99 protein-coding genes are annotated in these 114623 nt (G+C 65.6%); 59 read left to right on the top strand and 40 right to left on the bottom strand.

Annotated features, from left to right (window positions below):
• Positions 1-19: 19 nt before the first annotated feature.
• Positions 20-862, bottom strand: a complete 843-nt coding sequence (locus tag K410_RS0125925; RefSeq protein WP_028137578.1) for a uroporphyrinogen-III synthase — start codon at positions 860-862, stop codon at positions 20-22.
• 187 nt (positions 863-1049) lie between these two features.
• On the opposite strand from K410_RS0125925, the gene purU reads away from it, so the two are divergent.
• Positions 1050-1913 carry a formyltetrahydrofolate deformylase gene (gene purU, locus K410_RS0125920; RefSeq protein WP_028137577.1) on the top strand — a complete coding sequence of 288 codons (864 nt, stop codon included), beginning with the start codon at positions 1050-1052 and terminating at the stop codon, positions 1911-1913.
• 71 nt (positions 1914-1984) lie between these two features.
• Here the strand turns inward: purU and K410_RS0125915 are convergent, their stop codons facing one another.
• A complete protein-coding gene (locus K410_RS0125915; RefSeq protein WP_028137576.1) occupies positions 1985-2269 on the bottom strand; it encodes a hypothetical protein in 285 nt (94 codons plus the stop codon).
• Positions 2270-2781: 512 nt separating this feature from the next.
• Between K410_RS0125915 and K410_RS0125905 the strand changes: the two genes are divergently transcribed.
• From K410_RS0125905 to K410_RS0125880, 6 genes are all read left to right on the top strand, one after another.
• Positions 2782-3960, top strand: a complete 1179-nt coding sequence (locus K410_RS0125905; RefSeq protein ID WP_028137575.1) for an ABC transporter substrate-binding protein — start codon at positions 2782-2784, stop codon at positions 3958-3960.
• A gap of 134 nt (positions 3961-4094) precedes the next feature.
• The gene (locus K410_RS0125900) at positions 4095-4964 is read left to right on the top strand and encodes a branched-chain amino acid ABC transporter permease (RefSeq protein ID WP_028137574.1); all 870 of its coding nucleotides are present in this window, start codon (positions 4095-4097) and stop codon (positions 4962-4964) included.
• A gap of 8 nt (positions 4965-4972) precedes the next feature.
• Entirely contained in the window at positions 4973-6001 is a 1029-nt protein-coding gene (locus tag K410_RS0125895; RefSeq protein ID WP_028137573.1) for a branched-chain amino acid ABC transporter permease, read from the top strand.
• Positions 5998-6753: an ABC transporter ATP-binding protein gene (locus K410_RS0125890; protein ID WP_028137572.1), complete on the top strand. Its 756-nt coding sequence runs from the start codon at positions 5998-6000 to the stop codon at positions 6751-6753. The genes K410_RS0125895 and K410_RS0125890 overlap by 4 nt, the downstream gene beginning before the upstream one ends.
• Complete coding sequence (locus K410_RS0125885) at positions 6746-7462, top strand: ABC transporter ATP-binding protein (protein WP_028137571.1); 717 nt, start codon at positions 6746-6748, stop codon at positions 7460-7462. The genes K410_RS0125890 and K410_RS0125885 overlap by 8 nt, the downstream gene beginning before the upstream one ends.
• 76 nt (positions 7463-7538) lie before the next feature.
• Positions 7539-8657, top strand: coding sequence for a cobalamin-independent methionine synthase II family protein (locus tag K410_RS0125880; RefSeq protein WP_028137570.1), 1119 nt, complete (start codon positions 7539-7541; stop codon positions 8655-8657).
• A gap of 106 nt (positions 8658-8763) precedes the next feature.
• On the opposite strand, the gene K410_RS0125875 is transcribed toward K410_RS0125880, so the two are convergent.
• Positions 8764-10482, bottom strand: a complete 1719-nt coding sequence (locus K410_RS0125875) for a caspase family protein (RefSeq protein WP_028137569.1) — start codon at positions 10480-10482, stop codon at positions 8764-8766.
• Positions 10483-10655: 173 nt separating this feature from the next.
• On the opposite strand from K410_RS0125875, the gene K410_RS0125870 reads away from it, so the two are divergent.
• From K410_RS0125870 to K410_RS0125855, 4 genes are all read left to right on the top strand, one after another.
• Complete coding sequence (locus K410_RS0125870) at positions 10656-12011, top strand: hypothetical protein (protein ID WP_028137568.1); 1356 nt, start codon at positions 10656-10658, stop codon at positions 12009-12011.
• 61 nt (positions 12012-12072) lie between these two features.
• Positions 12073-13269: a methionine adenosyltransferase gene (gene metK, locus K410_RS0125865; RefSeq protein WP_028137567.1), complete on the top strand. Its 1197-nt coding sequence runs from the start codon at positions 12073-12075 to the stop codon at positions 13267-13269.
• Positions 13270-13392: 123 nt separating this feature from the next.
• Positions 13393-14814, top strand: coding sequence for an adenosylhomocysteinase (gene ahcY / locus K410_RS0125860; RefSeq protein WP_028137566.1), 1422 nt, complete (start codon positions 13393-13395; stop codon positions 14812-14814).
• A gap of 158 nt (positions 14815-14972) precedes the next feature.
• Positions 14973-16433, top strand: a complete 1461-nt coding sequence (locus tag K410_RS0125855) for a flavin-containing monooxygenase (RefSeq protein WP_028137565.1) — start codon at positions 14973-14975, stop codon at positions 16431-16433.
• Between the two features lie 18 nt (positions 16434-16451).
• Here K410_RS0125855 and K410_RS0125850 read toward each other — a convergent pair whose 3' ends face one another.
• The 3 genes from K410_RS0125850 to K410_RS0125840 are packed head-to-tail and all read right to left on the bottom strand — an operon-like array spanning position 16452 to position 18673.
• Positions 16452-17681: a YbfB/YjiJ family MFS transporter gene (locus K410_RS0125850; RefSeq protein WP_028137564.1), complete on the bottom strand. Its 1230-nt coding sequence runs from the start codon at positions 17679-17681 to the stop codon at positions 16452-16454.
• Between the two features lie 27 nt (positions 17682-17708).
• Positions 17709-17945, bottom strand: coding sequence for a tautomerase family protein (locus K410_RS0125845; protein WP_028137563.1), 237 nt, complete (start codon positions 17943-17945; stop codon positions 17709-17711).
• Between the two features lie 17 nt (positions 17946-17962).
• Positions 17963-18673, bottom strand: coding sequence for an SDR family NAD(P)-dependent oxidoreductase (locus tag K410_RS0125840; protein ID WP_028137562.1), 711 nt, complete (start codon positions 18671-18673; stop codon positions 17963-17965).
• A gap of 213 nt (positions 18674-18886) precedes the next feature.
• Here K410_RS0125840 and K410_RS0125835 point away from each other — a divergent pair, with 213 nt between their 5' ends.
• From K410_RS0125835 to K410_RS0125825, 3 genes are all read left to right on the top strand, one after another.
• A complete protein-coding gene (locus K410_RS0125835) occupies positions 18887-19810 on the top strand; it encodes a LysR family transcriptional regulator (protein ID WP_028137561.1) in 924 nt (307 codons plus the stop codon).
• Positions 19811-19956: 146 nt separating this feature from the next.
• Complete coding sequence (locus K410_RS40550; RefSeq protein WP_007612486.1) at positions 19957-20112, top strand: hypothetical protein; 156 nt, start codon at positions 19957-19959, stop codon at positions 20110-20112.
• A gap of 136 nt (positions 20113-20248) precedes the next feature.
• Positions 20249-21178: an aspartyl/asparaginyl beta-hydroxylase domain-containing protein gene (locus K410_RS0125825; protein ID WP_028137560.1), complete on the top strand. Its 930-nt coding sequence runs from the start codon at positions 20249-20251 to the stop codon at positions 21176-21178.
• Positions 21179-21287: 109 nt separating this feature from the next.
• Here K410_RS0125825 and K410_RS0125820 read toward each other — a convergent pair whose 3' ends face one another.
• The 5 genes from K410_RS0125820 to galE form a co-directional block, all read right to left on the bottom strand.
• A complete protein-coding gene (locus K410_RS0125820) occupies positions 21288-21830 on the bottom strand; it encodes a Spy/CpxP family protein refolding chaperone (protein ID WP_028137559.1) in 543 nt (180 codons plus the stop codon).
• Between the two features lie 63 nt (positions 21831-21893).
• Positions 21894-22118, bottom strand: coding sequence for a hypothetical protein (locus K410_RS39800; protein ID WP_155253683.1), 225 nt, complete (start codon positions 22116-22118; stop codon positions 21894-21896).
• A 57-nt stretch (positions 22119-22175) separates the two neighbouring features.
• Complete coding sequence (locus K410_RS0125815; protein ID WP_028137558.1) at positions 22176-22877, bottom strand: fumarylacetoacetate hydrolase family protein; 702 nt, start codon at positions 22875-22877, stop codon at positions 22176-22178.
• Positions 22878-22912: 35 nt separating this feature from the next.
• The gene (locus K410_RS0125810) at positions 22913-24718 is read right to left on the bottom strand and encodes an ABC transporter ATP-binding protein (protein ID WP_028137557.1); all 1806 of its coding nucleotides are present in this window, start codon (positions 24716-24718) and stop codon (positions 22913-22915) included.
• A gap of 118 nt (positions 24719-24836) precedes the next feature.
• Positions 24837-25850 (bottom strand): UDP-glucose 4-epimerase GalE, encoded by a 1014-nt coding sequence (gene galE, locus K410_RS0125805; protein ID WP_028137556.1) that lies wholly within the window; start codon positions 25848-25850, stop codon positions 24837-24839.
• Between the two features lie 126 nt (positions 25851-25976).
• On the opposite strand from galE, the gene K410_RS0125800 reads away from it, so the two are divergent.
• Positions 25977-27014 (top strand): glycosyltransferase family 4 protein, encoded by a 1038-nt coding sequence (locus K410_RS0125800; protein WP_028137555.1) that lies wholly within the window; start codon positions 25977-25979, stop codon positions 27012-27014.
• 175 nt (positions 27015-27189) lie between these two features.
• Here K410_RS0125800 and waaF read toward each other — a convergent pair whose 3' ends face one another.
• Positions 27190-28260 (bottom strand): lipopolysaccharide heptosyltransferase II, encoded by a 1071-nt coding sequence (gene waaF / locus K410_RS0125795; protein ID WP_028137554.1) that lies wholly within the window; start codon positions 28258-28260, stop codon positions 27190-27192.
• Between the two features lie 158 nt (positions 28261-28418).
• On the opposite strand from waaF, the gene rfaD reads away from it, so the two are divergent.
• From rfaD to K410_RS0125770, 5 genes are all read left to right on the top strand, one after another.
• Positions 28419-29399: an ADP-glyceromanno-heptose 6-epimerase gene (rfaD, locus tag K410_RS0125790; protein WP_028137553.1), complete on the top strand. Its 981-nt coding sequence runs from the start codon at positions 28419-28421 to the stop codon at positions 29397-29399.
• A 12-nt stretch (positions 29400-29411) separates the two neighbouring features.
• Positions 29412-30896, top strand: coding sequence for a D-glycero-beta-D-manno-heptose-7-phosphate kinase (rfaE1, locus tag K410_RS0125785; protein ID WP_028137552.1), 1485 nt, complete (start codon positions 29412-29414; stop codon positions 30894-30896).
• Entirely contained in the window at positions 30893-32179 is a 1287-nt protein-coding gene (locus K410_RS0125780) for an O-antigen ligase family protein (RefSeq protein ID WP_028137551.1), read from the top strand. The genes rfaE1 and K410_RS0125780 overlap by 4 nt, the downstream gene beginning before the upstream one ends.
• 84 nt (positions 32180-32263) lie before the next feature.
• Entirely contained in the window at positions 32264-34177 is a 1914-nt protein-coding gene (locus K410_RS0125775; protein WP_028137550.1) for a nucleoside-diphosphate sugar epimerase/dehydratase, read from the top strand.
• Positions 34178-34223: 46 nt separating this feature from the next.
• Positions 34224-35171 (top strand): NAD-dependent epimerase/dehydratase family protein, encoded by a 948-nt coding sequence (locus K410_RS0125770; protein ID WP_028137549.1) that lies wholly within the window; start codon positions 34224-34226, stop codon positions 35169-35171.
• Here the strand turns inward: K410_RS0125770 and K410_RS0125765 are convergent.
• The gene (locus tag K410_RS0125765) at positions 35159-36133 is read right to left on the bottom strand and encodes an MraY family glycosyltransferase (RefSeq protein WP_049820434.1); all 975 of its coding nucleotides are present in this window, start codon (positions 36131-36133) and stop codon (positions 35159-35161) included. The genes K410_RS0125770 and K410_RS0125765 overlap by 13 nt on opposite strands.
• A 38-nt stretch (positions 36134-36171) precedes the next feature.
• On the bottom strand, positions 36172-37131 hold the full coding sequence (locus K410_RS0125760; RefSeq protein WP_028137547.1) for a lysylphosphatidylglycerol synthase transmembrane domain-containing protein: 960 nt from the start codon (positions 37129-37131) through the stop codon (positions 36172-36174).
• A 234-nt stretch (positions 37132-37365) separates the two neighbouring features.
• On the opposite strand from K410_RS0125760, the gene K410_RS0125755 reads away from it, so the two are divergent.
• The 10 genes from K410_RS0125755 to K410_RS0125710 all read left to right on the top strand — a co-directional run bounded on the left by K410_RS0125755 (position 37366) and on the right by K410_RS0125710 (position 49138).
• On the top strand, positions 37366-38355 hold the full coding sequence (locus K410_RS0125755; protein ID WP_028137546.1) for an NAD-dependent epimerase: 990 nt from the start codon (positions 37366-37368) through the stop codon (positions 38353-38355).
• 7 nt (positions 38356-38362) lie between these two features.
• Positions 38363-39775 (top strand): mannose-1-phosphate guanylyltransferase/mannose-6-phosphate isomerase, encoded by a 1413-nt coding sequence (locus tag K410_RS0125750; RefSeq protein WP_028137545.1) that lies wholly within the window; start codon positions 38363-38365, stop codon positions 39773-39775.
• 180 nt (positions 39776-39955) lie between these two features.
• Positions 39956-40960, top strand: a complete 1005-nt coding sequence (locus K410_RS0125745) for a Gfo/Idh/MocA family protein (protein ID WP_028137544.1) — start codon at positions 39956-39958, stop codon at positions 40958-40960.
• Positions 40961-41011: 51 nt separating this feature from the next.
• On the top strand, positions 41012-42163 hold the full coding sequence (locus tag K410_RS0125740; protein WP_049820433.1) for a DegT/DnrJ/EryC1/StrS family aminotransferase: 1152 nt from the start codon (positions 41012-41014) through the stop codon (positions 42161-42163).
• Between the two features lie 184 nt (positions 42164-42347).
• The gene (murJ, locus tag K410_RS0125735; RefSeq protein ID WP_028137542.1) at positions 42348-43874 is read left to right on the top strand and encodes a murein biosynthesis integral membrane protein MurJ; all 1527 of its coding nucleotides are present in this window, start codon (positions 42348-42350) and stop codon (positions 43872-43874) included.
• Positions 43875-43903: 29 nt separating this feature from the next.
• The gene (locus K410_RS41300) at positions 43904-44035 is read left to right on the top strand and encodes a hypothetical protein (protein ID WP_283805935.1); all 132 of its coding nucleotides are present in this window, start codon (positions 43904-43906) and stop codon (positions 44033-44035) included.
• A gap of 99 nt (positions 44036-44134) precedes the next feature.
• Positions 44135-44410, top strand: a complete 276-nt coding sequence (locus K410_RS0125725) for a DUF1127 domain-containing protein (protein ID WP_028137541.1) — start codon at positions 44135-44137, stop codon at positions 44408-44410.
• A 215-nt stretch (positions 44411-44625) separates the two neighbouring features.
• Complete coding sequence (locus K410_RS0125720) at positions 44626-46935, top strand: xanthine dehydrogenase family protein molybdopterin-binding subunit (RefSeq protein ID WP_028137540.1); 2310 nt, start codon at positions 44626-44628, stop codon at positions 46933-46935.
• Between the two features lie 154 nt (positions 46936-47089).
• Positions 47090-47536, top strand: a complete 447-nt coding sequence (locus tag K410_RS0125715) for a c-type cytochrome (RefSeq protein WP_028137539.1) — start codon at positions 47090-47092, stop codon at positions 47534-47536.
• A gap of 318 nt (positions 47537-47854) precedes the next feature.
• Entirely contained in the window at positions 47855-49138 is a 1284-nt protein-coding gene (locus K410_RS0125710) for a cystathionine gamma-synthase family protein (RefSeq protein WP_028137538.1), read from the top strand.
• Positions 49139-49210: 72 nt separating this feature from the next.
• Here K410_RS0125710 and K410_RS0125705 read toward each other — a convergent pair whose 3' ends face one another.
• Positions 49211-49627: a CHRD domain-containing protein gene (locus K410_RS0125705; RefSeq protein WP_028137537.1), complete on the bottom strand. Its 417-nt coding sequence runs from the start codon at positions 49625-49627 to the stop codon at positions 49211-49213.
• A gap of 155 nt (positions 49628-49782) precedes the next feature.
• Here K410_RS0125705 and K410_RS0125700 point away from each other — a divergent pair, with 155 nt between their 5' ends.
• The gene (locus K410_RS0125700; protein WP_028137536.1) at positions 49783-50721 is read left to right on the top strand and encodes a c-type cytochrome; all 939 of its coding nucleotides are present in this window, start codon (positions 49783-49785) and stop codon (positions 50719-50721) included.
• A gap of 7 nt (positions 50722-50728) precedes the next feature.
• Here the strand turns inward: K410_RS0125700 and K410_RS0125695 are convergent, their stop codons facing one another.
• Both K410_RS0125695 and K410_RS0125685 read right to left on the bottom strand, forming a co-directional pair.
• Positions 50729-50974: an Lrp/AsnC ligand binding domain-containing protein gene (locus tag K410_RS0125695; RefSeq protein ID WP_018317369.1), complete on the bottom strand. Its 246-nt coding sequence runs from the start codon at positions 50972-50974 to the stop codon at positions 50729-50731.
• A 102-nt stretch (positions 50975-51076) separates the two neighbouring features.
• Positions 51077-53008: a PAS domain S-box protein gene (locus K410_RS0125685; RefSeq protein ID WP_245269526.1), complete on the bottom strand. Its 1932-nt coding sequence runs from the start codon at positions 53006-53008 to the stop codon at positions 51077-51079.
• Between the two features lie 333 nt (positions 53009-53341).
• Here K410_RS0125685 and thiD point away from each other — a divergent pair, with 333 nt between their 5' ends.
• From thiD to K410_RS0125665, 4 genes are all read left to right on the top strand, one after another.
• The gene (thiD, locus tag K410_RS0125680) at positions 53342-54142 is read left to right on the top strand and encodes a bifunctional hydroxymethylpyrimidine kinase/phosphomethylpyrimidine kinase (RefSeq protein WP_028137534.1); all 801 of its coding nucleotides are present in this window, start codon (positions 53342-53344) and stop codon (positions 54140-54142) included.
• 292 nt (positions 54143-54434) lie between these two features.
• Entirely contained in the window at positions 54435-55247 is an 813-nt protein-coding gene (locus K410_RS0125675; RefSeq protein ID WP_028137533.1) for a UDP-2,3-diacylglucosamine diphosphatase, read from the top strand.
• Positions 55248-55260: 13 nt separating this feature from the next.
• Positions 55261-56319, top strand: coding sequence for a glycosyltransferase family 4 protein (locus tag K410_RS0125670; RefSeq protein ID WP_028137532.1), 1059 nt, complete (start codon positions 55261-55263; stop codon positions 56317-56319).
• A gap of 62 nt (positions 56320-56381) precedes the next feature.
• Positions 56382-57365 (top strand): threonine/serine dehydratase family protein, encoded by a 984-nt coding sequence (locus K410_RS0125665; RefSeq protein WP_028137531.1) that lies wholly within the window; start codon positions 56382-56384, stop codon positions 57363-57365.
• A 255-nt stretch (positions 57366-57620) separates the two neighbouring features.
• Here the strand turns inward: K410_RS0125665 and K410_RS0125660 are convergent, their stop codons facing one another.
• Entirely contained in the window at positions 57621-59411 is a 1791-nt protein-coding gene (locus K410_RS0125660) for a caspase family protein (RefSeq protein WP_028137530.1), read from the bottom strand.
• A 164-nt stretch (positions 59412-59575) separates the two neighbouring features.
• Between K410_RS0125660 and K410_RS0125655 the strand changes: the two genes are divergently transcribed.
• Positions 59576-60019: an RbsD/FucU family protein gene (locus tag K410_RS0125655; protein ID WP_028137529.1), complete on the top strand. Its 444-nt coding sequence runs from the start codon at positions 59576-59578 to the stop codon at positions 60017-60019.
• Here K410_RS0125655 and K410_RS0125650 read toward each other — a convergent pair.
• Positions 60012-60395, bottom strand: a complete 384-nt coding sequence (locus K410_RS0125650; protein ID WP_028137528.1) for a VOC family protein — start codon at positions 60393-60395, stop codon at positions 60012-60014. The genes K410_RS0125655 and K410_RS0125650 overlap by 8 nt on opposite strands.
• A gap of 140 nt (positions 60396-60535) precedes the next feature.
• On the opposite strand from K410_RS0125650, the gene K410_RS0125645 reads away from it, so the two are divergent.
• Entirely contained in the window at positions 60536-60895 is a 360-nt protein-coding gene (locus tag K410_RS0125645) for a hypothetical protein (protein WP_049820432.1), read from the top strand.
• A gap of 270 nt (positions 60896-61165) precedes the next feature.
• Here K410_RS0125645 and K410_RS0125640 read toward each other — a convergent pair whose 3' ends face one another.
• The gene (locus tag K410_RS0125640) at positions 61166-62584 is read right to left on the bottom strand and encodes a hypothetical protein (protein WP_028137526.1); all 1419 of its coding nucleotides are present in this window, start codon (positions 62582-62584) and stop codon (positions 61166-61168) included.
• Positions 62585-62659: 75 nt separating this feature from the next.
• Between K410_RS0125640 and K410_RS0125635 the strand changes: the two genes are divergently transcribed.
• Positions 62660-63856 (top strand): MFS transporter, encoded by a 1197-nt coding sequence (locus tag K410_RS0125635; protein ID WP_028137525.1) that lies wholly within the window; start codon positions 62660-62662, stop codon positions 63854-63856.
• On the opposite strand, the gene dgcA is transcribed toward K410_RS0125635, so the two are convergent.
• Positions 63826-64821: an N-acetyl-D-Glu racemase DgcA gene (gene dgcA, locus K410_RS0125630; protein WP_028137524.1), complete on the bottom strand. Its 996-nt coding sequence runs from the start codon at positions 64819-64821 to the stop codon at positions 63826-63828. The genes K410_RS0125635 and dgcA overlap by 31 nt on opposite strands.
• A 133-nt stretch (positions 64822-64954) precedes the next feature.
• Here dgcA and K410_RS0125625 point away from each other — a divergent pair, with 133 nt between their 5' ends.
• From K410_RS0125625 to K410_RS0125615, 3 genes are read left to right on the top strand one after another with little or no spacing between them, the layout of a single operon-like run.
• Positions 64955-66088: an MlaE family ABC transporter permease gene (locus K410_RS0125625; RefSeq protein WP_028137523.1), complete on the top strand. Its 1134-nt coding sequence runs from the start codon at positions 64955-64957 to the stop codon at positions 66086-66088.
• Positions 66089-66090: 2 nt separating this feature from the next.
• Positions 66091-66885, top strand: a complete 795-nt coding sequence (locus K410_RS0125620; protein WP_049820300.1) for an ABC transporter ATP-binding protein — start codon at positions 66091-66093, stop codon at positions 66883-66885.
• Between the two features lie 29 nt (positions 66886-66914).
• Positions 66915-67781: an MlaD family protein gene (locus tag K410_RS0125615; RefSeq protein WP_028137521.1), complete on the top strand. Its 867-nt coding sequence runs from the start codon at positions 66915-66917 to the stop codon at positions 67779-67781.
• Between the two features lie 214 nt (positions 67782-67995).
• Here K410_RS0125615 and K410_RS0125610 read toward each other — a convergent pair whose 3' ends face one another.
• A complete protein-coding gene (locus tag K410_RS0125610; RefSeq protein WP_028137520.1) occupies positions 67996-73692 on the bottom strand; it encodes an apolipoprotein A-IV repeat region-like domain-containing protein in 5697 nt (1898 codons plus the stop codon).
• Positions 73693-74120: 428 nt separating this feature from the next.
• Between K410_RS0125610 and K410_RS0125605 the strand changes: the two genes are divergently transcribed.
• Together K410_RS0125605 and K410_RS0125600 are read left to right on the top strand one after the other, a co-directional pair.
• On the top strand, positions 74121-74465 hold the full coding sequence (locus tag K410_RS0125605; RefSeq protein ID WP_049820431.1) for an Hpt domain-containing protein: 345 nt from the start codon (positions 74121-74123) through the stop codon (positions 74463-74465).
• 177 nt (positions 74466-74642) lie between these two features.
• Complete coding sequence (locus K410_RS0125600; RefSeq protein ID WP_028137518.1) at positions 74643-74963, top strand: 2Fe-2S iron-sulfur cluster-binding protein; 321 nt, start codon at positions 74643-74645, stop codon at positions 74961-74963.
• A 16-nt stretch (positions 74964-74979) separates the two neighbouring features.
• Here K410_RS0125600 and K410_RS0125595 read toward each other — a convergent pair whose 3' ends face one another.
• On the bottom strand, positions 74980-75447 hold the full coding sequence (locus K410_RS0125595) for an acyl-CoA thioesterase (protein WP_028137517.1): 468 nt from the start codon (positions 75445-75447) through the stop codon (positions 74980-74982).
• Positions 75448-75630: 183 nt separating this feature from the next.
• Between K410_RS0125595 and K410_RS0125590 the strand changes: the two genes are divergently transcribed.
• The 3 genes from K410_RS0125590 (at position 75631) to K410_RS0125580 (ending at position 77952) form a co-directional block, all read left to right on the top strand.
• A complete protein-coding gene (locus K410_RS0125590) occupies positions 75631-76659 on the top strand; it encodes an NAD(P)/FAD-dependent oxidoreductase (protein WP_028137516.1) in 1029 nt (342 codons plus the stop codon).
• Between the two features lie 106 nt (positions 76660-76765).
• Positions 76766-77356, top strand: a complete 591-nt coding sequence (locus K410_RS0125585) for a DUF2147 domain-containing protein (RefSeq protein WP_028137515.1) — start codon at positions 76766-76768, stop codon at positions 77354-77356.
• 239 nt (positions 77357-77595) lie between these two features.
• A complete protein-coding gene (locus K410_RS0125580) occupies positions 77596-77952 on the top strand; it encodes a hypothetical protein (RefSeq protein WP_028137514.1) in 357 nt (118 codons plus the stop codon).
• 54 nt (positions 77953-78006) lie between these two features.
• On the opposite strand, the gene K410_RS0125575 is transcribed toward K410_RS0125580, so the two are convergent.
• The 8 genes from K410_RS0125575 to K410_RS0125540 form a co-directional block, all read right to left on the bottom strand.
• The gene (locus tag K410_RS0125575) at positions 78007-78276 is read right to left on the bottom strand and encodes a hypothetical protein (protein ID WP_028137513.1); all 270 of its coding nucleotides are present in this window, start codon (positions 78274-78276) and stop codon (positions 78007-78009) included.
• Positions 78277-78503: 227 nt separating this feature from the next.
• A complete protein-coding gene (gene garD / locus K410_RS0125570; protein WP_028137512.1) occupies positions 78504-80045 on the bottom strand; it encodes a galactarate dehydratase in 1542 nt (513 codons plus the stop codon).
• A gap of 138 nt (positions 80046-80183) precedes the next feature.
• Positions 80184-81632, bottom strand: coding sequence for an aldehyde dehydrogenase family protein (locus K410_RS0125565; RefSeq protein WP_028137511.1), 1449 nt, complete (start codon positions 81630-81632; stop codon positions 80184-80186).
• A 19-nt stretch (positions 81633-81651) separates the two neighbouring features.
• Positions 81652-83010: a glucarate dehydratase gene (gudD, locus tag K410_RS0125560; RefSeq protein WP_028137510.1), complete on the bottom strand. Its 1359-nt coding sequence runs from the start codon at positions 83008-83010 to the stop codon at positions 81652-81654.
• 24 nt (positions 83011-83034) lie between these two features.
• Entirely contained in the window at positions 83035-83979 is a 945-nt protein-coding gene (gene kdgD / locus K410_RS0125555; RefSeq protein WP_028137509.1) for a 5-dehydro-4-deoxyglucarate dehydratase, read from the bottom strand.
• Between the two features lie 132 nt (positions 83980-84111).
• Complete coding sequence (locus K410_RS0125550; RefSeq protein WP_028137508.1) at positions 84112-85017, bottom strand: LysR family transcriptional regulator; 906 nt, start codon at positions 85015-85017, stop codon at positions 84112-84114.
• A gap of 416 nt (positions 85018-85433) precedes the next feature.
• Positions 85434-87386 (bottom strand): SGNH/GDSL hydrolase family protein, encoded by a 1953-nt coding sequence (locus K410_RS0125545; RefSeq protein WP_028137507.1) that lies wholly within the window; start codon positions 87384-87386, stop codon positions 85434-85436.
• 86 nt (positions 87387-87472) lie between these two features.
• On the bottom strand, positions 87473-88555 hold the full coding sequence (locus tag K410_RS0125540; RefSeq protein WP_028137506.1) for a lysylphosphatidylglycerol synthase transmembrane domain-containing protein: 1083 nt from the start codon (positions 88553-88555) through the stop codon (positions 87473-87475).
• 429 nt (positions 88556-88984) lie between these two features.
• Between K410_RS0125540 and K410_RS0125535 the strand changes: the two genes are divergently transcribed.
• The gene (locus tag K410_RS0125535) at positions 88985-89491 is read left to right on the top strand and encodes a YciE/YciF ferroxidase family protein (protein ID WP_028137505.1); all 507 of its coding nucleotides are present in this window, start codon (positions 88985-88987) and stop codon (positions 89489-89491) included.
• A 71-nt stretch (positions 89492-89562) separates the two neighbouring features.
• On the opposite strand, the gene K410_RS0125530 is transcribed toward K410_RS0125535, so the two are convergent.
• Positions 89563-89997 (bottom strand): hypothetical protein, encoded by a 435-nt coding sequence (locus K410_RS0125530; RefSeq protein ID WP_028137504.1) that lies wholly within the window; start codon positions 89995-89997, stop codon positions 89563-89565.
• 79 nt (positions 89998-90076) lie between these two features.
• Here K410_RS0125530 and K410_RS0125525 point away from each other — a divergent pair, with 79 nt between their 5' ends.
• Positions 90077-90664, top strand: coding sequence for a hypothetical protein (locus K410_RS0125525; RefSeq protein WP_028137503.1), 588 nt, complete (start codon positions 90077-90079; stop codon positions 90662-90664).
• A gap of 8 nt (positions 90665-90672) precedes the next feature.
• Here K410_RS0125525 and K410_RS0125520 read toward each other — a convergent pair whose 3' ends face one another.
• Entirely contained in the window at positions 90673-92016 is a 1344-nt protein-coding gene (locus K410_RS0125520; protein WP_028137502.1) for an aminotransferase-like domain-containing protein, read from the bottom strand.
• Positions 92017-92204: 188 nt separating this feature from the next.
• Between K410_RS0125520 and K410_RS0125510 the strand changes: the two genes are divergently transcribed.
• A complete protein-coding gene (locus tag K410_RS0125510) occupies positions 92205-92441 on the top strand; it encodes a DUF1127 domain-containing protein (RefSeq protein WP_028137501.1) in 237 nt (78 codons plus the stop codon).
• 973 nt (positions 92442-93414) lie between these two features.
• Here K410_RS0125510 and K410_RS0125505 read toward each other — a convergent pair.
• The 6 genes from K410_RS0125505 to K410_RS0125475 all read right to left on the bottom strand — a co-directional run bounded on the left by K410_RS0125505 (position 93415) and on the right by K410_RS0125475 (position 97872).
• Entirely contained in the window at positions 93415-93621 is a 207-nt protein-coding gene (locus tag K410_RS0125505) for a hypothetical protein (protein ID WP_049820298.1), read from the bottom strand.
• A 437-nt stretch (positions 93622-94058) separates the two neighbouring features.
• Positions 94059-94253: a hypothetical protein gene (locus K410_RS0125500; protein ID WP_028137499.1), complete on the bottom strand. Its 195-nt coding sequence runs from the start codon at positions 94251-94253 to the stop codon at positions 94059-94061.
• A 338-nt stretch (positions 94254-94591) separates the two neighbouring features.
• Positions 94592-95398 (bottom strand): transglutaminase-like domain-containing protein, encoded by an 807-nt coding sequence (locus K410_RS0125490; RefSeq protein ID WP_028137498.1) that lies wholly within the window; start codon positions 95396-95398, stop codon positions 94592-94594.
• A gap of 251 nt (positions 95399-95649) precedes the next feature.
• Positions 95650-96654, bottom strand: coding sequence for an alpha/beta fold hydrolase (locus K410_RS0125485; protein ID WP_028137497.1), 1005 nt, complete (start codon positions 96652-96654; stop codon positions 95650-95652).
• Between the two features lie 210 nt (positions 96655-96864).
• On the bottom strand, positions 96865-97290 hold the full coding sequence (locus K410_RS0125480; protein ID WP_028137496.1) for a universal stress protein: 426 nt from the start codon (positions 97288-97290) through the stop codon (positions 96865-96867).
• Between the two features lie 45 nt (positions 97291-97335).
• The gene (locus tag K410_RS0125475) at positions 97336-97872 is read right to left on the bottom strand and encodes a SixA phosphatase family protein (protein WP_028137495.1); all 537 of its coding nucleotides are present in this window, start codon (positions 97870-97872) and stop codon (positions 97336-97338) included.
• A gap of 195 nt (positions 97873-98067) precedes the next feature.
• On the opposite strand from K410_RS0125475, the gene K410_RS0125470 reads away from it, so the two are divergent.
• The 9 genes from K410_RS0125470 (at position 98068) to K410_RS0125430 (ending at position 111717) form a co-directional block, all read left to right on the top strand.
• The gene (locus K410_RS0125470; RefSeq protein WP_028137494.1) at positions 98068-99525 is read left to right on the top strand and encodes an NAD(P)/FAD-dependent oxidoreductase; all 1458 of its coding nucleotides are present in this window, start codon (positions 98068-98070) and stop codon (positions 99523-99525) included.
• Positions 99526-99609: 84 nt separating this feature from the next.
• Positions 99610-100122 (top strand): peptide-methionine (R)-S-oxide reductase MsrB, encoded by a 513-nt coding sequence (msrB, locus tag K410_RS0125465; RefSeq protein ID WP_028137493.1) that lies wholly within the window; start codon positions 99610-99612, stop codon positions 100120-100122.
• A 269-nt stretch (positions 100123-100391) separates the two neighbouring features.
• Entirely contained in the window at positions 100392-102644 is a 2253-nt protein-coding gene (locus tag K410_RS0125460; protein WP_028137492.1) for a flagellar hook-basal body complex protein, read from the top strand.
• A gap of 35 nt (positions 102645-102679) precedes the next feature.
• The gene (gene flgK / locus K410_RS0125455) at positions 102680-104563 is read left to right on the top strand and encodes a flagellar hook-associated protein FlgK (RefSeq protein ID WP_028137491.1); all 1884 of its coding nucleotides are present in this window, start codon (positions 102680-102682) and stop codon (positions 104561-104563) included.
• A 21-nt stretch (positions 104564-104584) separates the two neighbouring features.
• Complete coding sequence (locus K410_RS0125450) at positions 104585-106468, top strand: flagellar protein (RefSeq protein WP_028137490.1); 1884 nt, start codon at positions 104585-104587, stop codon at positions 106466-106468.
• Between the two features lie 73 nt (positions 106469-106541).
• Positions 106542-107327 (top strand): methylenetetrahydrofolate reductase, encoded by a 786-nt coding sequence (locus K410_RS0125445; RefSeq protein ID WP_028137489.1) that lies wholly within the window; start codon positions 106542-106544, stop codon positions 107325-107327.
• Positions 107317-108966, top strand: a complete 1650-nt coding sequence (locus K410_RS0125440) for a hypothetical protein (protein WP_028137488.1) — start codon at positions 107317-107319, stop codon at positions 108964-108966. Before K410_RS0125445 ends, K410_RS0125440 begins: the two co-directional genes overlap by 11 nt.
• Before the next feature lies 1 nt (position 108967).
• Positions 108968-110221 (top strand): ATP-grasp domain-containing protein, encoded by a 1254-nt coding sequence (locus tag K410_RS0125435; protein WP_028137487.1) that lies wholly within the window; start codon positions 108968-108970, stop codon positions 110219-110221.
• A complete protein-coding gene (locus K410_RS0125430) occupies positions 110218-111717 on the top strand; it encodes a pyridoxal phosphate-dependent decarboxylase family protein (protein WP_028137486.1) in 1500 nt (499 codons plus the stop codon). Before K410_RS0125435 ends, K410_RS0125430 begins: the two co-directional genes overlap by 4 nt.
• Positions 111718-111820: 103 nt before the next feature.
• On the opposite strand, the gene flbT is transcribed toward K410_RS0125430, so the two are convergent.
• Positions 111821-112276, bottom strand: a complete 456-nt coding sequence (gene flbT, locus K410_RS0125425) for a flagellar biosynthesis repressor FlbT (protein WP_028137485.1) — start codon at positions 112274-112276, stop codon at positions 111821-111823.
• Between the two features lie 320 nt (positions 112277-112596).
• Here flbT and K410_RS0125420 point away from each other — a divergent pair.
• Positions 112597-114623 (top strand): DUF1522 domain-containing protein (locus K410_RS0125420; protein ID WP_028137484.1); only part of this gene is annotated, 2027 nt, incomplete at its 3' end.

Below are 114623 nucleotides of genomic sequence, written 5' to 3'. Positions count from 1 at the left end.
CCGCCCCCGCGTTCGGCTCTTACCTCGTCGTGGCTCTCGGCTTCCGCTGCGCCAGGGCTGAGGCCATCGCCGAGATGAGCGGTCGCATGAAGTACGCTTCCTCCGCCGGCGAAACGTCGGTGCGCAGGCCGTGGGCGGCGAGCTCGCCGGAGACCGCCGGACCGACCGACGCGATCAGCGTCTGTTCAAGGCCGGCGCGCAGCTTGGCCTCGCTGCCATGCGCCTTCGCGGCCTCGATCAGTCGGCGGACCTGGCCGAGATTGGTGAGCGCGAGGGCGTCGATCCGTCCCGCGGCCATGTCGTCGACGGCGGCGATGATGTTGGTATCGGCCGCCTTGGAATCGTAGACATAGGGCAGCACCGTATCGACCGCGGCGCCTTGTGCGGCCAGCGCGCCGGTCAGCGCGCTATGCTCCTTGTCCGGATAGAGCTGCAGGCCGAGGCGCCGTCCCCTGAGGTCGAGCTTGCTCAGCATCTCGATCACGCCTTCGGTGGTCGGTTTCTCTGTCGTCTGCTGCGGTTCCAGCCCGACCTCGCGCAGCGCCCTGCCGGGCTTTGGGCCGCGGGTGAATGTCCGCGTCTTGGCGAGCGCGGCGACAAAGTCGGCGTCGATCCCGCGGGCGCGGGCAAGCTTCATGATTCGCCGCAGGCCTTCGCCGGTCATCAGCACGAGATCGCCAAGCGGCTTGTCGATGGCGCGGCGGATCCAGGCCTCGACCGGGGCCGGGTCCGGCGCGTCGTGGATGGTGAACATCGGGCATTGCACGACCTCGGCGCCTTGCTCGGCCAGCAGCTTGGAAAACTGCGCCTCCTCGCGCGTTTCCAGGATCAGGATGCGGTAGCCGTTCAGGCGGTCGGCCATGGGATTCTCCGTAATCGCAATCGTCTGTTCATCCTGACTCCGCGCATGATGTCGAAGCAAGTCTTGGGGTTGTCTTGGGATCGTCTTGGGATTGGCGCAAGGGCGGGGTCGGTGCTAGAGCAGGGTGCAGGTCGCGGGGTCGTTCCGCTGCACAAACCTTCATCAAGAGCCAAGCCCGTCCATCAACATGCCCGACCATCAATATGTTCTGACCTTGTCCTGTCCGGATCGGCCCGGCATCGTCTCGGCGGTGTCGACGTTTCTCGCCCACAACGGACAGAACATTCTCGACGCCCAGCAGTTCGACGACGTCGAGACCAAGAAGTTCTTCATGCGCGTGGTGTTCACCGCGGCCGACCTTGCCGTGGAACTGTCGGCGCTGCAGACCGGCTTTGCCGCGATCGCCGAGCGTTTCGGCATGGAATGGCAGATGCGCGATCGCGCCGCGCATCGCAAGGTGATGCTGCTGGTGTCGAAGTCCGACCACTGCCTGGTCGATATCCTCTATCGCTGGCGCACCGGCGAGTTGCCGATGACGCTGACTGCGATCGTCTCCAACCATCCGCGGGAGGTCTATGGCGGGCTCGATTTCGGCGGCATCCCGTTCCACCACCTGCCGGTGACCAAGGAGACCAAGCGCGAGCAGGAGGCGCAGATCATCGACCTCGTCGGCAAGACGAAGACCGATCTCGTCGTGCTGGCCCGCTACATGCAGATCCTGTCCGATGATCTGTCAGCCAAGCTTTCGGGTCGCTGCATCAACATCCACCACTCGTTCCTGCCGGGCTTCAAGGGCGCAAAGCCCTATCACCAGGCCCATGAGCGCGGCGTCAAGTTGATCGGAGCCACCGCGCATTACGTCACGCGCGATCTCGACGAAGGCCCGATCATCGACCAGGACGTCGAGCGCATCAGTCATCGCGACACGCCCGAGGATCTCGTCCGCAAGGGCCGCGACATCGAGCGTCGCGTGCTCGCCCGCGCGATCCGCTACCATCTCGACGACCGCGTCATCCTCAACGGCCGCAAGACCGTGGTGTTCGTCGACTAGCGAATAGCGAATGGCGAGTAGCGAATAGAAAAGAGGCCCTATTCGCTATTTCCTATTCGCCACTCGCCCCATCAGCGCACCGTGCCGGCCGACGTCGTTCCCGTCGCGCCCTTCTGCGCCTGCTCTTCCTTCTCGCGATCCGCCGCCGGCATCAGCCGCTTGCGTTCGCGTTCCTTCATGTAGGCGTCGTATTGCGGTGTGCCGGGTCGCGGCGGGGCATCGGCTGGCAGGCCGCCGGCCCATTGCGGGACATAGTCGCCCATGCCGGCGGAGAGTTTTTCGTTGACCGTCCCGCAGCCGGACAGTCCCGCAGCGAGCGCAGCGAGGACGAGGGCGGAACGAAAAGTCTTGGACATTGTGTGGGCGCGCAGTCGGTCAGTGGACGCCAGCCCGGGCCGGCAGGGCAGAAGCTTAGCCTTCAACAAGGTAAAATAGACTTATTCGAGATAGGTAATTTATTACCGAGATGCGCGCAGTCCGGACGCGCGGATGTACATATTCTGCAAGCGAAAGACGAAATCCTCCATGCCGGCGATCCCTGCCGGTTCTAGACTGCCATGCGGCGCTCGCGACAACATGGCGTCGGTTGGCGGCGGGGTTTTCGTTGACAAGTCCATTTTCTTTGTACATTCGTACAAATGAGAGGTGGGCAAGTTGGAAACCCGACGTAACCCGGGGCGCCGCTTCGGTCGGCAGATCATCGGAACGCACGGCTCGCCGAATAGTCGCCAAACGTCCGATTGACAAGGTTGGCGCGAAAGACGCCCATGTCGTCAGCGATGATTTCTCGCGCGTCGGCAAAGTTTGAGGCAAGGGCCGGGTACTCGGTCCAGGGCACAAGAGCAGGAATGAAGGGGAGGGACATCTGATGTTCGAACGCAAGATTCTTTCGCGGACTGCCGTAGCGGCCGCCATCGCAAGCCTCGCGGCCGTCGCGCCTGCGAAGGCCCAGGACAGCGTTAAGATCGGCCTGATCCTGCCGATGACAGGCGGCCAGGCCTCGACCGGCAAGCAGATCGAGAACGCGATCAAGCTCTACATGCAGCAGAAGGGTGACACCGTCGCCGGCAAGAAGATCGAGATCATCCTCAAGGACGATGCCGCGATCCCGGACAAGACCAAGACCGCCGCGCAGGAACTGATCGTCAACGACAAGGTCAACTTCATCGCCGGCTTCGGCGTGACGCCCGCCGCACTCGCGGCGGCGCCGCTGGCAACGCAGGCCAAGATTCCGGAAATCGTCATGGCGGCCGGCACCTCGATCATCACCGAGCGCTCGCCCTATATCGTACGCACCAGCTTCACGCTGGCACAGTCCTCGACCATCATCGGCGACTGGGCGGCGAAGAACGGCATCAAGAAGGTGGCGACGCTGACCTCGGACTATGCGCCGGGCAATGACGCTCTCAACTTCTTCAAGCAGCACTTCACGGCCGGCGGCGGCGAGGTGGTAGAAGAGGTCAAGGTTCCCCTGCAGAACCCCGACTTCGCCCCGTTCCTGCAGCGCATGAAAGACGCCAAGCCCGACGCGATCTTCGTGTTCGTGCCGGCCGGCCAGGGCGGCAACTTCATGAAGCAGTATGCCGAGCGCGGCCTCGACAAGGCCGGCATCAAGGTGATCGGGCCCGGCGACGTCACCGACGACGACCTGCTCAACAACATGGGTGACGCCGTGCTCGGCACGGTCACCGCGCACCTCTACTCCGCGGCGCACCCCTCGCAGATGAACAAGGATTTCGTCGCCGCCTACAAGAAGGCGTTCGGCAATCGTCCGGGCTTCATGGCGGTGGGCGGCTATGACGGCATCCACCTGATCTACGAAGCGCTGAAGAAGACCGGCGGCGATACCAATGGCGACAAGCTGATCGAAGCCATGAAGGGCCAGAAGTGGGAGAGCCCGCGCGGTCCGATCTCGATCGACCCCGAAACCCGCGACATCGTGCAGAACATCTACATCCGCAAGGTCGAGAAGGTCGACGGCGAGCTGTACAATGTCGAGTTCGCCACCTTCGAGGCGGTCAAGGATCTCGGCAAGACCAAGAAGTGACGCGCGAAAGCGCGTCATCCCGGGGCGCGCTTAGCGCGAACCCGGGATCTCGAGATTGTTGAAACGAGATTCCGGGTTCAGCGCTCCGCGCTGCCCCGGAATGACTAGTGACTACCAGGATTCACCCGCTCCCGATGACCGCAATCCTCACCAACCTGTTCGATGGCGTTGCCTACGGCATGCTGCTGTTCGTGCTCGCCTGCGGGCTTGCGGTCACGCTTGGGCTGATGAACTTCGTCAACCTCGCCCACGGCGCCTTCGCCATGGCCGGCGGCTATATCTGCATGGTGCTGGTCAACCGGATGGGCTGGCCGTTCTTCGCCGCATTGCCGCTCGCCTTCGTCTCCTCGGCCGCGATCGGCATTGCGCTCGAACGGACGCTCTATCGCCACCTCTATACGCGCAGCCACCTCGACCAGGTGCTGTTCACCATCGGCCTGACCTTCATGTCGGTTGCCGCCGTAGACTACATCCAGGGCTCATCGCGCGTCTTCATCAATCTGCCGGCCGCGCTCCAGGGCCAGTTCGACCTGTTCGGCGTCGGCATCGGCCGCTACCGGCTGATGATCATCGTCATCTGCGGCCTGCTCACCATCGCTCTGCAGATGGTGCTGGCCAAGACACGCTTCGGCAGCCGCCTGCGCGCCGCGGTCGACGATCCCCGTGCCGCGAGCGGCCTCGGCATCAACGTACCGCAGGTGTTCGCCTTCACGTTTGCATTCGGATGCGGGCTCGCCGGCCTCGGCGGCGCCCTCAGCGCCGAGATCCTCGGCCTCGATCCATATTTTCCGCTGAAGTTCATGATCTACTTCCTGATCGTGGTCACCGTGGGCGGCTCCTCTTCCATCACCGGCCCGTTCCTGGCCTCGCTCCTGCTCGGCATCGGCGACGTCGCCGGCAAGTATTACGTGCCGAAGATGGGTCCCTTCGTGATCTACACCATGATGATCGTGATCCTGATCTGGCGCCCGAACGGCCTGTTCGGCCGCACGGCCGCGCGTTGAGTTCGCCGATGAGCGCTGCTTCCGACGTCGGTTATCACGCCCAGCGCCAGGCGCGCTGGCACTACGGCGAAATCGCCTTCTGGCTGATCGTGCTGGCCTGCGGCTTCGCCTTTCCCTCGCGCTATCTGATCATGACCGACATCCTGCGCCTGGCGCTGTTCACGATGTCGCTCGATCTCATCCTTGGCTATGCGGGCATCGTCTCGCTCGGCCACGCTGCCTTCTTCGGGGTCGGCGCCTATGCCGCGGGACTTCTCGCGCTTCACGGTATCGTCAACGAGCCCGTGCTCGCGCTGCTCGTCGCGGGCCTGGCCGCGATGGTGCTTGGCTTTGCCACCAGCTTCCTGGTGATCCGCGGCGTCGACCTCACGCGCCTGATGGTGACGCTCGGCATCGCGCTGCTGCTGGAAGCGCTCGCCGAACGCTTCTCCAACATCACCGGCGGCACAGACGGCCTGCAGGGCATCGAGATGCAGCCGATATTGGGCCAGATTCCGTTTGACATGTTCGGCAAGGCCGGCTTCTTTTACTCGCTGGCCGTGCTGTTCCTGCTGTTCCTGTTCGCCCGCCGCGTCGTGCATTCGCCATTCGGCCTGTCGCTGCGCGCGATCAAGAACAACCCGCTGCGGGCTGCGGCGATCGGCATTCCCGTCAACCGCCGCCTGATCGCGATCTACACGCTGGCTGCGTTCTATGCCGGCATCGCGGGCGCGCTGTTCACCCAGACCACCGCGATCGCCTCGCTCGACGTCTTCGCTTTCGAGCGCTCGGCCGATCTGATGCTGGTGCTCGTCATCGGCGGCACCGGCTATCTCTATGGTGGGCTGATTGGTGCTGTGATCTTCCGCATGCTCCAGGAATTGTTCTCCACCATCACCCCGCAATACTGGCAGTTCTGGATCGGCCTCGTGCTGGTCGTGATCGTGCTGGTCGGCCGGCAGCGCCTGCATCGCTGGGTGCTGTATGTGCCGAATCTGGTCATCAGGCAGGTAGCAGGCCGTAAGGCGGTCGTCGCCGTGCCGGAGAGCGATGCATGACCATCGCGCTCGAAACCCAGAAGCTCGAGAAGCAGTTCGGCGGCTTGCGCGTCACCCGTGATCTGTCGATCAAGGTCGAGCAGGGGGCGCGCCACGCGCTGATCGGCCCGAACGGCGCCGGCAAGACCACTGTGATCAACCAGCTCACCGGCGTGCTGAAGCCGAACTCGGGCCGCATCCTGCTCGAAGGCCAGGACATCACCGATCTGCCCGTGCACAAGCGCGTGCTGCTCGGCCTGTCGCGCACCTTCCAGATCAACCAGCTCTATCCCGATCTCACCCCGCTCGAAACCATCGGCCTTGCCGTCTCCGAACGTCTCGGCCATGGCGGCGATTGGTGGCGGCGGATGGGCACGCGCAGCGACGTCAACGGCGAGATCGCCGATCTCCTGACCCGCTTCCACCTGCTCGACGTCATGAACGAGCAGACCGTGACGCTGCCTTACGGCAAGCAGCGCCTGCTCGAGATCGCGGTCGCGATCGCCGCCAAGCCGCGCGTGCTGCTGCTCGACGAGCCCGCCGCGGGCGTGCCCGAGAGCGAGCGCCACGACATCCTCGCCGTGGTCGGCGCGCTGCCGCGCGACGTCACCGTGCTCTTGATCGAGCACGACATGGACCTCGTCTTCTCCTTTGCCGACCGCATCTCGGTGCTGGTCTCCGGCGCGCTGCTCACCGAAGGGCCGCCCGAGCAGGTCGCGCGCGATCCGCAGGTCAAGGCGGTCTATCTCGGCGAGGGGGCGGTCAATGTCTGACCTGCTCGCGATCGACTCACTTCGCGCCGGCTATGGCGAAGCGGTGGTGCTGCCCAACATGTCCTTGCGCCTCGCCGAGGGGCAGGTCCTGGCGCTGCTTGGCCGCAACGGCACCGGCAAGACCACGCTGATCAACTCCGTCGTCGGCGTCACCCGCCGCTTCTCCGGCTCAGTCGTGCTGGCCGGCACCGACATCACCAGCTTGCGGCCCGACCAGCGCGCGCGCGCCGGCATCGGCTGGGTGCCGCAGGAGCGCAACATCTTCCGCTCGCTCACGGTCGAGGAGAACATGACCGCGGTGGCCCAGCCGGGCCCCTGGACGGTCGAGAAGGTGTACGAGATGTTCCCGCGACTGAAGGAGCGGCGGACCAACTTTGGCAATCAGCTCTCCGGCGGCGAGCAGCAGATGCTGGCGATCGGGCGCGCGCTCACCCTCAACCCGAAAGTGCTTCTGCTGGACGAGCCGACTGAGGGCCTTGCCCCCATCATCGTCGAAGAGCTCCTGAAGGCGATCGGGACCATCACCCGGGCGGGCGGCATCTGCTCGATCATCGTCGAGCAGAATGCCCAAAAGATTCTGGGGCTGGCCGACCGCGTTGTGATATTGGAGCGCGGAACGATCGTCCACGACGCCCCGAGCGCCGCGCTGAGGGCCGACTCCTCGGTCCTGGAGCGGCATCTCGGCGTCGCGGGGGCGGCGGCCCACTGACTTTTTCTTCGCCTCTCCCCGCTTGCGGTGAGAGGAGGTACAACGAGCGCCGACTGAAATTTCGGGAGAAACAAGAATGCAGCGAACCAGAGCCCCCTTCCGCGCCGACGAGGTCGGCAGCCTCCTGCGTCCGGCCAAGATCAAGGAAGCCCGCATCCGGCTGGAGAAGGGCGAGATCTCGGCCGACGATCTGCGCAAGATCGAGGACATGGAGATCGAGAAGGTCGTGCACAAGCAAGCCTCGATCGGGCTCAAGCTCGCGACCGACGGCGAATTCCGCCGCTCCTGGTGGCATTTCGACTTCCTGGCCAAGCTCACCGGCTGCGAGCTGTTCCATCCCGACACCGGCATCCAGTTCGCGGGCGTGCAGACCCGTCACGACGCGGTGCGCGTCATCGGCAAGCTCGACTTTCCCGCCGACCACCCGATGCTCGACCACTTCCGCTTCCTGAAGAAGGTCGCCGACCAGGCCCACGTCACCGCCAAGATGACGATACCGTCGCCCGCCGTGCTGCACTTCCGCGGCGGCCGCAAGTCGATCTCCAAGGAGGTCTATCCCGATCTCGAGGCCTTCTACGAGGACCTCGGCAAGACCTATCGCAAGGCGGTGAAGGCGTTCTATGACGCCGGCTGCCGTTATCTCCAGTTCGACGACACCGTGTGGGCCTATCTCTGCTCCCAAGACGAATTGCAGAAGGCGCGCGAGCGCGGCGACAATCCGGATGGTCTGCAGCAGATCTATGCGCGCATCATCAACTACGCGCTGGCCGAGAAGCCCGCCGACATGGTGGTGACGACCCATGTCTGCCGCGGCAATTTCCGCTCGACCTGGATTTCTTCGGGCGGCTACGAGCCCGTTGCCGAAACCATGCTGGCCGGCACCAATTACGACGGCTACTTCCTGGAATACGATTCCGACCGTGCCGGCGGCTTCGAGCCGCTGCGCTTCCTGCCCAAGGGCAACAAGGTCGTCGTGGTCGGCGTCATCACCTCGAAGTTCGGTGAGCTCGAGAAGAAGGACGACATCAAGCGCCGCCTGGAGGAAGCCGCCAAGTTCGCGCCGCTGGAGCAGCTCGCGCTCTCTCCGCAATGCGGTTTCGCTTCGACGGAAGAGGGCAACATCCTCTCCGAGGAAGAGCAATGGGCCAAGCTCAGCCTCGCTGTCGAGATCGCGAAGGAAGTGTGGGGCAACTGACGTCAAGTGTCATTCCGGGGCGATGCGAAGCATCGAAACCGGAATCTCGAGATCCCGGGTCTGGTGCTTGCGCACCATCCCGGGATGACGACGCGTAAACGCGTCCTCACTTCTCCGCCAGATAAACCTCGCCCAGCAGCGACGAGTTCGACCACGGCACCTGCTTGTTCCTGGTGCTCGACACCACCTCTGCCCGCACCCGCGTCAGCATCTGCTGCACCTCCAGCCCGGGCGTGCCGATATGACGGGACAGCGCGGCGGAGAACGGCGAGTTGGCGCCTTCGCCGTCGAGCGCGACCTGGCCCGGGGCGGTCGCGAAGGCGATCAGCGTGCCGGCGCCCAATGTCGCGCCAGCGCCCAGGCTGGTCGGTGCCGCCAGGCCCGAGGCGCTTTCGATACCGCGGTTGGCGCCGGCGCTTGCCACCTGCTGCGCCATGGGATTGTTGCGGCAGGCATCCAAGATCAGGATGTTGGTGCGAACCTGGTCGTCGAGGCCGGCCATGATCGTGTCCATGTCGATCATCGCCTCGGTCATGGCAGCGCCCGGCTTGAGCGCGACGTCGACGGGAATGAGATAGTTGCGGCCGTCAACCTGCACGCCATGGCCGGCATAATAGACCAAAGCGACCTGCGCCCGGGCGGCTTCGTGCAGGAAGTCGCGCGTCATCTTCTGCATCGCGGCGCGATCGAGATCGATGCCCTCCGACACGGTGAAGCCGATATCGCGCAGGCTCTTGGCGACGGCGCGCGCGTCGTTGGCGGGATTGGGCAGCGCCTTGACATGGGCATAGGCGCCGTTGCCGATGATCAGCGCCATGCGTACGCCGCGAGCGGCCGGAGCAGCCGAGGGGGCGGGTGCCGCGCCGGTCTCTTGTGGGGCAGGATTGTTCGCCGGCTGCGTCGTCGGCGAGGGCGCATCGCGCGGGATCGGCGCGCCGGCGTCCGTCAGCAGCGACAACCGTACCTTGGCGGTGGCCTGGTTGGCCTTGCTGCCGGCGTCGGACGCCACGATCGCCAGCGTCGCCTGGTACTCGTCGCGCGCGCGGGCGTAGTCGCCCTTGGCTTCATAGGCGAGGGCGCGATGGGTGTAGCCGGAGATCAGCACGCTGTTCGGCGGCGTCATGATGTTGACCGGCGGCTTGTCCTTCGCCAGCCGGATCGCCTCGCTGCCGTCGGCGATGGCGCGATCTAGATCGCCCTTGGCGCGCCAGATCGCGGTGCGGTTGATCAGCGGCTGCGGCAGCGAAGGATCAAGCCGGATCGCCTGGTTGATGTCGGCGAGCGCACCGTCGAGGTCGCCGAGTGCCTGTTTTGAGATGCCGCGGTTCTGGAACGAGAATGCCGATTTCGGATCGGCCTTGATCGCCATGTCGTAGTCGGCGATGGCCTTGGCAAAGTCGTGCTTGCCGCGCCAGGCGTTGCCCCGATTGTGGAAGATGGTGCCGCTGGGCGGTCCGAGCTTCAGTGCGTCGTCGAAATCGGCGATGGCGATCTCGTAGTCGCCCTTGTCGTAATAAGCCGATCCCCTGAGATTGTAGGCCGCTTGGCTCGGCTGGAGCCGGATCGCTTCGGTGGCATCGGCAATGACCTTCGAGTAATTGCCCTTCTTGTTCCAGCCCACCGCGCGCCAGAAATGGATGGTCGCGAGCTGCTCGCCCCGAAACACCTTCAACGCGATGATCTTGCTGCAGGCATCGATCATCTGCTCCGCCGGCGTCGTCTCGGTGGTGCAGAGCGGCCCAAGCTGATTGCGCGCCTGCGCGACCGCCGGTGCGGATCCAAGGATTGCGGTGAGCAGGCTGAGCGCGACGAGCAGGCGGCGCATGGCGAATGGCCCTTCAGAGGAGAGGCGCCTGTTTGTTGCCGGGCAGACCGCAGCGGTTCACGGCTGGCGCCGACACGAACGGCAGGGGAGGCGCTTCGATCCGCTATTCCCTTAGTGGGCAGACTTTGCTAGGAGAGAGCGTCCCACCCAGTCTGCCCACCGCGTCCCACCTCATGAAGAACGACGAAATCCTCAGCCAGATCACGGAGTTCTGCCGCAAGGCGGACATGGCGGAATCGACATTTGGCCGGCGCGCGGTGAACGATGGGAAGCTGGTGCATCGCCTGCGCGAGGGCAAGCGCATCACCATCGACACGCTGGAGCGGATCCAGGCCTACATGGCGGCCTCGATGGCCGGCGGCATGCCGCCGCCGCGAGGGCTTCAGGTGCCGCCCGAGAAGCGCGATCCGCGCGGCAATTTCCGCTTCTTCGAGAACCGCCAGAAATACCTGCTATTCGTCCATACCTGCAGCGAAAAGCGGGTGGTCGCGGACAGGGTCGCGCTGGAGCTCGCCTCGATCCATCCGCGCCCCCCGGCCCTGCGCCTGTTCGACGCCGGCGTCGGCGACGGTACCGTGCTGGCGCGGGTGCTGCGCGCAACGCACCAGCGCTTTCCCCACATGCCGTTCTACGTCGCCGGCAAGGAGCTCAGTCTCGAGGATTTGCGCCTGACGCTGGAGAAGGTGCCGGACCGCATTTTCGAGCACCCGGCGTCGGTGTTCGTCTTCACCAACATGTTCTATTCGGAGGCGCCCTGGCTCACGCCGGCATCGCCTGCGGCGGCGGCCGCGACCGTCTGGCACGAGGTCCCGCTGCGGGGCGCCTCATCGGGCGAGTTCGAGCAGCAGATCGCCGAGCTGAGGCCGTTCCTGGAGCAGAACTGGCGCGCCGCGATCAGCCCGCGCACCGCCATGCCGCTGTATGAGCGGCCCGTCGTTCTGGTGCTGTATCGCGAGGATCACAGGTTCCTGCTGGATTCGACCATTCCGCGGCCGGGCCAGACCGAAGCCAATTTCGATCTCGTCATCGCCTCCCAGCCCTACCGCGCCCTGTCGTCGGTGAACTTCCGGGCCAAGCGGATCATCGCACCTCTTGCGCGGGCGCTGCGGCCGGGAGGGCGGCTGATCGGGATCCACTCCCATGGCCAGGATCCGGGCATGGAAATGATCCAGGCGATCTGGCCCGGAGAAAATCCTTTCGCGGTGAGCCGTCATGAGCTATTGCGCGCCGTTAAGTATGAACTCGGATCGGTGGGCCGCGACTTAAATTTTAATGCTTATGCGGATAACCGTTCGATCTTCAGGTATGATATGGAAGCGCTGCCCAACGAGGTCACCGGTACGATCGGGACCTCCACGGCCTTTGCAGCGTGGAATGCGGCGGTGTATGTCGCTCAGATTGAGGACGACCGATTGACAGAAATGACTCAAAACGGCCGCACTCTGGATGCCGCCAGGGACGTGCTGCGAAAGTACAATGGGCTCTGGTTTCTCGACGAATCCTACGTCATCTCGCGCCGGCGTGATTGACATCATCAAAAGTAAACATCGCAAACGCCCGCCGGCTTAGCGGCGGAACAAGGGGTTACTGATGCGCGCGTCCTATCTCTTCACCAGCGAGTCCGTGTCCGAGGGTCATCCGGACAAGGTCTGCGACCGCATTTCCGACGAGATCGTCGATCTGTTCTACCGCGAAGGGCCGAAGGCCGGCATCGACCCCTGGCAGATCCGCGCCGCCTGCGAGACGCTCGCCACCACCAACAAGGTGGTGATTGCGGGCGAGACCCGTGGTCCCAAGTCGGTGACCAACGAGCAGATCGAGGGCGTCGTCCGCGGTGCGATCAAGGACATCGGCTACGAGCAGGAAGGCTTCCACTGGAAGACCTGCGACATCGAGATCCTGCTGCATCCGCAGTCGGCCGACATCGCCCAGGGCGTCGATGCGCTGCAGCCGGGCGAGGTCAAGGAAGAGGGCGCGGGCGACCAGGGCATCATGTTCGGTTACGCCACCAACGAGACGCCCGATCTGATGCCGGCGCCGATCTTCTATGCCCACAAGATCCTCCGCCTGATCTCCGAAGCCCGCCACTCCGGCAAGGAGAAGGTGCTCGGACCGGATTCCAAGAGCCAGGTCACCGTGCAGTACGAGAACGGCAAGCCGGTCGCCGTGCGCGAGATCGTGGTCTCGCACCAGCATCTGGTTCCGGACCTCACCTCGAACCAGGTCCGCGAGATCGTCGAGCCCTATGTGCGCGAGGCGCTGCCGAAGGACTGGATCACGCCGAAGACGATCTGGCACATCAACCCCACCGGCAAGTTCTACATCGGCGGCCCGGATGGTGATTCCGGCCTGACCGGCCGCAAGATCATCGTCGACACCTATGGTGGCGCAGCCCCGCATGGCGGCGGTGCGTTCTCCGGCAAGGATCCGACCAAGGTCGACCGTTCGGCGGCTTATGCCGCCCGCTACGTCGCCAAGAACATCGTTGCCGCCGGCCTGGCCGACCGCTGCACGCTGCAGCTCGCCTACGCCATCGGCGTGGCGCGTCCGCTGTCGATCTACATCGACACCCATGGCACCGGTAAGGTGCCGGAGGAGCAGCTCGAGAAGGCAGCGGCGCAGGCGATGGATCTGACGCCCCGCGGCATCCGCACCCATCTCGACCTCAACCGTCCGATCTACGCGCGCACCTCGGCCTACGGCCATTTCGGCCGCACGCCGGACAACGAGGGCGGCTTCTCCTGGGAGAAGACCGACCTCGTCGAGCAGCTCAAGCGCGCGCTCTAAGTCACTTGCGTCATTCCGGGGCGCCGCAACCGCGGCGAACCCGGAATCTCGCACTTCCGGATTCCAGGTTCGCTCGCTTCACCAGCGCCCTGGAATGACGAGCCAAACAAACAGGAACCTCCTATGAACGCGAAGCCCGGCTTCACCGATTACATCGTCAAGGACATTTCGCTCGCCGATTTCGGCCGCAAGGAGCTCTCGCTGGCCGAGACCGAGATGCCCGGCCTGATGGCCACCCGCGAGGAGTACGGCCCGAAGCAGCCGCTGAAGGGCGCCCGCATCGCCGGCTCGCTGCACATGACGATCCAGACCGGCGTGCTGATCGAGACGCTGGCCGCACTCGGCGCCGACATCCGCTGGGTCTCCTGCAACATCTATTCGACGCAGGATCACGCCGCCGCCGCGATCGCGGCCGCCGGCATTCCCGTCTTCGCCGTCAAGGGCGAGACGCTGACCGAGTACTGGGACTACACAGCGAAGCTGTTCGACTGGCACGGCGGCGGTCACCCGAACATGATCCTCGACGACGGCGGTGACGCCACCATGTACGTCCATCTCGGCCTGCGCGCCGAGAAGGGTGACACCGCCTTCCTCGACAAGCCCGGCTCCGAAGAAGAGGAAGTCTTCTTCGCGCTGCTGAAGAAGCAGCTCAAGGAGAAGCCGAAGGGTTACTTCGCCGCGATTGCCGAGAGCATCAAGGGCGTTTCGGAAGAGACCACCACGGGCGTGCATCGTCTCTACGACATGCAGAAGGCCGGCACGCTGCTGTGGCCCGCCATCAACGTCAATGACAGCGTCACCAAGTCGAAGTTCGACAACCTCTATGGCTGCCGTGAATCGCTGGTCGACGGCATCCGCCGCGGCACCGACGTGATGATGTCGGGCAAGGTCGCGATGGTCGCCGGCTTCGGCGACGTCGGCAAGGGTTCGGCCGCCTCGCTGCGCCAGGCCGGCTGCCGCGTCATGGTGTCGGAAGTCGATCCGATCTGCGCGCTGCAGGCCGCGATGGAAGGCTACGAGGTCGTGACCATGGAAGACGCGGCTCCCCGTGCCGACATCTTCGTCACCGCGACCGGCAACAAGGACATCATCACCATCGAGCACATGCGCGCGATGAAGGATCGCGCCATCGTCTGCAACATCGGTCACTTCGACAACGAGATCCAGATCGCGGGTCTGCGTAACCTGAAGTGGACCAACATCAAGCCGCAGGTCGACGAGATCGAATTCCCCGACAAGCACCGCATCATCCTGCTGTCGGAAGGCCGTCTCGTGAATCTCGGCAACGCGATGGGCCATCCGTCCTTCGTGATGTCGGCGTCCTTCACCAACCAGACGCTGGCGCAGATCGAGCTGTTCGCCAACAACAAGGACGGCAAGTACAAGAAGGAAGTCTATGTGCTGCCGAAGACCCTCGACGAGAAGGTCGCCCGCCTGCACCTCGCCAAGATCGGCGTCAAGCTCACCGAGCTGCGCAAGGACCAGGCCGACTACATCGGCGTGAAGCAGGAAGGCCCGTACAAGAGCGATCACTACCGCTACTGAGACGCGTCGTCCGTCAGGAACGCAAGAAGCCCCGGAGCAATCCGGGGCTTCGTTGTTTCGGGACGTGGAATTCAACTCGCTTTACGGTTGCTGCGCGCCCGATTGCCAATTGACGGCCAGCAGCGGCGGGCGGACAATCCTCCCCGGCGGAGGAAACCATGCAACAAGAACACTTCGACGTCCTGATCGTCGGTGCCGGGCTATCAGGCATCGGCGCGGGCTATCATTTGCAGACCAAGTGTCCGACCAAGAGCTACGTCATCCTGGAGGGGCGCGACTGCATCGGCGGCACCTGGGACCTGTTCCGCTATCCCGGCATCCGCTCCGACAGCGACATGTTCACGCTCGGCTATTCGTTCAAGCCGTGGACCGATCCGAAGGCGATCGCCGACGGGCCGCAGATCCTGAACTATGTGCGCGAGACAGCCAGCGAGAACGGCATCGACAAGCACATCCGCTTCCGTCATCGCGTCAAGCGCGCTTCCTGGTCGACCAGCGAGGCACGCTGGACCGTCGAGGCCGAGCGGATCACGGGCGAGGGCGCGAGCGAGCTCGTCCGCTTCACCTGCAATTTCCTCTTCATGTGCTCGGGCTATTACAAATACGAGGCGGGCTACACGCCGGAGTTCAAGGGCGCTGCCGATTTCGCCGGCCGCATCGTGCGTCCGCAGAAATGGACCGAGGACATCGACTACGCGGGAAAACGCGTCGTCGTGATCGGCTCGGGCGCGACCGCGGTCACGCTGGTGCCGGAGCTCGCCAAGAAGGCGGCGCAGGTCACCATGCTGCAGCGCTCGCCGACCTATGTGGTATCGCGGCCGGCGCAGGATCCTCTCGCCAATAAATTGCGCCGCAATCTCCCGGCGCGGCTGGCCTATCATTTGATCCGCTGGCGCAACGTGATGTGGGGGATGTTCTTCTTCCAGCTCAGCCGGCGCAAGCCCGCGAAGGTCAAGGACCTCATTCTCAAGGGCGTGCGAATGGCGCTCGGCCCCGACTACGACGTCGCAACCCATTTCACCCCGCGCTACAATCCCTGGGACCAGCGGCTGTGCTTGGTGCCGGACGGCGACCTCTTCCAGGCGATCCGCGAGCAGCGCGCCAGCGTCGTCACCAACGAGATCGACACGTTCACGCGTGACGGTATCCGCCTGAAGGACGGAAGCGAGCTTGCGGCCGACATCATCGTGACGGCGACCGGATTAGTGCTCCAGGTCGTCGGCGGCCTCGAGGTCAGTGTCGACGGCCGCGCCGTCGATTTTGCCAATACGCTGACCTACAAGGGCATGATGTATGCCGACGTGCCCAACATGGCTTCGGCCTTCGGCTACACCAACGCGTCCTGGACGCTGAAATGTGATCTCACCTGCGAATATGTCTGCCGTCTCATCAACTACATGGACCGGCATAACTTCCGCCAGTGCATGCCGCACAATGACGATTCGACCATCACAGCGCAGCCGTCGCTGGATTTCACCTCGGGCTATGTGCAGCGCTCGGTGGCCAAGATGCCGAAGCAGGGCTCGAAGCGGCCGTGGCGGCTGTACCAGAACTACGCGCTCGACATCGTCTCCCTGCGCTTCGGCCGGATCGACGACGGCGTGATGCGTTATTCCTGATCGCGCCACCGCTCGCCTCTATGCCTTGCGTGTGGTGAGCGCGAACCCAAGATCGATCGCGAGCGCCAGCACTGCGGCGCCGCCGCCGAGGCCGAACAGCAACAGGTAGTCGCCGCCCGTCTGGGCGAAGATCCAGGAGAAGCCGTAAGCTGCGGCCGCCTGGAACAGCGCAAAGCTGGTGGTGGCATGGCTCCATATCGCGCGTTGCTGTTGGCTGGAGTGAGGCACGAGCTCATGGATGCGACCCAGCACCAGCGGTACGATGCCTGGCGTGAAGCCACCGACCACGACGCTCGACACGACCAATGAAACCGGCGCGGTGCTGACGGTTGGCAGCAGCACGGCTGCCGCCTCGATCAGGAAGGCCGCGCGCAGGGCCGGGCCGAAACCCGAGCGGTCACCGAGATGACCGGTGATCAGCGGGCCGACGATCGCGGCGAGGCCGTACAGCACCCAATAGCGCGATCCCGCGGCAATGCCCTGGGCCAGGCCGCGTGCCACGAAGTCGACGATGAAGACCATGTGCGGCACCAGGGCCACCGCATTGAGGCCGTACTGAACCAGCAGCGCGCGGGCGGCCGGCGAGACGCGATGAGGTTTGGCTGGATGCGAGGGCGCAGCATCGGCCTTGGTCTCGGCAGGCCAGTTCCACCAACTCGCGAGCGTGAGCAGGGCGGAGAGCATGCCGAGGCCATACCAGCTCTGCTGCAAACCCTGTTGCAGCAGCAATGGCACCAGCGTGCCCGATGCCGCGACGCCGAGGCCGACGCCGGCAAAGATCACACCGCCGACGATGCCGCGCCGTGCTGCCGCTGTATGCGGCAGAATGACGGACGCCGCCAGCACCATGATGATGCCGCCGGTGAGGCCGGCCAGGAAGCGCCACGCGAAAAACCAGCTGAACGACAATGGGGCCGAGCTGGCGAAGAAGGAGAGGGTGGCGAGCAGCATCATCGTCCGTAACGCGCGGACCGCGCCGATGCGGGTGGCAAGCGCTCGTGCTGCGAGCGCGCCGGCGAGATAGCCGGCGAGGTTCGCAGCGCCGAGATAGACGACGTCGGATACGCTGAACCATTTTGCGGCGATCAAAGCCGGGATCAGCGGCGTGTAGGAGAAGCGGGCGAGGCCAAGCCCGACCAGCGATGCGGACAAACCCGCCACGGCATACCGCCAAGTTGTTCGTAAGGCCGAGCCCGGCCGCGGTTGCGGACCGGTCTCGACGTGTCGCTTCGTGTCTGCGTTGGTCATGTCATCTTCCTGCGCGAGGGGCGCGGATCATCCTGTCCGGGCGGCGCGGCGGCGCCTGAATTCCTGCACCGGCAGGCCTCCCCAGCCCCAATTGTCTGTGTCCACTTCCTCGATCACCACAAAGGTGGAATCGAGCGGCTTGCCGAGGACGTCGAGCAGGAGCTTGCTTGAACCCTTGATCAGCGCGGCCTTTTCCTCCGCAGTGAGCGACGCCGCTCCCGGCCTCGTTCCCTCGCGGGTGATTTGAATGGTGACGATGGGCATCGTGCTTCCCCCCCGTCTCAATGGCCGGCGCTCTGGCCGCCGTCGACATGCAGGATCTCGCCGGTGACGAAGGAGGCGCCCTCGAGATAGAGGACCGCGTCGACGATGTCGGACATCTCACCCATGTGACCGACAGGGTGCAGCGCACTGAGCTGCGCATGCGTCGCGACCGGATGCATCGGCGACTTGATGATGCCGGGTGAGACCGCGTTCACACGGATGCCGCGCTTGGCGTACTCGATCGCGAGCGATCTGGTTGCAGCGTTCAGCCCGCCCTTGCTCAGCGAGGCAAGCAAGGATGGCACGTTGGAATTGGCCTGATCCGCCAGCGTGGTCGTGATCTGCACCACGTGGCCGGATCCCTGCTTCTCCATCTCGGCGATGGCGAGCTGCGTGATGCTGAAGAAGCCCGCGACGTTCGTTCCCATCACCGCCGCATAGTCCTCGGCCGTGTATTGCGTGAACGGCTTTGCGACGAAGATGCCGGCGTTGTTGATCAGCGTGTCGACCCGGCCGAAGCGGGCGATCGCCTGTGAGACTACGCGCTCGGCAGTGGAACGGTCGGCGATGTCGCCGGGAACGGCGAGGACATCATCGTCGCCAGACGGCTTGATGGAGCGCGCCGTGGCGACGACGCGGTAGTTGCGATCGCGAAAACCCTGCACCAATGCGGCGCCGATGCCCTGCGATGCACCGGTGACGATGGCGACCTTCTGCTCGATACCCATGATGGGCTCCTGTTGTTGGCTCTGAGAATCTGTGCCGGCAGCGGCCGGCTTGCGTGCTGAGGTACGCTGCGACGGGCCGGTCGCGAATATCCGCTGTCCGGCAGACACTCTTTCGCCGCGCGAACGAATGCGGGGCCGGCACCCCGGGTAGTTGTCGAGCTTGCGGCGAACGCCTAGCCTGCGAGCGGAAGCTCAGGGGGCGACGGGAAGGGAATGGATCGTCTGGACGCGATGAAAGTGTTCGTCCTGGCCGTGGACGAGGGCAGCTTGGCTGGCGCCGGGCGCAAGCTCGGCCGATCGCCGGCTGCGGTGAGCCGGGCCATCGCGTTTTTGGAAGAACGCGTCGGCGCCGTACTGCTGCACCGGACGACTCGCGCGATCAAGCTGAGCGAGGAGGGAGAACGCTATGCCGCAATCTGCCGCCGTGTGCTCGCCGAGCTCGAGGAAGCGGACGACATCGCGGTTGGACCGCGCACGGCGCCGCGCGGCCTGCTCACGATCACCGCTCCCGTGGTCTCGGGGGAGATGGTCTTGCGGCCGATTCTGGATGCGTTTCTCGATGCCTATCCCACCGTGTCGGCAAAGCTCCTGCTGTTCGATCGCGCGGTCAATCTGATCGAGGAGGGGATCGACGTCGCGCTTCGCATCGGTCCCTTGGCGGATTCGGCGATGATTGCCATGCGGGTCGGAGGGATCAGCCGTGTCGTGGTGGCAGCGCCGCGCTATCTGAAGCAGCATCCGCGCATCGCCGAGCCCGGCGATCTCGCCAAGCACCAGATCGTCGCCATGGCGCATCTGCCCAACTCCTGGACCTTCGCGCCACAGGCGGGTTCATCGGTGCCGCGCACGGTTCAGTTTACCCCGCGGCTCGTCGTCAACAGCACCTATGCGGCAGTGGCCTCCGCCGTTGCCGGGCGGGGTGTGGCGCGGATGTATTCGTACCAGGTCGCCGAGCAGGTCGCGCGCGGCGAGCTCGAGATCGTCCTGGCCGGCGACGAGGACCCGGAGATGCCCGCGCATTTGATCTGCCCGCAGGGCCGGCTCTCGGTGCCGAAGGTGCGCGCCTTCACCGACTTCGCGGTGCCCCGGCTGAAGAAGCAGTTTGCGCTGCTGAAGAAGAGCATCAAGGCGCACTGAGCCGCTTCGCACCTCCGCAATGCGTTATTTTGCGTATACGGCGGCCCGGCTGAATCGGCGAGGGTTCCAAAACGGTTAACGCCGAATTTACGGATCAATCCTAGCCTGTCTCGGCCGGGGTTACTCGCAAGGCCGAGGTGAGCCCAATGGAAGCCCAGAGAATCGCCGTCGATGCCGTCGTCGCGCTGACCGATTGCGACCGCGATGCCGTCATCGCCTTCATCCGCCGTCTCTATCTGGCCGGCGTCACCGACCCCAAGCGCCTGACCTTCAAGGGTCTCCAGGCGCTGTCCCGGGCGTGACCTGGGTCGATTGACCGCCCTAGGTCCGCCAATCTGCTCTCCCCAGTGTGAACGCAACCCAGCAGCGAGTATCTTGTCGCACACGTTCGGCCGGAGTAGATGACGTCCCCGGCTGGGTTCACTGGGGAACGGGGAGATGTTGAAACAGCTTTTTGCGCCGCAACTTGTCATTCTTTACGTGCTGGCGGCCTCGACGATTTACGTTCACTTCCGCGGCAAGCAGCGGCTGCGCTTTGCGCGCCAGCTCGGCGACCACTCGACCTATCTGGCACCTTACAATGTGCTGATGTATGCGGGCTCGGCGGTGCCGAACAAGCCGGTGATCCCGGTCGAGCAGTTTCCGGAGCTGAAGCCGCTGAGCGAGAATTGGGAGACCATCCGCGACGAGGCCGTGCGCCTGTTCGACGAAGGTTTTATCCGCGCGGCGGCCAAGAACAATGACTGGGGCTTCTACTCGTTCTTCAAGAGCGGCTGGAAACGGTTTTACCTGAAATGGTATGATGACTTCCTGCCCTCGGCGAACACGTTGTGCCCGAAGACGGTTGAGCTGCTCAAGTCGATCCCGAGCGTGCACGGCGCGATGTTCGCGATGCTGCCGCCGGGCGGCAAGCTGGGCGCGCACCGAGACCCCTTCGCGGGATCGCTGCGCTATCACCTCGGCCTGGTCACGCCGAACTCGAACAAGTGCCGCATCCTGGTCGACGGCGTCGAATGCGTCTGGCGCGACGGCGAAGCCTTCATGTTCGACGAGACCTTCATTCACAGCGCCGAGAATGCGACCGACGTCAACCGCATCATTCTGTTCTGCGACGTCGAGCGCCCGATGAAGTTCGGCTTCATGACCGCAATCAACCGCTGGGTCAGCCATCACATCGTCAAGGCGTCGGCGACCCAGAACGTCGAGGGCGAGAATGTCGGCGTGCTCAACAAGGTGTTCGGCAAGCTCTACGAGATCCATCTCGCCAGCCGCAAGGTCAAGGAGTGGAACCGCAACGTCTACTACACGCTGAAATACGCGCTGGCGGCGCTGATCCTCGGCCTTATCGTGTATTCGGCACTGAATTGAAGCGACGCGTGGGGCGGATCGGCGAAGCTTGGTTCGCCCTTGCGTCGTGCCGATCTGCGGATTGCTTTCGTCCGTCCTGCCACGATCGTCCGCTCTCGGTCAGCTGCGTCTAGTGGCGGTGCTTGTGCCCTGCGGAGCTGTCGGGACGCTGGTAGCCTCGTAACTCTGCATATCGCTGCATCTGGCTCTGATTGAGCACGGCGGCGGTCGACAGATGATACTTGAGATGGCTTTCGCGGAGCTGTCCCTGGGTTTCGGCAATGGCCCCGATGCTCGTCTTGAGCGCTTCCGACGTGACCGCACGGGACGAGAAAAGGTCTTCCAGCGCTCGCTCTTGTTCGACGAGCTTGTGACCCAGCGGAACGGTTTCCTGTTTCATGGCATCGAACAGTCGCCGGACCTCGATGCGTTGATCGGCTGTCAAGTCGAGGCTGTCGCCGAGCTCGAGCACGTGGCTGGGACCGGGATATCCATTGAGCTCCGCAGCAAGAGCCAGGCCCATACCGCGTCCGGCGCGAAGATCGTCGATCTGCTGCTGTGACAGCGCCTTGATCGGGCGCCTTTCCATGCCGGCATAAGGGTGGCTGGACTGTGCGCTGGCGGCGCTGCCGGCGAGGAGGAGAGAGGCGGCAAGCAGAAGGAGGCGGTTCATGAATCTGGCTCCGTCAAGTCGGGCCGGTCATGCCGAAGCATCGGATCCGGCTGCGACGCTACCCTATCGCGATCGAGTGGTCTCGGGCTTGAAATCTTGCTGGATCGTCCGGCCCATGGCAACAAACATTGCCGCGATCAAATTGCCGAATGTGGAGCAGGTGATGGCCTCCTTGCGGCGGTCCCGCAGGCAAAGCCCTGCCAATCGGCCGGTGCGGGCCTGATAGGTGTTGTAGGGCGGATTAGCGAAGCGTAATCCGCCGTACGGTCGAGCAACGATCGACGTCACCGATTGCCGCGCGAAGGTGGCGGATTACGCTATCGCTAATCCGCCCTACGTTCGCACTTATTCCGGCTGGCCGATCGACACCTTCAGCGTGCCGACACCGTCGACGCCGCATTCGAGCTTGTCGCCGGGTTGGAGCTGCGACACGCCGGCCGGAGTGCCCGTCATGATGATGTCGCCGGCGGCAAGCTTCACCTGCTGCGAGAGCTGCCAGATGATCTCGGGTACGTTCCAGATCAGCTCGGTGAGATCGCCCTTCTGGGCTTCCTTGCCGTTGACCGTGAGCCAGATCTTACCTTTGGCGGGATGGCCGATCTTGGAGGCCGGCTGAATCGCCGAGCACGGAGCGGAGCCGTCGAACGACTTGCCGATCTCCCAGGGGCGCTCCTTCTTGCGCGAGGCGATCTGGAGGTCGCGGCGGGTGAGATCGATGCCGACGGCGTAGCCGTAGACGTGATCGAGCGCCTTGTCGGCGGGGATGTTGAGGCCACCGCTCTTCATCGCCACGATCAGCTCGACCTCGTGATGCAGATCCTTGGTCAGCGGCGGATAGGGAATCGTGGCGCCGTCGGGCACCAGCATGTCGGCATGCTTGGCGAAGAAGAACGGCGGGGCGCGCTCGTCATTGCCCATCTCGCGGATGTGCTCGAGATAATTGCGGCCGACGCACCAGATGCGGCGAACCGGATAACGGCCGCTTTCCCCGACGACGGGAAGCGAAGCCTGGGGCGGAAGCGGGATGACGTAGGAGGCGGCGTTCATGAAGCGGTCTCGCGGCTCTTGAGGTGGAACGAACTCTATGCGGTTGCGCTGATCGGCGCCAGCGCGCCGGAATCGTGGTGGTGTTGCAGGCGGAAGAACGAGGCGTAACGGCCACCCCGGCGGAGCAGTTCGTCGTGCCGGCCCTGCTCGACGATCTCGCCGCCTTCGACCACCAGGATGCTGTCTGCGTGCATGATGGTGTGCAGACGGTGGGCGATCACGATGGTGGTCCGGTTTCGGCACAGATGCTCGATCGCTTCCTGCACTTGCCGCTCGGACTCCGAATCGAGCGCCGCGGTGGCCTCGTCCAGGAGGATAACCGGCGCGTTCTTGATCAGCGCGCGCGCCACCGCGATGCGCTGGCGCTGGCCGCCGGATAGCTGCGTGCCGTGCTCGCCGACCGGGGTGTCGTAGCCGAGCGGGAAGCCCATGATGAAATCATGCGCGCAGGCCGCCTTCGCCGCCTCGATGATCTCGTCCTCGTTTGCGCCCGGCTTGCCGAAGGCGATGTTGCTCCGGATGGTGTCGCGGAACAGATAGACGTCCTGGCCGACATAGGCGGTCTGCGAGCGCAGCGATTTGCGCGAGACCGCGCCGATCGACTGGCCGTCGATCACGATGTCGCCCTGCGTCACCTCATGGAAGCGCAGCAGCAGCGCCAGCACGGTCGATTTGCCGCCGCCGGAGGGGCCGACCAGCGCGGTGACCTTGCCGGGCTCGGCGACGAAGCTCATGCGGTTGAGCACGGTCTCGCCGGCGCGGTAGGCGAAGCTGACGTCACGCAGCTCGATCCGCGCGTCGGTGAGCTTCAACGCCGGCTTGTCGTCGTCGGAGCGTTCGCTGGCCGGGCTGTCGACGACTTCGAGCAGCATGCGGGCGCCGACGAGCTGGCTGTTCAGATCGATGTTGAGCCGCGCCAGCCGCTTGGCCGGCTCGGTCGCCATCAGGAACGCGGTCATGAAGGAGAAGAACGCGCCGGGCGTGGCATTGAGCGCGACCACGCTGTAGCCGCCGTACATCAGGCAGCCGGCGACCGCGAAGCCGCCGAGCATCTCCATCAGCGGATTGGAGCGGTTGGCGACGCGCGCCATCTTGTTGGCGTTGCGCTCGACGATCGCGATGTTCTCGTCGATGCGTTTCTGCATGATCTCTTCCAGCGTGAACGCCTTGACCGTGCGGATGCCCTGCAGCGATTCCTGCATCGTCTCCATGATGTCGGCGGTGCCGGTGAACTGGTTGTAGGCGAGGCCTTTGATGCGCTTCACCAGCTTGCGCAGGACCAGCATCGCCGGCGGCACCGCGACGAGGCCGATGAATGACATCAGCGGATCCTGCCACACCATCACGCCGATCATGGCGAGCAGCATCAAGAGGTCGCGCCCGATGGCGTTGACCAGCATGTTGAGCACGTCGGTGATCGACTTGGCGCCGGCCGTCAGCCGCGCCAGGAATTCGGAGGAATGGCGCTCGGAGAAGAAACCGACGCTCTCGCGCATCAGTTTTGCGAAGAGCTGGCGCTGGTTGGTGGCGAGGATCGCGTTCGAGATCTTGGTCAGGATGACCATGTGGCCGTAGGTGGCCACGCCCTTGATGAAGAGCAGAGCGACCGTGATCCCCGAGAACATCGCGATGCCGGGGATGTTCTTGTCGACATAGGCCTGGTTGATGACCTGGCCGAGCACGTAGGTCGCGCACGCCGTCGCGGCCGCGGCCACCGCCATCAGCGCGAAGGCAACGAGGTAGCGCCGCCAGTAGACGATCCCCTGTTCCGTGACCAGGCGGCGCACCAGGGCCATTGCCGCGTAAGGATCGTCGGTGATCTTCTTTGGAAACTGGGCCATCCGGGGTCCATTGACGGCGCAGGACAAAGCCTGCCCGCGCGTCAGGGATCGATGGGCCTCTGTGCCCGCTCAGCTACGGTTTTTCAAGCCCAATTAAGGGCTTGCGCTTGGGATGATTCTAGGCCGAGGCGGCGTGGCGAAGCTCGCCATGGCGCTCGTGGAACAGCTTGTCCTCCCACGCCAAAGCGTGGGCCGCGATGGTCTCGAGGTCCTCGTATTGCGGCTTCCAGTCCAGCAGTCCGCGGATGCGGCTGGTGTCGGCGACCATGGTCATGATGTCGCCCGGCCGGCGCGGCGCGTATTGCACGGCAAAGCTGCGGCCCGACACGCGGCGCACGGCGTCGATGGTCTCCAGCACCGAATAGCCGCGGCCATAGCCGCAATTCAGCGTCGTCGAGGCGCCGCCGTTGCGCAGATATGCGAGGGCCGAACGATGCGCCTGCGAGAGGTCCGTGACGTGGATGAAGTCGCGAATGCAGCTGCCGTCGGGGGTCGGATAGTCGGTGCCGAACACGTCGATCTTGGCGCGCTGGCCGGTCGCAGCTTCCACCGCGATCTTGAGCAGATGCGTGGCGCCAACGGTGGCAAGGCCGATGCGGGCGTGCGGATCGGCGCCAGCGACGTTGAAATAGCGCAAGGTCACGTATTGCATGCCGTAGGCGGCGGCGACGTCGTGCAGCATGATCTCGGTCATCAGCTTCGACGAGCCGTAGGGCGACAGCGGCCGCGTCGGCGCGTGCTCGGGCACCGGGACCTGGTCCGGATTGCCATAGACGGCGGCGGTCGAGGAGAAGATGAAGCGATTGATGCCGCGCTTGACCGCGACGTTCAGCAGGTTGCGCGCGGTCATGAAGTTGTTGCGGTAATAGCCGAGCGGATCGCGCATCGAGTCCGGCACGACGACCGACCCCGCGAAATGGATGATGCTTTCAATGTCGTGCTGCGCGATCACGCCTTCGAGCAGGTTCTCGTCGCCGGCATCGCCGATGAACAACGGCACGCCCTCAGGCAGATAGGCGGAGAAACCGGTGGAGAGATCGTCGATCACAACGACGTCCTCGCCGGCTTCCGCCAGCGCGAGCACCGTGTGACTTCCGATATAGCCGGCGCCGCCGGTGACTAGCACAGTCATGATCTCACCCGTCTTAGATCAACGCTGCAAGCTAACGTCTGCGTGGTGAAGAGGGGGTATCGGCGCGGCCGAACTGGTCACTATGCTTAATGTTGCGTATAGGGGGCCGGTCAAACGGAGCGCGACGTGGCCAATTCCCCCGGCGATCTCGAAGTGATCGTGCCAAATCTGCACAGGCGGTATTCCGGGGTCACCGCGACCAACCGGATGGTGGCGCCGCGGCTGGCGAAGCTGTATCGCGCCGCCTGGTTCGGCTCCGACGCGCCGGCCGGGATCGCGCGGCTCGGCGTTGCCGATCTTCTCAGGCTATGGCGCCGCAAGGCGCCGCTGATCTGGCATGCGCGGCGCAACAACGAGATGATCGCCGGCGTCGTGCTGCGCGCGCTCGGCTGGCCCTTGAGGCTCGTGTTCACCTCGGCGGCGCAGCGGCATCACAGCTGGATTACGCGCTGGCTGATCCGGCGCATGGACGCGATCATCGCGACGAGCGACATCTCGGCCTCGTTTCTGAAGGTGAAGGCGACGGTGATCCCGCACGGCGTCGACACCGACGTTTACGCGCCGCCGATCGATCGCGCAGCTGCTTTCGCTGAATGCGGTCTGCCGGGCCGCTACGCCATCGGCTGCTTCGGCCGCGTGCGTGCGCAGAAGGGCACAGACCTCTTCGTCGATGCGATGTGCCGCCTGTTGCCGCGCTATCCGGATTTCACCGCGGTCATCGTCGGCCAGGTCACGGCCGAGCAGACGCCCTTTGCCAACGATCTGAACAAGCGCATCGAGGCCGCCGGCCTGCAATCGCGCATCGTCATCACCGGCGAGCTGCCGATCGAGGCGGTGCAGCGCTGGTACCAGCGGCTGACGATCTACGCCTTCACCTCGCGCAACGAGGGCTTTGGCCTGACGCTGATCGAGGCGATGGCGGCGGGCAGCGCGCTGGTCGCCGCGCGCGCCGGCGCGGCCGAGCTCGTGGTCGAGGATGGTGTAAGCGGCGTGCTGATCCCGACCGGAGATGCCGACGCGCTGGCCGCGGCGCTGGAGCCGTTGATGCGCGATGTGACGCTTGCGACGGCGATGGGCGAGCGGGGGCGGGCGCGGGTGCTGGCAAAGTTCAGCCTCGATGCCGAAGCGGCGCGGATCGGCGAGGTCTATCGGTCGCTGGTCTGAGCATAGCTCCAGGGGCTGCGAAACAAAAATTGCGAAAACAACCCCATGCACAGTAGGCGAGGCCAGCTAAATCAATGGCTTGCGCCTGCGCAGTTTTGCCGATTTCGCGAGGCTGGTTTGACACGTCGGACAAAACACCGGAACGCTGTCACCATCGGCGCAGGCTCCGCCCGGCTCACGTCGTCGTCTTCGCTCCCGCCTCGCTCAGCACCCGCTGCGCAATCGCCGCCACCTCGCTCGCCGCGATATTCCGCATGCACCTGTGGTCGTTCATCTTGCAGATCGTGCTCTGGCAGGGCTGGCAGGACAGCACCTCCTTATCCTGGACCACGGTGGCGGCGAGGCCGTTGAGCGGCGCCCAGAGATAGGGGCTGGTCGGGCCGAAGATGCCCATGGTGGGCGTGCCCAGGGCGGCCGCGATATGCATCAGGCCGGAATCGTTGGAGATGGCGACGCCGGCGGCCGCCATGGCCAGCACGCCGTTGCGCAAGTCGTTGCCGGTGAGGTCCCGCACGCCGGGGCCGCCTGCCGCCACGATCTCCTGGGCGAGGCCCTTTTCCGCGGGGCCGCCGACCACCCACACCTCCAGCCCGCGCTCCGTCAGCAGGCGGGCCGCCTCGGGATAGTAAGTCCAGCGCTTTGAGACGCCCACGGAGCCGGGAGCGAGCGCCACCGCAGCTCTGGCGCCGAGGCCGTTGGCCTGCCGCCAGCGGACGATGTCCGCGGCCGGGACTCGCAATTGCGGCACCGGCCATTCCGGGGGCAGGGGGGCCCCGTCGGGCTGGGCCAGGGCGGCGTTCTTGTCGATGAAGCGGGGCAGCCTCTTTTCGCCCCAGCGCCAGCGGTTGATCAGGCCGAACCGGAATTCACCGACGAAGCCAACCCGTTCGGGAATACCGGCCAAAGCGGGCGCGATGGCAGCCTTCCAGGTGCGCGGCAGCACCAGGGCGGTGCCGTAGTTTCGCTCGCGCAGCAGCTTCGCCAAGGCCAACTGACGGCCCACGGCAAGCCGGCCACGCGGCAGGTCCCAGACGATCCCCTCGCGCACGCCGGGCATGTAATCGACCAAAGGAGCGCACAGCGACGTGGTGAGGAGATCGACCGGCCGGTTGGGCCAGCGCTCCTTCAGGACCCGGACGACGGTGTGATTCCGGACGAAATCGCCGATCCACATGTAGGGAATGATCAGAATCGGGCGGGTATCGCGCCTGTCTGGATCTCCACTAAACTGTGAATTTTGGTTCATTCGTTGAAAGGGGCCGCAATGATTTTGGCGGTTCGGTAGCCGCTCCCAGCCGGCAGGTAAAGCCGGCAAACCGCTCAATCCCAAAACCGCTTACACTTTAGCGGCTCATGCGCTACGGCAGGACCGGATCGCAAAAAAAATCGGGCAGGGATTTCGGAATGTTGCTGGTGACCGGCGGGGCCGGTTTTATCGGGTCGAATGTCGTGGCCGCGCTCAATGACGCGGGCCGTAGCGACGTCGTGGTCTGCGATCTGCTCGGCACCGACGGCAAGTGGCGGAACCTCGCCAAGCGCCAGCTTGTGGATATCGTTCCGCCGGCCGAATTGATGGACTGGCTGAAAGGCCGCAAGCTCGATGGCGTGATCCATCTCGGGGCGATTTCCGCGACCACGGCGACCGACGGCGACCTCGTGTTCGAGACCAATTTCCGTCTGTCGATGCGCCTTCTCGACTGGTGCACGGCAAGCGTGGTGCCCTTCATCTACGCCTCCTCGGCGGCGACTTACGGCGACGGCGAAAGCGGTTTCGACGACGACGCCTCGATCTCGGCATTGAAGAAGCTTCGGCCGATGAATCTCTACGGCTGGAGCAAGCACATGTTCGATCTCGCGGTCGCCGGGCGCGTGGCAAATGGCGATCCGCTGCCGCCGCAATGTGTCGGCCTGAAATTCTTCAACGTGTTCGGCCCCAACGAATACCACAAGGGCTCGATGATGAGCGTGCTGGCGCGCCGCTTCGACGACGTCAAGGCCGGCCGCGTCGTGCAATTGTTCAAATCGCATCGCGAGGGCATCGAGGACGGCGATCAGCGCCGCGATTTCATCTATGTCGATGACGTCGTGCGCGTAATCATGTGGCTCCTGGCGACGCCGTCGGTGTCCGGACTGTTCAACGTCGGAACCGGCAAGGCACGCAGCTTCAGGGACCTGATGCTGGCTGCCTATGCGGCGCTCGGCACCAAGCCCAACATCGAATATATCGACATGCCCGAGCAGATCCGTTCGGCCTATCAGTACTTCACCCAGAGCGAGGTCGATCGGCTCCGCCGCGCCGGCTATAACGGCGGCTTCACGACGCTCGAGGACGCGGTGAAGGCCTTTGTCGGGGATTATCTCGACCGGCCCGACCGCTTCCGCTGAGGCTCCTTGACCATGCCGACGCCCATTCTCGATTTCGACGCTCTCGCGCAAGCCATCTCAAGCCGCACGGTGCTGTGCATCGGCGATATCATGCTGGACGAGTTCGTCTATGGCGAGGTGTCGCGGATTTCGCCGGAAGCGCCGACGCCTGTCATCACGGCGCAGCGCAGCGAGATCCATATCGGCGGCGCCGGCAACGTCGCGCGCAACGTCGCGTCTCTCGGCGCGCGCTGCATCTTCGTCGGCCTCGTCGGCGAGGACGATGCCGGTGCACGGCTCAAGACGGCGCTTGACGAGCTTGCTGCGATCGAAAGCGTGCTGGTGTGCGATCCCGCGCGCCCGACCACGCGAAAGGTCCGCTTCGTCTCCGAACATTTTTCCACGCACATGCTGCGCGCGGATTGGGAGCAGGCGGCGCCTGTATCCGATGAGGTCGAGACCAAGCTGATCGAGGCGATCCTGCCGGGAATCGCGCGCGCCGACCTCGTGCTGCTTTCGGACTACGCCAAGGGCGTACTGACGGCGCGCGTCATTCGCCACACCATCGACGCCGCGCGAAAGCTCGGCAAGCCCGTAATCGTCGATCCCAAGAGCCTGAACTGGGCGATCTATCGCGGCGCCACGCTGCTTACGCCCAACCGCAAGGAATTTTCCGAAGCGACGCGCAGCCGCGCCGACACGCTGCAGAGCATCGTTGATGCCAGCGAGGACGTGATGCGGCTCGCCGATTGCGAGGCGATCCTGGTTACCCAGGGCGAGCACGGCATGACGCTGGTGCCGCGCGGCGGCGAGGCCGTTCACGTTCCGGCTTTCCCGGTGAAAGTGCGCGACGTCTCCGGTGCCGGTGACACCGTCGCCGCCGCCCTCGCGGTGTCGCTTGCGGCCGGCGCGGACTGGGACACGGCGTTGCGCATGGCCAACGCCGCGGCCGCCGTCGCGGTCGGCAAGCAGGGCACCGCCAGCGTGAGCGCGGCCGAGCTGCGCCGCAAGATCCTGCCGCATGCCAGTCTCGCGGCCGAGGAAAAGATCGTGCTCGATCCGGCCGCGCTCGACGCCCAGCTCGTCGAGTGGAAGAGGCAGGGCCAGCGCGTCGGCTTCACCAATGGCTGTTTCGACATCCTGCATCCCGGCCACGTCAAGGTGCTGACCGCGGCGCGTGCAGCCTGCGACCGGCTGATCGTGGGCCTCAACAGCGACGCCTCGGTGCGGCGGCTCAAGGGCGCGGAGCGGCCGGTCCAGGACGAGCGCGCGCGAGCCGAGGTGCTGGCCGCGCTGGAGGCCGTCGATCTCATCGTCATCTTCGAGGAAGACACGCCGATCGACCTGATCAGGCGGATCAAGCCCGGCGTGCTGGTGAAGGGCGGCGACTACACCCGCGAGCAGGTGGTGGGCCACGAGGTCGTCGAGCAAGCGGGCGGGGCGGTCGTGCTGGTCGACATCCTCCAGGGCTTCAGCACGACGGCACTGGTGCATCGCGCTCGGGGAGGAGGCAAGTGACGGTGCTCGCACGCGAGACGACCGGCGAAAGGTTGCTTCGCCGTCTGCGCAGCCCGGCCGCCTGGCGCGAGACGGTCGATATATTCGCGGTCCTGACCGCGGCCTCGCTGCCCTGGTCGACCTCGCTCGCGGGGATCTTCAACGCGCTGATGCTGGTCTGCATGGTGCCGTTCCTCGACGTCCGCGCGCTCCTGGAGTCCTTGAAGCGTCCGATCTGTGCGGCGCCGATCGCGCTCGTGCTGCTGGCGCTGGTGGGGACACTCTGGTCGGACGCGACCTGGGGGGCGCGCTTGTATGCGGTCAATCCGACCGTGAAGCTGCTCGTGCTGCCGTTGCTGCTCTATCATTTCGAGCGCTCGCCCCGCGGCCACTGGATCTTCATCGCCTTTCTGGTGTCCTGCGCCTTGTTGTCGGTGATGTCCTGGCTGGTCGCCTTCTACCCCAACCTCGCGCTCAAGTCCGGTCCGCCCGAGCGCGGCATCTTCGTCAAGAACTACATCGACCAGAGCCAGGAATTCGCGCTTTGCGCGGTCGCGCTGGCTTATCCGATCGTGACGTTGCTGCGCGAGAAGCGCTACTGGCTCGCCGGACTGCTGACGGCGCTGGCGCTGAGCTTCTTCATCAACATGACCTTCGTCGTGGTGTCGCGTACCGCGCTCGTCACCATCCCGATCATGCTCGGCGTGTTCGCGCTGCTCCACCTCAAATGGCGCAGCATCGCGATCATCTCCGCCGCTCTGCTCGCCGGCGCCGTTCTGGCCTGGCAGGCTTCTCCGCAATTGCGCCATACCGCCGAGAGATTTACCGACGACTACGCGGGCTATGTGGAAAGGGGCGAGGCGACCTCCCTCGGCCTGCGGCTCGAATTCTGGCGGAAGTCGCTGAGCTTCTTGGCAGAGGCGCCGATCATGGGGCACGGCACCGGCTCGACGCGCGGATTGTTCGAACGCGCCGCGGCGCCCGTCGGTCAGAACCGGGCCTCGGCCGAGGTGATCGGCAATCCCCACAACCAGACGCTCAACGTTGCCGTGCAATGGGGGGCGATCGGCATCCTCATTCTCTATGCGACCTGGATCCTGCATCTGCTGTTGTTTCGCTGCGACGGGCTTGCCAACTGGATCGGGCTGCTGGTGGTGGTGCAGAACGTCTTCACCTCGCTGTTCAACTCCCATCTGTTCGACTTCCATGAGGGCTGGATGTACGTCATCGGCGTCGGCGTCGCCGGCGGCATGGTGATCCGGGCGCAACGGGGCCAGGCGAAGATGGGGGAAGCCGGTTCCTGAGCGGCCGCGCGGCTGGCAAGTCTGGTTCAGATGGGCTATCAGCGCGGACAGGTTGCATCTAACTGGATTTTCATCGGTCGGCGGATGACGCGTTTATCGCATCTCACCTCGCGCAATTTCCTGATCGCGCTGCACGATGTGCTGGCGACGACGGCGGCGCTTTTCGCCGCCTTTTACGTGCGATTCGAGGGCGGCGACGGCTTCTACGAGCGTTTGCCGCTGCTGTTCCAGATCCTGCCCTATTTTCTAGCCTTCAGCGTCGTCGTGTTCTTCGTCTTGAACCTGACCACGACGAAATGGCGCTTCATCTCGCTGCCCGACGCGCTGAACATCATTCGCGCGGCGACCGTGCTGACGGTTGCCCTGCTCGTGCTCGACTACATCTTCGTTGCCCCCAACGTTCGCGGCGCCTTCTTCCTCGGCAAGGCGACGATCGTCCTCTACTGGTTCCTGGAGATCGCCTTCCTCAGCGCGTTGCGCATGACCTATCGCTATTTCCGCTATACGCGGGTGCGGCGCCATGCGAGAGGCGGTGATGCCGCGCCGACGCTGCTGATCGGCCGCGCCGCGGACGCGGAGGTGCTGCTGCGCGGCATCGAGAGCGGGGCGATCAAGCGGATCTGGCCGGTCGGCGTCTTGTCGCCGTCGTTTTCGGACCGGGGCCAAATCATCCGCAACCTGCCGGTGCTGGGCGGCATCGACGATGTCGAGGACATCATTGCGGACTTCGCCAAACGCAACAAGCCGATTGCCCGCCTCGTGATGACGCCGTCGGCGTTCGAGCCGGAGGCGCATCCGGAATCGGTCCTGATGCGGGCGCGCAAGTTGGGTGTGATCGTCAGCCGCATGCCCTCGCTCGAGAGCGGCGATACGCCGCGGCTCACCCCCGTCGCGGTCGAAGATCTCCTGCTGCGGCCGAGCGAGGCGATCGACTATGCCCGCCTGGAAGCCCTGATCAACGGCAAGGCTGTGATCGTCACCGGCGGCGGCGGCTCGATCGGTTCCGAGATCTGCGAGCGCGTCGTCGCCTTCGGCGCCGCGCGGCTCCTGATCGTCGAAAACTCCGAGCCGGCGCTCTACGCGATCACGGAACGGCTCGCCGCGCGGGGTGTGGCAGCCGAGATCGAAGGACGGATCGCCGACATTCGCGATCGCGAGCGCATCGTGCGTCTGATGGCCGAGTTCAGGCCGGATATCGTGTTCCATGCTGCCGCGCTCAAGCACGTGCCGATCCTCGAGCGCGACTGGAGCGAGGGCGTCAAGACCAATATCTTCGGCTCGATCAACGTCGCCGACGCCGCGCACAACGCCGGCGCCGAAGCCATGGTGATGATCTCGACCGACAAGGCGATCGAGCCGGTGTCGATGCTCGGCCTCACCAAGCGCTTCGCCGAGATGTACTGCCAGGCGCTCGATCGCGATCTCGCTGCAGCCAGCGGCGGCGCCAGGTCGCCGATGCGGTTGATCTCGGTCCGGTTCGGCAACGTGCTGGCGTCGAACGGCTCGGTGGTGCCGAAGTTCAAGGCCCAGATCGAGGCCGGCGGCCCTGTCACGGTGACGCATCCCGACATGGTCCGCTACTTCATGACCATCCGCGAGGCCTGCGATCTCGTCATCACCGCGGCCACGCACGCGCTCGGCGCGCAGCGTGCCGATGTCTCGGTCTACGTGCTCAACATGGGCCAGCCGGTGAAGATCGTCGATCTCGCCGAGCGCATGATCCGCCTCTCCGGACTGCAGCCCGGCTACGACATCGAGATCGTGTACACGGGCATGCGGCCGGGCGAGCGCCTGTATGAGATCCTGTTCGCCTCCGAGGAGCCGACCCGCGAGATCGGGATTGCCGGCATCATGGCCGCACAGCCGAACCAGCCGCCGATGCAGACGTTGCGCAAATGGATCAGCGCGCTGGAGCAGGCCGTCGCGCGCGAGGACCGCGCCACCATCAGGACCATCCTGAAGGATGCGGTGCCGGAATTCGGGTCGACGGCGGCCTGACCATGCCGGTCGATGGGGTGTTGCGCGCTGTCCTGTCGGAGCGACGATGAGCGAGACGAAGCCGGTCGCGCTGGTGACGGGAGCGAGCGGCTTCGTCGGCCGTCACGTCGTGCGCGCATTGACGCGCGAGGGCTGGTCGGTCCGCCGCGCGGTGCGCAGCCCGGAAGGGGCTGACGGCGAGGTCGTGATCGACTCGATCGGTCCCGACACCGATTGGCGGGCGGCGCTCGAGGGCGTCGATGCCGTCATCCATCTGGCCGCACGCGTGCATTACAATAACGACGAGCACGCGGCCGAGCTCTACCGCAAGGTCAATGTCGAGGGCACGCTGCGCCTGGCACGCTGCGCAGCGGCGGCCGGCGTGCGTCATTTCATCTTCATCAGCACCGTTCTGGTGCATGGCCGCAGCAATGACGGCCGCGCGCCGTTCAGCGAGAACGATTCGCCGACGCCGCGCGGCCTCTACGGCACATCCAAGGCCGCGGCCGAGGCGGGCTTGAGGACGCTGGCGCGCGACGTCTACATGAAAATCTCGGTGATCAGGCCGCCGCTGATCTACGGTGCGCACGCCAAGGGCAACTTCCCGCTGCTGGCGCGCGCAATCAGGCTGGGGCTGCCGCTGCCCTTTGCGGCGATCCGCAATCGCCGCAACTTTCTTGCCGTGCAGAACCTGTCGTCATTCATCCTGCATCGGCTACGCCATCCTGACGCGGCGAGCAATTTCGAGATCTTCCTGCTGGCCGACCGGGAGCGGGTCTCGACGCCTGAATTCATCGCCTGCATGGCGCGAGCCTCCGGCAAGACTGCCCGGCTGTTCGGCGTCCCGCCGAACCTGCTCGGCACGGTGCTCCGCGTGATGGGCCGTCAGGAGATGCAGGACGGGCTGATCGGCTCGCTCGAGCTCGACATCTCCAAGGCGATCGCCACCGGATGGCAGCCGCAGGTCTCCCTCGAGGAGGGGGTGCGGCTGGCGCTGTCGGATCAGGACGCCTGAGGACGGGAAAAACGCCGCAGCACGAAGCCGACGGCGACCGCGCCTGCGACCAGGGACGCAACAATGATCGTCGTCGAGCCGGCGCGAACGGTGACGATGGCAAGCATCGCCAGCACGAGATTGAGCGCGAACACCTCGCCGATCACCTGCGGGACCGTAAACCCGTTGTCGGTTGCGCGTTGATAGAAGTGGGTGCGGTGCGCCGACCAGAATGGCTCGCGCCTGATGATGCGCCGAAACAGCGTGATGGTGGAATCCGCAAGGTAATAGGCCGGCAGCAGCAGTGCTGCGGCGGGTTGGCCGTGCCAGGCGAGCTCCAGCAGGCACCAGCCGAGCAACAGGCCGATCGGCAGGCTGCCGACATCGCCGAGGAAGACCTTTGCGACCGGACGGTTGAACGGCGCAAAGCCGAGCATGGCGCCGCACAGCGCGGTGGCGAGCAGCCCGGCGGACGGCGAGAGGTCGCCCAGCCATCCGAGCAGCCCGAGCGCGGCGGTGACCGGCACCACCTCCGCCACCGTCATGAGGTCGAGGCCGTCCATGAAGTTGACGAGGTTCACGAACCAGATTCCGGCGAGCAGGATGAGACCGCGCTCCAGCGGAAGCGGCAGCGCCGGCACGATGCGCGCGCTCTCGGGCGCGGTGAAGACGACGGCGGCCACGGCTGCCGCCTGCAACACGAGGCGGACCAGGACGGGGAGGGGCCTGATGTCGTCGACGAGCCCGACCACGGCGATGAGGACGGCGGAGCCGATCAGAGCCAGCGGAATCGCGCCGTAAGTCCAGGCCGCTGCCACCAGCAGGGTCGCCGCGATCACCGCGATGCCCGCGCCCTGCGGCGTCGGAATCTTGTGCGACGAGCGTGCGTTGGGACGCGCCAGCGCGTAGCGCTGCAGCAGCGGCATGCTCTGCCAGGTGATACCGGCGGAGATCAGTGCGGCCAGCGCAAGCGCGAACAGCATGAGTCCGGCCGCAAGGTCCGGGCCCGAGGCAGGCGTCGTCACTCCGGCACCCCGATCGGAGCGGCCCCTTGCGCGGCCTTTTCGGCGCTGAGGATCCAGACCAGGCCACCGACCGCGCCGACGATGAAGAACACGGCGCCGTACAGCAGCGAGATGTTGACGCCCTCGTTGGCGGCAAGTCCGGCGAAGCCGAACGCCAGGCCCATCGTGGCTTCACGCACGCCCCAGCCGGCGATCGAGATCGGCATCATCGTGATCAGCATCACGGGCGGCACGAGCAGAAAGACGTCGCTGAAGCGAACCGGGGCCGCAATCGACTGCACCACGCACCAGGCGATGACGACGGCGAGCACGTGAACGAGGATCGACAGGAACGCGATCACCGGTCCGCGGCTGCGATTGAAGATCACGCGGTTGGCGATCACCGCGCAGGCGTGAAGATGATGCGTGGCCCACCAGGTCTTGAGCCAGCGCCATTTCAGGGCGCCGAAGATCAGGAAGCCGACGCCGCCGGTGAGCGCCAGGAGGTCGATGAGCAGCAGCGCCGAGCGCCCGTGCGGGTCGGTGATGAGGGTGTAGCTCCAGGGCAGGCTCGCGACGATGAGAATCGCCAGCGCGATCAGGCCGATGGCGCGGTCGACGAAGATCGAGTAGGTGGCCGCACGCCAGCCGGCGCCGGCGCGCGCGACCAGCCACAGCCGGACCGCATCGCCGCCGATCGCCGACGGCAGGGTCTGGTTGAAGAACGAGCCGATCACGTTGTAGCGCATGGCGCGGCTGAGCTCGAGCGGCGCGCCGCAGACAGCACTGATCTCGCGCCAGCGCAGCACGCCGACGAGGATCTGCAGAAATGTGATCGCGATCGCGACGCCGATCCAGAGCAGGCTGGTCACGGTGAAGCGCGAAAACAGCTCGGATAGGTCGACCTTGCGCAGCGCCAGATAGAGCAGCGCCGCGGAAATCGTGATTTTGGCCGCGGAAAGCAGGATTCGGCGCATTTCGCCCGCATGAACTGGGTTTGCGAAGATTTGAGGCAACCCGACGCAAGGCGCCGAATTCGGCCGCTTTGGTATGGTTTTGGCGCCAATCTTGCAATAGCCCTTGTTCGATCGCCCTCGTTCAATAGCCCCGTTAAGGACGCTGAGAGGAGTCCTCATGAAGCGCTGCGGGCCTATTGCGAGCCGATCGAGCCGGCGGCTAAACAGGGCCGGCTTGGATCCCCAGGGAACAGGATGACAGATCAGGCGATTTTGGTTACCGGCGCGGCCGGCTTCATCGGCTTTCACGTCGCCCGCCAGCTCCTGGGCGAAGGCCGGTCCGTCGTCGGGCTCGATAATCTCAACAGCTATTACGACCCGGCGCTGAAGAAGGCGCGACTTGCGCTGCTCAAGGAGGAAGCCCGTTTCTCCTTCGTCGAGGCCGATCTCGCCGACCGCGAGACGATGGCCGCGCTGTTCGCGCAACATCGTTTTGCCAAAGTCGTGCATCTGGCGGCGCAGGCCGGCGTGCGCTACTCGATCGAGCAGCCGCACGCCTACGCCGAGTCCAATCTCGTTGGATTCCTCAACGTGCTCGAGGGCTGCCGCAACAACGGCGCTCGTCATCTCGTCTACGCCTCGTCATCCTCCGTTTACGGCGCCAACACAAAAATGCCATTTGCGGTTGCGGATCGCACCGATCATCCGGTGAGCTTCTACGCCGCGACCAAGAAGGCGAACGAGGTGATGGCGCAGTCCTACAGCCATCTCTATCGCCTGCCGGTCACGGGCCTGCGCTTCTTCACCATCTACGGGCCATGGGGACGGCCCGACATGGCCATGTTTCTGTTCGCGAGCGCCATCATGGCCGGCAAGCCGATCCGGCTCTTCAACCATGGCAGGATGCGTCGCGACTTCACCTATATCGACGATGTGACGCGCGTCGTCTCGAAGCTGATCGATCTCGTGCCTGCGGAGGATCCTTCTGCCGCAAATGCGCCGTTTAAGCTCTACAATGTCGGCAATCACCACCCGGAGGAACTGATGCACGTCGTCGGTCTTCTGGAGCGGGAGCTGGGCCGGACGGCGATCAAAGAATTGCTGCCGATGCAGCCGGGAGATGTGCTGGAAACGTTCGCGGATGTCGAGGATCTCTCGCGCGACACCGGCTTTGCACCGTCAACGCCGATCGAGCATGGGGTCCACAATTTTGTCACCTGGTATCGGGACTATTTCAAGGTTTGAGATGACGATGGACAAACGCATAATCCCCCTGATCATGTGCGGCGGCGCCGGCACGCGGCTGTGGCCGGCCTCGCGCGAGGTGCGGCCCAAGCAGTTCCTGCCGTTGTTCGGCACCCGCTCGACCTTCCAGGACACGCTGCTGCGCGTCTCGGATCCCTCCCTGTTCGACCGGCCGATCGTCATCACCAACGCGTCCTATCGCTTCATGGTGCTGGAGCAGCTCGCCGAGATCGGCATCGAGGCCGACGTGATCCTCGAGCCGATGCGCCGCGATTCCGGGCCTGCGATCGCGGCCGGCGCGGTGTTCGCGCAGAACCGCGCCAGTGAAGCCATCGTGCTCGCGCTCGCCGCCGACCACGTCGTGCAGGACAATGCCGCCTTCGTCGCCGCCTGCCGCGAGGGCCTTGCCGCCGCGAGCACCGGGCGCATCGTCACCTTCGGCGTCAAGCCGGAGCGGCCGGCGACCGAATACGGCTATATCAACCCGGGCGAGGTGATCTCCGGCGAGGTGCATGCGGTGGCGCGCTTCGTCGAGAAGCCGGACGCGGTAAAGGCGTCCGACTACGTCAATTCGGGCTATCTCTGGAACAGCGGCAACTTCATGTTCCCGGCGAGCGTCCTGCTCGACGAGTACCGCAAGGTCGATCCGGCAAGCGTCGAGGCGGTCACCAATGCGGTCACCAATGCCGGCCGCGATCTCGGCTTCGTCACGCTGGAGCCGGAGGCATTCGGCGCGGCGAAGGCGATCTCGATTGACTATGCCGTGATGGAGAAGACCGCGCGCGCGGCGGTCGTGCCGGTGTCGTGCGGCTGGTCCGATGTCGGCTCCTGGCACGCGGTGTGGGAATTGTCCGAGAAGGACGCGCAGGGCAATGCCGCGCACGGTGCCGCGGTGTTCGAGGATTCCCGCAATTGCAACGTCACCACCGACCAGGCGCTGGTCGCGCTCGAAGGCGTCGACGATCTCGTCGTGGTCGCAACCGCGGATGCGGTGCTGGTCTCGCGCCAGAAGGATGCCAACGGCCTGAAGCGCCTCGTCACCAAGCTGAAGGCGGTCGCGCCCAAGGTCACCGAGGAGCACCTCAAGGTGCACCGGCCCTGGGGCAGCTACCAGTCCGTCGACAACGGCGAGCGCCACCAGGTCAAGCGCATCGTGGTGAAGCCGGGCGGGCGGCTGTCGCTGCAGAAACACCATCATCGCGCCGAGCACTGGATCGTGGTCCGCGGCACCGCGCAGGTCACCGTCAACGAGACCGTCAAGACGGTGCACGAGAACGAGTCGATCTACATTCCGATGGGCGCCGTCCACCGCATGGAGAATCCGGGCAAGATCCAGCTGGAACTGATCGAGGTCCAGACCGGAAGCTATCTCGGGGAAGACGACATCATCCGGATTGAAGACGACTATCAAAGGTCGTAACCACCAAGCTCCGAATCACGAGACCCGGGCCGACAGGCGCTATTTTTCCGCCTAAGGCCCGGGGAACGTGTAACTTTTTGAATCAAATCGTGTCCGGGCCGCGAGGGCGGCATTCGCCACAAATGTGGCGTCCGTGCTAGAAGCGCGCCGGGGATTTGCGTTGAATCGGGGTTTGCTCAGATGAGTTCCAAAGGATCTGCACCGGCAAAGGCCGGCTTGCGCGTCGGCGTCATTGGCGCCGGCGTGATGGGCAGCAACCATGCGCGTGTGCTCAGCGGCCTGCCCGGCATCAGCCTCGTCGGCGTCGTCGATCCCTCGCACACGCATCGCGCCCGCGCCACGGAACTGGCCAATTGCCCGAGTTTCGAGACGCTCGACCAGCTCATCGCCGCCGGCGTCGACGCGGTCACCATCGCCGCGCCGACGCATCTGCATCACGAGGTCGCGCTCGCCTGCATCGCCAGGAACATCCATGTCCTGGTCGAGAAGCCGATCGCCTCCACGGTGGCGGAGGGCCGCGAGATCGTTGCCGCCGCGCACAAAGCCGGCGTGACGCTGATGGTCGGCCATGTCGAGCGATTCAATCCGGCGGTCGCCGCCGTCAAGCAGGCCATTGCGGGCGAGGACATTCTCTCCATCGCGATCACCCGCGTCGGCCCGTTCCCGCCGCGCATGTCCAATGTCGGCGTCGTCATCGACCTCGCCGTGCACGACATCGACCTGATCCGCTGGTTCACCGAATCCGACATCGTCGAGGTGCAGCCGCAGTTGTCGAGCGCGGTCGCCGAGCGCGAGGACATCGCGCTGTTGCAGTTCCGCACCGCCAACGGCGTGCTCGCCCACATCAACACCAACTGGCTGACGCCGTTCAAGGCGCGCAGCGTCACGGTCGCGACCCGCGGCAAATATGTGATGGGCGATCTCTTGACGCGCCAGGTCACCGAGTGCTTCGGCTTCAAGCCCGATGGCAGCTACTCGATGCGGCACCTGCCGGTCGGCCATGACGAGCCGCTCCGCGCCGAACTGATCGCGTTCCTCAAGGCGGTGCGCAACGGCGAGACGCCGGCCGTCACCGGCGACGAAGGCGTCGCCAGCCTCGAGATCGCCACCCAGTGCCTGGAGACGCCGTCGCGGCCCGCGGCCAAATCGCCCGCCATCAAGGGGCCGCGCCGCATCGCCGGCTGATCCCTGTCCATGCCGACCGCTCAAGACCAGCAAGGCGCCAAGAACCAGGCCATGAACCAGCATCTGCGCTCCGAACCCATTCCCTTCATCGACGTCGCCTCGCAGCGCCGCCGGCTCGGCGCCTCGCTCGATGCCGCCGTCAAGCGCGTGATGGACCATTGCCAGTTCGTCAACGGGCCTGAGGTGTTCGAGCTCGAGAAGCAGCTCGCCGCCTATTCAGGCGCCAAGCATGTCATCGGCTGTGCCAGCGGCACCGACGCGATCCTGATGGTGATGATGGCGAAGAATGTCGGGCCCGGCGATGCCGTGCTGTGTCCGTCCTTCACCTTCATCGCGACAGCCTCGCCGGTGGCGCGCACCGGCGCGACGCCGGTTTATGTCGACGTCGACGAGGCCACCTTCAACATGAGCCCGGACTCGCTCAAGCGCGGCATCGCCACCGCGCGCAGGGCCGGACTCAAGCCGGTCGCGGTGATTCCGGTCGATTTGTTCGGCCAGCCCGCCGATCACGACGCCATCGCCGAGATCGCAAGAGCCGAGGGCCTGTTCGTGCTCGACGACGCCGCGCAAGGTTTCGGCGCCAGCTACAAGGGCCGCAAGCTCGGCACCTTCGGGCTCGCCACCGCGACCAGCTTCTTCCCGGCAAAGCCGCTCGGCTGCTTCGGCGACGGCGGCGCGATCTTCACCGACGACGACGAGCTCGCGGCAACGCTGCGCAGCATCCGCGTGCACGGGCAGGGCGTCGACAAATACGACAACGTCCGGCTCGGCCTGACCGGCCGGCTCGACACCATGCAGGCCGCGGTCCTGATCGAGAAGCTGAAGATCTTCGACGACGAGATCGCCGCCCGCAACAAGGTCGCCGAGCGCTACGCGCGCGGGCTCAGCAACGTCGTCACCGTGCCGCGCCTGGCGCCCGGCAATACCTCGGTCTGGGCGCAGTACACGATCCGCCTGCCCAAAGGTACCGACCGCGACGGCTTTGCCGCCGCGCTGAAAGCCCAGGGCGTGCCGACCGCGATCTATTACGGCAAGTCGATGCATCAGCAGACCGCCTACAAGCAATACCCGGTTGCCGATGGCGGCCTGCCGGCTTGCGAGAGCCTGTCACAGGACGTCATCAGCCTGCCGATGCACGCCTATCTGACCGAAGCCGACCAGGAACGAATCATCGCCGCCGTCCGCGGTGCGCTGGCGGGGTGAGTTCGCCGTTTTGCTGCGGTGGTCGTCATGCCCGGGCTTGTCCCGGGCATCCACGTTCTTTGAGCGTGTGGCAATACGTGGATGGCCGGGACAAGCCCGGCCATGACGCTGTGGAGACTGTTGCGTCAGACCTCCACCGCAGCTAGCACCTAGACCAAATCCTACCATGCTCTAAAACAGACGCATGCTCGGACGCATCTTCACGGTCGGTGGCTACACGCTGCTCTCGCGGCTGACGGGGTTTGCCCGCGACATCATGCTCGCGGCGATCCTCGGCGCGGGTCCCGTGGCCGACGCCTTCTTCGTGGCGCTGCGGCTGCCCAATCATTTCCGCGCGATCTTCGCCGAGGGCGCCTTCAACGCCGCCTGGGTGCCTGCCTATGCCCATGTCCATGGCGAGAAGGGGGAGGCGGCAGCTCATCTGTTCGCCGATCGCATCTTCACGCTGCTGTTGGCCTCGCAGGTGGTGCTGCTGATCGTCGCCTGGCTATTCATGCCGCAGGCCATGAGCATTCTCGCGCCCGGCTTTTCCGAGGATGCCGAGCAGCGCAAGCTCGCGATCGAGCTGACGCGGATCACCTTTCCCTATCTGCTGCTGATCACGCTGGTGACGCTCTATGGCGGCATGCTCAACGTGATGCAGCGCTTTGCCAGCGCCGCGGCGGCGTCGATCTTCCTCAACGTCGCGATGATGATGACGCTGGCGCTCGCCGCCTGGTTTCCTACCGCGGGCCACGCCGCCGCCTGGGGCGTGCTGATTTCGGGCTTCCTGCAATATTTCCTGCTGGCGGGCGACCTCGCCCGCCACGGCGGCCTGCCGCGCTTTGCGCCGCTCAAGCTCGACGAAGATGTTCGCGACTTCTTCAAGGCACTGGGACCGGCGACGCTGGGCTCCATGGGCACACAGCTCGCGCTGTTCGCCGACACCATCATCGCCACCTTCCTGCCCGCCGGCGCGCTCTCGGCGCTGTATTACGCCGACCGCCTCAATCAATTGCCGATCGGCGTCATCGGCATCGCCATCGGCACGGTGCTGCTGCCGGAAATGTCGCGGCGGATCACCGCGAATGACCAGGACGGCGCGATGAAGGCGCAGCGCCGCGCCTTCGATTTCACGCTGCTGTTCTCGATCCCGTTCGTGGCGGCCTTCCTCACCGTGCCCGACGAGATCATGCGGGCGCTGTTCGCCCGCGGCGCGTTTTCGCAGGCCGACGCGGCCGTGGCCGGCGCGACGCTCGCCGCCTACGCCATCGGCCTGATCCCCTTCGTGCTGATCCGCAGCGCGGTCGCGACCTTCTATGCGCGCAAGGACACCGCGACGCCGGTGCGGGCCTCGCTGACCGGCATCGCCGTCAACGTCGCACTGAAGGTCGCCTTGATGGGGTCGCTCGCGCAGATCGGTCTCGCGCTCGCAACGGCCGTCGGGGTCTGGACCAATCTCTTGCTGGTGCTGTTCTTCGCCGTGCGGCGCGGTTTTCTCGTGCTGGACCGTGGCTGGCTGACGTCGCTAGCCAAATTCCTGCTGACCGGGATCATCCTCGCCGCCGCGTTCTGGCTGATCGCGCGCTTCGGTGCTGCATCTCTCGCCTCGATGCATTTCCACGATGAGTTGATGCTCGTCCTGCTCGCGGTCGGCGGCAGCATCGTCTACGCGCTCGCGATCCTCATCCTGTTCGGCCGCAGCTGGCTGGTTTCCCTGGTGCGTGGTTAAGCCAGCAGTGCATTCGCCTCCAGGCTGCAGTGAACATCCGCACATCTCTTGATTTTGCGCTGTTCCCGTGGTATTCGCGCTGCATGATCAAATCGTCGCGCACCTTCAACCGCAACCACATGACCCGCTTCGGCTGGGCCGTGGAAGGAGTCGTGCGCTAGGAATTCGACGACGACATCTTTTCCACCAGGCCCCGCCGGCATCGGACGGGGCCTTTTCTTTGGCCACGCCCCCTGCCGGCTCAACAGCAGGAGCGTGCGATGCCACCCCAACTGACGAACATCTCACCCGAAATTGAGATCGATGCCGTAAGGCGCGGCCTCGATCTCTCGATGGTCTTGAGCCTGCTCAAGCGATACCGGCTTGCATTTCAGGCGCGGCGGTCCCGCGTACGGGTCAGCTTGCATGACCTCAGCGACAGGGAGCTGATGGACATCGGCCTGACGCGCAGCGAGATCGACTGCATCGCACCTGAGCGTGTCATCGACAGGGTGAGAGACAACGCGAGGACTCTGTGGGGCCGTGGTGGGATGTGACGCCTCTCCTTCGAGACGACCGCTGAGCCTGTCGTCGGGCTGGCTCAGCGGCGGACGTCTCGAAGGGCGGCCACACGGAAATTGATGCGATTACCCCGACTTTACAGGCCAGCACCGGTTGATTCCTTGCGTCCAGCGCCGGCCTAATGCCATTTGCCTTGCCAGTTTTTCCACGGCAATATGCCCGCAAAACAACCATAGGACGGGATCAGAAAATGGCGGCTCCCATCAAGTTCGGCGTTGGCCAAAGCGTGCTGCGCAAGGAGGATGACGCGCTCATCCGCGGCAAGGGCCGCTATACCGACGATTATGCGCCGCAAGCCGCGCTGCGCTGCCTGATGCTGCGCTCGCCGCATGCGCATGCCAGATACACCATCGATGTGAGCCGCGCCCGCGGCCTGCCAGGCGTCGCGCTGATCCTGACCGCCGACGACGTTGCGGATCTCGGCAATCTGCCCTGCCTGTTCAATCTCGAGACCGATCCGTTCACCGGACCGCCTTATCCGATTCTGGCCAAGGACGAGGTGCGCCATGTCGGCGATGCCGTCGCCTTCGTGGTCGCCGAGACCCTCGACCAGGCCCGCGACGCGATCGAGGCGATCGAGGTCAAATGGAGCCCGCTGCCGGCGGTCACCGGCGTCGTCAATGCCGTGAAGAAGGGCGCGCCGCAGGTCTGGCCGGACAAGCCGGGCAACGTGCTGTTCGACGTCTCGATCGGCGACAAGGCGGCGACCGAAGCGGCCTTCGCCAAGGCGCATGCGGTCGCCGAGATATCGATCGTCAATCCGCGCGTGGTCGCGAGCTTCATGGAGACGCGTGCGGCGGTCTGCGAATACGATTCCAAGCGAGACCATCTGACGCTGACGGTCGGCAGCCAGGGCAGCCACCGCCTGCGCGATATCCTATGCCAGAACGTGCTCAACATCCCCACCGACAAGATGCGGGTGATCTGCCCTGATGTCGGCGGCGGCTTCGGCACCAAGCTGTTCCCGTATCGCGAATACGCCCTGATGGCAGTCGCGGCCAAGAAACTGAAGAAGACGGTGAAATGGGCGGCCGACCGCTCCGAGCATTTCATGGGCGACGCCCAGGGCCGCGACAACGTCACCACCGCGAAGATGGCGCTGGCCGAGGACGGCAAGTTCCTGGCGATGGATTGCGATCTGATGGGCGACATGGGCGCCTATCTGTCGACCTTCGGGCCCTACATCCCGCATGGCGGCGCCGGCATGCTGCCGGGCCTCTACGACATCCAGGCCTTCCACTGCCGGGTGCGCACCGTCTTCACCCACAGCGTTCCTGTCGATGCTTATCGCGGCGCGGGCAGGCCGGAGGCGGCCTATGTCATCGAGCGCCTCGTCGATGCCTGCGCGCGCAAGCTCGACATGACGCCGGATGCCGTCCGCCGCAAGAACTTCATCCCGCCGAAGGCGCTGCCCTACAAGACGGCCACGGGCAAGGTCTACGATTCCGGCGACTTCGCCGCGCATCTGAAGCGCGCGATGGAGATTGCCGAGTGGAAGGAATTTCCCAAGCGCGCCAAGGCGGCCAAGAAGGCCGGCCTGATCCGCGGCATTGGGCTGGCGAGCTACGTCGAGGTCTGCGGCACCATGGGCGAGGAGACCGCCAATGTGCGGCTTGATCCCAATGGCGATGTCACCATCCTGATCGGCACGCAATCGAGCGGGCAGGGCCACCAGACCGCCTACGCCCAGATCGTCGCCGAGCAGTTCGGCGTCGCGCCCGAGCGTGTCCACATCCATCAGGGCGATACCGACGAGATCAAGACCGGTCTCGGCACCGGCGGCTCGGCCTCGATCCCCTCCGGCGGCGTCAGCGTCGAGCGCGCCACGCGCGAACTGGGCCAGAAGCTGAAGGAGATCGCGGCGCAGGCGCTGGAGGCCGGCGCCGGCGACCTCGAGATCTCCGAGGGTGTGGTGCGGATCGCCGGCACCGACCGTTCGATCTCGTTCGCCGATCTTGCCAAGCGGCCCGGCGTCGATCCGTCGAAGCTGAACGGCAGCGCGACTTTCGCCAGCGCCGACGGCACCTATCCCAACGGCACCCATGTCGCGGAAGTCGAGATCGATCCGGCCACCGGCATCATCAAGATCGTCAACTACGTGATCGTCGACGATTTCGGCAAGACGCTCAATCCGTTGCTGCTGGCCGGCCAGGTGCATGGCGGCGCCATGCAGGGCATCGGCCAGGCGCTGATGGAGCAGGTGGTCTATGGCGCCACCGACGGCCAGCTCATCACCGCGACCTACATGGACTACGCGCTGCCGCGCGCGGCGGATGGCCCGGCCTTCGTGTTCGAGACCCACAACGTCCCGTGCAGGACCAATCCGATGGGCGTGAAGGGGGCGGGCGAGGCCGGCGCGATCGGCTCCTGTCCGGCCATCGTCAACGCCATCGTCGACGCGCTCTGGCGCGAATACAAGATCGACCACATCGACATGCCGGCGACGCCGGAGCGGGTGTGGATCGCCATCAGCGAGCATCACCGTCGCCACAGCCTGTAAGTCCAGGCAAACGCGGAACGCGTCTTGCGGGCTCAGTCCAATTGATCCGGAGTGCGACGATTTATCGTCCGCTCCGGATGGAATGAAATCTGCCAATCGGTGTTGGCCATTCAGGGGTCGGCACGATCCTGCATCAGGGAAAGGGATTTTGCGAATGAAGCGAGTATTGATCGTCGGGGGCGCGCTGCTGCTCGGGATGGGCGCCGTCTGGGCGCAGCAGGATTCCGTCAAGGAAGTTCAGACCCTCATGAAGGGCAACGGCAAGAACGCCGGCGCGATGTCGGCGATGGTGAAGGGCGAGAAGCCTTACGACCAGGCGACCGTGGACAGCGCGCTGGCGCAGTTCGAGGATACCGCCAAGAAGCTGCCGAACCTGTTTCCGGCCAGCGCCAAAGGCGTGAAGCTCGACGGCGACTACTCGACCTCGCCGAAGGTCTGGGAGGACAAGGCCGGCTTCGACGCGAAGGTCGCAAGCTTCGCCAAGGTCGTCGGCGAGGCCAAGGCCAAGATCAAGGACCTGGATTCGCTCAAGGCGAGCATGCCCGCGATCGGCAAGGAATGCGGCGGCTGCCACGAAACCTACCGCATCAAGAACAGCTGAGGCCAAGGAAAAGCTTCGTAGCCCGGATGGAGCGAAGCGCAATCCGGGGGGCTGTCCGAGTCGATCCTCCGTCCCGGATTACGCTTGCGCTCCATCCGGGCTACTCGGAATTCAGAAAGGGCGGTTGCGAAAGCAGCCGCCCTTTTCCGTTTACAGGCTTTTTCCGTTTACAGGGTCTGACGGATCGCCGTCCGAACGGTTATGTTCGCAGCAGCGGCCGCGGCGTTGATGCGACGAGTCGCGTCTCTTTCCCGATTGCCTCATGACGTCGGGAGTTCCAGCGCGCGGCGAGGATCTCAATCAACAGCGAGACAGGCCATGGCAAAACCGTTTCCGTCGAAGACGCACATTGGCAACCACATGCTGCATCCCGAAACGCTGATGCTGACCTATGGCTATGACCCGCAATTGTCGGAAGGCGCCATCAAGCCGCCGGTGTTCCTGACCTCCACCTTCGTGTTCAAGACGGCCGATGACGGGCAGGACTTCTTCGACTACGTCGCTGGCCGGCGCGAGCCGCCCGCAGGCATGGGCGCGGGCCTGGTCTATTCGCGCTTCAATCATCCCAACAGCGAGATCGTCGAGGACAGGCTCGCGATCTACGAACGCACCGAGAGCTGCGCGTTGTTCTCGTCCGGCATGGCGGCGATTGCCACCACGATCCTCGCCTTCGTCCGCCCCGGCGACGTCATTCTGCACTCGCAGCCGCTCTACGGCGGGACCGAAACGCTGCTGACCAACACGCTGGCGCGTCTGTCGATCGGCGCTGTCGGCTTTGCCGACGGGATCGACGAAGCAGCCGTCGGGCAGGCCGCGGAGGAGGCCATGGCCAAGGGCCGCGTTTCGATGATCCTGATCGAAACCCCGGCCAACCCGACCAACGGCCTGGTCGATGTCGCCATGATCCGGCGTGTCGCCGAGTCCATCGGAAAGACGCAGGGGCACACGCCGGTGATCGCCTGCGACAATACGCTGCTCGGCCCGGTGTTTCAGCGCCCGATCGAGCACGGCGCGGACCTGTCGCTGTATTCGCTGACCAAATATGTCGGCGGTCACTCCGACCTGATCGCGGGTGCCGCGCTCGGCTCGAAGGCGATCATGAAGGGCATCAAGGCGCTGCGCGGCGCCATCGGCACCCAGCTCGATCCGCATTCCTGCTGGATGATCAACCGCTCGCTCGAGACGCTGAGCCTGCGCATGGAAAAGGCCAACAGCAACGCGCGCCTCGTGGCGGATTATCTGCGCGATCACCCCAAGGTGGCCAAGGTCCATTACCTCGGTCATCACGAGGAGGCTTCGCCGGCGGGCCGCGTGTTCGCGCGGCAGTGCCTCGGGGCGGGGTCGACCTTCTCGTTCGACATCGTCGGCGGCAAGGACGCGGCAGTCAAATTCCTCAACGCGCTGCAGATCCTCAAGCTGGCGGTGAGCCTCGGCGGCACCGAATCGCTTGCGAGCCTGCCCGCGACCATGACCCATTCCGGCGTTCCTGCCGACATCCGCCACAAGATCGGCGTGCTGGATTCCACGATCCGGCTGTCGATCGGCATCGAGAACCCGTCCGACCTGATCGCCGACCTCGCGCAGGCGCTGAACGCGGCTTGAGCGCGCTCAAAATCGAAAAGGCCGGGCGCCCCCTCCCTGCGCCCGGCCTTCGCGCCGAAGCAGCGTTGCGGCTTACTTCGTCACCTGACCGCGGATCTCGCCGCCCGGATTGGCCGCGGTGTGGATGTTGATGTAATACTTGCCGCCGAGCAGATCGGCGGCCTGCGCATCCGTCAGCGTCGCTTCGCCCTTGACCGGACTTGCGGCCGCATTCGGGATCGCGACCGCGACGCCGGCATTCTTGCCGGCTTCGGCGGGCCCGTGGAAATGCGCCGCGGTGGCGGGACCGGAGAGTCCGGAATAAGTGACGGTCCAGGTCAGCTTCTTGCTGGCGGCATCATAGTTCAGTTCGGCGGTTCCGGTGCCGCTGCCCGCGGTTGGCGGCACCTCTGACTTGCCGTCGAGCGTTGCTTTGAGTTTTTCGGCGTTGGCCGGGCCTGCGAAGGTCACGGCACCGAGTGCCAGGGCGGCAATGACGGTCTTGTTCATGACATTCTCCCTGCTGAACCCGTTCGGGCTGGCAAACTTCCAACAGCCGGCATTTCAGTTTATTCCCGTGTCCGGCCGAGGCGGGCTAAATTCTTCGTGGCTGGAGCCGCGACGATATCGGTCATAAGTTTGCCGCGACGATTGAATGGATCTGCATGTTGCAACGAACAATTCTCATCGGGCTGCTCGCGGCGCTCGTTGCCGCAGGCGCCTATTGGTGGCTCAGCGCGCCGAAGGTAGCGGCCGCGGGCAACGCGCCGGCCCATGTGGCCAACCTTGCCAATGGCGAGGTGATGTTCAACGCCGGGGGCTGCGCGTCCTGCCATGCCACGCCCGACCAGCCCGATCGTGGCAGGCTCGGTGGCGGCGTCGCGATCAAGTCGCCGTTCGGAACGTTCTATGCGCCGAACATCTCTCCGGATCCGAACGACGGCATCGGCAAATGGACGGACGTCGACTTCGTCAACGCAGTGATGTACGGCGTGTCGCCGGGCGGGCAGCATTATTTTCCTGCCTTCCCCTACACGTCCTATCAGCACGCCAGGCGTGAGGACGTGCTCGATCTCTTCGCCTACTTGAAGACGCTGCCGCCAGTGACCGGCAAGGTGCGCGACCACGACATGCAGTTTCCCTTCGACATCCGGCGCAATGTCGGTATCTGGAAGTTCCTGTTTCTGGACGATAAGCCGCTCATCGCCGACAGCAGCAAGTCACCGCAATTCAAACGCGGCGCCTATCTCGTCAACAGCTTTGGCCATTGCGCCGAATGCCACAGCCCGCGCAACGCGCTGGGCGGCATCATCTCGACCCAGCGCTTCGCCGGCGGGCCCAATCCCGAAGGCGAGGGCTGGGTGCCCAACATCACCCAGAAGCGGCTCGGCGAGTGGAGCGTGAAGGATATCGCCTATTTCCTCAAGAACGGCGAATTGCCCGACGGTGACAGCGTCGGCGGCGCGATGACGCGCGTGATCAAGAACACCTCGCAACTGCCCGACGAGGATATTGCGGCGATGGCGGAGTACCTCAAATCGCTGCCGCCGGTGGACGGTCCGCCGCGGCCCAAACGCAAGGAAGCCGGCAAGGAAGCCGGTTAGCTGCGCGCTAGCTGGCGCCAAACGCCTTGAACGTGATGATGGTGAGGGTGTCCTGGATGCCCGGCAGCACCTGCACCTTCTCGTTGACGAAATGGCCGATGTCGGTGTCCTTGTCGACGTAGAACTTCACGAGCAGGTCGTATTGGCCGGCCGTGGAGTAGATCTCGGAGGCGATCTCGGCTTCGGCAAGCGCATTGGCCACCGTGTAGGACTGGCCGAGCTTGCATTTGATCTGGACGAAAAAAGGAACCATCGCGGGCACTCCGAAAGCGTATTCTTCCGGCTAATAGGCCAAACCCGGCACGATTTAGCAAGCGGGCTTGCTGGCAGCCGGCCGCCGGCCCGAGGCTCCAAATCAGGACGCCACGGTCGCCGCGGCGAATGCGTCTCTCAGCCGCTGGGCAAGCTCGGCCTTGCGATAGGGCTTGGTCAGCACGATTGCCTGCGCGTGGGCGCGGCCGTGCTCGACCAGGGTCTCCAATGCGTAGCCCGAGGTGAACAGGACCGGCAGCGAGGGGCGAATCCGCCGCGCCTGCTCGGCGAGCTCCCAGCCGCTCATGCCGCCGGGCATCACGATGTCGGTGAACAGCATGTCGATGCCGGGGTCGGTGCGCAGCTGCTGCAACGCGTCCTTGCCGTTGACCGCGGCGACGACGCGATATCCGAGCGCCTCCACCCGGCGAATGGTGGAGGAGCGAACGAACGGATCGTCCTCTACGATCAGGATCGTCTCGTAGCCCCGCGGGGCCGCGTCCTCGCCGTCGGAAAGGTCGGCCTGCCATTGTCCTTTGTCCGCGCGCGGCAGGTAGATCCGGACGGTCGTCCCGAGGCCTTTCTCGCTGTAGATCGAGACATGGCCGCCTGATTGCTTGGCGAAGCCATAGACCATGCTGAGGCCGAGACCCGAGCCCTTGCCGACCTCCTTGGTCGTGAAGAACGGCTCGAAGGCGCGCTGGGCGACATCGGGCGTCATGCCTGCGCCGTCGTCGGCGATCGCGATCAAGGTGTAAGCCCCGGATGCGACTTCGGGGTGGACGGCGCGATACTCCTCGTCGAGCATCGTCAACTCCGTGGCCAGGGTCAAGTGACCTCCGGCCGGCATGGCATCCTGCGCGTTGAGCGCCAGGTTCAGCACGGCGGATTCGAGCTGGGCGCGATCCGCGAAGGCCAGGATCGTGCCGGGCCCGGAGATCGTCTTGATCTCGATGTCTTCGCGCAAGGTGCGCTTGAGCAGCTTGAACATGGACTCGAGCAGGCCCCGGCAATCGACCGTCTGAGGCTGCAGCAACTGGCGGCGGCTGAATGCGAGCAGCCGCTGCGTCAGCTCGGCGCCGCGTTCGCCCGACTGGCAGATGTCGTCGGCGAAGCGCCGCAGATCGGGCCTCGCCTTGAGCTGCTCGCTCAAATGCTCGGCATTGCCGATGATGACGGTCAGCAGGTTGTTGAAGTCGTGGGCGATGCCGCCGGAGAGCTGGCCGACCGTCTCCATCTTCTGCGCCTGCTGCAGCTGCTGCTCGGTCAGCTTGCGCGCGGTCAGGTCGTGGACGATGCCGACGAAGATCAACTCGCCGTCCTGCCGCGCCTGGCCGACCGACACGTCCATCGGAAAGGTCGATCCGTCCTTGCGCAGACCAATGGCCTCGCCGGCGGTCGCGAAATGACTCGCCTGGCTGCCCGCCTCGGGCATCAGCATCCTGACGTTCCGGCCCATCACCTCGTCGGCGGAATAGCCGAACAGGCGCTCGCAGGCCGGGTTGAACAGCAGGAGGCGGTCCTGCGCATCGAACAGGATGACGCCATCGACCGCGGTCTCGACGATGGCGGTGAGGCGCGTCATGCTCTCGCGCATCGCACGCTGCGCGTCGCTGATCTGCTGGAGCAGCAGCGCGGCGTCGCGGCTCTTGATTTCCTCCTCCTCGAGCGCGGCCTGGACCTGCCGCAGCTCGAACGGCGAGGGGATCGCCAGAATCTTCGGCAGCAGCGGCCAAAGCGCGCCCGCCGTGACCACGGAGGCCACCGCGGTCGCCGCCTTGACGATGCCCTCGATGCCGTAGATCGGGACCCAGAGCGTGTAGATCGACAGCACATGGGTCAGGCCGCACGCCATGATGAAGATTGCGAAGCCCCAGTAGATCCAGCCGAATTTGAGGTCGCGCCGCTTGGTGACCAGGATTGCGAGGGCAATCGGGATCGAGAAATAGGCGGCGGCGATGCAGGCGTCGGCGGCGACGTGAAGCCAGATCAGCTCGGGTTCCCACAACAGGCAGATGCCGTGCGGCGAAAGCATGGACGAGTCGAGGAGACGTTCGAAAAAGGCCCACATCGTTTCACCCCACGATTCCGTTCCGAGCGGCCTTGCGGCCCGGAACATCGGTGTCGCTGACAGGTCGACCACCCGACGTCTGCCGCATCGACGAAGCAGTTCGAGACTATACCAAGGGTTTCCGCGCGGTTGCATCCCGTACCGTTGCGGCGCCGAGGCCCTCGAGTTCGCCTGATTCGAACTGGGGGCGCCACGGCGAATCACGGGCTGCCGCCGGCGGGTGGGCGCTTGCCGGTGTTTCGCGGTCGCGCTAGGACAGGCCATGGCGGTGTCCGTATCCAGCAAAGGTGCCCGGCGATGACGACCCCGGTCGCACTCACCATCGCCGGCTCCGATTCCAGCGGCGGCGCCGGCATCCAGGCCGACCTGAAGACGTTTGCGGCGCTCGGCGTCTACGGCGCGTCCGTCATCACGGCCCTGACCGCGCAGAACACCCGCGGCGTCACCGGCATCCACGCCGTGCCGGCATCGTTCGTCGCCGAGCAGATCGATGCGGTGTTCTCCGATCTCGACATCGGCGCGGTGAAGATCGGCATGGTGGCCCAGGTCGCCAGCATCGAGGCGATCGCGGCCGCATTGTTGCGCTGGTCGCCGAGGCACGTCGTGCTCGATCCCGTGATGGTGGCGACGTCCGGGGATCGCCTGCTCGCCGCGGAGGCCGTCAATGCGCTGCGCACGAAACTGATACCGCTGGCGTCGGTGGTCACGCCCAATCTGCCGGAGGCCGCGGCGCTGCTCGACGAGCCGGTCGCGGCAAGCGAAGCGGAGATCGAAAGCCAGGGGCGGCGCCTGCTGGCGCTCGGTTGCCGTGCGGTCCTGATCAAGGGCGGGCACGGCGAGGGCGCCGAGAGCATCGATTATCTCGTCAGCGGCGAGGGAACGCTCGCGCTGGCCGCGCCGCGCGTCGCGACCCGCAACACCCATGGCACCGGCTGCTCGCTGTCCTCGGCGGTCGCGGCCGGGCTCGCCAAGGGCGAGGATCTGGCGAGCGCCGTGCGCAACGCCAAGACCTGGATCAGCGCGGCGATCGCCGCCGCCGACCGCTTCAGCGTCGGACACGGCCACGGCCCGATCCATCATTTTCACAGGTTCTACTGACGCGGGCGCGCGCGGGAGCGCCGCCGCGGCGCAGTTTGGGGGCACGCGAGCCCCCACCTCGTCATGGCCGGGCCTGTCCCGGCCATCCACGCCTTGCCACGCAGCACGACGAACGTGGTGCCCGGGACAGGCCCGGGCATGACGATCACCTTCTGCGGCGCCGTGTCGCCTGATTGTCGCATGCGACTGATATTCGCAGGGAGGGCGAGGCTAGGCGTGATTCGTATCTAGAGGTGCCTCACGGGTTCAATCGGTCATCCCCCTGTCACGGGACATTGTTACAGGCTGGCGCATGGGAAGTTACGATGTGAGTGACGAGGGCCCCGAGCGGCGCTTTCGCACGTTGTTCATCTCCGACGTTCATCTCGGAGCCCGCGGTTCTCAAGCCGATCTTCTGCTCGACTTCCTGCGCTACCACGACGCCGACACGATCTATCTGGTCGGCGACATCGTCGACGGCTGGGCGCTGAAATCGAGCTGGCACTGGCCGCAATCCCACAACGACCTCGTCCAGAAGCTTTTGCGCAAGGCGCGCAAGGGTGCCAAGGTCATCTACATCCCCGGCAATCACGACGAGTTCCTGCGCAACTATTACGGCACGCATTTCGGCGGCATCGACGTGGTCGAGAACACCGTTCACACCGGCGCCGACGGCAAGCGCTATCTCGTCATCCACGGCGACATCTTCGATCTCGTGGTGCAGAACGCGCGTTGGCTCGCCCATCTCGGCGACAAGGCCTACGACTTCGCGATCCAGATGAATCGCTTCGTCAACTTCTTCCGCCGCTTGTTCAAGGTGCCCTATTGGTCGTTGTCGCAATGGGCCAAGCAGAAGGTCAAGAACGCGGTCAATTATATCGGCGCGTTCGAGCAGGCGCTCGCCGCCGAGGCGCGGCGCTACGACGCCGACGGCGTGATCTGCGGCCACATCCACTATGCCGTGATCCGCGACGAAGGCGACATTCGCTACATGAATTGCGGTGACTGGGTCGAGAGCTGCACCGCGCTCGTCGAGCACGACGACGGTCGTTTCGAGATCATCACCTGGGCGGATCATCTGCAGAAGCCGGCGGCCGTCCCGCAGGTTGCAGCCAGAGCCGCATAACCGAGGCCGCCCGATGCGCATTTTGGTCGCGACCGACGCCTGGCACCCGCAAGTCAACGGTGTGGTTCGGACGCTGACCAAGCTGGCGGACGCAGCCGAAGGGCTTGATGTCGAAGGCTCCGGCGTTGCGTTCACGTTCCTGACGCCGCAAGCGTTCCGCACCTTCGCGATGCCGAGCTATCGCGACGTGCGGCTGGCGATGCCGCGCCCCGCGCGCATTGCCAGGCTGATCGAGGAGGCGCGCCCGGACAGCATCCACATCGCGACCGAAGGGCCAATCGGCCTGATGGTCCGCCGCTATTGCCGCCAGCGCCGGCTGCCGTTCACGACCAGCTTTCACACCCGCTTTCCCGAATATGTCCGCGCCCGCGTGCCGGTTCCGGGCTCGCTGATCTGGCGGGCGCTGCGCCGCTTCCATGCGCCCAGCCGTGCCGTGATGGCGGCAACGCCTGCGCTCGCCTGCGAGCTGGCCGAGCGCGGTTTCGCCAATGTCGTGCTGTGGCCGCGCGGCGTCGATACAAAGGTGTTCCATCCGCGTGCCATCGACCTCTGCCTGCCGGCACCGGTGTTCCTGTCGGTCGGCCGCGTCGCGGTGGAGAAGAATCTCGAAGCGTTCCTCGACCTCGATTTGCCCGGCACCAAGGTGATTGTGGGCGACGGCCCGGCGCGCGCCGCGCTGGAAGAGGCCTATCCCGAAGCGATCTTCCTCGGCGAGAAGCATGGCGAGGCGCTGGCGGACATCTATGCGGCGGCCGACGTGTTCGTATTCCCCAGCAAGACCGACACATTCGGCCTGGTGCTATTGGAGGCGCTGGCGAGCGGCCTGCCGGTCGCGGCCTTTCCGGTGAAGGGCCCCCGCGACGTGATCGGCAATGCCCCGGTCGGTGCCCTCGATCACGACCTCCGCAACGCCTGCTTCGCGGCGCTCGACATTTCCCGGCAGGACTGTGTCGAATTCGCCGCCAACTACACCTGGGAAGCCTCGGCGAGGGCTTTTGTTGATAATATCCAGGCGGTGGGGGGCGTGCTGCCGGGCCGGGACGGCACGGAACAGCCGCGCTTCGTCGCCTGAGGGGAAGATTCCTCGCGCGGAGGTGTCTTGCCCGCGGCTCAATGGCCGCGATAAGGTCTGATATGACCGAACAGCTTCTCCCGATCGGCCCCGCCGATATCGACGCCGCAGCGCGCGTGATCGCGCCTTACGCCATCCGCACCCCGCTGTTGTCCTTTCCGGTGCTCAACGAGCGGGTTGGCGCGAAAGTCTTCCTGAAGCCGGAGATGCTCCAGCGCACCGGCTCGTTCAAGTTCCGCGGCGCCTTCAACAAGGTGTTCTCGATCCCGCAGGACAAGCGCGCCGGCGGCGTCGTCGCGTTCTCCTCCGGCAATCACGCCCAGGGCGTGGCGGCGGCGGCAAAAATCCTCGACATGCAGGCGACCATCGTGATGCCTGCCGATGCGCCGCTGTCCAAGCGCGAGCGCACCAAATCCTACGGCGCCGAGGTCGTGCTCTATGATCGCGACAAGGACGACCGCGAAGCGATCTCGCGCGGCATCGCCGAAAAGCGCGGCGCGACGCTGGTGAGGCCCTACGACGATCCGTTCGTGATCGCAGGACAGGGCACTGCCGGCCGCGAGATCGCGGAGGACATGGCAACGCTTGGCCTTTCCCCCGACATCGTGGTGGCACCGGCGTCCGGCGGCGGCCTGATCGCGGGCGTCGCGACCGCGGTGAAGGCACGCTATCCGCTCGCCGAGATCGTGGTGGCCGAGCCCGAGGCGTTCGACGATCACGGCATTTCGCTGAGCGCGGGTCATCGCGAGCCGCACGGGCCCGCGGGCCGCACCATCTGCGATGCGCTGATGGCCCTGATCCCCGGCGAGATGACTTTTGCGATCAACAGCAAGCTGCTGGCGCGCGGCGTCACGGCTTCCGATGCTGAGGTCGGCGCCGCCGTCGCCTTCGCCTATCGCGAGCTCAAGCTGGTGGTGGAGCCGGGCGGCGCGGTGGGTCTTGCCGCGCTGCTGGCAGGACGTCTCGACGTCGCCGGCAAGAACGTCGTCATCGTGCTCTCCGGCGGCAACGTCGATGCGGATCTGTTCGCCGAGCTGGTGGCGTGATTTCTAAAGCGGTCCGCTCGCTTTTGCCTGCCGGCCGCAATCGCACGTCCGATGCGTGTTTGAGCGCGTGGTCGCCTCCACGGCGTCATGGCCGGGCTTGTCCCGGCCATCCACGTCTTTACCGGCAGCACCTAGAACGTGGATGCCCGGGACAAGCCCGGGCATGACGGCTCCTCTGAATAGGGCGCTGCCCTGACATGAAAAGGGAGGGGGAGCATCGCGGCCCCACCCCTCGTCGTTGTGTGGCTCGCGCGATCAGCGCATGAAGCCGCTGCGGCGATTTCCGCCATTGCTCATGCTCGGCGCCTGGTTCATCGACTGCCGGAAGTTGCTGTTGCTGTTGACCATGCGGCTCGGCGTCGTGTTGAGCTGCGGACGGTTGGTCTGCACCTGCACCTTGTTCACCGGGTTGTTGTTGAGCTTCACGATGCCGGTGTTGCCGTTGTTGACGCGGATCGGCTGACCCTGGGTCTGAGCGGCCGGTTTTGCGTCGATCGTCGAGCCGCCCTTGCCGACGTTCACCGGCATGCTCACGATCTTGCCCGGCCTGCCATTGACGTTGCCGCCGTCCGGCTTGTTGCTGGTCGCAGGCAGCGTCACGATCTTGCCGATGCCACCCTTGTTGGTGGTGGTCGGCGCGGGCAGGGTGACGATCTTGCCCGGGGTCTGCGACGGCGTGCCGTTCTGCTGATTGTTGTTGCCAGCCGGCAGATTGACGATCTGGCCGCCATTGCCGGGCTTGCCGATGACATTGTCGATCGGCTTCTGCACGATCGGCAGGTTGCCATTGAGCTGACCGCCGCCATTGCCCTGCTGCAGCAGCGGCATGTATTTCTGCTGGCCGAGATTGCCGATCTTGAAGGTCGGGGCAATGGTCTGCGGGGCCAGGAACTTGGTCGCCTGCATCAAGGGGATCTGCTTCGGCTGCGCCTGCAGCTTCAGCGCGACCTGCGCATAGGGGCTGTTGCCGTAGCTGTCATAGAAGCTCTTATACGCGACTGGCGAGTTCGCCAGTACGGTCTTGTGCCAGGCCTGCGAGATCAGGATGTTGTTGAGCAGCCAGCGCACGTGGTCGCACAGCGGGTCGTGCGGATACATCCGGATGAACTCCTGATAATATTCCGGCCGGCCCTCGGACACGACGTAGTCATAGGCCTGGCGCGTCGAACGGCTCGGCAGGTTGGAGGCCATCTGCACCACCGGCGCCTTCACCGGCGCACGGTTGGCAGCAACGGCAGTGTCGCCGAAGAAGGTGAAGTCGCTCGTCAGCGAGGAGCTCTCCCACGGGATCTGCGCGCCGCTGGTGGTCTGGTTCACCTGCAGGCGGACGCGCTTGAACAGCTGCTCGATCGGCACGTTGGGCTCGCGCGCGACGTTGAGGAAGGCTTGCGTGTACGGGCTGTGGCCGCCGGTGCCGTCGAGCGCCTCGGCGCCCGGCGCGGTCGAGTAACCGACGATCGAGCCGTTCGGCGCGTCGACGATGGCCAAGCCGCGGCCGGCGTCGTTGACCTCAGGGAACGGGTTGTTGCGGCAGGCATCGAGAATGACGATGCGCATGCGGCTCGGGATCGTCTCCAGCGTCGACATCACGTCGACGAGGCGCACCGAATTGTTGACGAGCTCGGTCGGGTTGGAGACCTTGGCGTCGACCGGAACGAGATAGTTCTCGCCCGCGAGCTGCACGCCGTGGCCGGCGTAATAGACCATCGCCACCGTGTTCGGACCGCGCGAAGCGACCTTGGCGGAGAAGTCCTGGACGACGCGCAGCATGTCGTTCTGGGTCAGGTCGGTCGCGGCAACCACCTCGAAGCCGGCGGAATTCAGGAACTGCGCGATCGACTGGGCATCATCGTCGGGGTTCGCAAGCTGCGGCGCGTTCTGGTAGTTCGCATTGCCGATCACCAGCGCCACTCGCTGCTCCGGGCCTTGCAGCGCGGTGGGAGCAGGCTGGACCGGGGCGACTTGCGCGGAAACGGGCCCACAGGCGAAGCCGAACAGGCTTCCCACGAGGCCGGCTGTCATCAAAAAAGGCTTTAGGCGGAACATGGCGTGCTCCTTTGGCACTCATCTCGATACGAGATTGGTTGCGACCAAGCCTGGCCGCGTTCGAGCGCGAGGTCCGTGATCCCTGTCACCATGGCGATGGACGTGATCTGAATCACGCTTGGAACCTGCTATGGTTAGCGATCGCTGGGCGGAGCCGTCGTCACATGCTGAAATCGATCGATCCGATCCTGACGCCAGACCTGCTCTGGCTGCTGGCTTCCATGGGCCACGGCGACGATCTCGTGGTCGTCGACGCCAACCACCCGGCCACGCATATCGCTCGCAGCACATCGTCGCAGCGCCTGATCCAGTTGCCGGGCATGACGATGGAGACTGCCATCCGCGCCATCATGTCGGTCTATCCGCTCGACGATTTCGATCCCGATCCGGTGCGCGTGATGATGCCGGTCGACGATCCCGACCGCGTGCCCGAGGTGCAGCGCGCGGTGCTCGCCGAGATCGAACGCGCCAGCGGCAGTCCGGTCAGTCCCGGCAAGCTCTCGCGATCCGATTTCTATCGCGCGGCGGCGGCGGGCTTTGGCGTGGTGCAGGTCGGCGACAGCAGGGGCTATGGCTGCTTCCTGATCCGGAAGGGCGTGATCAGCTAGCGGGCCTCATCAGCGCCGAGGGCCAGCCGATCCTAACGAGGAGGCCGTCAGGGCCGTTGATGCCGAACTCATACATGCCCCATTCGCGGTGACGCAGCACGCCGCCGGGACGGATGATGAGATCGTCCACGCGCGCCGCGATGGCCTCGACCTCGGGCGTGCGGATGAAGATGCCGAAAGGATTATGCTCGGGCACGCGCCATAGGCCGTCCCCGGCTTGCGTGAGATGCACCTCGCAATCCCAACCGCTCATGATGACATAGCCGGCATCGCCGCCGCTGCGCGCAAAGCCGAGGCGTTCCCAGAACGGAATTGCAGCGGCAAGATCGTTGCTTGGAACGATGGCGAAAGCGCCGACGTGCGGGGTTTCAGACATGCGTTCACTCCGCAATATTATTCGCCCAGCTGCTGCTGCGCTGGCAAGCTTATCGGGACAGGCCGACGTGTCGAAGCGGCAAAAAGCCTCCCACTCGAATTTGAATGGTCTTCCGACAGGCGAGCGTCTATCATCAATTCATGTCCCGCCTCATGTGTCTATTCGTTGCCATCATCCTGTCTCTGCTGCCCGCCGTCGCGCCCGCTGAGGCCGCGCAAAAGCGTCCCAAGCCGGTCTGGAAAGGCTATGGCTTCCTGCCCGGCTATCGCCAGCCGCTGAGCAACAGCATCCCGCTCTACAAGCAGAAGGACGCGATGCGGCGCCTCGCGCGCAATGAGCGCCGCCACTGGTACATCGATCCGGTTCCGCAATATTACCGCTGGGACGGCGAGTGGCACTATTTCGGCCGCCCCGGCTTCAACGGCGGCCGCTACAACGGCGGCAGCTTCGGTCCGTGCTGGACGCGCACGCCGATCGGGCCGATCTGGAATTGCGGGTGAGCGCGCGCGGACAGCGCTTCCGTGTCATTGCGAGCGCAGCGAAACAATCCAGAGTCTTTCCGCGGAGGGGATTCTGGATTGCTTCGCTGCGCTCGCAATGACGATGCGGTGAGGGTGCGCCTCTTCCGCTTGCGCCCCGGACGCAACGCAGCGCTTCTTCAGCGGTGCGCTGCTGAGCCGGGGCCCATGTTGCGACTGAGATTGCGGCTTCTGGGTGCCGGCTCTGCGCTTCGCTCGTCCGGGACACGAAAGTGAGTACGCAGCGCCCCCTTACGAGAAGAACGCGATCTTCTCGGCCTGGGTCATGCGGCGGATCGGGGCGAGGGGATCGTTGGCGGGCGCGCGGGGCTTTTGCAGAATGCCGCTGGCGAGGATGGTGGCACCGAGCGAGGGCTCCGGCACGGGCGAGGGCGTCGGCAGCGTCGTAGCCGGGGCCGCGGCGAAGATGGCACTGGCCGCCATTGCCGGGGCCGGCTGCTCCCGCACCTCGGCGGCGGCCTCCGCGATGGCGTCGGTGAGGCGCGCGAGCGAGTCCATCGATATCGGCGCGTCGGCGGGCTCTTCGACCACGGGAGCGACGACCGGTTGAGGCGCGGCCGTCTCGGCAGCGACGGGCGCTGCGGTCTCCGCGAGACTCGGCTCCGGAACGGTCGCGTCCATCTCCGCCGGTGCGATGATCTCGTCGAACTCTGGATCGGGGGCGGCCATCTCCAGCGCGATAGCCTCAAGCACGGCATCGTCCTCGGCCTGCGCGGCAGCATCGAGCGCGAGCGCGTCGACGACGTCCGACAAGGCGGTGGGTTCAGTTGCCGGCTCTTCAAACGAGACGTCTTCAGGCGCGGCATCTGCACGCGCGACATGTTCCGGCGCGGCCTGGTCGAGCGCGGCGTTTTCGACAGCGACCTGACTTTCGGCCGCGATCTCCGTCGCGACCGCCGTGTCCATTGCCTGTTCGGCCGCGGCGAACGCTTCGGCAGCGCTGGCCGTCTCGGCAACGGCTTCGGGCGCATTTGCTGCGGCGTCCTGCAGCGGCTCCGTAAAAGCCACGGGTGCTTCGCCGGCCATCGCCTCCGGCGCGGTCTCGACCGGGGCTTCGGCGACGGATGACGGCGCCTCCTGCACCGGAGCCGGGGAAGCCGCCGGCTTCGTTGCGCCGCCCTCCGTCTGCTCGACCCGATCCTTCAGCAGGTCGAAGGCGATCCTGAGCTCGACACGGGGATCGATGGCCTGGGCCTGACCGCAGGCGGCCTCGATCGAGGCGAGCTGCGAATCAATGAGGTCGCAGATTCGCCCGTCGGCGCCGATCTCGCGCCAGCGCCAGGAGATCTCCTTGATGATGCGCACCCCGCGCGGAATCGGCGCGAGGCTGGCTTCGATCGCCGCGGGGTCGAACGCCGCAAGCGCAATGGTCTCGGCCTCGCGAATCGCGCGGCGGATCTCGACCAGCGCCTCGGGCAGGCGGTCCTCGACGACGGGTTGCCGCTGCGCCGCAAGGGTTTCCTCGATCTTGGCGACCGCGTCGAGCACCATGCGCGTGTCGGCATTGCGGTTGCGCTTGGCGTATTCGCCGAGGAACCAGCGGCCGCGTGCCGTCTCCATGAAGGCTTCGCGGATCGCGTCGTAATCCTGCTCGTTCGGCTCGGCCGCGCGGGCAGACATAGGCGAGAGGGCGAATGCTTCGTTGGCCATGACGATCTCGTCGCGCAAATCACTACGCGTTACTGTAACGATCACCACGATATCGACCGAATCGCAATTGGTTTGATGCAGTCCGAATCACAAATCCCCATCGCGGCATCGAGGAAGCGGCGATTCGCCGTCGGCCTCGCCCTGTTCTATTCGGCCGTGTTCGCGGTCTCGGGCACGCATCTGCCGTTCTTTCCGGTGTGGCTGAAGGCGATCGGCATCGACGCGGCCTGGATCGGGCTGATCAACGCGCTGCCGGCGATCACCCGCTTCACCACGTTGCCGCAGGTGACCGCCTTTGCCGAGAAGCGACAGGCCATCCGCGCCGCCATGATGCTGTCGGTGCTGGCGACCGCGATCGGCTTTACGGCGGTCGGCCTGCAGCAGCAGCCGCTGGCGCTGTTCCTGATCTATGCGCTGACCTGCATGATGTGGACGCCGACGATGCCGCTGACCGACGCCTATGCGCTGCGCGGCGTCGCCCGTTACGGGCTCGATTACGGACCGTTGCGGCTGTGGGGCTCGGCGGCGTTTGCCGCCGGCTCGCTCGCCTGCGGCTATCTCGTCGACGTCATCGCCGCGCGCGACCTGATCTGGATCATCGTCGCATGGGCCGTCGTTGCGGTCGCGGCCAGCCTGCTGCTTCAGCCGCTCGACGATCTCAGGCGCAAGACGGCGGAGAGGCAGGCCGGCAAGGCGCTGCTGCGCGATGCCGGCTTCTGGGCCGTCATCGTCTCGGCGGCGCTGATCCAGGGCAGCCACGTCGCCTATTACACCTTCTCGGCCATCAACTGGCAGCTCCACGGGATCAGCGGGCTGACGATCGCGGGGCTGTGGACGCTGGGCGTGATCGCGGAGATCGTCGTGTTCGCGCTGTCGCCGCGCTTCTCACTGCATCCCTCCACCATGATCGCGATCGGCGGGCTTAGCGCCGTAGTGCGCTGGATCGTCACCGCGAACGAGCCGCCGCTGGCGCTGCTCGCGATCGTGCAGCTCGGCCACGGCTTTACCTTCGGCATGACCATCGTCGGCACGATGAATCTTCTGGTGCAGCGCGTGCCGCCGCATCAGATCGCACGCGGGCAGGGCTATTACGCCGCCTGCAACGGCCTGTTGGGCGCCACCACCTCGATCGCGTCAGGCGCGATCTACGCCCGCATCGGCGACGGCCTGTATTACGTCATGGCCGCGATGGCCGCCGGCGGCGCGCTGCTGATCTGGTCGGCGCGGCACCGGCTGATGGCTCAGCCCCACAGCGAGGCCTCCGGCGGATAGACCAGGCTGCCGTCGTACCGCAGCCCGTGGTCACGGTCGCGTGCCAGCAGCAGCGGGCCGTCGAGATCGACGAAGCGTGCCTGCGGCGTCACCAGCATGGCCGGGGCCATCGACAGCGAGCTCGCGACCATGCAGCCGATCATGATCTCGAAGCCGAGCGCCTGCGCCGCATCGGCCATCGCGAGCGCCTCGGTGAGACCGCCGGTCTTGTCGAGCTTGATGTTCACGGCGTCGTAGCGCTCGCGCAAGGGAGCGAGCGAGGAGCGGTCATGCACGCTCTCGTCGGCGCAGACCGCGAGCGGCCGCTTGATCCGCGCCAGCGCCTCGTCCTGGCCCGCCGGCAGCGGCTGCTCCACCAGGGTGACGCCGACGGCGGCGCAGGCGGCAAGGTTGGCTTCCAGACTGGCTTCGGTCCAGGCCTCGTTGGCATCGACGATCAGCTCGGATTCGGGCGCGGCCTTGCGCACCGCCGCGATCCGCTCCGGATCGCCGTCGCCACCGAGCTTGATCTTGAGCAGCGGCCGGTGCGCCGCCTTGGCGGTCGCGGCGGCCATGGCCTCGGGGGTCCCCAACGAGATCGTGTAGGCGGTGGTGCGCTCGCCCGGCACCGGACGTTCGAGCAGGTTCCAGGCGCGCAAGCCCGCCGCCTTGGCCTCGAGGTCGATCAGGGCGCAATCCAGGGCGTTGCGGGCCGCGCCAGGCGCCATGGCGGCCTGGAGCGCCTGCCGGGAGATACCGTCGGCGACGGCCTGCTGCATGGCCTGGAGGGCCGCCAGCGTCGCCTCGGGCGTCTCGCCATAGCGGGGATAGGGCACGCACTCGCCGCGGCCGGTCAGCCCGGCCCGGCTGACCTCCGCCACAACAGTCACGGCCTCGGTTTTGGCCCCGCGGCTGATGGTAAAGCTGCCCGCGATCGGGAAGCGCTCGATTCGCCCCGCCAGGGCAGCAAATTTCATGGAAGTCATTTTGAACTCTGGCGAAATCTGAACCTGCTAGTTACCTCTAGCAACTAACATTAACCACTTGGGGATACCTTCTCTGGGTAAGGGCGCGTGCGCAACTCTGTGATTTTCTCCGCCCCGGTACGGGAGCGGACATTTGGATAGCGATCCGAAGCTGGAACGGATTGCCAAGGGCAACGCGCTGGCACTTTGCGCCACTGGGACCTGGACCGCGAGCTTTGCGCCGGTGCTGGAACGGATGGTAGCCGACGCCGAGAAGCTCGCCGGCGGCCCCCAAAGCATCTTCATCGACGTCTCCGAAGTCGCCAAGCTCGACACCTTCGGGGCTTGGCTGATCGAGCGGCTGCGCCGCAGCCTGACCCAAGGCGCCGTCGAGGCCCAGATCGCAGGGCTGTCCGCCAATTATTCCAGCCTCGTCGACGAGGTGCGGCGGGTCAGGGCGGGGGCCGTGGTCGACAGCAGCCCGATCACCATCGCCGGCATGCTGGAGCAGATCGGCCGGACCGTGGCCGGCCTGGCCGGAACGGTCGCGGGCCTCGTCGATATGCTCGGTGCCGTGCTCGCGGCATGGTTTCGCGTCCTGATCCATCCGCGCTCGTTCCGCCTGACCTCGACCGTGCACCACATGGAGCAGGTCTGCTGGCGCGCGGTGCCGATCATCGTGCTGATCACCTTCCTGATCGGCTGCATCATCGCCCAGCAAGGCATCTTCCATTTCCGGCGGTTCGGCGCCGACATCTTCGTGGTCGACATGCTCGGCGTGCTGGTGCTGCGCGAGATCGGTGTGCTCCTGGTCGCGATCATGGTCGCGGGCCGCTCGGGCAGCGCCTACACCGCCGAGCTCGGCTCGATGAAGATGCGCGAGGAGATCGACGCGCTGCGCACCATGGGCTTCGATCCGATCGAGGTGCTGGTGCTGCCGCGCATGATGGCGCTGGTTCTGGCGCTGCCGATCCTGGCGTTCCTCGGCGCCATGGCCGCGCTCTATGGCGGCGGGCTGGTGGCCTGGCTCTATGGCGGGGTCGAGCCCGAAGCCTTCCTGCTGCGCCTGCGCGACGCCATCTCGATCGATCATTTCATCGTCGGCATGGTCAAGGCCCCGGTGATGGCGGCGGTGATCGGCATCGTTGCCTGCGTCGAAGGGCTTGCCGTGCAGGGCAGCGCGGAATCGCTGGGCCAGCACACCACGGCCTCGGTGGTGAAGGGCATCTTCTTCGTCATCGTGATGGACGGCGTGTTCGCCATCTTCTTTGCCTCGATCGGGATGTGACGATGGCAAGAGAAGTTCAAAGAGAAGTTCAAAGCGAGATTCAAAATCCCATCATCCGCGTCCGCGACGTCACCGTGCAGTTCGGCACGACGCGCGTGCTCGATGGCCTCAACCTCGACGTCAAGCGCGGCGAGATTCTTGGCTTCGTCGGCCCGTCGGGCGCGGGCAAGTCCGTCTTGACGCGCACCATCATCGGTCTCGTGCCCAAGGTCGCAGGCTCGATCGAGGTGTTCGGCGTCGACCTGGATTCCTCCAGCACCGCGCAGCGCCGCAACGTCGAGCGGCGCTGGGGCGTCCTGTTCCAGCAGGGCGCGCTGTTCTCCTCGCTGACCGTGCAGCAGAACATCCAGTTTCCGATGCGCGAATATTTGCGGGTCTCGCAGCGGCTGATGGACGAGATCACCATGGCCAAGCTCGCCATGGTCGGCCTCAAGCCGGAAGTGGCCGAGCGCTTTCCCTCAGAGCTCTCCGGCGGCATGATCAAGCGCGTGGCGCTGGCGCGGGCGCTGTCGCTCGATCCGGACCTCGTCTTCCTGGACGAGCCGACCTCGGGCCTCGATCCCATCGGCGCCGGCGACTTCGACGAGCTGGTCAGGACGCTCCAACGCACTTTGGGGCTGACGGTTTTCATGGTAACCCACGATCTCGACAGCCTATACACAGCATGTGACCGCATCGCCGTTTTAGGGAACGGTAAGATCATTGCGGCAGGGTCGATCGCCGACATGCAGGCCTCGCAGCATCCCTGGTTGAGGCAATATTTCCATGGCAAGCGCGCCCGCGCGGTCATGACTTGAGTAGCTGGGATGAGTAGCCGGAGCACCTGATGGAAACGCGGGCGAACTACATTTTGATCGGGTCGTTCACGCTGGCGGTGATCGCCGCGGCGATCGGCTTCGTGCTGTGGTTTCAGTCGCTGCACACCACCAAGCAGCGCAGCCCCTTGCGCGTGGTGTTCGAGGGCCCGGCGGCGGGCCTGCGCAACGGCGGCAGCGTCAATTTCAACGGTATCCGGGTGGGCGAGGTGGTCTCGGTGAAGCTCGACAATCCGCGGCGGGTTGTCGCACTCGCCATGATCGAGAACAACGCCCCGATCCGCAAGGACACCCTGGTCGGCCTCGAATTCCAGGGCCTCACCGGCGTCGCCGCGATCTCGCTCAAGGGCGGGGACGAGGCGGCGGCCCCGCCGCCGCTCGACCAGGACGGCATCCCGACGCTCACCGCCGATCCCAACAAGCTGCAGGACGTCACCGAGGCGATCCGCGCCACGCTGCAGAACGTCAACAAGATCGTCGCCGACAATCAGGAATCGGTGAAGAACTCGCTGAAGAACCTCGAGACCTTCACCAACTCGCTGGCGCGCAATTCCGAGAAGATCGACGGCGTGATGGCCAAGGTCGACGGCGTCATGCTCAAGGCCGACAATCTCATGCTCGGCCTCAACACGCTGGCCGGCGGTAAGGACGGCGGCGAGCTGTTCCAGGCGGTGAAGTCGATCCGCGAGCTCGCCGACGATTTCGACAAGCGCTCCGGCGCGCTGATGGCCGACGGCCGCCGCACCCTCGGCGACATCAGCCGCGCCGTGAACAATTTCGACCGCAACCCGACCCGCGTGCTGTTCGGCGCCAGCAACTCGTCACAGTCCGCACCGCCGCCCGAACCGCCGAAGCCGGCGGCGGCGCCGAGACGGTAGGGGCGCAGGAGCCACCACGTTTCCTTCATTGTCGCGCCAGCTCTCGTGTCCCGGACAAGCAGCAACGCCCTTGCGTTGCTGCGCAGAGCCGGGACCCAGGGCCGCGTGCTCCGTGGATGCATGGGCCCCGGCTCTGCAGCGCACCGCCGCAAAAAAACGGAGGCCGCGAGGCCTCCGTTTTTCATTCGTTATTTCGCCACTCGCTATTCGCCGCTCACCCCAGCCGGCCCGCCGCGTGCGCCAGCAGCGTGTACACCAGCCCCGTCTCCGAGGTGAGGTGGCTGCGCAGCTCCTGCGGGCCGCGGCCGTCGCGGGCGACTTCGTCGAGCAGGCGCTCGAACTCGGCGACGTAGCGGTCGACCGTGCCCTTGAAGTTGCGGTCGGCGCGGTACTTGCGGGCGACCTCGTCGAAGGCCTTCTGGCCAGCGGGCGTGTAGAGGCGCTTGGTGAACGCCTTGTTCTCGCCGCGCTGGTAGCGGTCCCACATCTCGGCGGCGAGGTTGCGGTCCATCAGCCGTCCGATGTCGAGCGACAGCGATTCCAGCGGATTGCTGCTGGCCTGCGGGGCCTGCGGCTGCGGCGCGGCGCGGCCACGGGGAGCCTCACGTCCGGCCGGGGCGCCCTGATTGGCGTCGGTCCGGCTGAGCAGGTCCGACAGCCAGCCGTCACGGCCCTGGTCGTTGCCGGAAGGCGCGACCGGCGGCGCTTCGGTGCGGCGCGCGGCCGGCATGCCGAGGTCCGGCGGCGGCAGCGTTGAGGCGCTGCCGGTGTCGCGCATGCGGGTCTCGGTCGCGCGGTTGCCCGCAACGGCCATCACCGGCTCTTCCTGGCGATGCACGGCGACGGAGGCGCGGCCCGCCGTGGTGACGTCGAGGCCGCGGCCGTGCTGGGCCACGATGCGGTTCAGCTCGGCGAGCGCCTCGATCTGGTCGACGATCACCTTGCGCATCTGCGCGGTGCTCTCGGCGGCCTCCTGCGGCATCTCGAGCACGCCGCGGCGCAGCTCGTTGCGGGTGGCTTCGAGCTCGTTGTGCATCTCGAGGGCCATCTGCTTCATGCTGGCGACGAGGTTGGTGAACTTCTCGGTCGACTGCTTGAACATCGCGTCCGCCTCGTCGGTGGTCTGGCGGTAGATGTCGTGCATCGCCTCGATGGTCTGGCGGTGCTCCTCCTCGGAGGCCACGCGCACCGCCTCGAACTGGCGGGTGATCGCGGCCGAGCCGGCGCCGGCGGTCTCGGCGACGACGCGCGCGATATCGCGGGCACGCTCCTCGGCCGCGGCCAGCGATTCGTCGAGCAGGCCGGTGAAGCGCGACAGCCGCTGGTCGAGATCGGCGGTGCGCAGGTCGATCGTGGTGACCAGCGATTCCAGCGCCTGCTTGCGCTCGGCGAGCGAGGCGGTGGTGTTCTTGTTGCTCTGCTCGACGACCTGGGCGGCCTCGACCAGCGCCTTGCCGTGCGCGTCGAACTGGGTCGACAACTCGCCGAGGTCCTGCAGCGCCTTCGTGGTCTTGCTGTTGAAGACGTTGAGCTGCTCTTCCAGGTTCTGCGTCGCCGCGCCGTTGCGCGAGGTAACGTCGTTCATCGCCGAGACGAAGTCGGCGACGCGCGTCACCAGCGCCCGCTCCAGCGAGTTGAGATTGTCGTGCGCACCGGTCAGCACTTCCTGGAGCAGGATGTTGCCTTCGCGCAGACGCTCGAACAGCGCCACGGTGTCGGTGCGCAGGATCTTGCTGGTCTCCTGCATCTCGGTGACGGCCGCGACCGAGACCTGGCGCGACTGGTCGATCGCCGAGCGCGAGGCCTGCTCGAGGTCCTTCAGCGACTTGCCGACCGCGCTGGTGGCGATCTCGCTCGCCGCGTTGATGGTGCGGGCGACTTCCGAGCCGTTGCCCATCATGGTCTGCGAGAAGGCCTGGCCGCGCGTCTCGATCGACTTCAGCGCGTCCGAGGTGACGCGGTCGATGTCGAGCGTGAGCTGGCTGGTCTTCGAGCCGATCGCGTCGACCAGCGCGCCGCGCTTGGCGTCGATCATGTTCGACAGGCGGTCGGCCTGCTGCTGCACGTAGGTGACGATCTCGTCGGTCTTGCCGGTCATGGCCTGGCCGAAGCTGGAGCTGGCGGCGAGCACCGAACGTTCGACGTCGGCCGAGCTCGACTTGACCCGCGAGCTCGCCTCGTTGGAGGCCGAGATCAGCGCGTTCTGGGCGTTTAGCGCGCTGGTCTGGATGTCGTTGGTCGCGTTGGCGGCGGCCGCGCTCAGCGTGCGCTCGATCTCGGTTGAGATCGTGCGGATCTGGCTCGCGGCGTCCGCCGAGGTCGAGGTCAGCGAGGTCTGGGCCTCACGGGCGCTGTTGAGGATGGTCGAGGCGGTGTCGGCGCCGACCGCGGTCAGCGTGCGCTCGATGTCGGTGGTCAGCGACTTGATCTGGGTCGCGGCGTCGGTCGAAGCCGAGATCAGCGTGCCCTGGGCCTCGCGCACGCCGCTGGTGAGCGCCTCGATGGTGGCGCCGCCGGCGGTCGCCAGCGCGCGCTGCATCTCGGCCGCGAGCGAGCGGACCTGGCTGGTCTGCTCGGCCGAGACCGTGAGCAGGGTGCTCTGGGCGTCGCGGGCGCTGGTGGTGATGGTCTCGGCGGTCGACTGGCCGACCTGCGAGAGCGAACGATGCACCTCGGCCGCGAGCGACTTGACCTGGTTCGCCGCATCCGAGGATGCCGTGACCAGCGTGCTCTGGGCTTCGCGGGCGCCGCTCATGATGGTTTCGGCCGTCGAGGTGCCGGCCATGGTGAGCGAGCGCTGCACGTCCGAGGACAGCGCCTTGATCTGGTTTGCGGTCTCGGTCGAGGCCGCGATCAGCGCGCTCTGCGCGTCGCGGGCGCCGGCGGTGATCGATTCCGCCGTGGTGGTGCCGGCCAGCGACAGCGAGCGCTGCACGTCGGCGGTGAGCGTCTTGACGTGGTTGGCCGCGTCCGAGGACGCCGTGACGAGGGTGGTCTGCACCTCGCGGGCGCCGGCCAGGATCGAGGCTGCGGTGGCCGAGCCTGCCGCCGACAGCGTGCGTTCGACGTCGGCCGCGAGCCCCTTGATCTGGGTGGAGGCTTCGCCCGACGCCGCGACCAGGGTCGACTGCGCCTCGCGGGCGCTGCTCAGGATCGAGTTCGCAGAACCGGTGCCGGCCGCAGTCAATGCGCGCTCGACCTCGGCGGAGGTCATCTTGAGCTGGGCGTTGACGTCGGAGGAGACCGTCATCAGCGACTGCTGGGCGGCGCGTGCGCCGGTCTGGATCGTCTCGCTGGTGTTGACGACGAGGTTGGTGAGCGAGCGCTCGGCGTCCTCGACATGCGAGCGGATTGCGGTCGAGATCATCTCGGCGCGGGACATCATGTCCTCGCTGGCCTGACGGCCGCTGCTCTCGATGCGGCCGGCAACGGCCTCGACGCGCGAGCCGAGCAGGTCCTCGAACTGCGCCACGCGCACGTCGATGTCGCTCGCGACCGAGCCGACCTTGGTCTCGATGGCCTGCTGGATCTCCTGGAAGCGCGCGGTGACCGTGTCGGTCAGGTGCATGCTGCGGCCGTCGATGATCTCGGTGACGCCGGTAATGCGGCGGTCGACCGCTTCGATCGCCTGCGCGGTGCCATCCGTCAGCGTCGAGGTCAGCAGCGTCAGGCGCGTGTCGATCGACTGCACGGCCTGCGATGCGCCGTTCGTCACCGAGGTGGTCAGGTAGGTGAGGCGGCTGTCGATGGACTCGAGCGCCTGCGAGGCGCCGCCGGTGAGCGTCGTCGTGAGGTGGGTCAGACGGGTGTCGATCGACTGGATGGTTTGCGATGCGCCGTCGGTCAGCGTGCTCGTGAGGTGGTTGAGGCGCGCATCGATGGTTTCGACGGCCTGCGACGCACCATTGGTCAGCGTGCTCGTGAGGTGGGTGAGGCGGCTGTCGATCGACTGGATCGCCTGGGCGGCGCCGTCGGTCAGCGACGAGGCCAGCGTGTTGATGCGTCCGTCGATCGTCTCGGTCATCGACTTCGCACGGCTGTCGAACGATTGCTCGAGCGCGGTGACGCGGCCGCCGAGCTGCTCGTCGAAGGTCTTGATGTGGCCCTCGATCGTGGAATCGAGGCCGGTGATCTTGCCGTTCAGCGAGGCGTCGAAATTGCTGACGCGTTCGCCGATGGTGGTCTCGAACTGCGCCAGGCGCTGGTCGAGGATCGCGGTGATCTCGCCGCCGTTGGCGGTGAAGCGGGTGTCGAAATTGTCGACATAGGTCTTCAGCGACTCATGGATGTCCTGCGTGCGCTGGCCCATGCGCTCGACGATCTCGCCGCCGAAGGTCTTCACGGTGCGGTCGAACTCGGAGATGTGGCGCGTGATCAGGGCGCCCAGCGTGCCGGAATCGCGGGCGAACTTCTCGACCAGCTCGGTGCCCTGGTTCCTGACCAGTTCGTCGAACGCGCTCATCTGCAGCGACAGCGAATCGTGCGCGGTCTCGGTCTGGCTGACGACCTTGGCGACCAGGGTGTTGACGGTGGCGTCGAGCGCCTCGCTCGCCTTGTCGCCGCTCGTCATGATCTGGCCGGCGAGGCGGTTGCCGGCGTCGTCGATCTTGGCGGAAAGGTCGTTGGAGCGCAGCTCGAGCTCGAGCAGCAGCGAGTCGGACGAATTCTTCAGGCTGTCGTGCACCTGCTCGGTGCGCTCGGAGATGCCGTCGACGATCGCAGCGGAGCGCTGCTCGAATTCGCCGGTGATGCGGTCGATGCGCTCGTTCAGCATCTCATGGACGCGGTCGGCGAGGTCCACGAACTCGTCGTGGACATGGCCGGTCTTGAAGTTGAGGCTGGTGGTCAGCCGCTCGCTGGCGTCGAGCACGGCGCGCGTGGTCTCGTTGCTGGCCTCCTCGAGGCGGTCGAGCAGGTCGCCGCCGCGCTCGCCGAGCGCCAGGATCATGTTGTCGCCGGCATTGCTCAGCGCGCTGGTGATGTGGGCGCCGCGCTCTTCCAGCGCGCCGGTGATGGACTTGGCGACCTCGTCGACGCGCGAGGCGATCGCGTCCGAGATCAGCGCGATGTCGTGGCGCAGATCGATCTGCACGCCGGAGATGGCGCTGCGGACCTGCTCGGCCTGGCCGACCAGGTTGTCGCGCTGATGCGCGATGTCCTGGAGCAGGGCGCGGATGCGCACTTCGTTGTCGGAATAGGCGCGTTCGAGCGCGGCGACCTCGTTGGCGACCAGCGTCTCGAGCTCGCCGGCGCGCGCGATGGCGCGCTCGATGCCGTCGCCCATCGCCGCGACCTCGCGGCGGATGGCCTGGCCGACGGTGACCATGGAATCGGAGGCCGAGCCCTCGGGTTCGGAGAAGCGGATCGCGACCTGCGCCATCGCCTGCGCGATCATGCGCATTTCCTGGCCGCGCCAGACCAGGCTGGCGAGGAAGTAGAACAGCATGATCGGCGCGAAGAACATCGCGATCAGGCCGGCGATGACGAGCACGCCGCCGCTCTGGCCCATGGCGGCCTGGATCGAGGGCAGGAAGCCGAACGTCAGCGCGGCGCAGGCGGCGAGCCAGACGCCGGCGAAGATGGTGGCGAAGGTATAGACGCTGCGGGCAGGGCGGCCCTTCTGCAGCGCCTGCAGCAGCTGGCCGATGGTCTCGCGGTCGTCGTTGGCGGCGCGACGCGAGGCGCGCGGCTCCTCGACCGGGTCGAACACGGTCGAGCGTTCGTTCGCGGCAGGGCGCGGCTCGAAGCTCGGCTCGTCGAAGGCCGGAGGCGTCACCGGGGGCGCCGTCTCGCTGCGCATCGCGGCGTTGCGGCTGGTATCCGCAGCGGTGTCGCTGATGTTGAGGGCTTCCTGGATTGCAGAAAGCGCGACTTCTGTGGGGTCTTTGACCTTTTTCGGAGTGTTCGCCATGTTCAGTCCGAGCCCTCGTTACTTGTACGCGTCCCCCCGCGAGCCCTGCGCCCTGCGCAAGCCCACAGACCGGATCATGCCGCTTGCGCGGATCTCCGAGCCGTCCCCACCCGGACGGCTTGTCCGCCAATTTCCGCAACATCCTATTGGCAGAGCGTCGCGAATGAAATGCCCGCGATTAAGACATTCTTAATCATCGTTAACAGGATCGCGCCGTAACGCCTTAGCAATAAATGAAATTCTCCACCGGACTCGGCCGATTGCGGCAACTTTTCGTCAATAAACGGGCAGAACTGCGTCTCCGACCCCCAACATTTCGTTAACCATTTCCATGCTTGGGTGAGGTGAACTCACCGCCGGACCGGCGGAACCGTCGCGCGATGCCGGGGCCTTTCGCCATGACGCCTGAACTGCCACGGATGGACTGGATGCCCTCCCCCCCGCTTGCACCCATCGACAGCCCGCTCGACCTCGACCATCTCTCCCGGATGACGCTCGGCGACGCCGAGCTGGAGCAGGAAGTGCTGGCCATGTTCGCCGAGCAGGCGGTGCGCCTGGTGGCGGCTATGGCGGGATTGCCGGCCGAGGCCGCCGCGCTTGCCCACAAGCTCAAGGGATCGGCGCGCGGGATCGGCGCCTTTGCGGTGGCCGATGCCGCGGCGAGCCTGGAGACCGCGATCCAGATCGGCCATAACGAGCGCCACGCCTTCGCCGCGCTGAAGGAGGCCGTGACCGAGGCTCGCGCCGCCATCGAGGCGATCCTGAAGGCTTGAGACCGCGCGGCCGAGCCGGATACCAGGCTCTTGTCTTAGCCTCTTGTTTTGACGCATTTTCTTGCCGCAAAGCGGTATTCACTTCGCAGCAAAACCCTATGGCGCCGGGCTGATCGACCCGTTATAGGACAGCCCGGACCCTCCTTCATTCCCAGCACCGCGGCAACACGAGCACACATGGCCAAGATTCACTTTGTCGACCACAAGGGCGAAACCCGCACGGTGGAAATCGAGAACGGCGCAACCGTGATGGAAGCCGCGATCCGCAACAGCATTCCCGGAGTCGAGGCCGAATGCGGCGGCGCCTGCGCCTGCGCGACCTGCCATGTCTATGTCGACGAAGCCTGGCGCGAGAAGGTCGGCAGCCCGACCCCGATGGAAGAGGACATGCTCGACTTCGGCTTCGACGTGCGCCCGAATTCGCGCCTGTCCTGCCAGATCAAGGTCACCGACGACCTCGACGGTCTCGTCGTGACGACGCCGGAACGCCAGGCCTGATCGTCCCTCGACAAGACTAGCTGCTCGGCAGCGCGACCTCGATGCCGCGCTTGTGCCAGGGTCTGAATTTCTCGATCACCTCAGGGGTCAGCGGGGCCGGCCGGCGCGTCGCCTCGTCAAGCAAGACGCCGACCGACGTCGCCGAGGCGACGCATTTTCCTTCCGAGAACACGACCTGCTCGAAGGTCACGGACGTGCGTCCCAGCTTCACGACGCCGAGGCCGAGCTCGATGGCGCCCGGCCAATGCAGCTCGGCGCGAAAATGCATGTCGAGGCGCACCATGATCCAGGCGAGGCCCGGCGGCGTCAGTCCGTATTCCGGCAGCTTCATCAGCGTGACGCGGCCGGTCTCGAAATAGGTGGCGTAGACCGCGTTGTTGACGTGCTGGTTGGGATCGAGGTCGCCGAAGCGGACGTTGTCGCTGAGGCGGTAGGGAAAGTCCTCCAGGCGCGGCGTCGTATCGAGGCGACTTGGTGCGTTCACCGATTGATCTCCGTCATATCCTTGCTGGTTACAGCCCAGTTATGCTGCCCCGGCAAGTGGGCGCGGCCGCGGGGCGCTCCCGCTTTTATGCCTTCCCTCATCCATCCCCGTTGGCTAGACAGGCAGGGGTCACCTCGGCCCAAAGGGCGCCGTCCAACAGATAGCGACAGACAAAGAGACGACATGAGCGACGCGATCAAAACCGATGTGCTGATTATTGGCGCCGGCCCCTGCGGTCTGTTCGCCGCCTTCGAGCTTGGCCTTCTCGACATGAAGGCGCATTTCGTCGACATCCTCGACAAGGTCGGCGGCCAGTGCGCCGAGCTCTATCCGGAAAAGCCGATCTACGACATTCCCGGCATTCCGCAGGTCTCGGGGCAGGGCCTCACCGACGCGCTGATGGAGCAGATCAAGCCGTTCCATCCGACCTTCCATCTCGGCGAGATGGTCGAGACCGTGGAGAAGATCGGCGATCCCTTGTTTCGCTGCACCACGGACGCCGGCAAGGTGTTCGAGTGCAAGGTGCTGGTGATCGCGGCCGGCGGCGGCTCGTTCCAGCCCAAGCGTCCGCCGGTGCCGGGCATCGAGGCCTATGAAGGCACCTCGGTGCATTACGCGGTGCGCAAGATGGAAACGTTCCGCGACAAGAACGTGCTGGTCGTCGGCGGCGGCGATTCCGCGCTCGACTGGACGCTCAATCTGCATCCCATCGCCAAGCGCATCACGCTGCTGCACCGCCGCGACGAATTTCGCGCCGCGCCCCACAGCGTCGAGCAGATGCGCGCGCTGGTTGCCGGCGGCAAAATGGATCTGAAGCTCGGCCAGGTCACCGCGCTGTCGGGCGCCGACGGCAAGCTCACCGGCGCCACCGTCAAGGGCAACGACAACAGCATCACCGAGATCGCCTGCGACACCATGCTGCCGTTCTTCGGGCTGACCATGAAGCTCGGTCCGGTCGCGAACTGGGGCATTGCGCTCGAGAACAACCTGGTGCCGGTCGAGACATCCGCGTTCGAGACCAACGTGCCGGGCATCTTCGCGATCGGCGACATCAACACCTATCCCGGCAAGATCAAGCTGATCCTGTGCGGCTTCCACGAGGGCGCGCTGATGTCGCAAAAAGCCCATCGCTACGTCTATCCGGAGAAGCGGCTCGTGTTCCAATACACGACCTCGTCCTCCAGCCTGCAGAAGAAGCTCGGTGTCAACTAACGGCAACAGGGGCGGGAAGGCATGCCCCATGTTTCTGGTGCTGGAACCGTTCGCGAAATCGCCGTAGTCTGCGGCCATTCCGGTCGTGGAATAACAAGGTGATCTCATGCGGAATTTCTCCAGCCTTCGGCTGCTCTCCTTCCTCGCGCTCGCATTGTCGCTCGCGACGATGAGGCCGTCTGCGGCGCAGACCGCCGAGCCCACGGCGGCGGGCCTCTGGCAGAAGGTCGAAGACGGCAGGACGGTCGGATGGTTTCTCTTCGTCGACCGCAACGGCGTCTTCGAAGGCGTGATCGCAAAGACCTTCCCGCGTCCCGGCGACGATCCGAACGAGGTCTGCAGCAAGTGCACCGATGATCGCAAGAACGCGCCGGTGCTGGGCATCTCCTTCGTCCGCAACATGAAGCGCGAAGGCTTGAAGTACGAAGGCGGCAACGTGCTCAATCCGCGCGACGGCCAGATCTGGAAAGCCAACATGAAGGTCAGTCCCGACGGCCAGACCCTGACCCTGCGCGGCTATCTCGGCATTTCGCTGCTCGGCAAGGACGAGACCTGGACGCGCCTGCCTGACGCCAACATCGCCCAGGTCGATCCCGCCATCGTGGCAAAATATCTGCCCGCGCAGGCCGCGGCCACCAAGCCGGCACCCGCGCCGAAGAAGGGCGGCGGCACGATGATGGCGCCGGCCAAGCAATAGGCTGGCCTTGCTATTTCTGACGATCTTCTCGGCCTCGGATTTTGTTCCTAGGCCGCATCCGCTGGAAGGCGCATGGCCTCGCGCCGTGCGGCAGTAATTCCCCGGAATGCGCGCTGGCAGCGGATTTGCATACTCGTCGTCAGCTGCTGGGGAACGAGTCGCCGGCCGCGCCTGGTTCAAGGCGCGGACAACCGACGGCATTGTCCCCCGCACGGATCATTTGATCGCGGGACGACGAGATGAAACTTTCAAGATCGTGCGCAGCGACGCTGCTGTTCGTGACGGCGCTTCCGGCATTCTCGGCACAGGCGCGTGACGACGGGCGCTACGCCAACTCACCGCTGAAGCCCTGGTTCGAAAGCCTGCATAGCGAATTCGGTCAGTGCTGCACCGACGCCGACGGCTACATCATTGCCGACGTCGATTGGGAGTCCGATCGCGGCCGCTACCGCGTCCGCATCGACGACGAATGGGTCGTGGTGCCCGACGGTGCCGTCATCACCGTGCCGAACAAGATCGGTCGCACCATGGTGTGGAAGCACTATATCGACGGTCATCCGCGCGTGCGCTGCTTCATGCCGGGCAGCATGACCTGAAAAACGCCGACGGCGCCCGCATCCGATGCAGACGCCGCAAGCGATGCGGAAGGCTTAGCGTGCCTCGCTCTCCGAACCCGCGCTCGCGAGCCGCTTGACGCGCGGCGACAGCACCGAGACCTGGGCAGGCGAGGCGGGCATGCCGGCGACGATCATGGTGGGCGCGACGGACTGCTCCTCGACGCCGGCGCCGCCGAGCACCTGCACCTGGGTCGCCGAGATCGGCAACGACTTCACTTCGTAAGAGGGAAGCTCAGCGGCCAACGCGCCGGTCGAGCTCGCAATCACGGCACCGGCGATGGCAATCATTGTGAGAATACGCATTGGAAAAGCTCCGTTGAAGATGTCAATCGGAGGTTTGGTCGTGACGATGCAGGAACAGGTTCGCTCGTGTGCGAGCAATCATGTGGCCGTGAGCGCATCTATTTGATTGCGTGACGCGACAGGATGAAACGATGACGAAGTCTTTCGCGTCAATGTTTCCGGATGGTTTCGCAGTATCGATCGACGCAGCTCGCAGCTAATCAGCCGCGAGTTCTGCTCCTGGTTGCTCAGGTCACCGGTGCCGGATTGAACAGCGTGAGATCGTTGTGGATGCCCCAGCGGTCCGACCATGGCTTGGTGCGGCCGGAGGCGACGTCGAGGATCAGGCGGAACAGGTCCCAGCCGCACTCCTCGATGGTCTTCGTGCCGGTGGCGATGCTGCCGGCGTCGAAGTCGATCAGGTCCTTCCAGCGCCGCGCGAGCTCGCTGCGGGTCGCGACCTTGATCACGGGCGCGGCCGCAAGACCGTAAGGCGTGCCGCGGCCTGTGGTGAACACCTGCAAGGTCATGCCGGAGGCGAGCTGGAGCGTGCCGCAGATGAAGTCCGAAGCCGGCGTTGCAGCAAACAGCATGCCCTTCTGCGTCGCCTTCTCGCCGGGCGAGAGCACGCCGGTGATCGCGGATGATCCGGACTTCACGATCGAGCCGAGCGACTTCTCCACGATGTTGGCGAGGCCGCCCTTCTTGTTGCCGGGCGTGGTGTTGGCGCTGCGGTCGGCGCCGCCGCGGGCGAGATAGGAATCGTACCACGCCATCTCGCGCACCAGCGCGCGGCCGACATCCTGGTTGATGGCGCGCCGCGTCAGCAGCTGGATGGCGTCGCGCACTTCGGTCACTTCTGAGAACATCACGGTCGCGCCGGCGCGCACCAGGAGATCCGCGGCAAAGCCGACGGCGGGGTTGGCGGTTACGCCGGAGAAGGCATCGCTGCCGCCGCATTGCAGCCCGATGACGAGATCGGAGGCCGGGCAGGTCTCGCGCTTGCGGGCGTTGAGCACCTTCAGCCGCGCCTCGGCCTGGGTCATGATGGCGTCGACGATCGCGCCAAAGCCGTCAAAGGCTTCGTCCTGCATGCGCACGATGGCATCGCTGACGCCCTCCGGCACCAGCCGCTCGGGTGCAAGCTTCTCGCAGCCGAGGCCGACGACGAGGATCTCGCCGCCGAAATTCGGGTTGAGCGCGAGATTCTGTAGCGTGCGGATCGGCACCACCGCGTCGGGCGCATTGATGGCGACGCCGCAGCCATAGGCATGGGTGAGCGGCACGACGTCGTCGACAGCAGGGTATTTCGGCAGCAGCTCGGCTCGGATGCGCTTGACCGCATATTCCATCGTGCCCTTGACGCATTGCACGGAGGAGGAGATGCCCAAAATATTCTTCGTGCCGACCGAGCCGTCGGGATTGCGATAGCCCTCGAAGGTGAAGCCGTCGAGCGGCGGCAGCGGCGCGGGAACGGCGGTGGAGATTTCGAGCTTGTCGAGGTCAGGGGCCTCCGGCATGCGGATGCGCGCCTCGTCCACCCATTCGCCGGCGAAGATCGGCGACAGCGCGTGGCCGATGATCTCGCCATAGCGGATGATCGGCTGGTCTTGCGCGATGTCGACCAGCGCCGTCTTGTGCCCCTGCGGCACGAAGGCGCGCAGCGTCAGCCCATCCGCAAAGCGGGAGCCGGCGGGAAGCCCGAAATCGTTGACCACGATCGCGACATTGTCGCGTTCGTTGAGCTTGATGTAGCGGGGCTGCTCTTTCGCTGCGACGTCCTGGTCCATGGGAGGACTCCGGATTTGTAGGGTGGGTCAGCCCTGCGATTGCGCGGAGCGCAATCGCAGGGCTGACCCACCAAGGTCTTCATCCTTGGAAGCAGAAGGGGTGGGTTACGCTGCGCTAACCCACCCTACGATGTCCGCTCAGCCCGGGAACGTATAGGCCGTCTTCACCGTCGTGTAGAACTCGCGCGCATAGGAGCCCTGTTCGCGGGCGCCGTAGCTCGAGCCCTTCCGGCCGCCGAACGGCACGTGATAGTCGACGCCGGCGGTCGGCAGATTGACCATCACCATGCCGGCCTCGCTGTTGCGCTTGTAGTGCGAGGCGTATTTCAGGCTGGTGGTGCAGATGCCGGAGGCGAGGCCGAACTCGGTGTCGTTGGAGATCGCCAGCGCCTCGTCGTAGTTCTTGGCGCGGATGACGGCGGCGACGGGGCCGAAGATCTCCTCACGCGCGATGCGCATGTTGTTGTTGGCTTCGGTGAACAGCGCCGGCTGCAGGTAATGGCCGGGGGTCTCGCGCTTGAGCAGCTCGCCGCCGAAGGCGAGCTTGGCGCCCTCGTCCTGGCCGATCTTGATGTAGCGCAGGTCCTGGTCGAGCTGGCTCTGGTCGACCACCGGGCCGATATGCACGCCGGCCTTGAGCGCGTCGTCGACCGACAGGCTGTTCAGGCGCTCGGCCATCGCCGCGACGAAGCGGTCGTGGATGCCTTCGGTGACGATCAGTCGGGAGGAGGCGGTGCAGCGCTGGCCGGTCGAGAAATAGGAGCCGTTGACGGCGACCTCGACGGCAGTCTTGAGGTCGGCGTCGTCGAGCACGACCAGCGGATTCTTGCCACCCATCTCGAGCTGGAATTTCTTCATAGGGGTCGAGAGCACGCAGGCCTGCGCGATCTTGCGTCCCGTCTGCACCGAGCCGGTGAAGGAGATCGCGGCGACGTCCGGATGCTCGAGCAGGGTCTGGCCGACCACCGAGCCGGAGCCGACCACGAGGTTGAAGACGCCGGCCGGAATGCCGGACTTGGCAATAATCTCGGAGAGCGCATGCGCGCAGCCCGGCACCAGCTCGGCCGGCTTGAACACCACGGTGTTGCCGTAGCAGAGCGCCGGGGCGATCTTCCAGGCGGGGATCGCGATCGGGAAGTTCCAGGGCGTGATCATGCCGACGACGCCGACCGGCTCGCGCGTGAGCTCGACGTCGAGGCCGGGACGCACGGAAGCGCCCTTTTCGCCGATCAGGCGCAGCGCTTCACCGGCGAAGAACGCGAAGATCTGGCCGGCGCGGGCGACCTCGCCGATACCTTCCGGCAGGGTCTTGCCTTCCTCGCGCGCGAGCAGGCGGCCGAGCTCTTCCTTGCGGGCGAGGATTTCGAGGGAGATCTTGTTGAGCGCGTCGAAGCGCGCCTGCGGGGTTGATTGCGACCAGGCGGGGAAGGCGGCCTTGGCGGCGGCGATCGCCTTCTCGGTCTGCGCCTTGTCGGCCTTGGCGTATTCGCCGACGACGTCGTTGGTGTTGGAAGGGTTGATGTTCCTGGTGACGCCGGAGCCATCGACCCATTCGCCGCCGATGAAGTTCTTCAGGATCGCAGTCATCTCATTCCTCCAGAGTTTCTTAGCGAACGAGGCAGGGACGTTTGTCGTCAAAAGTCCAGCCGGGGATCAGGTCCTGCATGGCAATAGCGTCATCCCGGGCGCCAAGTCCATGCTGCTTGTAGAGCTCATGCGCGGCGTCGATAGCGGCCCTGTCGATTTCGATGCCCAGGCCCGGCCTATCCGGGACCGCAATCCTGCCGCCCCTGATCCGGAGCGGCTCTTTGGTCAGCGCCTGGCCGTCCTGCCAGATCCAATGGGTGTCGATCGCGGTGACCTTGCCGGGTGCGGCGGCGCCGACATGGGTGAACATGGCCAGCGAAATGTCGAAATGGTTATTGGAGTGCGAGCCCCAGGTCAGGCCGTTGTTGCGGCAGGTCTGGGCGACGCGCACCGAGCCCTGCATGGTCCAGAAATGGGGGTCGGCCAGCGGAATGTCCACCGCGCCCAGCCGCAGCGCATGGGACAGCTGGCGCCAATCGGTTGCGATCATGTTGGTCGCCGTCGGCAGCCCCGTGGCGCGGCGGAACTCGGCCATGATCTCGCGGCCGGAGAAGCCGGCCTCGGCGCCGCAGGGGTCCTCGGCATAGGCGAGGATGCCGTGCATGCCCTTGCAGAGCCCGATCGCCTCGTCCAGCGACCAGGCGCCGTTAGGGTCGAGCGTGACGCGGGCGTTGGGGAAGCGCCTGGCGATGGCGGTGACGGCCTCGATCTCCTGCTCGCCGCGGAGCACGCCGCCCTTGAGCTTGAAGTCGGCGAAGCCGTAATGGTCGTGGGTGGCCTCCGCGAGCCGCACCACGGTCTCGGGCGTCATCGCTTCCTGATGGCGCAGGTTGAACCATTCCGCCTTGCCGCTCTCGCCCGCGACATAGTCGAGCTTCGACTTGCGCCGATCGCCGACGAAGAAGAGATAGCCGAGCGTCTCGACGCTCTTGCGCTGCTGGCCTTCGCCGAGCAGGGCTGCGACTGGCAGGCCGAGATGCTGGCCGAGCAGATCGAGCAGCGCGGATTCAACGGCGGTGACGGCGTGGATCATGACGCGGAGGTCAAAGGTCTGCTTGCCGCGGCCGGCGGCATCGCGATCGGCAAAGGCGGCGCGGATGTCGGCGAGGATGTTGTTCATCGCGCCGACGGTCTTGCCGATCACCAGACCGCGGGCGTCCTGCAGCGTCTGCCAGATCTTCTGCCCGCCCGGCACCTCGCCGACGCCGGTGTGGCCGGCATTGTCGGTGAGGATGACGATGTTGCGGGTGAAGAACGGCGCATGCGCGCCGCTGAGGTTGAGGAGCATGCTGTCGCGGCCCGCGACCGGGATCACCTGCATCGCCGTGACGATTGGAGCACCGGCGACTGGCGCGCCGGAAATCTCGGTCAGGGCCATTGCGCGCTCCTCATTGCGGTCGGCCTATTCTGCCGCCTGTTGTGTCGATCGGATGGCCGGCAGGTTCTTCACCAGCGCGGTCAGCTCCGCGAGCTCCTGCTCGGTGAGGTCGGTGAGCGGCGGGCGGACCGGGCCGGAATCGCGGCCGATCACCTTCATGCCGGCCTTGATGATCGAGACCGCATAGCCCTTCCTGCGGTTGCGGATCGCGATCAGCGGCAGGATGAAGTTCTTCAGGCCGGCCTGGATCGTGGCGTGGTCGCGCTTGCGCACGGCCGCGTAGAAATGGGTCGCGAATTCCGGCACGAAGTTGAACACAGCGGAGGAATAGGTCGTCACGCCCATGTCGAGATAGGGCAGCGCGAAGGTCTCGGCGGTCGGCAGGCCGCCGACATAGGTGAGGCGGTCGCCGAGCTTGGTGTAGACGCGGGTCATCAGCTCGATGTCGCCGATGCCGTCCTTGTAGCCGACGAGGTTCGGGCAGCGCTCGGCAAGGCGGGCCAGCGTGTCGGGCTGGAGGATCGCGTTGTCGCGGTTGTAGACGATGACGCCGATCTTCACCGCGGCGCACACCGCCTCGACATGGGCGGCCAGGCCCTCCTGCTCGGAATGGGTGAGATAGGGCGGCAGCAGGAGCAGGCCGTCGGCGCCGGCCTTTTCAGCGCCAGCGGCGATCTCGCGGGCGATCGCGGTGCCGTAGCCGGTGCCGGCAAGCACCGGCACGCGGCCCTTGGTCTCCTCGACGGCGACCTTCACGACTTCAGGAACCTCGGTCGGCGTCAGCGAGAAGAACTCGCCGGTGCCGCCGGCGGCGAACAGACCGGCGACGTCGTAGCCGCACAGCCAGTCCATGTTGGCGCGGTAGGTCGCTTCGTCGAAGGAGTAATCCGCCTTGAACGGCGTGACGGGAAAGGACAGGAGGCCGGATCCGATCTTCTGGGCCATCTCCTGCGGGGTCATCTTGCTCACGGGCACTGTTCCCTTGGTGCGTGTTGCGGAGGACGCTGGCCTTGAAGGCCTACGCGTCCATGCGCCGTGGTTTAAGAGACCGTTCGATGCGGGTCCAAGCCAAAGCCTATATCGACTGATGCGGATTGAGCATCAATCCTCCGCCACCTCCGCGGAGGACAGTTCGCCGGCGATCTTGACCAGCGCCGGGAGCAGCGGATTCTCGTCGTCGCGGCGCCAGACCATGAACAGCTCGACCGGCACGCGGCCCTTCAGCTTCAGCGGCCGCAGCCGCACGTCGGAGATCTTCAGGCCCGCAGCCGCGGCCGGCACGATGGCGAGGCCGAGGCCGGCGCGGACCATGGCCAGGATCGAGTGGATCTGGCTGAGATGCTGGACATAGCGCGGCAGCACGTCGGCGCGGGTGAATTGCGCCACCAGCAGATCGTGGAAGTAGCGACTCTCATAGGGCGAATACATCACGAAGGGCTGATCGTCGAAATCCTTGATGGTGATGCTCTCGGCATTCGCCAGCGGATGCTTCTTCGGGATCGCGGCGAGCAGGGGCTCGGCGACGACGCGGCGGCTGGCGAGTTCGGGCCGCGCGATCGGCGGCCGCAGCAGGCCGGCGTCGATCTGGCCTGAGGTCAGCGCCTCGAACTGATCGCCCGACACCATCTCCTTCAGGGAGAAATCCACCTCGGGCAGCTTGGCGCGGCAGGCGGCGATGAGCTCGGGCAGGAAGCCATAGGCCGCGGCCGCGGTGAAGCCGATCTTCAACGAGCCGATCTTGCCGAGCGCGATGCGGCGAGCGACCTGCGAGGCGCTTTCCGCAAGCTTGAGGATGCGCCGCGCCTCGGGCAGGAAGCTGCGCCCGGCAGGGGTGAGGCGGACCGAGCGGCTGGTGCGCTCCAGCAGTGGCGCATCGATGATGTGCTCGAGCACCTGGATCTGCCGGGACAATGGCGGCTGCGTCATGTTCAGCCGCGCGGCGGCGCGGCCGAAATGCAGTTCCTCCGCCACCGTGACGAAACAGCGGAGCTGGTTGAGGTCGAACATCGATACATGCCTTAGATGGATAAGGCGCTTCCCCGGCACTTCTAGCATCGATCACCTCCGATACAAAGACGGCGGCCGTGAAGCCGCCGTTGAGTTGCCTGGTCGAGCTCCCACGGGAGCCCTCAGGAGGAACGTTCACGACTCGTAGAGGCGCCGGCCGCGCCGGTCCAAGTTCAAGCGGGTATCGATCGATGCCGTTTTTGGATTGATGGGTCGCAGACGAGGGGGAATGATGATGGTGTCGCCGCGGGTGTGGGAAGTGCATGCCACCAACTCGTCATCGCGAGCGCAGCGAAGCGATCCAGGAATGCGTCTGCGGAAACAGTCTGGATTGCTTCATCGCATCAGCGCAAAATTGCTTGCAATTTTGTCGCGAGCTCCTCGCAATGACGCGAGGAGACAGTTCGCCTTCGCTTCTATTGCTGCGCGCCTGGCAACAATTGCGGCAGCAGCCCCCGCGTCACGTTCGGCGGCACGGCGTCGAGCCCGAGCACGGCACTCGCGGCCGGCAGGGCGGCGTCCGCCATCGCGGCGTGGCCCTCGGCGCTCGGATGCACGGCGCCGCCATAGACGGCGGAGAGCACGCCCCAGGTTGCGTCGTGGATGTCGGTCGGCTGGCTCGCCGCCGGCAGCCCTTGCGGATAGGTCATCGCGGAAAAATAGCTGTCATTGGCGTCGCGGATCCAGCGCGCGCGGGGCCAGTAGGCGCGATATTCCGAGGCGCCGCGGCCGCACAGCATCGGCTGGCTCGCTGCGCTCACGATATCGGGATTGAAGCTCTGGCCGTTTTCGGCAAAGCAGGTGCGGTCGAACTCCGGATCGTTGCCGGAATGGGCGCAGAAGCCGTGATCGGCGAACGCGGCCTGGTGCGCATCGACGAAGGTCATGCGCTCGGCTTCGGGATCGCGGCACAGCGCGCCGCGGGTGCAGGTGGCGAGCCCCTTCAGCTGCGGCAGGAATTCGGTATCGACGAAAGTCGAGACGCGGGCGAGCCGCTGCGGGTCGGCGTTGAAGGAGGGATGGATGTCGAATCCGGCGCGGCCGCCGCGGCAGGGCACGCCGCCATCGGCGAGCGCGGGATTGGCGTAGGAGACATAGACCACGCGCGAAAGGTCGCCGCCGACCAGCGGCTTCAGCGCCTCGCGCAGCTTGACGAAGTTTTGGGGCAGCTCGCGCGCCAGCGCATCGCGGGACTCGTCGACGCTCGCCATCACGCCGGAGCGGCGGAACAGCGCGCGCTCGGTCGCGGTGTCGACGATGACGTCGGCGACGAGGCCCGAGAAATAGACGTCGTTGGCGCCGACCGACAGCAGCACGAGATCGAGCGTGCGGTCGGGCTGGCGTTTCTTCGCCGCGGTGAGGGCCTCGCGCAGCTCGGCGACTTGCGCGTTCACGCTGGTGTTGCAGACGCCGGTCTTGCCGGGCGGGCATTCGCGGGCGCGCTGCGAGCCGAGCAGGCCGTCGCCGATGCTGGCGCCGGTGCAGGCGAGCGGCAGGTAGGTCACCGCGATGTGGGTGTAGCGCACTGCGAGCGCCAAGGCCGTGCGCGTCTGGTAGCTGTACAGCGAACGGTGGCAGGGCGCGTTGAACCAGAGCGCGCTGTAGCGTTGCCAGTTGGCGAGCGTATCCGGAGCCTCGCAAGCGCGGCCGCCCTTGAAGCCGTGGCGGCTCGGCCGGTAGTACTGCCCGCCGGCGGTGCCGAGATAGGAGCGGAAGCAGAAGCCTTCGTCGGACAGTGCCAGCGCCCGGTCCGGATTGCCCTCGCCCGAGGCGATGCTGTCCCCGAGGCCGGCGACGAAGATGTCGCGGACCTGGATCTCGGTCTGGACCCGCTGGGTCGGATCGGAGCCGGCGGAGACATCGACGGTCGCGACCGTCTGCTTGCCGTAGCGAACACGCAGGTTGATCGGTTCGGCGCAGTCGAAGGTCGATTGCTGCGGGCCGTCGCCGTCGTCGAACGACCAGGCGCAGGTGGCGCCGACGGGTACCGCACCGACGAGACGCACGGTGACGGGATGGTCGATCGGAGTGAGGTAGTTCTCTTTGGTGTTGTCGCGGGTGCAGGGCTGGTTGACGCGGCCCTGAAGGTCGATGCAGAGGCGGTTGACCATGTTGCGCGCCCAGCCGCGGCCTTCGCTCTGGAGCTCCAGCGATTGTTCTGCGGCGAGGATGCTGCGGTTACGCGCATTCTCGACATGGAGCAGGAAGTCGCGCTCCTCGCGGAACAGCCGGAAGCGGTTACGCACCTCCCAACTGATCTGCAGGGGGCCGGCGTCCTGCGCGGCGGCGCGCTCGGCCGGCAAAACGGTCAAAAGTCCGGCCAGCAGCAGGACGCTGGCGCAGAGGGTACGAAGCAATACAGGGATCATGGCCCGCGTCTTCAACGGCAAAGTTGAGGCGGAAATAAGAGGGCATTGCGCTGCCGCCCGCAACCCTTAGGTCCGGGCGGGCCGCTTCAGCGCTTGTTGGCCTGTCGCAGCAACCGCTCGCGCTGCATCGGCGTCACCTCTTTGGGCAGATTTGCCTGCGCACAGGCCTCCGCCAGCCGCCGCCGCTCCTGCCAGGGCTCGACCACGTTCATCCAGAGCTCGCGTGTGCCCATGATGGAGATGGCGAGGCCGAACGGGATCACGAAATAGAGGATACGAAACACCAGCAGCGTCGCCAGCAACTCCTCGCGGCCGAACTGGGGCAGCGCCACCAGCATGGCGGCGTCGAACACGCCGATCGAGCCGGGCGCATGGCTGGCAAAGCCGATCAGGGTGGCCAGGATGAACACCACAGCCAGCGACATGAAGTCGATCGGCGGATTGGCCGGCATCAAGAGGTACATCGCCATGGCGCAGAAGCCGAGATCGACAACGCCGATCAGAATCTGCACCAGCGTCAGCGGCGCCGAGGGCAGCACCACCTTCCAGCCCTTCTGGCCGAGCTCGCGCCGCTTCTCGCCCATGACGAGCCAGGCGAGATAAGCCCCGATCGAGGCCAGGCCGCCGAGCGCGATCAGTCGGTTGATCGATGGAGGAAGCTGATCCATCGAGGACGCCGCGTCCGGATGCACGGCCAGGCCGATCGAGAGCACGAAGATGTTACCGAGCCAGAAGGTCAGGCCTGACAGGAAGCAGATCTTGGCGACGTCGATCGCGTTCAGCCCGTAATCCGAATAGATCCGGAAGCGGATCGCGCCGCCGGTGAAGACGGTGGCGCCGATGTTGTGGCCGATCGAATAGGACGTGAAGCTGGAGAGCGCCGCGATGCGATAGGGCACGTGCTTCTTGCCGATCGTTCGCAGTGCGAAATAATCGTAGAAGGTCAGCGTGCAGAACGCGAAGAACACGCACACCGCCGCCAGCCCGATGCTGCCGCGGGGGATCTCGGTCAACGCCGTCAGGATGACCCCGGTATCGATGCCCTTGAGGGTCCGCACCAGCGTGGTGATCGCGAAGGCGATGATGAAGATGCTCGCGGCAACTCCAAGCCGTCGCCAGCCGATCCATCTCTTGAAGCCGCGTTTCAGCGCGGGCAGCAGTCCGTGCATTCATCCTCCCGGCGGGGGGCAAGACCGACCGGGCCAGGCATTGGCCAGTTCGGGTGCGATCATCACCAAAGGCAGGCAGCGATCGCTAGGCGTGATCCAGCTCATTTAAGGCAAAAACTGCAGCTTGTGCAGCCCTTGACAACAATAGGTTCTGCGCCGGACCGGCAACTTTGTCATACGCGGTTCACACTCGGAGGCGCGTTAAGCATATGAGTCGTGAAGCCGGCCGGAGCGTGCGTTCGTATTAGCCTATGATTTCAGATCTCGGCGCCGCCCGCATTGTTCCAACGCAATGCCATGCGGGTGTTTTTGGAACGTCGATGTCGCGCGTTCGTTGGGTCCGAACAGCAACCCGAACATGGCGGAATGAGCGGCTTTTCGTGCAAGCCGTTGCCTGCGTGTTCCAGCAAATCGAAAAAGGACGGAACGATGGGACTGTTCACAAAAGACATCAAGACCATGAACGACCTGTTCGTGCATCAGCTTCAGGACATCTATTACGCCGAGCAGCAGCTGACCAAGGCGCTGCCGAAGATGGCCAGCAAGGCCACCGATCCGCAGCTGAAACAGGGCTTTTTGACGCACCTCGAAGAGACCAAGCAGCACGTGTCGCGGCTCGAGGAAGTGTTCAAGATGCATGGCGTCCCCGTCAAGGCGGTCGACTGTCCGGCGATCGACGGCATCATCGAGGAAGCCGATGAGACCGCCGGCGAAGTTGCCGACAAGGCCGTGCTCGACGCCGCGCTGATCAACGCGGCCCAGGCTGCCGAACATTACGAGATCGTGCGCTACGGCAGCTTGATCGCCTGGGCCAAGCAGCTCGGCCGCAACGATTGCGCCGCCGTGCTCGCCAAGACGCTCGAGGAGGAGAAGGCGACCGACCAGAAGCTGACCACGCTGGCCGAGAGCAAGGTGAACCTGCGCGCGGCGAGCTGAGCCGAGCGCACATTCGACGAACGCTGCGCGGCCTCCGCGCGGCGTTCTTTTTTTTGGGCCCGTGTCTGCGATCAGCCGCGGCGCAGCGCGAAATGGGCGCCGCAGAACGCCATGACGGCCCCGAGGCAGAGCGCGGCGAGCCCGGCCAGCACGCCCGAGACGGTCGGGATCGGGCTCGGCGCGGAGGCTGCCTGACCCGCCCCCGCGAGCAGGAGCACGCCGACCGCGATCAGGAATTGGCGCATCCGCTGCGGGATCTGGCCGGAGGCAGCGCTCTGCATCAGCGTCGCGGTGAAATAGCCGCCGGAAAAGCCGACCGTCGCGATCAGCCACCACGCGATCGCCGCACCCGCGGGGATGAACTCGGCCGAGTCGGAGCGCCAGAGCCCGCCGAGGTCGAGCCCGTAGCGCGCGCCCAGCATGTGCACCGCGAGCGCCAGCAGCACGCCGGAGATCATTGCGGCGCCGAGAATCAGGCGGCGCGGAAAAAAGGTCGTCTCAACCATGCCTCGCTTGTAGGATGGGCGAGGGCGACCGCGCAAGCGGATCGCGGGCGCGGTGGCGCGGACGGGATCGATCGTCGGGATGCAGGGTTCGGAAGCTGAGGCCGCGTCAGTCACGAGCTATGCCTACAAGGCGTCGCTCATCGGCTCGGCGCATCGCTTCGCGCTGACGGAGCAGGGGCTGTCCTGGCACATCGGCGGCCGCTCGGGCCTGTGGCCGTATGACGAGATCAGCGCGATCCGGCTGTCGTTCCGCCCGGTCTCGATGCAGCAGCACCGCTTTCGCGCCGATATCACCCACGGCAGCGGCCGCCGCATCGCGATCCTGTCGACGAGCTGGCAGACCGCCGCGCTGATGGCGCCGCAGGACAACGGCTTTCGCGCCTTCATCGTCGAACTGCATGCGCGGATGGCGCAGGCCGGCAGCCGCGCGGTGCTGACGTCGGGGCTTGGCCGCATTGCCTATGCGATGGTGCTGGCGTTCCTCGCGATGCTCACGGTCGCGATGGCGGGCCTGTTGATCCGCGCGCTCGCGATCGGCGAGTTCGCCGGGGTGCTGTTCATCCTCGGCTTTGCCGCGCTGTTCGCCTGGCAGGTCGGCGGCTTCGTGCGCCGCAACCGGCCGCGGAGCTATGGCTTCGATCGATTGCCCCGGTCCGTGCTGCCATAGACCGATTTTTACTCCGTCGAGTCCAAATCCTCTTCCTTGGTGCCGAGCAATGACACGATGGTGCGCAGGCCGGCATCGAGCTGCTCCAAGCTGGGCGGGGCGAGGGCGAGGCGCACCGCGTTCGGGGCGTGGCCGTGGGCGATGGCGAAGGTGGAGGACGGCGTCAGGGCGATGCCGCGCCGGGCCGCGGCCGCGACGAAGGTCTGCGAGCGCCAGTGCGGCGGCAGCGTCAGCCACAGATGATAGGAGCGCGGGTCGGCGGCGAGCTGGTAGCCGGCGAGCAACCTTGCCGCGGTCTGCTGACGGCGCGAGGCATCGATGCGTTTCAGCCGCGTGAGCTCGGCGACGGTGCCGTCGGCCATCAGCCGCTGCCCGGCCGCAAGCGCATGGCCGGAGGCGATCCAGCCGCCGGTGCGGACGGCGCTCATCACGCTCTCGCGCAAGCGCGGCGGCGCCACGAGGATGCCGAGCGCGAGGCCGGGCGCGACCTTCTTGGATAGGCTGTCGATCACGATGCAGCGGTCCGGCCCGAGCGCGGCCAGCGGCGTGTCGTCGGCGAGGAAGCCGTAGACCGCGTCCTCGATGATGGTGAGGTCGAGCTTTTCGGCGATACGCATAATGTCGGCGCGTCGCGTCGCGTTCATGGTGACGCCGAGCGGGTTCTGGATGATGGGCTGCAGATACAGTGCGGACAGATGCGCCTCGCGATGCGCCTTCTGGATCGCGTCGGGCCGTGCGCCGAGTTCGTCCATCGGGATCGGGATCAGCGTGATGCCGAGCCGCGCCGCGATGCTCTTAACGTAAGGATAGGTCAGCGCCTCGACGCCGCAGCGGCCGCCGGTGGGGACCAGCGCGGCGAGCGCGGCCGCGAGCGATTGCTTGCCGTTGGCGGTGAAGACGATCTGCTCGGCCTGCGGCGCGAAATCCTTGCGCGCGAGATAGGCGGCAGCGGCATTGCGCGCGCTCCTGGTGCCGGTGCTGGTCGATACGCGCAGCGCGGATTCGAGCGCATCGACGCGCTCGAGCCCGGCGAGGCTCTTGGCGATCATCGCCCATTGCTGCGGCAGCAGCGGGTAATTGACCTCGAAATTGATCCGCGCCTCGGCCGGCTCGCTCGGCATCTCGACCTTGCGCCTGATGTCGCCGGAGATGAAGGTGCCGCGGCCGACCTCGCCGACCACGAGGCCGCGGCGAAGCAATTCCGTATAGACCCGGCTCGCGGTCGAGACCGCGATGCCGCGGTCATAGGCGAAATTGCGCTGCGGCGGCAGCCGGTCGCCAGGCCTTAACGTGCCGTTAGCGATATCTACGGCAATGGCATCGGCAAGCTTCACGTACTCGAACTTGGACATTATTGCACCGAGAGCAATGTTTTCCTTGCTCCGAGCAGTGTACTGAAGCATTTAAGTTCCATCAAGGTCCGCGATTGAGCCGAGGAGAGCGAGAGCAATCCGATGGCAAATGAGGTGCAGGCGCTCACAGGCGCCCGCGCCAACGGCATTGGCTTCGCCGCGCGGAACGACAGGCCGGAGAAAGAAGAATGACCACGATCTCGCAAACTGCAGGGCGGAGCTTTCGCCCATCCTCCTCGAGCGGATTTTTTGCAACGCTCGCCCACGCCGCCTATGCGCTGTTTGACCGCCTGGAGCGCCGCTCCGCCGTCAAGACGCTGAACGAACTCGACGACCGCGCCCTGCGCGACATCGGGATCACGCGCAGCCAGATCGAGGACGCGGTGTACGGGCAGTTCAAGGCCGAGCTGACGCGGTATCTGTGAGGCACGTGTGACGCTCGAGCCGTGCGTGTCCCGGACGCGCTGCAGCGCGCAAGCGCTGCTGCGCAGAGCCGGGACCCAGCAGGCCACGGCACTCGCTGCTGCATGGGCCCCGGCTCTGCAGCGCATCACACCGGACGATGCTTCGCATCGCCGGGAGTGCTGCGCTGCGTCCGGGGCACGAGAGCGGGGAATGATTGACATGGGATCGCATCCTCGCGGCTTGGTCGCCCGAGCTTTGCTTGTCGCTTCGCCCTCTGAATTGAACGAGGGCGCAGGGAAGGCCGGGAGCCGGTGGCTCCCATGGACCGCCATGCCAAGGGCAGACTGCGTGTGCTGCTGCATAGCGGAGAACAGGGCAACCGGAGACATCCCGGCCTTCCCTGCGCAGTGGTTGGAACGGCTTATGTCGTGCTCTCCCCGGGGAGCGTTGCACTATTGCCCCCGTCGCCTTGCGGACGATCGATGCGCGGGCCCGGTCGGGCCGCCGCATCACCACAAGACTTGGCGCACAGACCCCGGGCGCCAGGACCACACGATTTTGCCGTACGCCGATCGCACCGGTCGTGTGCGCGACGGCCTTGCTCACGGTTGCCCGCCCTGCAAGACCCTTCGCGCCGATGCCATCGGCGTCCACCGCCGCCCGGCCCGCGTTCGTGACGATCGCGATACGCCCCTCTTCCTTGGGCCGGGTTGCGCGACACATACGTCATTTCCGAATTTCGGTAAAGCGGAATATTTTCAGTGGCGCGGATTGACCGAGGGGTTGGGTGTTTTGCCCGCCCGGTAACGCAAGGGATTGGGGTCTCGTGTCGAATGGAGTGCTGCTCCCTCGGCGCCGCCGCAAGCAAAAACGCCGCCCGCTTGAAATGAAGCGCAGGCGGCGGCTGATCAGCCCGGGAGGGTGAGAGTAAAATCCCGATACCAGTTGGTCTCTACGGGGCGGAGATCGGTTCAGCCCGTTGGCGATGAAGCCCTAGAGCGGCGCCGATAGGCCCGGCGAGGTCAGCCACTTGTTGACCTCTCCGGCAACATCGATCTGCCGGGCTTTTCGCAAAAGCTCCGCGCGACGGATGCCGGCGGGCATCCCTTTGGCCTGCTGGCGAAGGTTGACCGCCTCTTGCGCCAGGCGATATTCGAATGTCGATGATGGTCCTGAGGATCGTCGAGCCAAGATGTTCATGCTCCGCTGCGGGGTAAGCGGGAGCGCAACTCGCGTTCACACCACCGATAGATGCTACGGGCCGCTCGGCGGTGGCGAGACAATGCGACCTTATCTGCGGGATAGCGAGCGCTTTATTTCGGTGCCGCGCGGGAACTATCCGTGAAACTCAGCAGCCGCGGCAAATATTCTTCAGCTTCGCGGCGGTTCGGGCTTCTTCCGCAACAAATGGGTCCTTGTAGCCTGACGATGAGCCGATGCTGGCTTCGGCGGGCCTTGCTACTTTTGGAGGAAATGCCGCATCGTAACAGGACAGCCGCGCGCTGGTGCTTTCGATCGCACGGCAGTTTGGCTCCGCTGCAAACGCTGCGGCCGTGGATGTGCCCAGGGCCGCCGCCAGCAGGAGCGCTCTGGTCCATGGGCCTGTTCGAGCCGCTGTCATGCTGAACACCCCATGTTTACTTGGTTTTACTCGCCCAAATGGGCCGCTCGCCGGTCCATGCCGGCAGAGCATCCCATTCGGACCAGCGCATCCTGCGTTCCTCGTCGCCGACCCTCACGAACACGAAGGGGGCATCGTCCCGACCTGTCTTCGAACCCGTGAAAACCGCCGGAACGCCATAGGCATCTCTGATCATTGCTGTGTTTGCCATTCTCGCCTCCTGTCTCGGCTCGCGTGTCTGCGAGTCTCGGCTCAAGCGCCGCGCTTGCGTTCTGGCGCGGTTCAATTGAACGGACCTGCCACTATAGAACGGCCACGATCGCGATCAGCAGCACGAGGAAAATAGGCACCAGTAAAGGTGGCACGAGCCACTCACGAATGTCGAATTTGACCAAATCGGACATCTGACCGCCTTCTATCGGGTGGAGGCGGGAGCGCGATGCTCTCAGTCACCGATAACAGCCAGGAAGCGCGCGGTGATGCCTGTCTTGTAGCACCCACCTTGCCAATTAGCGAGATCAATCTCGTCCGTCGTCCCCGACGAGCAGCTCACACCAGTTCGTCGGTCCATACCTTGAAGCTGATGAGCTCGCCTGGTCCGAAAATATGAACAATCGGAACATCCGCCGCGTCGCGGCCCTGGGCGATCAGGACACGGCCGATGCGCGGCGTGTTGTTGCGTGCGTCGAAGGTGTACCAGCGACCGCCGAGGTAGGCCTCGAACCAACCTGCAAAGTCGCCGGGCGCGTGCGGCGGCGGAATGCCGATGTCGCCGAGATAGCCGGTGCAGTAGCGCGCTGGAATGTTCATGCAGCGGCAGAACGCGATGGCGAGATGCGCATAGTCGCGGCAGACGCCCTTCCGCTCGTTGAAGACCTCCCACGCCGTCATGGTCGCCCGCGCGTGCTCGTATCCGAACGTGATGTGATGGTGGACGAAATCGCAGATCGCCTGGACGCGCAGCCAGCCGGGCGCCGTCTTCTCGAACAGCTTCCAAGCGATGTCGGAAAGCCGATCTGTTTCGCAATACCTGCTGCCGAGCAGATAGAGCAGGGTGTCCGATGGAAGATCCTGGACCGCGTGCTGCGCAGCTGACGGCACGATCGGATCGGGCAAGCCACTGTCGCGCACCGTTCCGTCGGCCGAAAGGCGCATGCGGCCGGGGGGCGCAACGATTCGGCTGCACCAGTTGCCGAAACTGTCGCGATAGGGCGTGATCGGAACGGAAGGCGAGGTGATGAGGTGATCCGGTATGACAACATCGGATGCCCGCGTGAAATGCGTTCCGACCATCGCAATCAATGGCGTAACTTGGGGGAAGTCGTAGACCATTTCGAAGCCGACCCGGATTTGCATGCTTAGGCCTTGGCTCCAACTGCGCTGACCGGAATTGGCCGCCGGATGAGACGTGTCGGCTCGAGCTCAGGTCGGCATCGCTGCGACAGTCCGGTCTGCGGCGTCGCTGAAGAGGAGATGGCTATGCAGCCGGCCGGACGCAATGCCGGGTGCCGCAAGGCCAAGCCACGTCCCATCACCAAATTCTGCCGTGTCCGGCCAGTCCGATAGCGGAGGGCGCGGTGCTCGCCGGCATTCGTGGTATCCATTGTTTAGTGCAATGTCGCGGCAGCGGCTTCATCGATGGCCGCCATCAATTCGGGCGTCGCAGATTGATGGACCATATGACCCACGCCGGCGATCCGGTGCAGTTTGCTCTGCTTGATCTCTTTGTGGAGCCTGACCGATTGCTTTTCGATGTCGATCAGACGGTCGTCGTCACCCCCGATGATGATCGTGGGCATCTTGAGTTCGCTATAGGTCTTTGCAGCGATAGAGGCTGCCGGGACCATCAAGGCCGCTTCTGCGGCACTGGCACGCATCTGTGCCGGCCGCACAGCCATTGCCTTGGGAAAGTCGGCGAATTTCTCGGGGACTGCGCGCGGGCCGAATAGCTTGCGCAACATCACGGGCCACATCAGCTGGCCCAAGATCGGGGACACGGTGAAACTGATGACATCGCCGAGTCCAGGGATTGCAGGTGCCAAAGAGGCCGCGGCGTCGGTGCGGGCGGTCGGGAAATAGTATCCCGACGCCAGCACCAATGCTTCGACCAGCGCTGGATGCCGGATCGCCAGCGCCACGGCGAGCGACGCTCCCCATGAATGTCCAACCACAATCGCGCGCTGAACACCCAGACGGCCGAGTGCCTCCTTGAACAGATCTGCCTGCGTCTCAGGAGTCCAAACCGCATTGCGGGGCCGCAAGCTATGTCCGAATCCCGGGCGGTCGAAGACGATAACCCGGTAGTTTGCAGCTGCTAGATCAATCAAGCCGCTGGACTCGAAGTCCTGGATCATGCTGCCGTTGCCGTGAAAGAGAACCAGCGGGCGGCCGTTGCCACGCTCCACGTAGTGCAGACGAACGCCATTGACCTCGATGAACCGTCCCTGTGGTGGATTATCGCGTTGTGCCTTGCTGGCAAGCTGCCGATTGATGAGGGCGGCCCCCGCCATCACCGTTACGGCCCCGGTCACGGCGGCCAGCGCGGGATATCGCCTCACGGCGCCGAGGCAGCTGGAGACGAGCGAAGGGAAACGAGTTTGCAGCAAGGTCATTGGCAGTACCTCATAGGGGGCTGCACGATGCCTCAGAGCAAAAATGAGAAATGTTGCAGGTAGTCCAAACGAGCGCGTCGTCGGTTTGGTTCCTGGGCGAATCCCAAATCTGATCGGTATCCTTTGCCAGCGCCTTCACTTTTCACGCATCACCGATCGGACCTCATGGGTCCGTCTCCGCCGATATCGTTCATGACTTTGATCCGAGCCCTAGTGCCTCACCACCAGCACCGAGCACTTGGCGTAGCGCACGACGTGGCCGGCGTTGGAGCCGAGGAAATAGGTGCGCATCGCCGGCCGGTGCGAGGTCATCACGATCAGATCGGCCTTCATCTGCGCGGCTTCCTCCAGGATCTCGTGGTAGATGCCGCCCTGGCGCACCACGCTGGAGATCCGCCCCGGCTCGATGCCGGATTCGCGTGCGACGATGGCGAGCGCCTCTTCCGAGGTCTGGCGCTGCTGTTCGTCGAAATCGGCCGGCACGTATTCGGCCAGCATCACCGGCGTCATCGGCAGCACGTTGAGCAGCCGCACCGTGCCGCTCCAGGTCTGCGACAGCGTTGCCGCGGTCGCGATCGCCGGCTTGGCCAGATCGGTGTCGGCGAGGTCGATGGGCACGAGGATGGACTTGAACATCTGCGCCTCCAGATTTGCGGTCAGCGGTCTGCGGGTACGTCGCGATCATCCCGATCGAAGCAGCTTGGGGCTGGTGAACAGCACCAGTTTGCCGCGGCGGTAGGCCACGTCGGCCCAATCCTTGACGTCAAAGTCGAAGATCGCAAGTCCCGAAGTGGGCAGATTGTCGGCGAGCGCGTTGGCGCCATCAGGATCGCCGCCGCCCATCAGCATGAGCGCGGCCTCGTGCATGCCGGGATTATGGGCGACCAGCAGCAATTGCTTCGGGTCGGCCGGGGCCGTTGCCGTGCGAATGGAATCCAGGATCTGCGCGGGATCGGCGCCATAGAGTTCCGGCAGGATCTCGACCTGCGGCGCCGGGACGCGGTCCTTCATCGCCTCCCAGGCGATGTCCCAGGTCTGCCGGGCCCGGACGGCGTGCGACACCAGCACGGTATCGGGGAAGGGCGGATGGTCGGCGAGCCAGTCGCCGATCTGCGCCGCATCCCTGCGGCCACGCTCGTCGAGCCGGCGGTCCTGGTCACGGCCGCTCGGCGCGTCGGTCTCGGTCTTGGCGTGACGCAGCAACATCAAACGGCGCATGGCATTCTCGAATCGCTCCCCGTCCAGAATAATCTACAGGCGCCGGTTGAGGACAAGGTGACAGGCGCCCGATCGGTCCTTTAAAGCGCGATGAGATTAGGGCAAATTCCCATCGCGCTTTGAATTTTTGTTTCGAGCATGATCTTTTCGGAAAACCGCTGCACACTTTTCCGGATCATGCTCTAAGAAAACTGCATGAGCGAGACTTACACAAGCGTGTCCCAGGACGAAGCCGGCTTTCGCGACCGCACGCGGCTGTCGTTCGACCTCGACGCCGACATCTGCGTCATCGGTGCGGGGCTGGCCGGGCTCACCATCGCGCTGGAGGCGGCCCGGCTCGGGGCCAGTGTCGCCGTGCTCGAGGGCCGCCACATCGGCTGGAACGCGTCCGGCAACCAGCTCGGCACGGTGATGCCGGGTTTTGCGCTGCCGCTCACCGACCTGATCGAACGGATCGGCTTCGAGGACGCGCGCGAATTGTGGACGCTGTCGAAGGAGGGCGCCGAGTTCGTCCGGGCCAACGCCACGGAGGAGAACATGCCGGGGATCGCCCTGAGCGAGGGCGTGCTGGAGGTCTCGAACGTCGATGCCGGCGACCGGCTGATCAGCCGGTTGCAGATGCTGAACGAGGATTTCGACACCGAGGTCGAGGGGTGGCAGGTCGATCGCGTCCGCGAGGCGCTGAAGACGGATCGCTATTTCCACGGCGTGTATTATCCCAGGGCGTTCCAGGTCGACGGCCGCAAATATGTGCACGGCCTCGCGGCGCTGGCGCGGCGGGCAGGCGCCCGAATCTTCGAGGACACGCCGGTCGTCAGCATCGATCATTCCGGCATCCGCAAACGCATCGTCACGCCCTCGGCGCGGCTGCGCGCCACCCACATCGTGCTCGCGGGCAACATCCATCTCGGCGCGCCCTTGAAGCGCCTGTCGGAGACGCTGCTGCCGGTCTGGCGCTATGCCGGAATCACCGCGCCGCTCGGCGAGCGCGTGCATGAGATCATCGCCTTCAAGGGGTCGGTGATGGACAGCGACGGTATCGATCATTTCCGCATCGTCGACGGCGACCGGCTGATGTGGGAGAGCCCGGAGACCACCTGGGCCGCGCGTCCGCAGCGCTTTGCGGGCGCCGTCAGACGCCGGATCCGCACGATCTTCCCAGCGCTCGGCGATGTCGAGATCGCCGACATGTTCGGCGGCGCCATCGGCCAGACCGTGCACGGCATGCCGCAGATCGGCCAGTTGCGCAAAGGCCTGTGGGTGGCGAGCGGCTTCGGCCGCCAGGGCATGAACACCTCGGCCATGGCCGGGCAGATGATCGCGCGCAGCATCCTGGGCGGCGACGAGCGCTGGAAGCTGTTCTCGCCGTTCGAACTGGTCTGGGCGGGCGGCGCCACCGGGCGGGTCGCAGGCCAATTGGTCGGGATCTGGGGCAGGGCGAGCTCCGCGGTGGCGGGCTCTCTGGCCCGTTACCGCGAGCGCGCGCGGGTCAAGGACAGGGAGCGCGAGGCACGCCTCGCCCAGGCCAACCGGGCCGCCGGCACCGGGCCGCGCCGCCCGCCCCCCGGCGTTCGGCCGCGACCGTCACCGCCGCCGCGACCGGCGGCCGAAGCCGTGGAACCGGCCTCGCATGACGACGTGGCCTCCCGATAAGTTGAGTGAAATTCCGCCCGAACGTGTAACTTCGGCCGTTCAAGACCGTATCTCAGGGCGTGGAGCTCCCGCACGGAGAATGAGATGTTTGACCGCCGCATCCTGTTGACGACTGCCGCCGGACTGTTTGGCCTCGGCGCCCTTCGCTGGCTGAGGGGAACGCCTGCCGAGGCCGGCGAGAAGACCGCCAAGAAATTCGAGATCATGAAGACGGAGGCTGAATGGCGCGCCCAGCTCACGCCGCAGCAGTATGAGATACTGCGCAACCACGGCACCGAGCGGCCAGGTTCCAGCCCGCTGCTGAAGGAGAAGCGCAAGGGCATCTTCGCGTGCGCCGGCTGCGATCTGCCGTTGTTTGCATCCGAGACCAAGTTCGAGAGCGGCACCGGCTGGCCGAGCTTCTATGCGCCGATCGAGGGCAATGTCGGCAAGACCGAAGACCGCGCCTACGGCATGGTTCGCACCGAGGTGCATTGCCGGCGCTGCGGCGGCCATCTCGGCCACGTCTTCGACGACGGTCCGAAGCCGACCGGATTGCGCTATTGCATCGACGGTTTCGGCCTGGTGTTCCATCCCGCGGCGGCGTCGGCGACGTAGGCATGAGGCCGTCATTCCGGAGCGATGCGTCAGCATCGAATCCGGAATCTCGAGGTTCCGGATTCGATGCCTTGCATCGCTCCGGAACGACACCCGGCCCCGGCAATTGTTGCCGGTCCCGGCAATTGTGCCCCGGTCGCCAGGCCGGGGCTTTTTCATTAAGTCGTTGATTTCACGAGAATACCCGCATTGGCATAGCCCTTGCGACGGTCTCCCCCGACTGCGGCCATGGTCGACCGGCCGCCGAGATCGGATTTGGAGACAAAGTTATGGGTATCTTCGATGCAATGAACACCTCGGTGGGTGGCCTGCAGGCGCAGTCGTTCGCGCTGCAGAACATTTCCGGCAACATCGCGAACTCGTCCACCACCGGTTACAAGGGCATCGGCACCAGCTTCGTCGACCTCATTCCCGACTCGTCGGTCCCGAGTAAGCAGGTCGCAGGCGGCGTGCAAGCCAATGCGAAGGCCACCATCACCACGCAGGGCACGATCTCGTCCTCCACCGTCGCCACCAACATGGCGATCACCGGCGACGGCTTCTTCTCGATCCAGAAGGCGAGCGGCGTCGTCGACAACGTGCCGGTGTTCACCGGCGTCACCTATTACACGAGGCGCGGCGACTTCCAGCTCAATGCCAACGGCAATCTGGTCAACGGCGCCGGCTATTACCTGATGGGCGTCACGGTCGACCCGAAGACCGGCAACCCGACCGGCAGCGTCGCGAACGTGCTGCAATTCCAGAACAACTTCATTCCGGCGCAGGCGACCACCTCGATCCAGTACGCGGCGAACCTGCCGACCCAGCCGAACACGGTGGCGAAAACCACGGCCTCGACCGGCACGTTGCTCGCGGCCGGCGGCCTGAACCCGTCCGATTTCGCCGCCAACCCGCTGCCGGTCGGCACGCCGCCGGCGCCCTATGCCAACGCGACGGTCTCCGGCGCGGCCGCAACCGGCAACATCCGCTCGGCCTATTCCTCGACGACGGCCACCGGCACCGTCGCGCTGCAGAACAATTCCTCGGCGGTCGCCTCGACGACCACGTCGCTGGACAACGCCGCCGGCACGCATCTGGCATCGAGCATCCTGACCGCGCTCAGCGGCCAGACGCTGACCGTGAACGGCAACACCATCACCTTCAACGGCGGCACCACGGTCTCGACCGTCGGCAGCAACACCACGATCGGCCTCGGTGCGGGCACCACGGCGACGGTGGCGGACATCCTGAACGCGATCCAGACGGCCGGCGGCGCCGGCGTCACCGCCTCGCTCTCGGTCAGCGGCAATATCCAGATCGCGACCGGCACCGGCACGGACGTTGCGATCGGCAGCGGCACGGCGGCGACCGCGCTCGGCATCAGTAGCGTGACCCGCGGCGGCAACGTGCTGTCCTCGCCCGCGATCTCCGGCGCGACCGTGCTGAGCGGCTCCGCGACGGCCGGCGGCGCCCAGGTGCTCACATCCGGCTTCTCCGCAGGCGACACCATCACCGTCAACGGTCAGACGCTGACCTTCATGGCCTCGGGTGCTGCGGGGCCGAACCAGATCAACGTTGGCGACAACGTCACGACCCTGCTCGGCAAGATCGATGCGCTCTCCGGCGCCTCGGGGTCGTCGGTCAGCAGCGGCGGCGTGATCACGCTCAACACCGGCACCGTCTCGAACCTGACGGTTTCCAGCTCCAACAGCGCCGCCTTCTCGGCGCTCGGCTTCACCTCGACGATCACCCGGAATCGTGAGGGTGGCGGCACGGCCGGCACCGGGGGCGTGATCGGCAACGACATCGCCACCTTCACCAAGGAATCGATCAGCGGCGGCGCGGTGACCGCCTACAACGCCGCCGGCACCCCGGTGAACCTGCAACTGCGCTGGGCCAAGACCGACAGCGCCTCGCTCGGCGCGGGCCATTCGGACAGCTGGAACCTGTTCTACCAGACCGATCCGAACGCGACCGGCACGACCGTCGGCTGGGTCAACACTGGTCAGACCTTCACCTTTGCCGCCGACGGCTCGCTGACCTCGCCGAGCGGCTCGGGCATCACCATCAACAACGTCACCGTCAGCGGCCAGTCGCTCGGCTCGGTCGCCTTCAACATCTCCTCGGGCGGGCTGACGCAATATGCCAGCACCAGCGGCGCGGTGACCATCAACACCATCACGCAGAACGGCTATGCCGCCGGCCAGCTCCGCTCGGTCGCCGTCAACAACAACGGCGTCGTGGTCGGCACCTTCTCCAACGGCCAGAACCTCAACCTCGCCCAGGTGCAGCTCTCGCACTTCAACGGCACCAATTACCTGAAGGCGATGGACGGCGGCGCCTATGCCGCGACCGAGCAATCGGGCGACGCCATCGACGGCGCCTCGGGCACCATCAGCGGCTCGTCGCTGGAGGGATCCAACACCGACATCGCCGACGAATTCACCAAGCTGATCGTGACGCAGCAGGCCTATTCGGCCAACACCAAGGTGATCACGACCGCGAACTCGATGGTGCAGGATCTCCTGAACGTGTTGCGCTGATCGGCGCGTGAGGCAACCAAAGGCGGGCCAGTGATATGGGTTTGAGTTCAGCCCTCGCCAGTGCGATGAGCGGCCTGCGTGCCAACCAGGCCGCGCTCTCGATCGTCTCCTCGAACGTCGCGAATGCGCAGACGCCGGGTTACGTCGTCCAGACCCCGAACCAGATCGAGGTCACCACCGGCGAGTTCGGCTCGACGGCGATGACCACCGGCGTCAGCCGCCTGCTCGACACCTACGTGCAGAACCAGCTGCGGACCGAGACCGGCGGCAGCGGCTACGCCGACCAGATGGCCAACATCCTGAAGCAGCTTCAGAATGTCTACGGCACGCCCGGCAATTCCGGCACGCTCGAAAGCGCGCTGAACAAGTTCACCACGGCGCTGCAGGCGCTGTCGACCAGCTCGGGTGCGTCGTCGGCGCAGACGGTCGCGCTCGGGGCGGCGCAGGCGCTCGCGACGCAGCTCAACGTCACCACCAAGGGCATCCAGTCGCTGCGCTCCAACGTCGAGCAGGATCTCGGCAACTCGGCGCAGGCCGCCAATGCGGCCATGAAGCAGATCGCCGACATCAACACCAGGCTCCAGGGCCTGGGGGCCAACGATCCTTCGGCCGCAACGCTGATGGACCAGCGCGACCAGGCCATCAACACGCTGTCGAAATATGTCGACGTCCGCGTCACCACCGACAACTCGAACCAGGCCAACATCTACACCACGACCGGCATTCAGCTGGTCGGCGCCGGGCTCGCCTCGGAATTCTCTTTTGCCTCCGCCGGCACGCTGTCGGCGACGTCGCAATACAACATCGACCCCGCCAAGTCCGGCGTCGGCGCCTTCAACATCAAGCTGCCGAACGGCTCGCAGGTCGATGTCGTCGCCAACAACGTGGTGTCGTCCGGCCAGATCGCGGCCGACCTGAAGCTGCGTGACGACATTCTGGTGCAGGCGCAGAACCAGATCGACCAGCTCGCCGCCACGATGTCGAGCGCGCTGTCCGACAAGACCACGGCGGGCAGCACCGTCTCCGGCCCGCCGACCGGCTTCGATCTCGAGCTCGCCGGTGCGCTGCCGGGCAACACGGTCAACATCACCTATACGGACACCGCGACCAACACGCAGCGCCAGGTCACGCTGGTCAATGTGACCGACCCGGCGGCGCTGCCGCTCCAGAACGCGACCAACGCCAACCCGATGCGGATCGGCGTCAACTTCGCCGGCGGCATGGGCGCGATCGCCTCTGCGCTCAATACCGCGCTGTCGGGCTCGCACCTGTCGTTCTCCGCCGCCCCGTCGCCGGCGACCGCCACGACGCTGCGGGTGACCGACGACAATACCGGGCTCGCCAAGGTCGGTTCGGCCTCGACCACCAAGACGATGTCATCGCTGACCTCGGGCAATCCGCAGCTGCCGCTGTTCACCGACGGCGGGCAGGCGCTCTATACCGGCGCGATCACGGCATCGGGCTCGCAGATGACCGGTCTTGCCGGGCGCATCGCCGTGAACACGCAACTGGTGACCGATCCCACCCGGATGTCGGTCTACAATACCTCGCCGGTGACGCCCGCGGGCGACACCACGCGTTCGGACTATCTCTACTCGCAGCTCACCAATGCGGTGTTCTCCTATTCGCCGCAGAGCGGCCTCGGCTCGGCGAGCCAGCCGTTCACCGGCAGCGTCTCGAACTTTCTCCAGCAATTCCTGAGCGTGCAGGCCAACGCCGCGACCCAGGCCACCCAGCTTCAGCAGGGCCAGAGCGTCGTGGTCTCGACGCTCCAGGCCAAGTTCGACTCGACCTCCAAGGTCAACCTGGACTCGGAGATGTCGAACCTGATCCAGCTTCAGAATGCCTATGCCGCCAACGCCCATGTCATGTCGGTGGTGCAGAGCATGATGAACACCTTGATCCAGGCTCAAAGGTAACAAGTAACAGGGCTCTGAAAGATGTCGATCAGCAGCATCAACTACTCATCGTCGGTTCTCGGCGCGCAGATCCGCAACATCAATCAGCAGCTCACCGACCTGTCGACGCAGCTCTCGACCGGCAAGCTGTCGCAGAACTATGCCGGCATGGGCACCAACGAGGGCTTCGCGATCGCCGGGCGCGCGCAGCTCTCCAACATCGCCGCCTATACCGACACCATCACCAACGTCAATGTCAGCATCAACCTCGCCAATACCGCGTTGCAGTCGCTGACCAAGATCCGCAGCACGGTGCAGACCGGCTCCGCCAACACCGCGCAGGATCTCAACGTCAACGGCCAGACCATCGCGCAGAACACCGCCGCGGCCCAGTTCGGCTCGATGGTCGGCGTCCTCAACACGCAGACCGGCAACCGCTATCTGTTCTCGGGAACCGCCGTCAACACGCAGTCGGTTACGGATGCCGGCGACATCATCAACGGTACCACGACGCAGGCGGGCTTCAAGACGGTGATGGCGGAGCGCCAGGCCGCCGACCTCGGCGCCAACGGCATGGGCCGTCTGGTGCAGACGCAGCCGACGCCGAGCTCGATTCAGGTGTCGGAAGACGTCGCGGGCTCGCCGTTCGGCCTCAAGCTCAAGGCGGTCTCCTCGACGCTGACGGGCGCGACCGTCAGCGGCCCGAGCGGCTCGCCGGTGTCGTTCTCGGTCGATCTCAACGGCAACAACCCGAACAACGGCGACAAGCTCAGCATCCAGTTCACGCTGCCGGACGGCACGACCGAGCAGATCGACCTCACCGCATCCTCGGCGACGCCGACGCCGCTCGGCAGCTTCGCGATCGATGCGAGCACCCCCGTCAACCCGACCAATACCGCGACAAATCTCAATGCCGCGCTGAACACCGCGATCACGAAGCTCGCCAACACCTCGCTGGTCGCGGCATCCGCGATCGTCGCCGGCGACAATTTCTTCAACACCGCCAGCTCTGCGATCGGCACGCCGGTCAACAACCAGGCGGCGATTCCGGCGCCCGTCACCGGCGCTACGGCGCTGTCGGGGGCGACTCCCTCGGATTCGATCTCGCCGGGCTTCGTCGCCGGCGACACCATCACCGTCAACGGCACCCCGCTGACCTTCGTGGCCTCGGGCGCGACCGGCAACCAGCTCAACGTCACCGACAGCATCCAGACCCTGCTCGGCAAGATCGACGCCATCACGGGGACGTCGAAGCCCTCGACGGTCCATGGCGGCTCGATCACGATCAACACCGACGATGCGGCGAGCCTCAACATCACCAGCTCGAACACCGGCGCGCTGGGCTCGCTCGGCTTCGGCGCGACGCCCGTGACCGCCACGCAGCCGCCGCTGCGCGTCGGCTCCTCACCGGCGAGCTCGGCGACGACGCTGGTCAACGGCACCGCCAACACCGTGAAATGGTATCTGGGCAATGACGGGCCCGGCTCGGCGCGCTCCACCGCGATGGCGCGGGTCGACGATTCCATCGCGGTACAGTATGGCGCCCAGGCCAACGAGGACGCGATCCGCCGACAATTGCAGGCGATCGCGGTGTTCGGGACGTTCTCGACCTCGCCGACCGGGCAGTATTCGGGCGGGCAGGTCTCCGCGCTGAGCCTGCGGGTGACGCAGGCGCTGACGCAGCAGCCGGGTCAGCAGCGCATCGAGGACATCCAGACCGACATCGCGATGGCCCAGAACACGATGAAGGACGCCTCCACGCGCCAGACCCAGGCCAAGGCGCAGCTCCAGACCATCATCGACCAGGCGGAATCGGCCTCGCCCGACCAGGTCGCGAGCGAGATCCTGGCGCTGCAGAACGCGCTGCAAGCGTCCTACCAGGTGACCTCGAACCTCGCGCAGCTCTCGCTGGTCAAGTTCCTGTAAGGGCCCGCGTTAAGGCGCCGTTAACCATGCCTCTTTACCTCTTGGTGAGGATTGGAGCGGGGCGGAGCTGCCGATGTCGGACAGGATGCAATTGGTGGTGGCGACGCCATGCTTCGGCGGGCAGGTGTCGAGCATCTATGCGAGCTCGATCTTCGCGCTGCAGCGCGCCGTTCATGGCATGTCCAATCTCGAGCTCAAGGTGCTGCTGCGGGACGGCGACGCGCTGATTACCCGCGCGCGGGCCAATCTGGTCGCGATGTTCCTGGACGATCCCAACGCGACGCATTTCCTGTTCGTCGACGCCGATATCGGCTTCAAGCCGGAGCAGGTGTTCCGGCTGATCGAATGCGGCGCGGACATCGTTGCCGGCTGCTATCCGATCAAGCGGGTCAATTGGGACAAGGCCGCGCGGGCGATCCAGTCGGGCCGGGCCGACGTGCCGGCGGCTTCGCTGGACTACGTGCTCGAGATCGAGGATCCCGACCGCATCGTCGTCGTCAACGGCTTCACCCGCGTGCGCTATGCCGGCACCGGCTTCCTGATGATCCGGCGCCACGCGCTGGAGGCGATGTGCCGCCACCCGGACTATGCGGGCCTGCAGTTCTTCCGCGAGCATTCGCACGACACGCTGGTTGCGAGCCAGAACCGCTTCGCGCTGTTCGAATGCATGATCGATCCGGCGACCGGCACTTATCTTTCCGAGGACTTCGCCTTCTGCAAGCGCTGGACCGATATCGGCGGCGAGATCTGGGCCGACATCCAGAGCTCGCTCGATCACGTCGGGCCGTCGGTGTTTCATGGCGACATCGCCTCGCAATTCACACCGGCGCCTGCAGTGGCGGCGGCCGATGCGGCCTGAGCCTTTCGGGATGAGCACCGGCGCATCCCGCCTGTCAGGACCGGAACGCGCATCCGACTGCGGTTCGCGGTACCGCCTGCGCGATCTCTTCACGCCCCTCGATGCGCTGCTCGTCTCCGGAGGAGATCCGCGGCTGGCGCTCGACGTCGCGGGCCGCCTCAACGTGTATGGCTGCGCGGCCGCGCCGGAGCCGGAAATCTGGAATTTCGCCTCCTCGACGGCGTCGACGATTTCGCCGGCTGCCTATGACCGTGTCGCGCTGGCGCGCGAAGAGCTGGTGCACAAATGCCTGTTCGACGAAGTCGAGGTCGCCTTCGACGCGCGCTGCGAGGACATGCGAAGCGAGCTGCGCGGCCACCTCCAGCTTCCACCGCGCGTCGAAATCGTGTTCTCGCCCTCCGGGACGGACTCCCAGCTTCACGCCTTGTTCCTGGCGCGCGCGGCGCTCGGGGCGCCGCCGCTGACGATCGTGGTCGGCGCCGACCAGACCGGAAGCGGCACGATCCATACTGCGCGCGGGCACCATTTCGGCTCCATCACGGCTAGCGGCGTTGCGGTTCGCAAGGACGGCGCGGTGGCGGGGCTCGCCGGCGCCAGTGTTGCTTTGCCGCTGCTCGAGGCCGGCCCCGCGCTTGCGATGCGCGGGGATGCCGATGCCGCGGTGCTGCGTGCGGTCGAAGCCAATATCGCGCAAGGCACGCCCGTGCTGCTCCAGATCATGGATGCGTCGAAGCTCGGCTGGCGCGCACCAAGCGCAGCCTGCCTCGACGAGATCGCGCGACGCTGGCCGCGCAAGGTCCAGATTGTCGTCGACGCCTGTCAGGCGCGGCTCGGGCGCCGCCGCCTGCGCTCGTATCTCGACCGCGGCTACATGGTGCTGATCACGGGCTCGAAATTCTACGGTGGGCCTGCCTTCAGCGGTGCGCTGCTGGTGCCCGAGAGCCTGTCGCGGACGCTCGACCGTGCCGAGGGGATCGCGCCCGGCATTTTCGACTATGCCGGCCGTTGCGATTGGCCGATGGCCTGGACGAAGCTGCGTTCGCGCTTCGAGCGCCGCCCGAATTTCGGTCAATGGCTGCGCTGGGAGGCGGCGCTTGCCGAGATCGGCGGCTATTACGCCGTGCCCGGTGCATTCCGCGCCAAGGCGCTCGCCGATCTCGCCGCCGGCATCGACAGCATGATCGCGCTGTCGCCGTCGCTTCGCTCGGTCGCAGCCGCGACCGGCACGGCCGACGCGGATGACGAGGAATTTGCACAAACTACGATCTTTCCGTTCATGCTGCTGCGCGGCGGCAAGCTGGTTTCGATCGCCGAAACCAACGCCATCCATCAGGCTTTGGCGCGTGACATGAGCCAGGCGATCAGCGGCACCGCGGCGGACCGACAGGTCGCCGCGCAGCGTTGCCTGATCGGCCAGCCGGTCCGTCTGGAGCGGCAGGACGCGGCCCCGCAGGCCGTGCTGCGCCTTTGCGTCGGCGCCCGAATAGTGACCGAAGCCTGGTCGTCGGATACGGCCGAGGCGCAACGCAATGTGCAGCAGGTCCTCGATCGCATCGCCCATGTCCTGGTAAAGATCGAGCTGCTGCTCGACCGTGGCGCAGTCGCCGCCGCGCCGGTAAGCTCCGCGTTCGAGGTGTGAGATGCAGCATCCGCTTTCCGCGCCGATCGGCATGATTGCGGCGAACTATGCCGATCGCATCGGCTTTGCGCAGCTGACGCGTCAGGCCTTCGAAGGTGTCGACCTGCATCCGCTGCGCGACCAATTGCTGGCGCGGATCGCGGCGGGGACGGCGCTGGCGGGCGAAGGGCTCGATCTGTCGTTGATCACCCAGCTTCTCGGCGACAAGGATCAGGGGCTTGCGATCCAGTCGGAGGTGCTGGCCTTCCATCAATTGTTTCGCACGCCGAGCGCCGCTCCGAAGCCCAGCCTACGCGTGCTCGCGCTCGCGGCCGACATCGACATGGGCGGCAACACGCCGATCGATTTTCTGCTCGAAGGCTCCGACATCGAGCTGTTGACGCTCTACGTGGTCAAGGGCGTCGGCCTGCCGGAGAATTTGCCGGAGCACGACGTCGCCATCGTGGTCGCCTCCGATTCCGAGGAATGCCGCGAGGCGCTCGCCTTGATCGGAAAGGCCGCGCCGCATTGGCCGCGGCCGCTGCTCAATCGTCCCGATCGCATCGGCAATCTCGATCGCGACAAGCTGCATCGGCTGCTGGCCGGCGTGCCCGGTCTGGACATTCCCGCGACCATCCACGCGACGCGGGCGCAATTGTCGGAGCTTTCGAGCGGGCGGATCGCCTGCCGGGACATTGCGGGTGAACTGCGCTTTCCGATGATCGCGCGGCCGCGCGGCTCGCATGCCGGCGTCGGACTCGCGAAGCTCGACGATGCGGCGGCGCTCGCATCTTATCTTGCCGAGCGTAGCGAGCAGGATTTCTTCGTCGCGCGTTTCGTCGATTACGTGAATCCAGACGGGCTCTATCGCAAGTATCGTCTCGCGATGGTCGACGGTAAACCTTACGCCTGCCACATGGCGATCGCCGACCGTTGGGATATCTGGTACCTCAACGCCAACATGGCCTTCAGCGAGGAGAAGCGTGCGGAGGAGGCGATCTTCATGCGCGACTTCGACCACGCCTTCGCGGCGCGCCACAGAAGCGCGCTCGACGAGATGAGCAGGCGGGTCGGCCTCGACTATTTCATCGTCGATTGCGCGGAGAACCAGGACAACGAGCTTCTGGTCTTCGAAGCCGACAACACCGCCGTCGTGCACAACATGGATTCGCCAGCCGTGTTTCCTTACAAGCCGCCGCAGATGCGCAAGATCTTTGCGGCGTTCGCGGCGATGCTGTCGCGGCATGCAAGAGCGGGCGAGGGGAGTGCAAGATGAACGAGATCGTCCGCAATGCGCAGAGCTCCGTAGCGCACACCTCGCTCGATCCGCAGGACTGGAGCGCGTTTCGTGCGCTCGCCCATCGCATGCTGGATGAGACGATCGACGGCATCGCCAACATCCGGACGCGTCCGGTCTGGCAGCCGATCCCTGACGACGTCCGCGCGGCCTTCAAGGCCGACGTGCCGCGCGAGGCGAGCGACCTCGCCGAGGTCTACCGCGAATTCGCCGATCACGTCGCGCCCTATGCGACCGGCAACGTCCATCCCGGCTTCATGGGCTGGGTGCATGGCGGCGGAACCGCGGTGGGCATGCTCGCGGACATGCTCGCGGCAGGCCTCAACGCCAATCTCGGCGGCCGGGACCATATGCCGATCGAGGTCGAGCGCCAGGTCGTCGATTGGATGCGCCGCCTGTTCGCCTTTCCGGATAGCGCGAGCGGCATCTTCGTCACGGGTACCTCAATGGCCAATCTGATGGCGGTGCTGGTGGCGCGCACCGCTGCGCTCGGCGCGCTGGCGCGGCAATACGGCATCGGCAATGACGGTGCGCTGCTCACCGCCTACACTTCGCAGGCCGCGCATGGCTGCGTCTCCAGGGCGATGGACATTGCCGGGCTCGGCACCGATGCGCTGCGCAAGGTCGGCGTCGATGCCGATCATCGCATCGACATTGCCGCGTTGCGCGCGCAGATCGCCGTTGATCGCGAGGTCGGCTTCAAGCCGTTCCTGGTCGTCGCTTCCGCCGGCACGGTGGACGTTGGTGCGATCGACGATCTCAAGGCCGTCGCGGAGCTGTGCCGCGAGGAGGGAATCTGGTTTCACGTCGACGGTGCTTTCGGTGCGCTTGCGATCTTCTCGCCCGAGCTTGCGCCGCTGCTCGCCGGCATCGAGCTTGCCGATTCCATCGCGCTCGACTTCCACAAATGGGGACAGGTGCCGTACGATGCCGGCTTCCTGCTGGTGCGCGACGGCGAGCAGCATCGGCAGGCCTTTGCACAGCCCGCGGCCTATCTGCGCCGTGAGGCGAGGGGGCTTGCGGCGGGAGCGGTCTGGCCCTGCGATCTCGGCCCCGATCTGTCGCGCGGCTTCCGTGCGCTGAAGACGTGGTTCACTCTGAAGACGTTCGGAATCGACCGGCTGGGTGCGACGATCGCGCGAAGCTGTGCGCTGGCGAAGTATCTCGAGGCGCGCGTGCTGGCCGAGCCGCGGCTGGAATTGCTGGCTCCGGTCAACCTCAACATCGTCTGTTTCCGCTACCGTGCCGACGATGCGGTCAACCGGGAGATCGTCGCCGATATCCAGGAGTCGGGAGTGGCGGCGCCGTCGAGCACGACGCTGGACGGCAGGTTTGCGATCCGTGCCGCGATCGTCAATCACCGCACCGAGGAGGCGGACATCGATGTGCTGGTCGCGGCGGTGCTGCAGTTCGGCGCACGGCGATGCGGCGACGGCGTGATCGAGGTCGAGGCGCCGCCGCTCGCGGCGCAATAGCCCGCGCATGGTTGAAACGACAACGGCCCCGGAGATGATCCGGGGCCGTTGTCGTTTGCAGAGCTGGATCTTTCGCGAGGCTTCGCCACGCGGACGTTGATGGTCAGGCGGCGGAGCTCACGTCGTCCTTGGTCACTTCAACCTTGGCCGCTTCAGGCTTGGGATGGGCGGCCTCGAACTGGCCCCGCAGCTTTTCTTCATAGGCGATCAGCTTGCGGGCATCCTTCAGCGCCCGGTAGAGGTCGCCGTTCAGGATGTTGTTGTTGATGGCCTCGATGATCGGCCAGGCGCTCGGGACCGCGGTGACGATGTCGCGCACCAGGTTGAAATAGGTGCCGTGCTGGGTCTGCGGATCCGGCGAGATGTACATGAGCTGCACCGCCAGGTAGACGAGCTTGGCAGGCGTATCGGCGGTCTCCGGCGTGAGGATGTCGCGCTCGCGCAGGATTGGCACGTTGTCGCCGTCGATCAGGAGACGGGCCCGCTGGTCCGTATTGGTAATCACGCAGTTGCCGACGATGATGCGTTCGTGCGGTCTGAGCTCGACCTTGAGGGCCATTGCCTGTTCTCCATCAACGCTTTCGTAACCGAGCGTTCGTTGCGGCCTGCCAAGACGTGATTCTCGCTCGCAACTAGTTAACGAGCTGTAAATTCCCGCCATTCGCGCCAAAAAACTCAATGATTTCAACGTTGCGTCTGTGCGCCGGCGTAGCGCTGCGCGCGGCATCCCGGACCGAATCACGCGCGACCGGGCAAAAGCACGGGTTTCATTTCATGTTTCGTTAGAGGTCTCGGCGGCACCGTCCGCCGTCGCTGGGTCAATCGCGATCCAAGCAGACGTGTAACAGTAGCGTCGTTTACCAGAAAGGTAACAGAGTCATGTCCGGTATCGTCCTCTCCGCATCGGTTCGTCAGAACCTGCTCTCCCTCCAGTCCACCGCTGACCTCCTCGCCACCACGCAGAACCGTCTGTCGACCGGCAAGAGCGTCAACTCGGCCCTGGACAATCCCACCAACTTCTTCACCGCCCAGTCGCTCGACAACCGCGCCAGCGACATCAACAACCTGCTCGACGGTATCGCCAACGGCGTGCAGGTGCTGCAGGCCGCCAACACCGGCATCACCTCGCTGCAGAAGCTGATCGACAGCGCGAAGTCGATCGCCAACCAGGCGCTGCAGACCACGGTCGGCTACTCCACCAAGTCGAACGTCTCCGCCACGATCTCCGGTGCGACCGCGGCCGACCTGCGCGGCACGACCTCCTATGCGAGCGCGACCGCGAGCAGCAACGTCGTGTTTAGCGGCGCTGCCGGCGGCACCACCGCGGCGACCGGCACCACGACGCTCGGCGCCACCATCGGCACCTTCTCCAGCACGGGCGCAACGGCCGGCGACGGCACCACGGCGCTCGGCGGCACCATGACGCTGATCGCCACCAACGGCACGACCGCGACCGGCCTTGCCGGCAACGCCCAGCCCGCTGACGGCGACACGCTGACCGTGAACGGCAAGACCATCACGTTCCGCAGCGGCTCGGCTCCGGGCTCGACCGGCGTTCCGACCGGCTCGGGCGTCAGCGGCAACATCGTCACCGACGGCGCCGGCAACTCGACGGTCTATCTCGGCACCGCCGGTACCCCGGCTGCGACCGTCAACGATCTGTTGTCCGCGATCGATCTGGCCAGCGGCGTCAAGACGGTCTCGATCACTTCGGGTGCGGCGACGATCGCCACGAGCAACGGCCAGACCGCTTCGAGCGTTGCTGCGGGCGCCGTCACGCTGAAGAGCTCGACGGGCGCGGATCTGAGCGTCACCGGCAAGGCCGACCTGCTCAAGGCGCTTGCCCTGACCACGTCGGTGGGCGGCGGCAACGCCACCGTCAACGTCAACCGCACCACCAGCTCGGCTTCGCTGGGTGCGACGATCACGGACGGTTCGACGCTGAACGTCAACGGCCACGTCATCACCTTCAAGAACGCGCCGATCCCGGGCTCGACCGGTGCTCCGAGCGTTCCGACCGGTTTTGGTGCGAGCGGTAACGTCCTCACCGACGGTGCCGGCAACTCGACGGTCTACCTGCAGGGCGGCACGCTCAACGACGTGCTGAAGGCGATCGACCTCGCCACCGGCGTGCAGACCGCGACGATCGGCGCCAACGGCACCGCGACGCTTGCGACCGCCACCGGCCAGACCAACTCGTCGATCAACGCCTCCGGCCAGCTCAAGATCTCGACCGGTGTCAATGCCGACCTGTCGGTCACCGGCACGGGCAACGCGCTGAACGCGCTTGGCCTCGCCGGCAACACCGGGACTGCGACCGCCTTCACCGCGGCGCGCACCTCCGGCATCGGCGGCATGGCCGGCAAGACCTTGACCTTCACCTCCTTCAACGGCGGCACGGCGGTTGACGTCACCTTCGGCGACGGCACCAACGGCACGGTCAAGACGCTCGATCAGCTCAACACCAAGCTGCAGGCCAACAACCTGTCCGCGACGATCGACGCCAACGGCCTGCTGACGATCTCGACCACCAACGACTACGCGTCCTCGACCATCGGTTCGAGCGCCGCTGGCGGTGCGATCGGCGGCACGCTGACCTCGGCGCTGACCTTCTCGACGGCTTCCAGCCCCGTCCAGGATACGGTTGCCCAGACCTCGCGTTCCAACCTGGTCAACCAGTTCAACAACATCCTGAACCAGATCGACACCACGGCGCAGGACTCCTCGTTCAACGGCGTCAACCTCTTGAACGGCGACCAGCTCAAGCTGGTGTTCGACGAGACCGGCAAGTCGAACCTCAGCATCACCGGCGTGACCTACAACTCCAAGGGTCTGGGCCTCGCCTCGCTGACCAGCGGTGTCGACTTCATCGACAACGCTGCCACCAACAAGGTGCTGACCAACCT

Source organism: Bradyrhizobium sp. 22 (assembly GCF_000482425.1).
In the GTDB taxonomy this organism is placed as follows: Bacteria; Pseudomonadota; Alphaproteobacteria; order Rhizobiales; family Xanthobacteraceae; genus Bradyrhizobium; species Bradyrhizobium japonicum_B.
This window is presented reverse-complemented; position numbering and strand designations above follow the sequence as displayed.

What these genes read in the sequence shown, in the direction of transcription:
- K410_RS0125685 (WP_245269526.1), bottom strand. Translation starts at nt 53,008, where the DNA reads ATGCTTTCGCCGCACGGCATCTGCCTGTTGTGGGAACCCGAGCTGATC.
- K410_RS0125520 (WP_028137502.1), bottom strand. Translation starts at nt 92,016, where the DNA reads ATGTCCAAGTTCGAGTACGTGAAGCTTGCCGATGCCATTGCCGTAGAT.
- K410_RS0125590 (WP_028137516.1), top strand. Translation starts at nt 75,631, where the DNA reads ATGAGCGACGCGATCAAAACCGATGTGCTGATTATTGGCGCCGGCCCC.
- K410_RS0125875 (WP_028137569.1), bottom strand. Translation starts at nt 10,482, where the DNA reads ATGCGCCGCCTGCTCGTCGCGCTCAGCCTGCTCACCGCAATCCTTGGA.
- K410_RS0125660 (WP_028137530.1), bottom strand. Translation starts at nt 59,411, where the DNA reads ATGTTCCGCCTAAAGCCTTTTTTGATGACAGCCGGCCTCGTGGGAAGC.
- K410_RS0125750 (WP_028137545.1), top strand. Translation starts at nt 38,363, where the DNA reads ATGGACAAACGCATAATCCCCCTGATCATGTGCGGCGGCGCCGGCACG.
- K410_RS0125475 (WP_028137495.1), bottom strand. Translation starts at nt 97,872, where the DNA reads ATGCGCCGTTTGATGTTGCTGCGTCACGCCAAGACCGAGACCGACGCG.
- K410_RS0125925 (WP_028137578.1), bottom strand. Translation starts at nt 862, where the DNA reads ATGGCCGACCGCCTGAACGGCTACCGCATCCTGATCCTGGAAACGCGC.
- K410_RS0125720 (WP_028137540.1), top strand. Translation starts at nt 44,626, where the DNA reads ATGGCGGCTCCCATCAAGTTCGGCGTTGGCCAAAGCGTGCTGCGCAAG.
- metK (WP_028137567.1), top strand. Translation starts at nt 12,073, where the DNA reads ATGCGCGCGTCCTATCTCTTCACCAGCGAGTCCGTGTCCGAGGGTCAT.
- K410_RS0125580 (WP_028137514.1), top strand. Translation starts at nt 77,596, where the DNA reads ATGAAACTTTCAAGATCGTGCGCAGCGACGCTGCTGTTCGTGACGGCG.
- K410_RS0125635 (WP_028137525.1), top strand. Translation starts at nt 62,660, where the DNA reads ATGCAGTCCGAATCACAAATCCCCATCGCGGCATCGAGGAAGCGGCGA.
- K410_RS0125460 (WP_028137492.1), top strand. Translation starts at nt 100,392, where the DNA reads ATGGGTATCTTCGATGCAATGAACACCTCGGTGGGTGGCCTGCAGGCG.
- K410_RS0125760 (WP_028137547.1), bottom strand. Translation starts at nt 37,131, where the DNA reads ATGCGCCGAATCCTGCTTTCCGCGGCCAAAATCACGATTTCCGCGGCG.
- msrB (WP_028137493.1), top strand. Translation starts at nt 99,610, where the DNA reads ATGTTTGACCGCCGCATCCTGTTGACGACTGCCGCCGGACTGTTTGGC.
- rfaE1 (WP_028137552.1), top strand. Translation starts at nt 29,412, where the DNA reads ATGCCGACGCCCATTCTCGATTTCGACGCTCTCGCGCAAGCCATCTCA.
- K410_RS0125775 (WP_028137550.1), top strand. Translation starts at nt 32,264, where the DNA reads ATGACGCGTTTATCGCATCTCACCTCGCGCAATTTCCTGATCGCGCTG.
- K410_RS0125870 (WP_028137568.1), top strand. Translation starts at nt 10,656, where the DNA reads ATGAAGAACGACGAAATCCTCAGCCAGATCACGGAGTTCTGCCGCAAG.
- K410_RS0125650 (WP_028137528.1), bottom strand. Translation starts at nt 60,395, where the DNA reads ATGTCTGAAACCCCGCACGTCGGCGCTTTCGCCATCGTTCCAAGCAAC.
- K410_RS0125695 (WP_018317369.1), bottom strand. Translation starts at nt 50,974, where the DNA reads ATGGTTCCTTTTTTCGTCCAGATCAAATGCAAGCTCGGCCAGTCCTAC.
- K410_RS40550 (WP_007612486.1), top strand. Translation starts at nt 19,957, where the DNA reads ATGGAAGCCCAGAGAATCGCCGTCGATGCCGTCGTCGCGCTGACCGAT.
- K410_RS0125485 (WP_028137497.1), bottom strand. Translation starts at nt 96,654, where the DNA reads ATGACCTTGCTGCAAACTCGTTTCCCTTCGCTCGTCTCCAGCTGCCTC.
- thiD (WP_028137534.1), top strand. Translation starts at nt 53,342, where the DNA reads ATGACGACCCCGGTCGCACTCACCATCGCCGGCTCCGATTCCAGCGGC.
- K410_RS0125540 (WP_028137506.1), bottom strand. Translation starts at nt 88,555, where the DNA reads ATGCACGGACTGCTGCCCGCGCTGAAACGCGGCTTCAAGAGATGGATC.
- purU (WP_028137577.1), top strand. Translation starts at nt 1,050, where the DNA reads ATGCCCGACCATCAATATGTTCTGACCTTGTCCTGTCCGGATCGGCCC.
- K410_RS0125675 (WP_028137533.1), top strand. Translation starts at nt 54,435, where the DNA reads ATGGGAAGTTACGATGTGAGTGACGAGGGCCCCGAGCGGCGCTTTCGC.
- K410_RS0125825 (WP_028137560.1), top strand. Translation starts at nt 20,249, where the DNA reads ATGTTGAAACAGCTTTTTGCGCCGCAACTTGTCATTCTTTACGTGCTG.
- flgK (WP_028137491.1), top strand. Translation starts at nt 102,680, where the DNA reads ATGGGTTTGAGTTCAGCCCTCGCCAGTGCGATGAGCGGCCTGCGTGCC.
- K410_RS0125855 (WP_028137565.1), top strand. Translation starts at nt 14,973, where the DNA reads ATGCAACAAGAACACTTCGACGTCCTGATCGTCGGTGCCGGGCTATCA.
- K410_RS0125815 (WP_028137558.1), bottom strand. Translation starts at nt 22,877, where the DNA reads ATGAACGCCGCCTCCTACGTCATCCCGCTTCCGCCCCAGGCTTCGCTT.
- K410_RS0125430 (WP_028137486.1), top strand. Translation starts at nt 110,218, where the DNA reads ATGAACGAGATCGTCCGCAATGCGCAGAGCTCCGTAGCGCACACCTCG.
- K410_RS0125715 (WP_028137539.1), top strand. Translation starts at nt 47,090, where the DNA reads ATGAAGCGAGTATTGATCGTCGGGGGCGCGCTGCTGCTCGGGATGGGC.
- ahcY (WP_028137566.1), top strand. Translation starts at nt 13,393, where the DNA reads ATGAACGCGAAGCCCGGCTTCACCGATTACATCGTCAAGGACATTTCG.
- K410_RS0125600 (WP_028137518.1), top strand. Translation starts at nt 74,643, where the DNA reads ATGGCCAAGATTCACTTTGTCGACCACAAGGGCGAAACCCGCACGGTG.
- waaF (WP_028137554.1), bottom strand. Translation starts at nt 28,260, where the DNA reads ATGAACCAAAATTCACAGTTTAGTGGAGATCCAGACAGGCGCGATACC.
- K410_RS0125895 (WP_028137573.1), top strand. Translation starts at nt 4,973, where the DNA reads ATGAGCGCTGCTTCCGACGTCGGTTATCACGCCCAGCGCCAGGCGCGC.
- K410_RS0125505 (WP_049820298.1), bottom strand. Translation starts at nt 93,621, where the DNA reads ATGAACATCTTGGCTCGACGATCCTCAGGACCATCATCGACATTCGAA.
- K410_RS0125450 (WP_028137490.1), top strand. Translation starts at nt 104,585, where the DNA reads ATGTCGATCAGCAGCATCAACTACTCATCGTCGGTTCTCGGCGCGCAG.
- K410_RS0125480 (WP_028137496.1), bottom strand. Translation starts at nt 97,290, where the DNA reads ATGTTCAAGTCCATCCTCGTGCCCATCGACCTCGCCGACACCGATCTG.
- K410_RS0125610 (WP_028137520.1), bottom strand. Translation starts at nt 73,692, where the DNA reads ATGGCGAACACTCCGAAAAAGGTCAAAGACCCCACAGAAGTCGCGCTT.
- galE (WP_028137556.1), bottom strand. Translation starts at nt 25,850, where the DNA reads ATGACTGTGCTAGTCACCGGCGGCGCCGGCTATATCGGAAGTCACACG.
- K410_RS0125440 (WP_028137488.1), top strand. Translation starts at nt 107,317, where the DNA reads ATGCGGCCTGAGCCTTTCGGGATGAGCACCGGCGCATCCCGCCTGTCA.
- K410_RS0125885 (WP_028137571.1), top strand. Translation starts at nt 6,746, where the DNA reads ATGTCTGACCTGCTCGCGATCGACTCACTTCGCGCCGGCTATGGCGAA.
- murJ (WP_028137542.1), top strand. Translation starts at nt 42,348, where the DNA reads ATGCTCGGACGCATCTTCACGGTCGGTGGCTACACGCTGCTCTCGCGG.
- K410_RS0125500 (WP_028137499.1), bottom strand. Translation starts at nt 94,253, where the DNA reads ATGGCAAACACAGCAATGATCAGAGATGCCTATGGCGTTCCGGCGGTT.
- K410_RS0125545 (WP_028137507.1), bottom strand. Translation starts at nt 87,386, where the DNA reads ATGATCCCTGTATTGCTTCGTACCCTCTGCGCCAGCGTCCTGCTGCTG.
- K410_RS0125490 (WP_028137498.1), bottom strand. Translation starts at nt 95,398, where the DNA reads ATGCAAATCCGGGTCGGCTTCGAAATGGTCTACGACTTCCCCCAAGTT.
- K410_RS0125655 (WP_028137529.1), top strand. Translation starts at nt 59,576, where the DNA reads ATGCTGAAATCGATCGATCCGATCCTGACGCCAGACCTGCTCTGGCTG.
- K410_RS0125525 (WP_028137503.1), top strand. Translation starts at nt 90,077, where the DNA reads ATGCAGGGTTCGGAAGCTGAGGCCGCGTCAGTCACGAGCTATGCCTAC.
- K410_RS0125820 (WP_028137559.1), bottom strand. Translation starts at nt 21,830, where the DNA reads ATGAACCGCCTCCTTCTGCTTGCCGCCTCTCTCCTCCTCGCCGGCAGC.
- K410_RS0125710 (WP_028137538.1), top strand. Translation starts at nt 47,855, where the DNA reads ATGGCAAAACCGTTTCCGTCGAAGACGCACATTGGCAACCACATGCTG.
- K410_RS0125640 (WP_028137526.1), bottom strand. Translation starts at nt 62,584, where the DNA reads ATGGCCAACGAAGCATTCGCCCTCTCGCCTATGTCTGCCCGCGCGGCC.
- rfaD (WP_028137553.1), top strand. Translation starts at nt 28,419, where the DNA reads ATGTTGCTGGTGACCGGCGGGGCCGGTTTTATCGGGTCGAATGTCGTG.
- K410_RS0125810 (WP_028137557.1), bottom strand. Translation starts at nt 24,718, where the DNA reads ATGGCCCAGTTTCCAAAGAAGATCACCGACGATCCTTACGCGGCAATG.
- K410_RS0125615 (WP_028137521.1), top strand. Translation starts at nt 66,915, where the DNA reads ATGGAAACGCGGGCGAACTACATTTTGATCGGGTCGTTCACGCTGGCG.
- flbT (WP_028137485.1), bottom strand. Translation starts at nt 112,276, where the DNA reads ATGGCCCTCAAGGTCGAGCTCAGACCGCACGAACGCATCATCGTCGGC.
- K410_RS0125585 (WP_028137515.1), top strand. Translation starts at nt 76,766, where the DNA reads ATGCGGAATTTCTCCAGCCTTCGGCTGCTCTCCTTCCTCGCGCTCGCA.
- K410_RS0125755 (WP_028137546.1), top strand. Translation starts at nt 37,366, where the DNA reads ATGACAGATCAGGCGATTTTGGTTACCGGCGCGGCCGGCTTCATCGGC.
- K410_RS0125470 (WP_028137494.1), top strand. Translation starts at nt 98,068, where the DNA reads ATGAGCGAGACTTACACAAGCGTGTCCCAGGACGAAGCCGGCTTTCGC.
- K410_RS0125900 (WP_028137574.1), top strand. Translation starts at nt 4,095, where the DNA reads ATGACCGCAATCCTCACCAACCTGTTCGATGGCGTTGCCTACGGCATG.
- K410_RS0125880 (WP_028137570.1), top strand. Translation starts at nt 7,539, where the DNA reads ATGCAGCGAACCAGAGCCCCCTTCCGCGCCGACGAGGTCGGCAGCCTC.
- K410_RS0125435 (WP_028137487.1), top strand. Translation starts at nt 108,968, where the DNA reads ATGCAGCATCCGCTTTCCGCGCCGATCGGCATGATTGCGGCGAACTAT.
- K410_RS0125575 (WP_028137513.1), bottom strand. Translation starts at nt 78,276, where the DNA reads ATGCGTATTCTCACAATGATTGCCATCGCCGGTGCCGTGATTGCGAGC.
- K410_RS0125840 (WP_028137562.1), bottom strand. Translation starts at nt 18,673, where the DNA reads ATGGGTATCGAGCAGAAGGTCGCCATCGTCACCGGTGCATCGCAGGGC.
- K410_RS0125665 (WP_028137531.1), top strand. Translation starts at nt 56,382, where the DNA reads ATGACCGAACAGCTTCTCCCGATCGGCCCCGCCGATATCGACGCCGCA.
- K410_RS0125565 (WP_028137511.1), bottom strand. Translation starts at nt 81,632, where the DNA reads ATGACTGCGATCCTGAAGAACTTCATCGGCGGCGAATGGGTCGATGGC.
- K410_RS0125670 (WP_028137532.1), top strand. Translation starts at nt 55,261, where the DNA reads ATGCGCATTTTGGTCGCGACCGACGCCTGGCACCCGCAAGTCAACGGT.
- K410_RS0125850 (WP_028137564.1), bottom strand. Translation starts at nt 17,681, where the DNA reads ATGACCAACGCAGACACGAAGCGACACGTCGAGACCGGTCCGCAACCG.
- K410_RS0125725 (WP_028137541.1), top strand. Translation starts at nt 44,135, where the DNA reads ATGCCACCCCAACTGACGAACATCTCACCCGAAATTGAGATCGATGCC.
- K410_RS0125550 (WP_028137508.1), bottom strand. Translation starts at nt 85,017, where the DNA reads ATGTTCGACCTCAACCAGCTCCGCTGTTTCGTCACGGTGGCGGAGGAA.
- K410_RS0125620 (WP_049820300.1), top strand. Translation starts at nt 66,091, where the DNA reads ATGGCAAGAGAAGTTCAAAGAGAAGTTCAAAGCGAGATTCAAAATCCC.
- K410_RS0125765 (WP_049820434.1), bottom strand. Translation starts at nt 36,133, where the DNA reads ATGCTGTTCGCGCTTGCGCTGGCCGCACTGATCTCCGCCGGTATCACC.
- K410_RS0125645 (WP_049820432.1), top strand. Translation starts at nt 60,536, where the DNA reads ATGTCCCGCCTCATGTGTCTATTCGTTGCCATCATCCTGTCTCTGCTG.
- gudD (WP_028137510.1), bottom strand. Translation starts at nt 83,010, where the DNA reads ATGGCCCTGACCGAGATTTCCGGCGCGCCAGTCGCCGGTGCTCCAATC.
- K410_RS0125915 (WP_028137576.1), bottom strand. Translation starts at nt 2,269, where the DNA reads ATGTCCAAGACTTTTCGTTCCGCCCTCGTCCTCGCTGCGCTCGCTGCG.
- K410_RS0125605 (WP_049820431.1), top strand. Translation starts at nt 74,121, where the DNA reads ATGCCCTCCCCCCCGCTTGCACCCATCGACAGCCCGCTCGACCTCGAC.
- dgcA (WP_028137524.1), bottom strand. Translation starts at nt 64,821, where the DNA reads ATGACTTCCATGAAATTTGCTGCCCTGGCGGGGCGAATCGAGCGCTTC.
- K410_RS0125530 (WP_028137504.1), bottom strand. Translation starts at nt 89,997, where the DNA reads ATGGTTGAGACGACCTTTTTTCCGCGCCGCCTGATTCTCGGCGCCGCA.
- K410_RS0125510 (WP_028137501.1), top strand. Translation starts at nt 92,205, where the DNA reads ATGACCACGATCTCGCAAACTGCAGGGCGGAGCTTTCGCCCATCCTCC.
- K410_RS0125745 (WP_028137544.1), top strand. Translation starts at nt 39,956, where the DNA reads ATGAGTTCCAAAGGATCTGCACCGGCAAAGGCCGGCTTGCGCGTCGGC.
- garD (WP_028137512.1), bottom strand. Translation starts at nt 80,045, where the DNA reads ATGGACCAGGACGTCGCAGCGAAAGAGCAGCCCCGCTACATCAAGCTC.
- K410_RS0125835 (WP_028137561.1), top strand. Translation starts at nt 18,887, where the DNA reads ATGGATCGTCTGGACGCGATGAAAGTGTTCGTCCTGGCCGTGGACGAG.
- K410_RS0125905 (WP_028137575.1), top strand. Translation starts at nt 2,782, where the DNA reads ATGTTCGAACGCAAGATTCTTTCGCGGACTGCCGTAGCGGCCGCCATC.
- K410_RS0125740 (WP_049820433.1), top strand. Translation starts at nt 41,012, where the DNA reads ATGAACCAGCATCTGCGCTCCGAACCCATTCCCTTCATCGACGTCGCC.
- K410_RS0125890 (WP_028137572.1), top strand. Translation starts at nt 5,998, where the DNA reads ATGACCATCGCGCTCGAAACCCAGAAGCTCGAGAAGCAGTTCGGCGGC.
- K410_RS0125445 (WP_028137489.1), top strand. Translation starts at nt 106,542, where the DNA reads ATGTCGGACAGGATGCAATTGGTGGTGGCGACGCCATGCTTCGGCGGG.
- K410_RS0125705 (WP_028137537.1), bottom strand. Translation starts at nt 49,627, where the DNA reads ATGAACAAGACCGTCATTGCCGCCCTGGCACTCGGTGCCGTGACCTTC.
- K410_RS0125535 (WP_028137505.1), top strand. Translation starts at nt 88,985, where the DNA reads ATGGGACTGTTCACAAAAGACATCAAGACCATGAACGACCTGTTCGTG.
- K410_RS0125770 (WP_028137549.1), top strand. Translation starts at nt 34,224, where the DNA reads ATGAGCGAGACGAAGCCGGTCGCGCTGGTGACGGGAGCGAGCGGCTTC.
- K410_RS0125845 (WP_028137563.1), bottom strand. Translation starts at nt 17,945, where the DNA reads ATGCCCATCGTCACCATTCAAATCACCCGCGAGGGAACGAGGCCGGGA.
- K410_RS0125700 (WP_028137536.1), top strand. Translation starts at nt 49,783, where the DNA reads ATGTTGCAACGAACAATTCTCATCGGGCTGCTCGCGGCGCTCGTTGCC.